The sequence below is a fragment of the Mucilaginibacter panaciglaebae genome, assembly GCF_039539265.1.
In the GTDB taxonomy this organism is placed as follows: domain Bacteria; phylum Bacteroidota; class Bacteroidia; order Sphingobacteriales; family Sphingobacteriaceae; genus Mucilaginibacter; species Mucilaginibacter panaciglaebae.
Genome location: NZ_BAABCV010000011.1, coordinates 1 through 115,343, shown reverse-complemented (window position 1 = coordinate 115,343; position 115,343 = coordinate 1). Strand labels below are relative to the sequence as shown.

The window sequence follows — 115,343 nt, the reverse complement described above, 5'->3', positions numbered from 1 at the left end:
CTACGACAACTTTGGTTATGGCATAGCTTACTCTACCTTTGTTTATAGCGGCGGCACACGGGCTACACACAGAAAAGATTACTCCCATTCAAATAACAATGACGGTATTTTTGTAAGAGCAAATACCGGCAACCATCACTACGGCAACTCGATATTTAGCCAGGGCATTAATGGTAGCGGTGCAGCTAAAGCTACAGTACCGGCATTTACCCGTGGCAACACTGCTGCAGTCGGTAATCCGGGCTTCAAAGGGATGCGTCCCGGTGGCAGCAATGCTGTCTATCCTGGTCGCCCGGGTATGAATTCAACCACCGGTCAATCTATTAACAGCGTAGCCGGTACAAACCGGCCAATCCGTCCGGCAGATGAAAATCCCAGAGCGGTTAGACCTGCCATAGAACGGGCCACACTTCCGTCATTGCCGCCATCAACGTCATCATCAAGCCGCGGTTCAAGTTCAAGCTCAAACTCAAGTGGTTCGAGCTCTGGCGGCGGCGGTTCAAGCAGTGGCGGCGGCGGCAGACCAGTCAGGCCATAAAGCACATATATGAAATTTAGATATACATTTTTTGTAATTGCGTTTTCGGCAATTAGCACCAGCAGTTTTGCCCAATACGCCAAGGATGCTGTACGTTTTTCAACCTCACAAATCGGCTCTACCTCGCGTATTAAAGCGCTGGGCAACGCCGGCACAGCTGTAGGCGGCGATCTGTCATCACTTAGCGGAAACCCGGCAGGTTTGGGTTATTTTACACATTCAGAACTAAGCATTACGCCCGAGTTTGATAGTTACGGCAATAAAGCGTCTTATATAGGCCAGCCGAGTTCTGCAAACCAGAATAAAGTTAACTTCAGCAATGCGGGTATCGTATTTTATAGCCAGCTGGATAAGCCCGCGGGCAGCAACAGAAACAAAGGCTGGCTGAGCGTGAACTTTGGCGTAGGCTATAATCGCACCAATAACTTTTATGAGCGTATAAAATATGGCGCAAAAAATGATGCTAACTCTATAACCGATTATTATGCAGACCTGGCAAACGGGCAAGGCGTAAGCGATGGTAGTTTACAATCATGGGCCTTTAATGAGAAATTGATCGATAAGTATGGGATTCCATCGAACTATAACTATCAAAGCAACGCCTTCCCGGGTGTGCAGCAAACAGGCTTTATAAGCCGTACAGGCGGGCAAAGTGGTTATGATATAGCAGTAGGCGCCAACTATAGCAATAAACTATATGTTGGTTTAGGTATGGGCATAAGCGAAATAAGGTATCATACCAATACCAGCTTTAATGAAACCGGCAACCTGAGCGTATCAGAAAACGGTATCCCTGTTACGCATGGCTTTAATTCAACTTATACACAGTTTCAGGATACCAAAGGCGAAGGTTATAATGTTAAACTGGGCATACTTTACAAGATCATTGAAAACGTGCGCGTGGGTGCTACCATTACCACTCCTACTTATTATACCATTGACGATTCATTTAACGAGGGGCTTAACAATAACCTGAGTAGCGGCAGTCAATATGTTGACGGACCTGCTGGTTATCCTTTAAGCTATAACATGCGCACGCCGTTTAAATTTGCCGGCGGCTTGTCTGTGTTTATGGGTAACGTTGGTTTTATTACCGGCGATGTTGAGTACATTGATTACACAACTACCCACATAAGCAGCAATGACGAATACACCAGCGATTATGACAACGGCATTATCAAAAAACATTATCGTGCGGCAGTTAATGCTCATGCCGGCGCTGAAATTAAAATCATTGATACCTTTTTCTTACGCGGCGGTTACGGAATACAAGGCACATCGTTAAAAGATGGTACTAACACCAGGATGCTAACCGGCGGCTTGGGTTATCATTTAGGCAACTATTATATTGATGCAGCCTACATGAATTTAAAAGGGTCGCAAAACGTAACGCAGTATGATATTGGCAATAATACGCCAAAGGCTGCCGTCAACGCTAGTAACAACAACTTTTTCCTGACTATCGGTTTAAAATATTAAACAGCCTATCGTATCATAGGAGACGATAGGCATTGCGTCTCTATATTATACGGATGTAATTAATCCTCATTAACAAACGAGCGCAGCATCCAGGTGTTTTCTCTTTAAACTGCATAAAGCGATTGATCATGTCGTTGGTGCCATCGTCGCCTGCTTTTTCAGTAATCACTAATAGTTGACGCTCCATTTCTATAACGGCTGCTGTTTGCTTTTGTTACGTAAATTTACCATTCCTGTCGATATTAAACAGCATCTTTGTGAGCTATGACTATGCTATCACCTTTCATCAATAAACGTCTCGATGGTGTGATCTGGCGCATGGAAATTGATAGCTTAAGCGATACTATTTTCCTTGAAACCCGCACTGACGACAGGCAGGTTGCCTTTACTTCGGTTAACCTTAATACCGGGGAAACTAACTTTGAGAACCATACAACTGCAGAGCGCTGGCTTACTGGCATAGAGGCGGCTTATGACGGGCTTTTGCTGCTGCACAATTATCAATCAGAAAACACACCGGTACACAAGGGTATTTCCGCGATTGACAACGCAGCACAAATTATTTGGAGCAACTATACCTATGGCTTTGATCACCTGACGGTAAACGGGCCAGTGGTATTTAACACACAGGTGCAGCCTAAAAAATTATTTTTGATTGATATCAAAACAGGCACGATGCTCAGAACTTATAACCCGCCAATCGACGTCGAGATTGATAATTATATAAGGTTTCCGCAAACGACAACGCCCGCTCAATTAAATGGACCTTTAACCAGTGATAGTTATGGAAACGTTGCACAATACCTGCACTACAATAAATTCAGAATTGTATCTTTGCACACTTTAAACAATGGGCAGCTACAGCAGCGTTTGTTTATAAACGACGAAACTGCTACGGTATATGAAGATTTATTAAATACCGGGATACAAAAAATGCAGCCAGAGTCGTTTATCTTGTATAAAAACCTGGTGATATACATTAAAAACAAATCAAATTTAATAGTAACGCCCCTATAAATTACTGAATAATAATTTATTATGAAATTAAAGACTTTATTATTTCTAACATCCCTATTAATCTCTTCCACCTCACTTTTCGCGAAAAACAGATTGACCGATTCAATTGGAGTTGAGAATTTGGATGGTAAAAAAGTAATCTTACATAAATTAGATCCAAAAGATAATTATTACTCGATAGGCCGCCGCTACAATGTAAAACCCGGCGATATCATTAAGTTTAACAACAACGCACCGCTGAAAATTGGCGGCATCATCAAAGTACCTACAGACAGATCATTTTTAGAAAGCACTAAACCTGCTCCCATAAAGTCTGCTAAACAGGCGAATACGCCCGCTACACCACAACAAACAAAAGCTGATACACAGCCAAGCCAGGCACCTGCTAATACCGGCCTTGCTTCACAACAATATAAAGTATCGGCTGGCGAAACCCTGTACGCTATAGCTAAACGCTTTAATTCGAGCGTTGAGGAATTAACCAAGCTAAATAACTTAACCAATACTACCCTTACTCCAGGTCAAATTATACAGGTAAAACCAAGTTCGACCGAAGTATCGTCAGCTACCGAAGCACCACGCCCCGTTGCCAAACGCGACTCGACCAGCTATGTAAGCAGTATAGATAGTGCCGAAAGGAGGATCAATACCAACCGTTATGGCTTATTCGAGAAAACCGAAAAAGGCGTAGCCACCTGGATTGACGACACCAGCCTTGACCCTAATAAAAAACTGGTTTTGCATCGTACCGCCCCTATCGGTACGGTAATTAAAATAACTAACCCCATGACAGGTCGTACTACATTTGCTAAAGTGGTAGGGCGGCTAAACGACAGCGCGTCGACTAAAGATGTTATCCTGGTGATGACTAAAAATGTAGCAGAATCAATCGGTGCATTAGACAAACGCATCCACGTAAATATCAGCTACGGTACGCCTGATAATGAGTAAGCCTTATATTATTGGTATTGCCGGTGGCAGCGGCTCGGGCAAAACGTTTTTCTTAAAGCGATTTTTAGATCATTTTTCGCCGGATGAAGTTTGCCTGGTTTCACAGGATGATTATTACTTCCCCGTAGCGCATAATATGACGCCCGAGGAAAACAAGCTTTACGACTTCGATAAACCGGCGACCATTGATGCCGGGCAATTTGAAAAGGACATCAAAAAACTGACTGCAGGCGAGGTGATCTATAAAAAGGAATACACCTTTAATAACCCCAACGCTGTACCTAAGATACTGGAGATTAAACCGGCGCCTATCCTGATCATTGAGGGCCTGTTTATCTTCCACTTTAAACCGATTGAAGAATTGCTGGACATGCGCATCTTTATCGACGCAGATGAAGCCGTTGCTTTGGAACGCCGCCTGAAACGTGATCTGATTGAACGCGGCTACTCACACGATGATGTGATGTACAAATGGGTAAACCACGTCGTACCGGCCTATAAAGAGTTCTTACTGCCTTATAAAGACGGCTGCCATAAAGTAGTTATTAATAACTCGAACACCGCTGAAGGCATACAAGCGGTTACCGATGAGATATCTGAAGATCTGCGAAAAAGGGTGCTTAATAAGGCGTGACGCTTTCCGTATTCCTAAATATTCCGGGTATACTGCACCTTAAGTTTCTTTACCACGTCATTTATGTATGGTGATTAATTTCCATTTCCGGCACATCACCTTCAATAATTAACTTTCCAGCAGTAGCTTGCTTTATTTCTTCAACAGATACTCCCGGTGCACGTTCTATAAGTTTAAATCCGCCTTCAGGTAAAATATCCAACACAGCCAGTTCAGTAACAATCTTTTTAACGCAGCGGATGCCGGTCAAAGGCAAATCGCATTGAGGCAATAATTTCGACTCGCCGGCCTTATTAACGTGTTGCATGGCAACAATGATATTTTCTGCCGATGCCACCAGGTCCATTGCGCCGCCCATGCCTTTTACCATTTTACCGGGGATCTTCCAATTGGCTATGTCTCCGTTTTCTGATACTTCCATGGCACCCAGAATGGTCAGATTCACTTTTCTGGCGCGGATCATCCCAAAGCTCATGGCCGAATCAAATATTGCAGAGCCGGGCAGCATGGTAATGGTTTGCTTACCGGCATTGATCAGGTCGGGATCTTCATCGCCCTCAAACGGAAAAGGCCCCATGCCAAGCAACCCGTTCTCAGATTGCAGAACAACATCCATATCCTTTGGTATATAATTAGCAACCAATGTAGGTATGCCAATACCCAGGTTTACATAGTAACCATCTTTTATTTCCTTAGCAATGCGTTTTGCTATTCCTGTTTTATCCAACATATTTAAATCTCTTTGTCGTTGCGAGCGAGGACGAGCGGCAATCGCAAGCATGCAATGTGCGCGTCCCGATAACCGCCGGGCGCCACGCTACGCTCAGTTATAGTTAAGTTGTTTTACTTCTAACGGTCCGCTGCTCTATCCTTTTCTCATAATTCGTCCCCTGAAATATCCGATGCACGTAAATACCAGGCGTATGAATGTAATCAGGGTCCAATTCTCCCGGCTCAACCAGTTCTTCTACCTCGGCAATGGTTGTCTTGCCAGCCATAGCCATAATGGGATTAAAATTCCGCGCGGTAGCGCGGTAGATCAGGTTGCCCATCGTATCGCCTTTCCATGCTTTTACGATAGCGAAATCAGCATCAAAGGCCAGCTCCATTAAATAGTCTTTACCGTTAAATTTTCTTACTTCTTTGCCTATGGCTACCTCGGTACCTATGCCTGCGGGTGTAAATATTGCCGGCATACCGTAACCGGCGGCCATGCAACGTGTGGCTAACGTACCTTGCGGTACCAGTTCAACTTCCAGTTCGCCGCTGAGCAGTTGCCGCTCAAACTCCGCGTTTTCGCCGACATAAGAAGAGATCATCTTTTTTACTTGTCGTTGCCTAAGCATAAGGCCTATGCCGAAGTCGTCGACACCAGCATTATTAGATATACAGGTCAGATCTTTTACGCCTTTTTTCACCAGTGCAGCAATGCAATTTTCGGGCAGTCCACACAAACCGAACCCGCCCACCAACAGGGTTGCGCCGTCATGTACATCGCGCACGGCATCGTCGGCATTATTACAAACTTTGTTCATCGGCTATAATTGATTTAATAAAGCTACTAAATCGTAATACACAAAAACAATTAACAAAACCATGTATTACTATTATATAACCATTAAACAAAGATTATGTTATTTGAAGATAATGATTTGCAGAGCGAAAAGAGCAGGGATGCCGAACAAGGCCAGCCCAATGCCTATCGTGTAGAGGATGACGACAATAAAGACGAAGATGATCTGACACGCTTTGATGACAAACGGCCGATTTCTGAAGGCCAGCCAATGGGTGGCCAAAATTTCGGCTCAAATAACGTCACCCGCGCAGGTAATGATCCGGCTAACCCGGCGAAAAACTCAGGTAATAGTAACGCTTATTTTAAGCGCACCGAACCTGCCGAAGAGCATCCGGAAGATAATAACTTTAAACCGGGCGAAAAAGCGGTTTACAGCGAAGGTACCGTTGACAATGACGGCGAAAGTGATGACAAGCCGAACATCCCCGGACCGGGTGAGTTACCCGACCAGCAAAAGGTTGGCGAAGAGTAATGGAAATGCGGCAGCACCATTAAGCATCCACGCTTAACGGAATACCAGGGCAAGCGTAGGCAATTAAAATCTGCTAATGTCTTGAGCGCAGACGCTCATAAAGAAATATATTCAAGCGTGGACGCTTGAACAGGCAGGGAACGTTTCTTTACACTCATGGCAACGGACTCCGGTGACAAAAAAGATAACGTTGCCATTTCGACCGTAGGGAGAAATCTATACACGGACATTCACATCATGCGTAGCGTGTGTATAGCTCTCTCCCCCTGATTGAGATGACATTTTCTCCATCAATGCGTTTAACTTAAAGATACTACTCTGCACCCTTTTATGCTACCATTTCACATGCTGATCAATAAAGCTAATTAGCTGACCGGCCATGGCTTGTTGTTCTTCTCCGTTGGGATGCCCCGCGCTGCCTTTGTAGGGAAAAAAGCAGGTTAATATCTTCTTATCATTCATGCTGGCTACAGCTTTTTCAATATATCCCGGCCATACAGACCCGGCTTGTGTAGCGTCCATATTGCCCAACGCGCAAATGATACTTGCTTTAGGATACTTATCTCTGATAGATTTAACCATATCGTGATACGCTTTTACGATCTGTACATCAGTTGGCGCAGTTGTGCCAAAGCGAGCTTTAAATTCGGCATGATCGGGCTGCTTAACTAACCATGAGTCATTTTGAAATAAGTTGATGACCACCACATCAGGCTGATATTTGCTAAAATCCCATTTGCGGGTTTTATCATTGCCGTCTATCAGGTCGAACATTTCAGGCATGGTCTGCGGAAACCAGCTTATGGTTACTCCTATACCGCTGCGGGCGGTGCAATAATATTCGGCATCAAAATGCCGGGCGGTAATGGCGGCATAGCCTACATAATTATTCTCGTAAGGTGCGGTGCCCCTGTCCTTTCCGCTTGAATCTTCAACCGCATATCCGCAGGTGATAGAATTGCCAAAAAATTCGATCTTACGTTTCTTTACAGGCGCAGCAGCCAGCACTTTGGCTTTATTATCAAATTGCAATTGATAAAGCCAGGTTTTACCCATTGTCCATTCAGTACGCTTAAACAGCTCCAAATTATGCTTGCCCATTGGCAGCCCCTCGGCCAGTGTGTATTCTTTTTTTGTTGGGTCTAAATGTACTTTGGCGATCACCCTACCGTCGATGATCACGTTATAAAAGTTCTCACCGTGTTGATCTTTTAGTATGGCTTTTACACCTGTACCATTAAAGTTTACACTGATTGAACTGCCCGGCCACGACAAGACGGCTGCATCAGTACTTTTATCAATACGGCCCATGTAGTGTATCCGCGGGTCATCGCTCTTAATAATTACTTGCGCCTGCGTACAATTGTTTAACGTAGACCATAGCAGCAAACAGATAAAGTAGTTACGCATAATTTTAGATTTTGAAGAGATGCCATTGCGAGACCGGTATGGTTCCAGATAGCTATGAGACGCGCACCAGGCTCCTTGCGATTACTTCGTCGTTCCTCCTCGCAATGACAAATTTATTATTGTACAATTATCTCAAATATACATAAGTGATCCCATCGCCGCCACGGTCTGCATGTTCATCTTCCAAACGGTCTACCTGATCATATTTTTTCAGGTACTGGCGGATCATTTTTCGCAGGATCCCATCCCCTTTCCCATGAATGATCTTGATGTTGCCGTAGCCCATCATCACGGCCCGGTCAAACAATCGCTCTATCGCAGCCAGTGCGTCCTCAGTACGCATGCCACGCACATCAATCTCGGGGCTAAAGCTCGCAATATCACCGGTATTTGCAGCAAAATTGCGGCGTACCTCTTTCGGCACCGATGATTTAGAAACTTTTTGCACCCTTTTTCGCTTAGCCACCGTGCGCAGGTCGCCAATGGCTATAATCACCGTATCCTTAACAATTTCCATTACTTGTCCGGTAGTTTCAGAGTCTGTTAGTTTTACCCAATCGCCAACCTTCAACTCTTCATCATTCGGTTGTTTTTTTGGCGTTTCTGGTTTAACGGTATTTTTCTGCAACTCGCGGTTGAGGCTCTCGCGCAAATCGCGGGTTTTTTCTTTATCAGCGTTGTTACTCTTGATCTCAGCGATGGTGTTTTCAACCAGCTTATTGGCATTAAGGATGATATTCTTCGCTTCCTCTTTTGCTTCGCGGATGAGTACCTTTTTATTTTCTTCGAGATAGCTTTTCAGCTTTTCATTTTCGGTCAACAAAGTATCTACGCGGCGCTGCTGTTTATCGAGCTTAACGCGGGTATCCAGTATTTCCTTTTTTTCACGCTCCAGGCCAACAAGCAGTGAATCTACACTCTTTTGTTCTGAACTTATTTTGTTTTTCGCGAGATTAAGTACTTGTTGTGGCAAGCCTATTTTTTGCGCTATTTCGAATGCGTACGAGCTGCCCGGCTTACCTATCTCTAATATATATAACGGCTGCATTTCCACGTTATTAAATAGCATCGAAGCATTTTCAATACCTTCGGTGTTACCGGCAAATATTTTCAGGTTGGAGTAGTGGGTAGTTACCATCCCCCTAACCTTTTTATGATTAAGCGATTCCAGCACAGCCTCGGCAATCGGTCCGCCAAATTGGGGGTCGGTACCGGTGCCGAACTCATCTATTAAAATCAAAGACTTACCATTAGCATTCTCTACAAACTTTTTCATTTTAGAGAGATGCGCACTATAGGTACTCAAGTCACTTTCAATAGATTGATCATCACCAATATCTACAAAAAATTGCTTAAACACACCCACCACGCTGGTTTCATTTGCAGGAATTAACAGACCTGCCTGAACCATGAGCTGCAGCAGGCCCACCGTTTTCATACATACCGATTTACCCCCGGCGTTTGGACCTGACACTACGATAACACGTGTCTGATCGTCAATATGCAGATTTAGCGGTACTACAGTTTTCTTTTCCTTTCGAAAGTTCAGGAACAACAACGGATGGCGGGCATTAACCAACCGTAAACGCGGCTCGTTAACCACCTGTGGCAATTCGCCTTCAATATCGATAGCAAACAGGGCCTTAGCGCGCACAAAATCCAGTTTGGTGAGCAGACTATGGTACGAGAGTAAAAGCGGCACATAAGGCCTTAATTCGTCTGTCAGCGCAATTAATATTTTAATGATCTCGCGACGACGCTCAAAGTCCAGATCCCGGATACGGTTATTGAGTGTAAAGACCTCCTCGGGTTCAATGTATACAGTTTGCCCTGATGCCGATTCATCATGAACAAAACCTTTTAGTTTCCGTTTATTTTCAGCCAACACAGGGATACACAGGCGGCCGTCGCGTACGGTGAGCGAACCATCGGCGGTCCAGCCATTGGCTGTGGCGCTTTTAAATATCTGGTCAATTTTGCGGCGCGCCTCCTGTTCGGCTTTAGCTATGCCTGCCGATATTTCGGCCAGTTCTCGTGAGGCATTAGGCTTCATCTTTCCTTTGGCGTCAATTACCTGCTCAATTTTTCGGATGATGGCTTTCTCAATGGGCAAATGCTCAAACAGCGCTTCGAGGTTTGGATATTGCCCCTCGCGTTCGTTAAAATAAGCTATAACCGCAAAAACTGTGGTCAGCGAAACATATACATGAAAAAACTCCTCCTCGGTTAAAAAGGCCCCTTCGAGGCGGGCTTTGTTAGCCAAAGCCTTGATATCATAAAAATGGGTAATAGGCAGTGCGGCATCATTTTGCAGGATATTTTTAAACTCATGAGCCTGGCTTAAAAACTTACTGATTTGCTCAAAATTGCTCATTACCTGTATGCGGTCAACCATTTGTTGGCCCATCTCACTGAGGCAATGCGCTTTTATTAATTCTTTTACTTCGGTAAATCCCAGCTTATCAATGCTGTTTTCAGGGTAGATCATTCGTTTATTGCCCCCTTTTGAAGTGGTTTAGCACAGGACGAGGTATATTCTTACCATTAGGTAAAGGCTGGCTCATTCTCATGCGTCTTTCTTTGTCAATCAAATTTAATTGGATCTTCTTCGCGTCATCTTTCATTTTGTCAGACGACGAATCCTGCTTGCCTTTTTGCGTTTTTTTCTGCAGTCGCTCCATGCGTCTGCGGGTTATTTCATTATCCTTGGCAACAAGCGCATTGATAGAGTCTGATTTTGCTTGCAATATCTTGGCAATATCGTCGTACATAGGTATCATTACGTCAGGATGGCTAACATAATAGGCCATGCTTTTTCTAAACTGCGCCGAATCGGTATGATGCTGTTTAAAGACATAAAAATATCGGCCCGTTCCGTTGCGATACAAACTATCACCGTTGGGTTGATTTAAAAGGCTGCCGTCAACCAGGTGTACATCAACCAGCAGGTTCACCATTTCGTCCCGGCCCAGGACACCTTTTGCATCTTTATCGTTATTGCAGGCAAACAAAAAAAGCAAAGCTGAAAAAAACAAGATAATATGTTTGCGCATTCTTTAATTTAGCGGTTTGATTGACAAAATTACGGATTAATGAGCATTGCAGATAATATCAAACATCTAAAAACGCAGACTGTGCCAAAAAAAGTATCGCTGGTTGCGGTATCAAAGACAAAATCGGCTGCAGAAATACAGGAAGCCTATGATGCCGGGCAGCGTCTATTTGGCGAGAACCAGGTGCAGGAAATGGTTGAAAAACAAGAACAATTACCTAAAGATATTCAATGGCACCAGATTGGCCACCTGCAAACTAATAAGGTGAAATACATAGCACCGTTTATCGCGATGATACAATCGGTTGACAGCCTGAAACTTTTGCAGGAGATTAACAAACAGGCGCTGAAAAATAATCGTGTGATTGATTGCTTGCTACAGATCTACATAGCTGACGAGGAAACTAAATTTGGTTTGGGCTTTGATGAAGCCATTGAGCTTTTACGCTCGGAAGACTTTGCAGTATTAAAAAATATCCGCATACGCGGATTAATGGGCATCGCCACCAACACCGATAAAGAAAAACAGTTAAAAGACGAGTTTAATGAACTGAAAGTTTTCTTTGACGGTATTAAACAAAGCTTTTTCCGTAAGGATGATAATTTTAATGTAGTGTCGATGGGTATGTCGTCAGATTATGAAATTGCCATAGCACAAGGCAGCACCATGATACGTGTTGGCAGCACTATTTTTGGTGAACGGGTTATTAAACATTGGAAAAATAATTAGTATGACCAATGACTCCATGATCAACATACATTTAAGAGTAGCCGTAAAAGAAGATTGTCCGCGCTTACTGGAACTTGTTAATGAGCTGGCTCTTTATGAAAAAGCACCGCAAGAGGTAACCGTCACACTTGAGGAATTTGAGGCCGCAGGCTTTGGCAATAGTCCGGTGTGGAAAGCCTACGTGGCCGAAGTTGATGGTTTAGTTGTTGGATTCGCCCTGTATTATGTCCGTTTTTCAACCTGGAAAGGCTGCCGCATGTACCTGGAAGACTTTATTGTAACCGAGCCTATGCGCGGCCGCGGTATCGGTAAATTATTATTCGACCGGCTGATCCTTGAAGCCAAAGAAACGGGATTTTCAGGTATAGTCTGGCAGGTGCTCGACTGGAACGCGCCGGCGCTTAATTTCTATGCAAAATATAATGCGGCCATTGAAGCAGGGTGGTTAAATGCGTCATTATCCAAAGAACAACTACTAACCTATTGATCTATGAAAACACGGTGTTTTTTATTATGCGGATTGCTTGCATCACTAAGCAGCTGTAACTGGGGCGAAAAGAATACAACCAAACCGGATATTAATACAGATACGTTGGCTTATACTTACAAAACCATAAAAGAACGCGCGAGCGATTGCGGTAATAAACCTGACACCGGCTGTACGGTAGCTAAGATCACGTACCCCGTTTTCAACGGGCAGACGATGCTCAACAACTCAATATCAAGTAGTCTGCTCAATTTATTTAAGATGGATAAACACTATACAGATCTGCAACAATATGCTAAAGACTTCATCGGGTCTTTCGATGCCGTTAAAAAGCGCGAGGATCGTCCCGGCATGTTTTTTACGCTGGATAGTCACGCCGAAGTATTAAGACAAGACTCAAGCCTAACTACACTTGAAATCAGCGGTCATAACTTTCAGGGCGGCGCACATGGCAGCTGCATGACTACTTTTATCAACTGGAACACAAAGGCCAATAAAAATATCGCCCTTAGCGATTTACTTATTCAGCGTTATGTCGAAAAACTTACTGCCATTGCAGATACTATTTTCAGAAAACAGGAAAAATTAAGTCTGAGCGCATCTTTAGCTAACGACTACTTTTTCAAGGACAACAAATTCGCGCTTAATAATAACTTTCTTATCACTCCATTGGGTATTAAATTCCTGTATAATCAGTATGAAATAAAACCTTACGCGGCGGGGCAAACCGATTTGTTTATTCCCTACGCTAAGCTAAAATTGCTATTAAAACCTAACACGGTTATCACTCAATATCTAAAATAAATGCTTGTTTTTAAATTTGGAGGCGCATCAGTTAAAGATGCGGAAGGTATTATCAATCTGGCCAATGTAGTTAGTAAATATAAAAATGAGCAACTGCTAATTGTGGTTTCGGCTATGGGTAAAACCACTAATGCTTTGGAGAACCTAGCCAAAGCTTATGTAAACCAGTCTGACGATTTGCATGCTATTTACGAAGGCATTAAACGCTATCATTTTGAGATCATGGACCTGTTATTTGAACAAGGCCATCCTGTATTTGACGAGGTGGCTAATACCTTTGTCGAGATTGACTGGATGATCGAGGATGACCCGCATGATGATTTTGATTTTACTTACGATCAGATCGTATCGGTTGGTGAGCTGGTATCAACCCGTATTGTTGCCGCTTATCTGAATCAAGCAGGTTTAAAAAGCCAATGGATCGATGTGCGGGGTTATATCCATACTGATAATACTTATCGCGAGGGCGTTGTTCAATGGGACAAAACGCGGCATAGCATTCAATTGGGCATCCCGTCGCAACTGGAGCGGGGTTTTGTTGTTACCCAGGGCTTTTTAGGTGGTACGTCCGAGAACTTTACTACGACACTGGGCCGCGAAGGCTCTGATTATACAGCATCTATATTTGCCGCCTGCCTGGGCGCAGAATCGGTTACTACCTGGAAAGATGTCCCCGGAATTTTGAATGCAGACCCAAAACTGTTTGAATACACCGTTAAGTTTGATGAACTGACTTATACAGAAGCTATAGAAATGACTTATTATGGGGCGACCGTCATCCACCCAAAAACCATTAAACCGTTGCAAAACGCCAGGATACCTTTGCTGGTGAAACCTTTTAATGATCCGGGTGCACCGGGTACCATTATTAAGGAAACAGCTAACAATGTATTTGAAAAACCGGTTATCATCATTAAGCAAAAACAGGTATTGCTGTCTATAGCAACCAAAGACTATTCGTTTGTTACTGAGAATCATTTGAGTGATATATTTGGAAGGTTTGCCGGGCATCATATTAAAATAAACGTTATGCAAACCTCTGCCCTGAGCTTTAGCGTTTGTTTTGATTATAAGGAAGAGTATTTTGGCAGATTACTGGAAGCTTTAAATCAGAAATACAGAACAAAATACAATGAGAATTTAACACTAATTACCGTTAGACATTATACCACGGGCGCAATCAAAGAACTCACCGCCGATAAAACGGTGTTGTTAGAACAGATTAGCCGCAATACGGCTCAACTGGTTTTGAAATAAACAGTGTAGCTTTATCTTGCACAATAAAATCACATCATGAAAAAGCATCTATTATTATTTGCAATCCTGTTATTTTCGATATCAACGTTCGCCCAGGACACGCGGCCTGCCAGCAACGTAGTAATGAAACAGGCATACACGCAAGCTAAAAAAGAAAAGAAAAACGTGCTGCTGATGTTTCATGCTTCATGGTGTGGCTGGTGCAAAAAGATGGACGCCAGCCTGGAAGACCCTTCATGCAAAAAATTCTTTGACGATAATTATGTGGTTACACACCTCGATGTATTGGAGCAACCTGCCAAAGCCACGCTGGAAAATCCCGGTTCTTTAGAGCTGCTTAAAGCCTTAAAAGGCGAGAAAAGCGGCCTGCCATTTTGGGTAATACTGGATGCTAAAGGAAAGTTATTGGGCGATAGCCAGATCCGCCCTGCCGGGGCCTCATTAAATACCCGCGGCGAAAGCATAGGCTGCCCGGCGGCAGAGAATGAGGTGGCGTATTTTTTACGGTTGCTGAAATCAACCTCAAAGCTTAATGACGAGCAGTTGGCTATTATAGGTAAACGCTTTGCGATGAACAAACCCGTTCCGGTTACCAAACCCGCTGCACCAGTCAGCTCCTCGAAATAATAATTATAAGTTTTGTTTTATGCTGCGGAAAGGCTTATCGTAATCAGTACTGCTGTACATGGTCAGGATGCTGTCTTTTAGCACCATATAATCGCCTTGCTGGCTAACCACCATTTTGCGGATACCTTTCACTGTAACCTCCATCGGCGCTATTGCTGACACCACTTTGCCGGCACTGTCCAGTTCGAGAATATACAGCTGATTATTTTCGTGTTTGTCTTCTGCAATCATACTAATGGTTTTGGTACCATCATCAATGAACTTACCCAGAAGCTGTTTGCCGGTTAATTCTTGAGGGTCAAGGGCAAGTAGCTGTTTAGCTTTTTCGGGCGTAAAACCCATAAACTCAAAGCTTAAAAAATTCTTATCCTTGTCACTAACGGTATCAGCAGGCGACACGATCGATTTATCGTGATAAGCAGCAGTAGCGTATACAACAATGCCGCCTTTATTTTCATAACTATTCCCCGGTAAAATAAAATCAACTTGTAAATTATTGTATTGCGAGCTATCTTTTTTTAAATAAGCTGCTATATCAATCATCTCCTGCTTGCTAAGCCGACTATTTACCTGTACATCCAGCTTGGCACCGTCCTTTTTTTTGACCGATTTTAATACGTGAAAAGGTGTCTTTGGTTTTGAGTTGCAGGCGGTAAGTACTACCAGGCATAGGGCGAGTATTTTTTTCATATCGCCACAAAAGTATGGATTATACGTATAACCACAACAAAAAAAGCCCCCGATGCAAACCGGGGGCGGTATCTGCTATAACAATGGTTTTCTCTTTTGCGGCCTGTGCGCGCTGTCTTTACTTGAAGTTTGAAATGAACGTTGGCCACCGGCATTACTAATGCCTCTTTCTTTCGCTCTCTCACTTTGGTCGGTAAAGTTACGATCCGCAGTTGAGGAGCCCTGAGCTTGACCGTTTTTAAAATCCTGTGTCTTCATGATTTTTAGATTTAATGTCACAAACATATTGCAACAACTATACCAGTTGTTCTGACAATTCTACTTTAGTTTCTTACCATGCTAAAACCGTACACATAACTTTTACTCCAGCATCTATACCGTTATAGGCAGCCAAAATAAAAATGATTTAACCAAAAAAACCGCGATGAACGCGAACGTCCAATTCACCTTCGCACCTGCCGCATTTTTTTCGTTCTTTAATGGTATGAAGCCTTATTCTTATAAATCAATGATACGTACACGCTGTTAGGCTACGTGTTGGGTTTAATCAATAGTTCAGGCCAAATCTAACTGATGGATATATTAAAACATAATTTAGGGAGTATACAAAAAGGGGACAAACGTAACCATGAACAAAAGCCGAAATTACCCTACTTAAAGCGTATATATGGCTCCTTCGATGCTTAGCTCACCATCCAGTCCCATCTTTTTTCGGAGACGCTGCTTGGCTTTCTTAATACCTTCCGGGGTAATACCCAACATGTTGGCCATCTCTTTATTTGACGATTGCAGCTTGATCAAAGTAAGCAGCCTGACATCCGTTTCAGACAAATTAAGGAAGTTCTTTTTTAAATTGAAAAGAAAGTCGGGGTAAACCTTCATAAATATCTTTTTAAACTCCAGCCAGTTGGTATCGGTCATAATATGGGCCTGCATCAATTGTTCCAGATGCTCTACAACGGTACTATCGGCATTTTTATTTTTTAGCTGATCAATCTGCTCTTTAAAGCTGTCAATTAATTTATTGTTTTTGCGAATATGCTCAGTATAGGTTTGCAGCTTCATGGCTGTGTACTTAAGATCCTGGTCTACCCTGCGCTTTTCAGCTCGCATTAACTCCTTATCCTTACGCGACTTTAATGTTTGTCTGCTATATAACAGCACCAGAATAATCACCAACAAAAACAGGATAATAAATACAGTGTTGCGTTCGCGCACTTGTGCTTTAAGCCGGTTATCTGCAGCCTGTTGCTTACCAATAACGTATTGCATTTTTACCAGCTCTACCGCCGCAATATTATTTTGAACAGCCAGGCTATCTTTAGCTACCTCATATTGCTTGCGAAAGACCAATGCGGCAGCAGGCTGCCCCATTTTATCATAACATTGCGCTTTAAGGTCGTATATATCTGTTTTAATATTTAGTACCGATGTTGCGCTATTTTTTATCAGCAGTTCGGCGGTATCCAGCTGCTTTAAACATTGGGCAATATTATTCTTAGCCAGATTGATCTTTATCAAGCGCAGCAATGCTACGGTGGCGTTATTTTTCTCGCCATATTTTAAAGACTGGGCATAATCAACTTTTATAGCTGGCAGTGCCCTTTTATAATCGCCTAAACCAAAATATACCGAGCCTATGTTGCCTGTGGCTATACCTACCCAAACCGTATCATTGCTTTGCAGAGCCAGTTGTAACGCTTTATTAAAATAGGTTAAAGCCTGCTGATATTGCTGATTGTTACGCCGGATTAACCCAAGCGTGTTAATAATAGTAATTTTGTCGCGGGGGGTGTTTATCGGGTATTTAAGCGCATCCTGCAATTGTATCTCTGCATTGGTATAATTGCCAAGGTGATAATAAAAATCGGCCACCTGGCTGTAGTAAACACTCACATTAGGCACATTGTTAAAGCCTATTTCTTTAAAACCTTCCTGAGCTTTTAGAAAATAAAAGCAGGCCTTGGTGTTATGCTTAAAATTGTAATAAAATAAACCCTCGTGATGAAGATAGATCGCGGCATACAATGGCAGCTTATTATCTGTAGCAAAGTCAATTGCACGTTGATAATAAGCTATACTTTTACTGTTAAATTTTTGGTTTACTGCATAGTAATCAGCTTTCAAGTCAAATACTGCGCTTTCTAAAGCTTTGTCATCAAGCTGGCGGGCTATGGCAGTTAGCCGGTCCAGATGCCCTATAGCTACAACTTCGGGCACACGCCTGAAATTTTTCTTATAAATGCTGGTTGCCATGTAAACCCTTTGTTCGGGCTTTATCCTGCGGAGAGAGTCAAATGGATGTGCGCTTAAATTGTTTATCCCAAGAGTGGCAGCGGATAACCGCAGACAAGCGGCCGTCAACACAAAAAACAGCAAAATGAATGTCCCTGATAATCGGGCCAGCGCACGGGGAAGCACTTTTTTAGAGCGGGGATCCATCTTATTAATTAAAAACTAAAATAACAATTAATCCTTAACCAAAGCATTTCTTTTAATGCAATTATCGGTTTGAATATTCTCATTTAGAGTAAACCTATAAGCAATTTTATTCAATTGGGCTTTTGTAAGATTATAACGGTAATTTTGCGCTCACACTAATGATACATAATGGCAGGATTTGAAAAAATAAAGCTGAGTAAACAATTACAAAGATCGGTAGCAGAAGCGGGCTATAATAGCCCGAAGGATATTCAGCAAAAAACCCTTAACCGTATTATTGGCGGGCAGGATATAATAGCGGTAGGCCCTGAAGGTGCAGGTAAAACTACAACCTATGTACTGGCTGCTTTAAACCGCTTCAATTACGCACCCGAGGGTGTACCCAAGGTATTGATCCTGGTGCCTGAAAAAGATGATGTGTTGGCTGTTATAGCACGGTTCGACAAACTCAACAAAAACAAATCAATTTCCATCGTCGGACTATATGTAACGTCCGGACTGGAGACACAAATGGATGCGCTTGCAGACGGAGCCGACATTGTGGTTGCAACGCCCGACAGAGCAAGGGCCATATACCTGAAACTCGGGCTCAACCTCAACAAAATGGAGTTATTTATTGTCGACGATGCCGACCGCATGCTTAAAAAAGGCATGCAACTACCGATAGTAGAATTGGCCAACAGCATCACAAAAGCTCAACGCCTGGTATTTACCGATGTATTACATACTAAGTTGGAGAAGCTGATTGAACCTTTCATGAATAACCAGGCCATCATCGAGGTGGACGAGTTTGAAGAAACCGGACTCGCGACGCACCAACAATTGCTGTATAATGTATCTAACTTTCTGACTAAGCAAAACTTGCTGAATTTGTTTTTGGCCGATGAGGAAGTATTCACCAGGTCTGCTGTATTTATTAACCAAACGGCTACTGCCGAAAAAATATATCAAAGCCTGCACCACCGGTTGCATGACTCGGTTGGCTATTTAAACCCACCGTTTTTTGACGTTAATGGCTATAAGACGGCTGATGAATTCAGAGCCGACCCTAAAGCGCGCGTAATGCTGGTAAGTACCGAAAGAGGCGACGATGTTGATTTAAAGGGCATACCTTTCCTGATTCATTTCGACATCCCGCAGGATATCGATACCTATATTAAACGAGTAACAAAAACTAACGAGGATGATGAAACCATTGCCCTCATCTTTGCTACCGATATGGATATGAGCCTGGTTAAAAAGATAGAACAGGCTACCGGCAACAAGATGGAACCCTCTGCCCTGCCCGGCGATCTGGTGATAGTAAACGAACCCAGGTCAAAAACAGAACCGACTAAACAGTCGACAAAAAATAACGAACCGGAAACAGGGGCAGCATTTCACGAAAAGAAGCCATCTAACAATAAAAATTACAATTATAGCGCCAGCCGTAAAGCTGAAATGAATAAGAAAAAGAAGCACGGTTAAATGGCAGTTATCCATTTAACCAGATGCGCTGTTATGTTGAGTTTAAAAATCCGGGGCCTTTAAAGGCGGAATTACAGACCTGGCGCACGAAAAAGGTGTCACGCTGAGCACATAGAAGCATAAGGGCAAAACCCTCGCTTTCTTCGAGAGAGCCTCAGAGTGACACCATTTAATATCATTTATTCTATTTCACCACAAACTCATAACTACCCGAGGTAATTTGCAGCCCGTTTGCGGCAGCTACCTCTTTATTGTCCAGGTAAACCTTTTTACCTGCCGGTAACATTACCGTAGCAGTTGAGTTAGCAGGAATAGTCACCGAGTATAATACCGTTTTACCTTTACGTTTCCAGTTGGATATGATCTTGCCATACGGGCCGGTATGTTCTGATTCAAAGTGATCCAGACCTGATACAAAAGCAGGCGCCAGCAATACATTTTTAAAACCCGGGCTGTTAGGGTCTATCATGATACCGCCTATGCCTTTATAGTACCATGCGCCTATCTCGCCAAACATAATGTGATTTAACGACAAATCGCTTTTGGCAAATACATCCCAATTTTCATAAAGTGTGGTGGCGCCGTTTTTAATCCACCAACCCCATGAGGGGAAGGTTTCCTGCGAAGCAATGGCATAAGCAGTCTCGGCGTAACCGTTATCGCTCAGCGCACCTAAAATAGCTTTAGCACCCAGAATACCGGCATCAAGGTGGTTATTATCTTGCTTAACACGCTCGGCCAGGTTGGCGGCAACTTTGGCTTTTAAAGCATCAGGAACAACGCCCCAATAAAGCGGCATGCTCAACTCGGTTTGATAGCCCTGATCATAAATACCGGTAGCGGTATTTAAATACTTAGCGTTGATAGCATTCCTGATCTTTGAAGCGATGGCACTGTAATGAGCTTCGTCTTCGGTACGGCCAAATAGTTTAGCAGCTTTAGCCAATATATTAGCATCGGTATAATAATAGATACTCGACACAAACTCGACCGGCGATTTGGATTTTACCGGCACCCAGTCGCCCAGGCCCCAGGTAGTTAATCCGGTTGGATACAACTCATCAATGTGGTTAACGTAACGTTTTATAGCATCGTAATTATCGTTCAGTGTTTTGCTGTCGCCATAAAACTGGTAAAGGTTCCACGGGATGATAGCCACCGTGCTTGTCCAGTCGGGGCCGTTACCCCACTCGTACCCCCACCCATCTGACGGAATGATCGACGATAAAACACCATTAGGCTGTTGCTCGTCGCGATGGTCGGCCATCCATTTTTCGTAAATGGTTATACCATCAAAACCATATAAACCCGTTTCGCTGGCTATGTGTGCATCCCCTGTCCAGCCGTTCTTTTCACGTTGAGGACAATCGGTTGGGTAGCCATAAAAGTTAGACAGGTAAGATACGTTGGTGGCAGCCCATATTTTGTTCAATGTGGTATTTGATGAATTTATAGTACCAACCGGGGCTACGTCGCTATGCATAAAATAGGCGGTCAGGCTTTCTTTTGTAAGGCTGATTGGCTTATCACTGCTCACCTCAACATATTGAAAACCTTTATAGTTAAAGCGCGGCATAAAGGTCTCCTCGCCTTTTCCACTTAAAATGAATATGTCGGTCTGGAATGGATCCTGATCGTCTGTAGGTCGATAATGCACGTCGATGTTTGATTGATCTGCATGCCCGTCTTTACCCAATTTCTCGGCGTGTTTTAAGCGGATAACCGTACCAGCCTCGCCACTTACGGTAATCTTACTTACGCCGGCAATGTTACGCCCGATGTTAAACAGGTAAGTATGGTCATCAAATTTTTTCATGTCAACTGCCGGAATCGTTTCAATAGCGCGGATAGGCTGCATAGCCTGTGACACAATATTTGCTGAAGGCGCAGGCCTGATGATGGTTGTGCGCCAGTTGCGGCCTTCTTTAAAATTAATGGTATTCCAGCCAGGTTGTTCCAGGCGGGCATCGTAATGTTCGGCGGTGTAAATGCTGTTAAATATGATCGGGCTTGACGATGCTTTCCAGCTTCTGTCAGAGGTAATAGTTTGCACCGTGCCATCTTCGTAAGTTACCCGCAGGTCAAGGCAAAACGTTGGGCGGTTACGCCATGGTGCTTTATGGAAATCCCACACGGCGGTGCTTTGCATATTATACCAGCCATTACCAAGTAAAACCCCTACTGCATTTTTGCCCGACTGTAGTTGTGCAGTAACATCATAAGTAACATACAGGTTTCGGCGGTCAAAACGGGTATACATCGGATCAAGGCGGTGGTTGCCTATTTTTTGTCCGTTGATATATAACTCATACAAACCTGCTACCGCTATATAAGCCCGTGCCGATTTGATTTTTTTCCCCAGCTCAAATACATTTCTGAAATACGGTGTGGGCTTTACTTCTGGGCCTTTGCCATCGCTTATCCAGGTGCCTTTCCAGTTGCTTTTGTCTATCAGCCCGGTTTCAAAACTGGCTATGGGCGATAAAGTTACCGTCCCCCTTTCATCCCACACAGAAACACGCCAAAAATATTTGGTATAAGGCTGTAAGATTTTGCCATCATAACTTACCAGGTTGCTACCCGATTGTACCTTATTAGTTTGCCATGCGTTGGCATGGCCAGTTGCAAGTGCGACAGAATCAGTGCCAACTATTATCTGGTAAGCCGTTTGTAAAGCACCGTGGCGTGCATCGCTCATAATCCAGGTAAAACGCGGATGGATAGCGTCAATACCCAAAGGACTGGTCAGATACTCGCACTTTAATGCTTCGATGGCTTGGGCTTGCGTTGTCGAGGTGCAGCAAATAACGCCGGCCGTAATAAACAGGCGGGCTATATTTTTCGCTGAAAAAAATTTAGCGGATAAAAACTGGTTCATTCTAAAATATTGGTTCGTGCAGCCAATATAGAAAATTAAACCCTGCTTTAAGCAAAAAATGCCCTTGCGGCTAAGCAAAGGCATTTGAGTAATAAAATTATTACGCGTTTATTTTTGAACCGGTTTACCTATCAGGTCCATAAACTGATCAAGTTTTGGTGTGATGATAATTTGGGTACGTCTGTTTTTAGAACGACCGGCGTCTGTAGTATTATCAGCAACCGGATTATATTCGCCACGGCCGCCTGCAGTTAAGCGTTTTGGGTCGACAGCATAGCTATTTTGCAATGCCTGTACTACCGACGAAGCTCTTAAAGCACTTAAGTCCCAGTTATTACGGATGTTGGTTTGCTTTATAGGTACGTTATCGGTATTACCTTCAATCAGCACATCATAATCAGAGTAATCTTTGATGATCTTGGCAATTTTGCTCAAAGTCTCGCCGGCGCGGTCTGAGATCTCATAACTACCTGATTTGTATAACATATTATCAGACAATGAAATATAAACCACACCTTTTAACACCTGTACGTCTACATCCTTTAATTCAGCCTGACTCAATGAGCGGGTCAGGTTGTTGGTTAACACCATATTTAACGAGTCGCTTTTGCTTTTTGCAGCTATTAACTCTTTGATGTATTTGTCAGACGCATTGATCTGGTCGGCAAGTTTTGCAATGTTTACGTTACCCTGGTTATTACCGGCTAAACATTTGTTCAGCGCGTCCTGTAATGCAGCGCGATTTGCTTTTTCTGAAGCTATTTGTTCTTCTAAACTTTTAACCCTTGATTTTGAACCTTCCAACTCTCGTTGAGTAAGGTCGTAACTTTGTTTTAATTCGTTCTGCTTGGTCTGCAAAGTATTGTAGTTATTTTGCAGCTCGGCATACTTTTTATTGCTCACGCAACTCTGCATAAATGCTGCGGCTACAAATAGTATAGGCAATATAATTTTAGTTTTCATGGTAGAGAATGTTTATTAAATAATATTTATCCTAAACAAAACACACGCCAAAAAGTTTCCCTGCCCGCTTGCCGCCTCCTGATTAAGTTCAAAAAGCTGCCTTAATCATATTAAATTGTTACTTATTTATTTTATCCTGATACCTATCAGATAATAATAAAAACATACGTATGTATAACCAAAAAGCGCCCCTCGGTTTCCCGAAAGGCGCTTTTTATTACAAAAATACAAAACTTACATTGGCATTGGCGCAGCCGATGGCGGCGGCGAGTTTATACCCCAGTTTTTATTAGCTACCGGGCCCATTACCAATTCTAACACACCACCGTTAGCAATGTCGCTGTGTTTAAACCAGGGCTGGTTAAGCGGCTTGCCGTTAAGCTTGGCCGACTGTATGTATTTATTAGTAAACGACGCATTTTGCGCTTTGATCTCGAAATATTTGCCGTTACCCAAATTCATCTTTATGTAAGGAAAAGATGGGCTACCGATATTATAGGTTGGCGAACCCGGAGTAACCGGATAAAAGCCCATTTCGCTAAACACCACGAAAGCAGTCATGCCGCCACCATCTTCGTCGCCCGGGATACCCATCAGGTCATTACGGTACCACTCGTCCAACAATGAGCGAATGCGTTTTTGAGTGCGCCATGGCGCGCCCGCATAGTTGTACAGGTACGGAATGTGAAAGGCAGGCTCATTAGCCATTGAGAACATACCAACGTTACCGGTATGGTCTGGCAGCATTGCATAAAAGTCCCATCTTGAAACGGGATAACCGGTATTAAACATATCTTCAAGTGCATCAACAAACTTTTCGTTACCACCTACCAGCTTAACCAGGTCGCCTATGTTGTGTTGTACATCCCAACGATATACGTAACCATTGTTCTCATCATAATACTGACGTGCCCCCGGGCCACCATCCATACGGTAATCAAGCGGCTCAATAAAGTTTCCGTCTTTATCTTTTGGATGGAAGAAACCTGTTTTGGGGTTAAATACATTACGATAGTTGTATGATGCTTTCAGGTAATGATTAGCATCGTCTGTTTTACCCAGATCCTGAGCAATTTGCGACAGGCACCATTCATCATATGAGGTACCTAAGGTAACCGCAACAGGCTGACGCTTTTCGCCGGTTACATTGGCTACTGTTTCTTTCTCGCCCGGTTTCAAGGCCGGTATATAACCATTCTTTTTAAAGAAGTTATCCAGTTCGCCCGATGGCGTATATGACCATGGAAGCAAAGATTTCGTCTCGACAGATGCCTTGCAAGCTGCATAAGCACGGGCCAGGTCAAATCCTCTCAGACCTTTGGCATAAGCATCGGCAACCATGGCTATGCCGTGGTTTGAGTTCATAGCATGATCGTCTCCGCTAACTCCGGGGAACGTCGGGAACCAGCCTTTGCCGGTTTGCTCAGACATCAGGATGTATGAGTTCAGGATATCGTTTTCGCCTTGCTTGTTAATAAGCACCCGTAATGGGTGGGCTGCGCGATAAGTGTCCCAGGTCCAGTCATCAGTTGAGAATGGATGCCCTTCATCGCTATGTACTTTACCGTCAGACGCGCTGAAATAACGGCCATCCTCGCTGATCACGATAGGACGTTCATAAGTGCGGTATAATGAGGTGTAAAATACCGTAGTTGTATTATCGTTAGCTCCTGAAACAGCGATCTTACCCAAAGCTTCATTCCATACCTTACGGCCGGCTTCGGCAACCGCGTTTACATCGAAATTACGAATCTCTCTGTCCAGGTTTTTTTTGGCCTGCTCAACGCTAATTAGCGATATGCCATAACGCATGCCAATTTTTTTTGTACCTGTCGGGTACGACACTACTAGTGATGCTGACACCGGACCGTTCCAACTAACCCCGCTATTACGCGTTGCTGTACCCACTTTTGACGGTGCTACATCAGTCACCGCGTATATATAAAGAGATGTGTTGTTGCCAATATCCTGGTGTCCGCTAATAACACTACCGCTTGCTTTCAACTCGCCGCGACGGCAATTAAATACCAGGTATGGCGCGCCCGGTTTTTCGAACGTAATACTATAAACTGCACTTTGGTGCGATGGCGCAAAATCTGTAGCTATATTAGCCTCATCCAGGTACTCTTTGTAACGGTAAGGCGTAATTTTTTCCTGATCATAGCTCAGCGTGATTGTTGGTTTAATACCGCTCTCACTACCTTGATAGGGATAAAAATTAAAGCTTGACTCTGAGCGGTGGTGCGTAACAATTAACGGCAATCCGCCAATGCGGTTAGTGGTATAATCGTGACGTACCGGAAAAACGCGCATCATGCTGTTAGGTAAATGCGTTGTTGGATAAGTTGGCACCAGCATATGGCTGATGTTACCAATATTTGGATTGACAAAGTCGACCGGCTCTTTGGCAGTTGCCTTTTTAGGCTTCGGTGCATCGATTGCATACGATGCCGAGAACATACCCACTACCCCCGCCAGGGCCAATAAGTGTTTAGCTTTCATCATGAAAATAAAGTTTTATGAATTGGTATTTTATTCAACGTAAAGAAACAAAAAATACGCTGAAAACCAATCGGTATTTATTAAATGAATTAAGCTTGTTACTGAGACTAATTGATAGTTGTGTTACGACAATTACATTTTGGCAGCTGCAGGTATGGTATTTTTATCGACAGTTATTTGGGTAATCTCTCCGCCATCTGCGCCGGCGGTTACATCGACTTTGCTGTAATTGTACACAGCCCCTAACTTACCATCCTTAGTGGCTAATAAACTAAGCGCACCGTAATTATTAAGCGTTTGCGACTCTCCATTTGACCAATTTATGTGCGATGTTGCGCCTTCATTATCAATATAACATTGCTTACCATCTGATGTCCAGACGGCATATCGGCCATTGTTACTTGCAGCTATTAAACCAGTACCTTTAGAATCAATAACAAATGAAGCTTTACCGCTGGTGATCATTACCTGATAACTTCCATCCCAGTTGATTAGCGCCGCTATATTGCCTTTACACTCAAGCTTAAAACCGGCGCCATAGATTGTTTTTACCTCGGCCTGGGTTTTATTGAAAGAGATTAAGTATTCCCCGCCGTTACTTGATGGATCAACCGGATTAGCGTCTGATAATTTATAAAATACAGCACTTATTCCGCCGGCTTTTACCATGATCAGGTCGCTCTCATCGATAATGGTTGATTGCGTACCGTCCTGGAGAGTAACAGTTTTAACGTTACCTGCTTTAGCTATACTTATTTTGTAAGTGGTAGTATCTTTTTTATTTGCCTCTTTAACGGCACGTTCATCGCCGCTGTTATCGCAATAAGTAATTTCAGTAAGGTTACCGACAACTGACGCCGTACCCACCTCGCCCATCGAGCCGTGAAAACTACTGGCCGATTTAAACCCCTGCTCAAATACCTTATTTGTACTAAGCGGCATTTTTACGATGACCTGTTTTGTTTCTGTTTGGGCCTGCGATTGGATTGTCAAAACAAGCAGAGCTGACATGATAAGGTATTTCATCATATAGGTTTATGTGCTAAATATAGCAAGTATCGCTAAATAACCAACCTGAACGTCAAATTCACTCTCGCTTTCATAGGCCTGGTCGACTTTGAAATACGATGTTCCCAGTGCTCCTGCAAGCCGGCTTTCATCAGGAGGAATGAGCCATGTTCAAGTTTAATTGAATAACGTTCTTTATGATCGGTCTTATTGCGTATATCAAAGCAGCGCACCTGTCCAAAGCTAACAGAAGCAATCACAGGCTGGCTGCCCATGATACTCTCCTTATCACTGTGCCAGGCTACCGAGTCATTGCCATCACGGTAATAATTGAGCAATACACTGTTAAAAGTTATACCCACCAGTGGTTCCACAATTTCGCGAATGGCTTGTAGTTCCGGCGTCCATGGCAAGGTGCCGGCAATGCGCGCAGTTTCGCCATACCAGCAGGTCAGCCGTGGTGTTAAGTATTCTTTCTCCCACAATTTCTGCCTGGTTTGCTTCCAGGGTGTTTCGCGGATAAATTTTGCTAATAAGGTATCGCTTTCGGTTTGGTTAAATAAACCAGCCCTATAATCCAACAGATGTGTTGGTATCCCTTTGCTTTGTCCTGCCTCCGAAAATAATGCTAACTGTTCCACTGTTTCCTCCTTCGCGCTACATGCAGCTACATAAACATCACCTACAAATATACTAAAATTTTTAGCATACTATTAATTACTGATATTTCTTACCTTTAAGTTAAAAACGCATATCATGAAAAAATTTACTTTAATGGGCTTGCTTTGTGCGGCCTTTGTATTGGGCTACGGTTTTAGCCGTTTAACCAACCCGGTTAACAGCGGCCCACGGGTGACGGGTATCGGCGGTATTTTTTTTAGAGCGAAAGACCCGGCGACGCTGAAAGCCTGGTATAGCAAGAACCTGGGCATCCGCATGACGGCCTACGGGTCGACGTTTGAATGGCATCAGGGCATAGACAGCACCAAAAAGGGCTTTACTGCCTGGGCGGCCTTCAAGGAAAGCACTAAATACTTTGAGCCTTCTGATAAGCAATTCATGATCAATTACCGTGTAGAGGGTTTAGATCAGCTTTTGGCCCAAATGAAAGCGGGGGGTATACTGCCGGTTGACAGCGTGCAAAAAACAAGCTATGGCAACTTTGTACACCTGATGGACCCGGAGGGCAACAAAATTGAATTATGGGAACCCAATGATGTGGAATATGCCAAAATGGGTAGTGTGACTACCAAATAAGCAACGGTATCTGTTAGTCTGCTGTAGTTAGGCTGAGAACAAAAAAGCCCCTCATTTTCATGAGAGGCTTTGGGTAAATGATGGGGCTCGAACCCACGACCCTCGGTACCACAAACCGATGCTCTAACCAACTGAGCTACATCTACCGTGTTGGGAGTGCAAATGTATAAATTTGAGTAGTAAAATCAACATAAAATTTAAAATTACAATTTGCTTACCCTAATATTTAGAACGGCTCTAAATAATGAAGTAGCTTTGTATACCATGGCAGAACAACTGATTGAACTGAACGTAACTGGGATGCACTGTAATAATTGTGCCCTGTCTATACATAAATTACTGGAAAAGAAAGGCTTGCAAAATATATTGGTTGATTTTGCCGGCGAAGAGGTAAAATTCAGCAACGAAAGCAATGTTGAGCTTCCTGACATTATAAAAAGCATAGAACAATTAGGCTTTAAGGTAGTGGACGACCCTGCGCTGCATGAACCAAGGTTTTATGAAAAGATAGAGAATAAGTTTTTATTCTGCGCCATTTTTACGGTTCCGCTGCTTTTACATATGATTTTCCAGTGGCATGTGCTGCATATGCCTATGGTGCAGTTGCTGCTTTGCCTGCCTGTTTTTATTGTAGGATGTCTGCACTTTGGTAAAAGCGCCTGGCATTCGTTAAAAGCCGGTATACCCAATATGGACGTGCTGATTTTTATCGGCTCTGCCTCGGCATTTATTTACAGTTTGGTAGGAACAATTCAAAACCTGGGCGAGCAATACCAGTTTTACGAAACCTGCGCCACTATCATTACCCTGGTATTACTAGGTAATGTGTTCGAGAAACGCTCCGTTAATCAAACTACATCGGCAGTAAAAGACCTGGTAAAAATACAACAGGTAAATGCCAATCGCATTATTGATGGCACTGTCGAAGTGATCAGTGCGCGTGAGGTAAAGCCGGGCGATACGCTGATCGTCAATCACGGCGATAAAGTACCGGTTGACGGCGATATTTTAGAAGGCGACGCCTCTGTAGATGAATCCATGCTTACTGGCGAAAGTATCCCCGTTGATAAGGTTAGGTATGACAAGGTAATTGGCGGAACCATTGTAGTACACGGTAACTTCAGGATGATTGCTACTAAAACCGGCTCAAATACGGTACTATCTCAAATTATAGAGCTAATGAAAAAAGCGCAGGCCGCCAAACCCCCTGTACAAAAACTGGGCGATAAAGTAGCTGCTATATTTGTGCCTGCAGTGATAGTGATTGCGTTGCTCACTTTTGTGCTTACTTATTTTTTGAGCGACAAAGGTTTGCAGCAATCGCTCATGAACGCCATTGCAGTGTTGGTCATCTCCTGCCCTTGCGCCATGGGTCTGGCTACACCGACAGCAGTAATGGTAGGCTTAGGTCGTGCAGCTAAGAGTGGTATCCTGATAAAAGGCGGCGATACCATTGAGGCTGTTATCGATACAAAGTACATCGTTTTCGATAAAACAGGCACGCTCACCACCGGTAAGTTCCGTATTGAAGATATTAAAATTGAGGGTGACAGCACTATACAACAAGTGCGTGGCGTAATCGTAGCTATTGAAGAACGCTCTAACCACCCTATCGCCAAATCGCTGGTGCATGAGTTAAAAAGCTTGCAGCAAGATAAAGTGATCTTAAAAGCGGTTTCTGAAGAAAAAGGACTGGGTATGCGTGCCGAAGATGTGGAAGGCAATCATTATTTTTTGGGCAATGGCAAATCTGTTAACGATGGAAACTTCAATATATCGCTTTACAAAAATCAATCATTGCTGGCGCAGATAGCAGTCGACGACACTATCAAACCCGAAGCAGCTGCACTCATTGCCCAACTAAAAGCGATGGGCGTTGTGCCGGTGTTGCTAAGTGGCGACCGTGAAAACCGTTGCCTTAAAGTAGCCAAAGCCATCGGCATTGACGAGGTACACGGCGAAAAACTACCTGACGAAAAATTAACCATCATCGACATCTATAAACAAAAAGGAAAAACCGTAATGATTGGCGATGGGATTAATGACGCTCCTGCCCTAACCAAAGCCGATGTGGGCGTTTCTATGAATGATGCCAGTCAGATCGCTATCCAGTCGGCACGTGTTATCTTGCTGAATACCGACTTGCACTCGGTAGTTAAATTTCTGCAGATCAGCAAACATACATTACTCACTATCAAACAAAACCTGTTCTGGGCATTTGCTTATAACGTGGTAGCTATTCCGGTTGCTGCGCTTGGATTTTTAAATCCGATGGTTGGTGCCTTTACCATGGCATTCTCGGATGTGGTAGTTATAGGTAATTCCATTCGTCTAAAAAGCAAGCGCCTCGATTAATTTTTATATTTTTGGCGCCATACCTATGGAACTATCGACCATAGGCACGGACTAAAATTATGATCGAAATTTATACAGACGGTGCTTCAAGTGGTAACCCGGGCCCGGGTGGATATGGCGTAATATTGCGATCGGGTCCGCATTACAAAGAACTTTCTGAAGGATTTCGAAAAACGACAAATAACCGCATGGAGCTGCTGGCGGTTATCAAAGGACTGGAAGCACTCCATAAACCCAACCAGGACGTCACCATCTTTTCCGACTCCAAATACGTTATAGATGCCATTGAAAAACGCTGGGTATACAGCTGGCTGCAAAAGGGGTTCAAAGACAAAAAGAATAAAGACCTTTGGCTGCGCTACCTGGAGATAAGCAAGCTGCATAATGTAAAATTTGTTTGGGTACGCGGCCACAACGGACATCCGGAAAACGAGCGTTGCGATGAACTGGCGGTAGCCGCCGGTAAGCGCAAAGACTTGCTGATCGATTCAGTATTTGAGATGGAAGCGAGTAAGCCGGGGATGTTGTAATACCCAATTTCGTCATGCCGAACTTGTTTGGGCGCTCCACATGCCAAGCAAATTCTGTAGCTTGTCAGAAATAACAAGGCTGGTAACGTTTATTCCTCTCCCTCCATCATTTTCGACGGCGACTTGTTCACACCCAACTCAATTACCTGCAAATCCTGGATCTTAGCACCGTCAATACTGAACCGCATTAGCGTACGTACTTTTTGCCAACCTTGTTTACCGGCAGCGCCGGGATTAAGGTGCAGGCAATTGATCTTCTTATCAAAGATCACTTTCAAAATATGTGAGTGGCCTGAGATAAACAATTGAGGCGGATTAGCATAAATTTCATTCCGGATGCGCAGATCGTATCTATCCGGATAGCCGCCTATATGGGTCATCCAGACGTCCACGTCCTCACACTTAAACCGCAGGTTTTCGGGATATTGCTGGCGTATCTCTTTACCATCGATATTACCATAAACGCCTCGTAGTGGTTTAAAGGCGGTCAACTTATCAACCAGGGCCATATTCCCAAAATCGCCGGCATGCCATATTTCGTCGCACCTTTCAAAGTGCTTAAAAACTGCATCGTCAAGGTAGCTGTGCGTATCAGAAATCAAACCAATTTTAACCATCACACGTGCATGCTGGTAATCACCATATAAATAACGAAACAGCCGGATATTACAAGGTTGGTTATATATTTTTTTTTGATGGTCAGGAATAAAGAAGCACCAGTAAAAACCAGCAAGGTGAAAGCATGTGTCAAAAGTATTTTTTCTATTAATGGCAGAGTTTCCTTATGTAAACGCGCATGTGCATGTAGCATATAAACCCGGTACGAATCAAAAGAAAACACCGTGTCAATAAACAGAAATGCAGTTAAAATGATAGACAATATTTTCATCCTAAAAATTTATAAAATATGGCTTTAGCTTATGTTTATAATCACTATGATATATTCCCTTCTCTTCGTAGATTACAAAATTACTTACTTCGGCATCAACTTTATTAAAACCGAAACTCAATATTTCACGATGCGGTCCGGAAGTCCGGAATGATTTAATTTCTATCCTTTGATTTAAATGCAGCCCATAGACGGTTATCAGGCTGTTTATTAATTCGGCTGTATTTACCGGTAATATCAGCCAAAGTAAACCAATTTCGGTTAAGTGTTCTGTCGCCGACTTTATCAATCGCTCAAAAAAATCAACGTCGGTATGTTTCGCTAATTTTTTCTTTTCGCCAGGAGACTGCAACGAATTAATATAAAATGGAGGATTAGATACAATCAAATCATATTTCTTCTGTGGCTGATCTTTAAAAAAATCCTCAAAGTCACCGGCGTATAAATCCAATCTTTCCACAAAAGGCGAATTGGCAAAATTCTGTCTGGCAGTTGCCGCAGCCAATTCATCGATCTCAACAGCATCAATTTTCGCTTCAGGAAACCGTTGCGCCAGCATTAAGGCTATTACTCCGGTGCCTGTACCAATGTCCAGGATAGTTTTCGGTTGTTTTGCTCCAGCCAATACACCCAATAAAACGCCATCTGTATTGATCTTCATGGCGCAGTTAGTTTGATCGACGGTAAATTGTTTGAAGCGGAACATATTTTTCTAATCTGTTATTGCGAGCGGTAGCGTGGCAATAGCGAAGCAGCTCGGTTAGCCGTCCTACTTGCGATTGCCACGCTCGTTCGTCGCTCGCAATGACAGTCCTGCGTTATTTCTCATAAAACTCTATGGGCAACCCGTCGGGATCGGCAAAAAAAGTAAAACGCTTGCCGGTAAACTCATCTACACGAATAGGCTCAACCTCTACGCCATCCGCAGTTATTGCGACTATAGCTTCACCAATATTGTCAACCTCAAAAGCTAAATGCCGCAAGCCGGCAGCTTCTGGTCTTGACGGACGCTTGGCCGGGTCAGGAAAAGAAAAAAGCTCGATCTGGTATTGGTTGCCCACTGCCAGATCAAGCTTGTATGATTTGCGCTCCGCGCGATAATTTTCGGCGATGATCTTGAAACCAAGTATCTGCGTATAAAAATGCTTTGATCTTTCATAATCAGAGCAGATAATAGCAATATGATGTACCCGGTTAATCTTTAACATAAAATCGACTCGCTTTTATATTTTAAACCTTGTCATTCTGAGCATAACGAAAAATCATCTCTTGAACGAAGTGAAAAATCTTAAACTTGCATACCGCCCGGCGGATTCAAATTCGCGTCTGGTTATCTATTCCCCCAGTATGCTATGCAATACGTTATCGTAAACCAATTTAACATCAGTTATATGGCCGAACGACTGCTCATCGACATTCATATAACCATTGCTAACCGTACCCAGCAAGCTGAATTCAACCTCACTGGTTGCCATCATTTCGATGAAACGTTCCTGGTCGGCCGGAGCAACGCTCACCACCACCCTACCCTGCGCTTCGCCAAACAGGAAGGCATCTTTACGAATGCCGGCATCCGAAGAAATTTCAAATCCCAATTTATTTGGTAATGCCGCTTCAACCAGCGTAATGAATAGTCCGCCGTCAGCAACATCATGTGCCGACTGAATAACTTTATGCTGGATAAGTTGCTTAACCACCTGGTGCATGGCATATTCTTTCTCCAGGTCAAAATACGGTGCCGGAGCAGCCAGAACTTTATGCCATGAAGCTAAATACTGCGACGATGCGATATCATTTACAGACTCGCCAATAAGGTAAACCAAATCGTCAGGCTGTTTAAAATCTGATGTCATGATGTTTGATATATCGTCCATCACACCCAGCATACCAATAGTAGGTGTCGGGAATACCGGCCCGTCGTCGGTCGACTGGTTATAAAAACTTACGTTACCACCTGTTACCGGGGTCTCAAATTTGGTACAGGCTTCGCCCATACCTTTTATAGCACCCACAAACTGCCAGTACACTTCAGGAACGTAAGGATTACCAAAGTTTAAACAGTTGGTAATGGCTACCGGTTCGCCACCTGCGCACGTAATGTTACGAGCGGCCTCTGCAACGGCTATAGCGGTACCTTTTTGCGGATCGGCGTAAACATAACGGGAGTTACAATCTACCGTTATCACAATGGCTTTATTGGTGCCGATAACATTTACTACAGCAGCGTCACTCGGGCGGTTTGTAGTCATTGTTGATACACCTACCATTGAGTCATATTGATCGCTAACCCACCGTTTTGATGCAATATTTGGATGAGATATTAAATGCTCGGCTACATCAACCAAATTTTCAGGCTCGGCAATATCTTCTATTTTAAATTTTTGATTTTCGGCAAAGTAAGCAGGCTCTTTATACTCGCGCTCATAAACCGGGGCGCCGCCGCCTAACACCAGGTCATCCGCCGGTACATCGGCAACCAGTTTCCCACCTGCGTAATATTCTAAGCGTTTGGTATCGGTGACCTCGCCAATGATAGCGCAGTTCAGATCCCATTTATCAAATACAGCTTCTACTTCTTTTTCGCGGCCTTTGTGTACCACGATCAGCATTCGCTCCTGCGATTCTGATAACAGGATCTCGAAAGGTTTCATGTTTTCCTGGCGGGTTGGCACAGCATCTAAATTGATGCGCATACCATGCTCGCCTTTGGCAGACATTTCAGAGTTTGAGCAGATAATACCTGCCGCGCCCATGTCTTGCATACCCACTACCGCACCGGTTTTTATCACCTCTAAAGTAGCTTCTAATAATAATTTCTCCTGGAATGGGTCGCCCACCTGTACGGCAGGCAAATCGTTTACAGAATCTTCAGTAATATTTTTTGAGGCAAACGCAGCGCCGTGAATACCATCTTTACCGGTAGCCGAGCCAACGATATAAACCGGGTTACCCACGCCATACGATGTTGCAGAAACCGTTTCACCGGCCTTAACAATACCCGCCGAAAAAGCGTTAACCAATGGATTGATGTTGTAGCAATCGTCAAAAAACAACTCGCCACCTACGGTTGGTATACCAAAAGCGTTACCATAATGGCTGATACCTTTAACAACGCCTTTAATTAACCATTTAGTTTTGTCCAGCGTGATGTCGCCAAAACGCAGCGAGTTTAGCTGCGCGATAGGTCGGGCACCCATAGTGAAAATATCACGGTTAATACCGCCTACGCCGGTTGCCGCACCCTGATAAGGTTCCAAAGCTGAGGGGTGGTTGTGCGATTCGATCTTAAAAGCGCAGCCAATACCATCGCCAAGATCAACAAGGCCCGCATTCTCCTCGCCTGCTTTGGCCAGCATACGCGGACCATCTTTAGGCAAAGTTTTTAGCCAGGTAATTGAGTTTTTGTAAGAACAATGCTCGCTCCACATTACCGAGAAAATTGACAGCTCGGTAAAGTTGGGCACACGGCCTAATATTTCAATAATGCGTTCGTATTCTGTTGGGAGTAAGCCTAAATTTTTGGCGGTTTCAACGGTGGTAAGTTCCTGGGTCTCCAATGTTGTATTATTTTTTTGAAAGGATGCCCAAAAGTAGAAAAATCAGCCGAAAGGTGAAAGGAAAACTGGTTAAAAGCGTAAAGCCGGATGCAGCAATAGGCTGCGTCCGGCTTTACAGGGGTCAATACCTTAATTACTCAAGGTAAATACAACCGGTAAGGTCAACTGCACACGCACCGCCCGACCATTTTGCATCCCGGGTTTCCAGGGCTTAGCCAGTTTTAAAACGCGGACCGCCTCCTCTTCTGTTCCAAATCCAGGCCCGCGTTCTACTTTTACGTTTGATATATGTCCGTCTTTTTCGATAATAAAGGTTACAAATACTTTTCCGCTTACCTCATTTTCCATGGCTTTATCAGGGTAGTGTATGTTTGATTGCAGAAACCTGGCCCATGCTGCGTCGCCACCTACAGGCTGGGGCATAACTTCTACTGCTGTAAAGGGTTCATTGGTTGTACTTTCGCTATCACCTGCTCCGGTGCCGATCCCGCTTTTATTTGAGCCGTCGCCTGTGCTAATGCCGGCAACGCCAGTTTTAATATCAGCCTGACCCACGGATCCTTTAAGATCTTCTATTTTCGGCGGCTCAACCGCAATTGGGTCAGGCGTAACAACCATCGGCACAAACCTTGTAGTGTTAATTGGTATTGATGCCGCAGCGGCAGGTTTCGGAGCCTCAACTTTCGGTTTAGGCGGCTGTACCTTCGGTGCCGGCGGAATCTTATAGACTTGCAACTCTGTGTTAACCATCCTCATTGGGTTGGTTATAGGTTTTGGCTTTATAATGATACCAATAACACCTACCAATACCGCCACACTAAAAACACCGATAACAAAAGATTTTAATACCGTTTCTGAATGGTGCTGACGGATGTAGTAAGCACCGTATTCTTTGTTGCGTTTAGCAAATACAAGCTCGAGCCACTCGGACTTGCACAAATTAAAGTTTGAGATAAGCATAGTGATTAAAAGTTAAAGTTTAATAATATAACGCCGGGAAATCATTAGTTGTTGCAACATTATTGCTTTTTGATAATTTTGCAACAGTATTGCATCTAAATATTTAAGCTTATATTTTTAATCCTGTTCTTTAATCACTTTTATTAAATTAATGCAATTTTGTTGCGATTAATAATGCGACAATATCAGCCTAAAAACAAAAACTGCCCCGCTTTCAGCGAGACAGCCCCTTTTTTAAACAATTTTATAACATTTCTTAAAATGCGTATACCGCAGCTACAAGAAACTGAGATGCAGTTTTGGTTGGCGCGCCATTACTGTCAGTAAAAATTTGATTTTTGCCATTGTCTAATCTCACCTCCGGAATAAAAGTAAGCGGACCTGATTTAACGTTAGCAGTTAATGTAAACGCGGTAATACTGCTGCTTGGGGTAGTACCATTATCTTTAATGTTAAAGTACTCGCCCCTTAAGCCAAGGGTAACAGCTTTTGATACAGCTAACTGCGGATACAATGCAACACCATCATAACCACCTTTACCGGCGCCGTTTGAGGCGGTATAGTTAGCGGCGTTTAAACCTAATTTGAAGGCGCTGGTTATTTGGTAAGCTGTAGTTAAATCTAACACAGTTCCAGAAGTTGGTGTGGTGTTGTTAGAAGTTAATACGTTTAAATAAGCTGTCCATCCCGTAACCGGAGCAATCATTAATTGTGCACCAAAGGCACCGATATTATGTACAGCAGTATAAACATTCCACTGGTCGTTAAAGGCACCAACCATTAAACTTACCGCCGGAGAGAAAGTGTACGTTGCTTTGACACCTGCGTTTTGGAATGGGCCATAAGTAAACAGATATGAGGTGGAGTAGTTGAAGTTTGCCACCGGCGATATCACCTCATAACCAATAAATGTGCTCATATAGCCGCCGGTTAAGTTGAATTTATCGGTCACATCATAAGAAACATATAAGTTTTGAATATGATAGAACTGACCTGTAGGGCTGGTTGGTAATGACTGCTCCTGCCCTCTCGGGCCAAAAGATATCTCGCCAACAAAAGCTGCCTTATTAACTTTCTTTTTAACAGCCAGGTCAAGCATACCTATTGAAAATGAATTATGATCGCTGGCAAAACTGGTACCGATGTTTTTGTGGCCGGACAGATCATATTTATAATATACATCTGCCGAGCCGGAGATCAGCAGCGGCGCATCGCTGGTCGTTTTTACGGTATCCTGCGCTTTTGAAGCCAGGCTAAATGCAGATACACCAAGTAATAATAGTAATAGTTTTTTCATAATTAATTTGATAAGTGTTAATAGATAATTTGTTGTGTTTTATTGCTTGTTAAAATTTAATATCGGCACACACTATGCAGCGGCCTGTCCGTTTGTAGTCGTTTAATTATTTATTGACAATCGCATTATCTCACAGCCATTACCTGTGCTATTAATCAGATTATAACAAACCCCTGTGCGGCCGTTAACAGCGTGGCATTAACAGCCGCACAGGGGTAAATCTCATTTCAAATCATTAAGCGGTTACTTTAGCGCCATTGTCGAAAAGGCCGCTTAAGCTGATATCTTCATCGGTATCGGGATATACTTCGGTACCATGATCGAAGATGTCGATGCCGCCTACACCAAGCTCGCCGTGTTCTTCAACACGCAGTCTCCATGGGTGGGGCAGCATATTAATGAACGTCATCATTAAGTAAGCCACAACAAATACTGCAATAGCAATTGTAAATGTGCCTATGGCCTGCGCTTCTAAAACGCTTGTACCACCACCATAAAATAAACCGGTTACCGGAGCGCTGTTATCCGGGCCGGTAACACCAGTTACACCATATTGGCCGCAGGCAAATAAGCCCAATGATAAAGTCCCCCATATACCGCACACGCCATGCACTGATACCGCACCAACCGGATCGTCGATACGTAACCACTCCACAAAGTTCATAGCTAAATAGATCAGAAAACCCGCTACAGCTCCTAAGGCTAAGGCACCGAGCGGGCTAACCCAATAACAAGGACAGGTGATAGCAACCAGGCCACCCAATAAACCATTCAGGGTGTAACCCAAATCAAATTTACCCCTAGTTTTGCCCCACCATAGACCAGCTAACATAGCCATCATACCACCAGCGCAAGCGGCCAGTGTAGTGTTGGCAGCAACACGGCCTATACCTTGTACGTCCATACCTGACAAGGTGCTGCCGGGGTTAAAGCCGTACCAGCCAAACCATAAAATAAAAGTACCGATGGCGGCCAGCGCCATGTTGTGTCCCGGTGGCATTCCCCCTTTTTCTTTATCATCGCGGGCGAAAATTCTACCCAAACGTGGCCCTAATACTATTGCACCGGCCAATGAGGCCACACCACCAATAGTATGCACTACTGTTGAACCCGCAAAATCTCGGAAACTCTGGCCTAATGCTGGCAGGAAGTGACCGGCAGACCCCATGGTAACCAAGAAACCATCAGGCCCCCAGGCCCAGTGACCGATAATGGGGTAAATAAAACCGGTGATACCGATACTATATAGAATATCGCCACGGAAGCTGGTACGACCAATCATTGCACCCGATACGATAGTCGAGCAGGTATCAGCAAATGCATATTGGAAGATCCAGTGCGCCAGGATTGGCACACCATAAGCTTCATAAGTAGCAGGAGTATTTTGAAGAAAGAACCAATTTTTACCGTCGGCACCGCCCCATCCTATAAATCCGTTGCCGTGTCCAAACATGAAAGCGTAGCCCACAGCATAAAATAAAATTCCGCAAAGGCAGGTATCATAAATACATTCCATTAATACATTCACGGTTTCACGCTTACGGGCGAACCCGGCCTCAAGCATTACAAAGCCGGCCTGCATGCCAAATACCAGGAATGCCGCAACCAGTGTCCAAACTGTATTAATTGAATTAACGATCGAAGTTTCCAGTTCTGTAGGTTTTGCGGCATCAGCGGCGTGTGCTGCCGTTGGCAATAAGCCGGGCACCGTAAACATTGCTGCCACTACCAAGCCTAAGCCAATCATCTTTCCAGTTAAAATGGTTGCTCCAAGCGCCCATTTCTCCCGCGTTAATCCGCGCAAGGCGCTAAGCAGGGTAAGTTTTGGTGTTTTTACTTTCATTTTTGTTGTTGATTTGGATAATTAGTTAAATGTGATTCGTTTTTCTTCTATAATTAATAAGAATTATTGCATTTTTTGACATTAACTATTAGCAAATATTACTTTACAATAACACTTAATTAATATTTCAATAAAATTATATACACAAATCATAAAAAACAATATTTGTATCAAAAAAATATACTAAAAAGCCAAATTTTTATAAAAAATCTAAAACTTGATATATATTTAAGTAAAATATTATATAATTTTTAACAACAAAACCTAAATAAATTTAAATTATGTAATTTTTTACGCCTTAAAAATCATGATTATTAAGATAAAGTTAGGTATTATCGAATTTTGATATCAAAATGCAGGAAAAATCAATCTCAAATCACTTTATAGTCGCTAAAAATTTAAAAAGTCTGCGTTTAAGCCAAGTACTTTTTAATAATCGGCGACCAAAACAAAAACTCGAGAAAAAACGACGCTCTTTTTTTAATTCGTGAGATATTTAGTCTTTATTTATAAAGTATAAATTCTATTTTTGAGCTAAACCATCAAAATCAAAACGCAAACAATGCCTAATATTCGTTTTCAAGCTCTTCAGACTGTATTAACACGTACAATTCCTGAAATAAAAACACCTTCTCCAAAAATTTCTGATTTTTTTGGAGCAAATGTGTTTGATATTAAAAAAATGAAAGAGCTTCTGTCAAAAGAGGCCTATAATAGTATCATAAACTCTGTTGAAAAGGGAGAGCCTATTCCCCGCGATATGGCAGAACAGGTAGCAACAGCCATGAAATCATGGGCTTTGGGCAAAGGCGCTACGCATTATACGCACTGGTTTCAACCATTAACGGGCACCACGGCCGAAAAACATGATTCGTTTTTTGAGCCAACATCAGACGGTGGCGCTATTGAGGTATTTTCGGGCGACGCATTGGCACAACAGGAGCCTGATGCATCAAGTTTTCCGAGCGGTGGTATCCGTAATACTTTCGAGGCCCGCGGATACACTGCCTGGGATCCTTCGTCGCCGGCCTTTTTGATGGCGCGCACATTATGTATACCAACCGTATTCGTATCATACACCGGCGAGGCTTTAGATTATAAGGTACCTTTGTTAAAAGCCGTGAGCGCTTTAGATAAAGCCGCGGTTGATGTTTGCCATTATTTTGATAAGAGCGTCGAAAAAGTAAATGCTTCTTTAGGTATTGAACAAGAATATTTTCTGGTTGACTTAGCCTTATTTAATGCACGCCCGGATCTGTATCTGACCGGTCGCACCCTATTTGGCCACATGTCTGCCAAGAATCAGCAACTGGAAGATCATTACTTCGGCTCTATCCCTGAGCGTGTATATGCCTTTATGCAGGACATGGAAACTGAAGCCTTATTACTAGGTATACCTTTAAAGACACGCCACAATGAGGTTGCACCATCGCAGTTTGAGTGTGCCCCTATTTACGAGGAGATCAATCTGGCCATTGACCATAACCAATTGCTGATGGATTTGATGGATCGCGTGGCTAAACGTCATAATTTTAAGGTATTGCTGCATGAGAAACCTTATGCCGGCATCAACGGGTCAGGCAAGCACAATAACTGGTCGATGATCACTAACACAGGTAAAAACCTGTTATCGCCGGGCAAAACACCAAAGAACAACCTGATGTTCCTGACATTTTTTGTGAATACTATTAAAGCGGTATATGAACATGCAGATCTGTTAAGAGCGTCAATTGCCTCTGTAAATAACGACCATCGTTTGGGTGCTAACGAGGCACCGCCCGCCATTATATCAATATTCCTGGGCAGCCAGTTGAGTGAATTGCTTGATGAGATCGAGACATCACGCATCAGCAAAAAAATCAAGGATGAAGCTTTGCTATGGCAGGGCATCCCTAAAATTCCGCAGATATTAAAGGACAATACAGATCGTAACCGTACATCGCCGTTTGCCTTTACCGGTAATAAGTTCGAGCTGCGGGCGGTAGGTTCGTCAGCTAACTCAGCCAGTCCGATGACGGTTCTGAACCTGATAGTTGCCGATCAACTTAAAAAATTCAAGTACGATGTTGATAAGCTATTAAAAAAAGGCGAAAAGAAAGACGTTGCCTTATTAATGGTGATCAAGAGATATATTAAAGAATCGAAAAGTATCCGCTTCGAAGGTAACGGTTACAGCGAGGAATGGGAAAAAGAAGCCGAACGCCGTGGTTTGTCAAATTTTAAAACCACGCCTAAAGCACTTGACGCCCTTATTTCTGAAAAATCTGAAATATTATTTGCAGAAACAGCCGTATTCACCAAACGTGAAGCACATGCCCGACATGAAATTTTGTTAGATAGTTTCTATAAGAAATTACAGATTGAGGCGCGGGTAATTGGCGAGTTGGTAATGAACGTTATCATTCCGTCGGCTATTGATTATCAAAGTAAACTTATCGAGAATGCCAGGGGCTTAAAAGAGCTGGGGCTTGACAAATCAGTTTACCAGGTACAAGTTGACATCATTAACAAACTGGCCGAGCATATCAACTTCATCAAATCAAATTGCGACGCCATGGTGGCCGAGCGCAAAAAAGCCAATGATATTGAAGACCTGCGCGAAAAAGCCATTATGTATGACGAAAAAGTAAAATCCTACTTCCAGCCTATCCGCTACCATGTAGATAAACTGGAGCAGTTGGTTGACGATTCACTATGGCCGCTGCCTAAATTCAGAGAATTGTTATTTATTAAATAGCAAAAACGCCCCGCAATGCGGGGCGTTTTTGCTATTATCAACTTATACCAGAACTAACTTTTTTTATAATCCAAAAATCATCTCGTTTTTCTAAATTAAATTCCCAATCAGCGTAAGAATGAAAAATTTCAATTTTTACATTAACACGGGTTTCAGAAATTGATTTATAAAAAATCCTCATGTAAACCGTGTGGTTTATATTCGGATCTGTTCTGTATAAATTTAAGCCTTTTGGTAAAACTTCTAAATGTATTTTATTAGGGCCGATGTGTAAACTATCGAACCCCTGTGTATTTTGAACATCTTTTACTAAAACTATTTTATAGCCTATATGTGCCCAACCGTTGTACTCCTTATAGATAGAATCTAAACACCGTTGAACGTTTGTAACTTTTATCTTGACCGGATCTATATGTTCTGTTTTAAAATCACCACACCCGCAAGTTAAAATCAAAATAAATAAAATAGCTAATGGTCTCATGTCAATTTTAATCATTATTTCTTATAAAATTCATAATCGGTAACGCCTGCAACGTTTGTATCTGTTATTTTCATTCCGAACACCCATGTTTCAAACACTTCTCCGGCTTCGTAATTCGTTCCATTAATATCGATCATCGGTGTCATTTTCGCCGTCCATCGTCCTAGGTGGACAGTTTCATGAAATATAGTAACAGCTAAATAAAAAGCCAAAGCCTCCTGGGTAGCCGTAGGGCCAACGTATCCCGGTGACGCGTAATTTGAATTCTCTAGTTGTATAACCCAAGCATGCTATTTGGAGGGTATCCTTTGTAGCAAAATGCCCAACAAGATTAGGATCTGCAAAGGTTGTTATTTATTAAATAACAAAAACGCCCCTCAATGCGGGGCGTTTTTAGTAAATCTTTGTTATTTAATTGCAGATGCGCTTTCGATAACTAGTAGAAGTTTCTTCCATCCGTAACCCCGTTAGTTCGGTGCGTGAGCTTCCATTCTCCGCTCATATATTTATAATCACAATCACTATGAACCATACTGGCGTGTCCAATTCTATATGATAGATATAGGTTTGCAACATTTTTGCTTTTATAAGTTAATCTAAATTGGCAAATGCTGCCATTGTGTATATTCCCCCGCGTTTCAAAAAGATAAGTCTTTTTGTCGACTTGAATAGAGTCGTCTATCAAAACATTTCCCTGGAGATACAGTCTTATTTTATCGCTGGTCAACGAGTCGGAATACATTCGTCCTTTCAAATCTATGTCATTAAGACAGGAGAAAATAGCTTTTTTTAATTGCCTCTTATTCATGTGGTAAGCTTTTTCGCAGCCGGTAAAAATACTAATTAACAGAAATGCGATTAAAATCCTATGTTTCATATTAATGAGTTTTAACAAATGTCATTTTTCCTGTTGTAAGGTCATAGTCAACGTGCCCGCCGAACGCTGCGTCTTCAAATTGAGCTCCCGCATCCCAATTGTAGGGATTTGTTGGGAATCGCTGCATAACTTCTTGATTTCCAAAATGAACAAACTCATGAAGGATTACAGCCATTATAAAAAATTCGAAATTAGGATCTGGTTGATATGGAATTTTAACATTGAGATGTTCAGCATATTTTCTATTAATGTAAATAGTCCCAGCATCCTCATCGCCGTATTGTTCTTCAATTGCATCACCGGTGTAATCTTTCAAAACAATCTTAGGGCCCTTACCTGGTTTTAAGTAGGCTAACACCTGGTCTATTGGTAGATTAGAGTATTTGACTAACGCTGCCTGCAAATCCAGATCCGATTTTACACGCTGATAAAGTCCATCTACAATCTTCGCCAATTTAGGATAATTCAATCTGTCAAGGAATGACATATCAATAACAGCAATTTGAAATGTACTTAAAAAAGCTTCGGTGTTTTGCTCGTTAGGATTTAACAAAGAATAATCGACCCAATCTATATTATCCCACCACATGTACGAGGTAACTATTGTCGGGTTAACAGCGACCTGTGCACCATGATAACGACCGTAATTGTTAACAACGGTTATATAAGCCTGATTTTGTGCATTCATCAAGTCAATATGGGTTTGCAATTGATATTTTTGCTTGTCCGTTAATGGATTAGGCATATTAGTAACATAATTAACAATATCTGCTGCCCATGAATATGGTTGATTTTGTCTTAACCACGTTTTTTCAGATTCGGTAATTGAATTTCCTAGCAAGGTGATTGCATTTTCTACCTGTGCAGCAGTAACGGCAGGCGGAGGCGGCGCTGGCGGAGTGTAAGTACCATTTACTGCATAATTTCCCCCACCCAATATTGGGGCTGCGGTCCAAAATCGCCTTGAAAAAGGGTTATATGCTGCCCCACCACTGCTTGAACTGCCGCTACTTGAGCCGCCAGTGCTTGAACCATCACTGCTTGAAGCAACAGTGCTTGAACCACCAGTATTGTTGGTGAAACCTATATTTAAAAACGCACCGGCCCCATTTGAAATATTCCCTGCGTCGGCCCCAGGAACCGGTGTATTTTGATCTGAGCTTATGTTAATAACTTGAGTATCGCTACCAGCACCGTCCTCAGTTGTACAGCTAGTTTCCCAGGTGCCTGATATTTGTTGACCAACGCTTAAATCCATATAGTCCAGATCATCCCAGTTTGTATTATCCACTATTGAGCCACCTTGACCCACATTCCATGAGCCACCGGTTATGGTACAGCATAAGGTCAGGTCATTATCGAAGTTAAATTACAAAAAGTGTTCAATTATCCAATTTAAAGTTCTGCACTAGGCTTTATTAAAAGGTGTTTCACTCATTGTGCCAAAAAATAGGCCACAAATCATATAAACCATTAATTTTCAACTAACTAAACGCATCTACCTAAAGTATTACTACTGTTTCAAAGTGTTTCACTCTATTTTTACAAGTAATTGATATACAGGAAATTAAATGCAAAAAGTGTTTCAGGTGTTTCAAAGTGTTTCACTTTTTAGTGAAACAGTATTATGCCGGTATGCGGATGTTTGCTATCATTAAAATAGTTTTCAGGACGACGCATTAAGCGTATATTTGGCCCATGGTTTCTTCGCAACGATATGATCAGCGAGGCGTGTCAGCCTCGAAAGACGACGTACACAACGCTATTAAAAACATCGATAAAGGCATCTTCCCGAAAGCTTTCTGTAAGATCATTCCCGATATCCTGAATGGCGACCCGGATTATTGCAACATTATGCATGCCGACGGCGCAGGTACCAAATCGTCATTGGCCTACACCTACTGGAAAGAAACCGGCGACCTATCAGTGTGGCGCGGCATAGCGCAGGACGCTATCATCATGAACCTTGACGACTTACTTTGCGTTGGTGCTATCGACAATATCCTGCTATCATCAACCATAGGCCGTAACAAGAACCTGATACCCGGCGAGGTTATTGCCGCTATCATCAATGGTACCGAAGAAATACTGGCCGAGCTGCGTGAAGCCGGCATCGGCATCTACTCTACCGGTGGCGAAACCGCCGATGTTGGCGACCTGGTACGCACCGTAATTGTCGACTCGACCGTTACCTGCCGCATGAAACGCTCGGACGTTATATCCAACGACCGCATTCAACCCGGCGACGTGATCGTGGCGCTGGCCTCATATGGTAAAGCCAATTACGAGAAAGAGTACAACGGCGGCATGGGCTCAAACGGCCTGACATCCGCCCGCCACGATGTATTTAATAAGACCATAGCAGACAAATATCCCGAGAGCTACGATGCCGCTATTCCCTATGAACTAATCTTCTCAGGAACCAGGAAGCTGACTGACCCTATTGAGATTGATGGTAGTGAGTCGGTTAGCGCTGGTAAGCTGGTGCTTTCTGCTACCCGTACCTATGCACCTATAATTAAACAGATATTAGACAGGTACCGCAGCCAGGTCCATGGCATGGTGCATTGCAGTGGCGGCGCTCAGACCAAGGTATTGCATTTTGTGGATAAGCTGCATATCATCAAGGATAACCTGTTCCCTATCCCACCGCTGTTTAGGCTAATTCAGGAGGAATCAAAAACCAGCTGGCAGGAAATGTATAAGGTGTTTAATATGGGTCATCGTATGGAGCTGTATGTCCCTCAGGGAATTGCCGATGAGCTGATACAAATCTCTGAAAGCTTTGGAGTAGAGGCCCAAATCATTGGCCATGTTGAGGCTGCGGAGCAAAAGCAGGTGACCATCCGCTCAGAGTTTGGCGAATTTGTCTATAACTAAGCGGTATATCAAAGCATAAAAAAGGCTCCTATCGGAGCCTTTTCAGTTTTAGCTTATTTAAAGATTAATACAACGTGAATTCAACACGACGATTCATCTGACGGCCTTTTGCAGTTTTATTAGTTGCAATAGGTTGAGTCTCACCATAGCCGGTAGCTTCAATTCGTGATGGGTTTGCCCCTTTGCTAACCAAGAATGATTTAACAGATTCGGCACGGTCTTTTGATAACATCAGGTTAGCATCGTTTGAACCTACATTATCGGTATGTCCAGCCAATTTTAAACTAAAGTTTTTATCAGTTAACAATCTGGCTACTCTTTCTAAGCTTGGATAAGAGTGGGCACGAATAGTTGCTTTACCAAAGTCAAATTCCAAATTTTTGATAGCTTCGTTAACTACCCTTCTATCCTCTTCGGTGATGATAACTTTAGCTGGCGCAAGCGGGCAACCTGAGCCGTCAACTTTTGTACCTGCAGCAGTGCCAGGGCATTTATCAAAGAAATCAGGAACGCCGTCACCATCTTCATCAGCGGTAAATTTGGCTAAGTTAGCGTTGGTTGCAGCCAGGCTTGCCTTGGTAGCGTCCAAATCACTTCTTAGTTGATCATTTTGAGTTTTTTGCGCATCAACTTCTGACTGTAGTTTTTGCTCGGTCATCAAATATTCATGGCGCATTGATGATACCGGATTATGTGCTGCCATTTGCGGTTTTGATTTTCCGCCTAAAGCAAACTCTAAGCCAGCGTGGGCATAACCGAATTTATCATTATTGCCGTTAAGGTTATAGCCGTCAAAGTTATCAGCATCAACGAAATTCACCTGATAACCCAGGTCAATGTTGATGCCTTTTGCAACTTGTATTTTAAAACCTACGCCTACCGGGATATAAGCACTTTTAATATCATGACCGATATCGATCACAGTACCGTTGGCAAGCGTAAAGCCCGGACGATATTGCATATAACCAACACCTGCTGTTAAATAGGTCTGAATAACGTTTTGTTGATTTCGCCAGCTAATATTAGCAAACGTAAAATTAGCCGCCAGGTCTGCTGCCCAACGCAGGTCTGTCTGGTATGAACCAAGTCCCGGGTCGGCTGCGCCGTGGCCGGCTACCTCTCCTTTTAAAAAATTTGCCTGTAAACCCCAGCCATGTGTAAATTGATCTTTGATGAAAGCACCATAACCAATTTTGCTGTTAGGATTTTTGTAATCGCTGTTATGGCCTGAAAAAAAAGTGTATGGATTTAATAAACCACCATTTACACCTACCGACCATGTACGAAAAGAACTGCTTGGAGAAAAAGGTTGAACGTAGTCTGCGCTGCCCAAGTCATTGCTTTGCGCAAAAACGCCGCTGCTTAACATGACGCCTGTCGCTATCAGAGCTGCTTTTTTTAAATTTGTTTTCATAGTTGTTGTGTTTGTTGAAATCAGCTCAAAAAGAGCAAATACCATTCTTCAAAAACAATTGCGATGCCATAACACCAAAATCAACTAAACTTACTGTACAACAACAACTAACAAATAAGGGCAATAAAAAATTATTGCCCTTAAAAACATACAGTTTTGTATGAAATATCTATGATTTCGCCGGGATATCAGCCGGCACTTTTAACTAATGCCTGTTCAATATCAGCTATAATATCCTCAGCTTTTTCTAAACCTGTCGATATACGTATCAGGCCCGGGGTAATGCCCACGGCTAATTGCTCATCGCTGGTTAATTTTGAGTGCGTAGTACTTGCCGGATGCGACGCTATACTGCGAGTATCGCCCAGGTTTGCAGTGACTGTAAGCAGTTCTAAAGCGTTCAGAAATTTACGACCGGCTTCTACCCCACCTTTTAATTCCAAACAGAATACGCCACCGCCCATCTTCATTTGCTTCTTGGCTATCTCAAACTGAGGGTGTCCTTCAAGTAACGGATATTTAACCCATGTTACTTCCGGATGGCTTTGTAAAGCTTTAGCAACTGCGAGCGCGTTTTCTGAATGGCGGGTGATACGTACATCAAGGGTCTCTAAACTTTTGCTGAGTATCCAGGCATTAAACGGCGCTAATGACGGGCCTGTGTTACGGCAAAACAAGTATATCTCGTTGATCAGATCTTTGCGGCCTAAAACAATACCGCCAAGAACGCGGCCCTGGCCATCAATCCATTTAGTAGCTGAATGCACCACCAAATCAGCCCCATAATCAATAGGCCTTTGCAGCAGAGGCGTGGCAAAACAGTTATCTACATTTAAAATCAGGTTATGTTTTTTTGAGAATTTACCGGCCCATTCTAAATCCAGAACCTCGAGTTGCGGATTAGTTGGAGTTTCCAGATAAACCATTTTGGTAGTAGGCTGTACAGCAGCCTCCCAGGCGGCTTCATCATTAGCAGGCACCAGTGTGCAGGTTATACCAAAACGTGGCAGGTATTTAGTCACTATTGTATAAGTACTGCCAAATACCGAGCTGCAGCAGATCATATGATCGCCTTGTTTTAATAAAGCGAAAAATGACCCGAATATAGCGGCCATTCCGCTCGCAGTAGCAAAGCCATCCTCAGCACCTTCAAGCACGCACATTTTAGCAACAAATTCATCTACATTCGGATTACTGAAACGACTATAGATATTATCGTGTGATTCACCGGCAAATGCTGCACGCATGGTTTCAGCATCATCAAAAATAAAACTGCTGGTTAAATATAGTGGCGTCGAGTGTTCGCGTTGCTGCGTTTTTTCACTTTGAATACGTATCGCCTGGGTTATAGGGTCTAATTGAGATGACATTGGTTGTAGTTTATTATGATTTTGCAGGATGTACAAACACCTGTGTTTTAATATCGGCACCCCCACGCTCTAACGTAGCCGCGACCGAACAATATTTATTTACTGACAGATCAACAGCTCTGCTCGCTTTATCCGGGTCGATATTGCCATATAAGTGAAATTCGATGGTAACATCTTTCCACAATGACGGCTCAACACCCGCCTCGCGATCGCCTTTGATCACCATTTTATAGTCCTGAACGTCCTGACGTTGTTTTTTTAAGATAGTGATGACATCAATGGCCGAGCAACCGCCCAAACCCATTAACAACATTTGCATCGGTCGTACACCAAAATTCTGGCCGCCACTTTCGGGGCTGCTATCCATAGTTATAGTGTGTCCATTCTCGTCGCTGGCGGCAAAGCCGAAATCGCCATTCACTCGCTCTAAATTAATTGTATTCATAGTTTATGTAAACAAGTGTGCTAAGTTATGATTTTTGAGCAAGGAAATTTTGCCGGAAATTAAGATTAATGTAAATTTAATAGGTATCTATAACCTTAGCTAAATGCCCTTTCATGTGTTCAACATAGTCAGTAGCCAGCCAATGTACAGTATGTAAACTAACTTCGGTTTTGCCGTTATCGCACTGCATTGTTAACCGGTCTTGCGGATAATTTTTCCATACACGAATGATCTGGAAATTAAGCAATCGCCACAACTCCAATATTTCGTTTATGTCTTCATCGCAATAATGCTGCACTTGTACCCACTCCACTTGATCATAAACCAGCTTAAAACCGTCCTGATAGGTGCATCTTACAAAACGTTGCAGGTTTATTTGTGCGCTGTCGATCAGATGTCCCATAATTTCCTTGCGCGACCATTTATTGGAAGCAGGTTTGGTGTCCCAGTCAATGGCTTGCAGGTCACGGGTAAGTAAGTCGTCAATTATCGTAGCTAAGGCGTGGATGGTCTCTTTCATGATTACTGCATTCCAATTATTTAAAATTGCGCAAACAAAAGTGCTTATCAAATCAAAATTGCATATTTTCACATTTGTATAACATAATACTATCGCATGGCTTTAAATTATATCTGGATTGCCTTTTTTGTAATATCATTCATTATTGGCTTAGTAAAGCTGGTATTTTTTGGCGATACCGAGATTTTTAAACTAATGGTTGATGGCACATTCGATTCCACCAAATCTGCCGTGATGGATATAGCCTTGCCCTTGGTGGGCATTATGGCTTTTTACCTGGGCATGCTGAAAATTGCGGAAAAGGCCGGCGCTATTAATTTCCTTTCGCGTATTGTAGGTCCATTTTTTAGCCGGTTGTTTCCTGAAGTCCCCAAGGACCACCCGGCTGTTGGGCAAATGATGATGAATTATGCTGCAAACCTTTTAGGGTTAGACAATGCCGCCACCCCGTTTGGACTTAAAGCCATGGATGGATTGCAGGGGCTAAATAAGGACAAAGATACAGCATCAAACTCGCAGATCATGTTCATGGTGCTGCATGCTTCGGGTTTAACTTTACTGCCCGTCGCCATTATCGCGCAACGCGCTATTTATCATTCAAAAGATCCCAGTGATATATTTATCCCTTGCATTATAGCAACTTATGTAGCTACACTGGCCGGATTAATCGTAGTGGCCATAAAACAACGCATCAACTTATTTGACAAAGTTATACTTACCTGGCTGGGTGGTATCACTATTTTTATTGGTGCGGTTGTCTGGTATTTCACGGCCTATTTAACCAAAAGCCAGATCAGCGATGTATCTAAAATTTTCAGTAACCTGGTTTTATTTGGGTTGCCGGTGTTGTTTATACTGGGCGGAATACGCAAAAGGATCAATGTATTTGAAGCATTTATAGAGGGCGCTAAAGAAAGCTTTGATATCTCTGTTAAGATCATCCCTTACCTGGTAGCACTTTTAGCGGCTGTGAGTATATTCCGCATCAGCGGCGCCGTTGGTTATTTAGGCGACGGCTTTAAATGGGTATTTGGCCACTTTAATATCGATACCCGTTTTACCGATGTATTACCTATTGCTTTTCTCCGCCCGCTAAGCGGATCAGGCGCACGGGCTATGATGCTGGATAATTTGAAGAACTTTGGAGCTGACAGTTTTATAGGCCATTTATCAAGTGTTTTGTATGGCACAGCCGATACAACATTTTATATTGTAGCCTTATATTTTGGCTCGGTGGGCGTTAAAAAAACGCGTTATGCAGTACCGGCAATGCTCATTGCAGATTTCTTTGGAATAATAACGGCTATTTTAATTTCCTATTTATTTTTTGGATAGGGCAGGCTAATTAACCTCGGATATTTAGAGAGCACTATCAAGCAAGTCATTGTTTGTACAGGATTTAATTTTAACTTTGGAGCATATTTTGATCCCTCCAATTAAATATGGCAACCACCTTACCAAAAGACAAATCTCAACAATATTTAAAGCAAAAGGCAGCTAAGAAGCGTAGTGGTAACAAGGCGCTATTTATTTTCCTGGCTTTGATTGTTGTTGCAGTAGCAGTTGTTGCTAAAATATTTCTGGCCGGTACTTTAAAGCCCAATTTCGTTAAAGGCATGCCTGGTAGTGAAGATGCCTATGCTATGGCGAAGTTATTTATCAGCCCCACCCTGAAATCGTCAAGCGCTAATTTTGCGGATGATAAATATCAATTTGGCAAACAGTCTGATTCTGTATATGTAATTCAGTCGTCTGTTGAGTCGACCGACGAAAGCGGTGAAAAAATCAATACCGAATTCAAGATCGTTTTAAAATATAATGGCGGTCAGGTTGATAAGCAAAAAAATTGGAGCCTTATTGATTTAAGTACACATTAATATCCTATCGCCCTTAAAACAAAAGCCGGCTGCAATAAATTGCAGCCGGCTTAATCACTCTAAAACAATCACCTCTTAACTTTATAGAAGTATCTTTAATAATTATATATTCAATTATGATTATTTGCTAACTAAAAATCTTAGTCAAAGGTACTAATAAATTAGCTGTTCAAACTTACAACACATTATTTTTGACGGCGGGGTGACAGTTACTTTGTATTAATACATTAGCCCTTTTATAAAAATATTAAGCAATAATAAACGTTTGGTATGGATCTCTTCCAGGTGTTCTTTTTGAGGAAACATTACTTTTTTGTGTGATACGGCGCTTACCCTTACTCCGTGTAAAGCGTCAATCAGTAAATCAACAATCTGCTCCGGGTTTTCAACTGGTTTAATGTGGCCCTTATTTTCCTCGACTCTGATAGCGGCGCTTAGTAATACTAATTCAGCACGTCGTATTTCAGCAATGATCTCCCAAATAGTGTCAGGCAGGTTCTGCTCGTTAACTCTGAAAAAGTCAAAGAAATTATAGTTTTTTACAATAAAGTTATGTTGAATATCGACCTGGGCAGCAAAAGCTTCTTTAAGGTTATCAAACTGTCTAAGTTCATTTTCCAGGTTTTGAATATACTCACCGGCCAGTTTGCGCATTACCGCAATATACAGCTGGCTTTTATCAGGAAAGTAGTAATACAGCAATGCTTTCGATAGCGACAAATCGCCGGCTATCTCGTTCATCGTTGTTTTTGAATAACCATAATGTAAAAACCGCTGATAAGCTGCCTCTAATATCTTTTCACGTTTAATATCTTGCTGATCGACTGCTGAACTCATTATAACTTCTTATGCAAAAACTGACTATTTAAACAAAATTATCAAATATTCTACATAATAACTTACCAGAGCGCATCTAAGTGTTTAAACGCACAAAATTGATACACAAATTACATTCAAATTATGGTTTCAGCTATCAGTTACGCTAAACGCGCTATACCTACACCTGCTCCAACCACCAAGGCATCTTCAACGGCGCCTATTACCGGATCGACAATACCCGATGCTTTAACTGTTGCCTTGCGCAAAAGAAGCTACCAAAGGTCGACACTATCGCTGTCGAGCCGCCTAACAGCGCGCCCAGCCAGGCGTTGCCGCCGCTTGCTTTAAATATGCCTGCTCCCGCCAGTGCGCCCGACACACACCGTGCGGCTATCGCTACAGGTTTGATCCTGTCTGGAGCGGCGGGTAATTTATCACCTACAAACTCGGCGATCGCCATGTATTTCAAAACTTTAGCTATAATGTTGGTTTGCATAAAACTCAAGCCTGATTTGTCCAAATCTTTTGATTTATGATGGCTTAAAATATAACTGGTTATAGCAGGCGCCGACGCCGAACGCATACCGGCCAACAAGCCGACACCTACTGTCTGCCAAAGCGGTTTTTCGATTTTTAATTTCATGGCTGATGCTATTGTTGCTCATAAATCGCAATAATCATTCCTAAACTGAAATAGTTTTAATAGCATAGCGTAAACAACACTTATGAAATGAAAAATACATCGGGAAAACACTTTGGGCGAATTAGGCCGCGCTATAGGCAACGGCTTATTACCGGAGTGCAGCCACAGCGGCCATCATTATATCGCAAATGCTAGAAATGAGTATTACCACAAACGCCAGTCCAGCAAGGCAGCTGTATGTGGCGACTCAATGATATAGCTACCGCATTCCGATGCCTCAAAGCCCGCAAGTGAGCGGGAGCCTAAAGAATTAGCTATCGACGGCCTGCATCACGCAGTATAAGCCGTAACAGCAACCGTTATTTAAGACGCTTTACGCAGGAAGCAAAAGTCAAAAGAGACTTTACTCGACAGGTTAATTCCTCAACGACGCTTGAAAGGCGGTTGAATAAGACCGGATCATAACCAAAAGGCCTCCGTTGATTAACGGAGGCCTTTTTTGCGACTATTAGCCTGCTATTTGTGCAGGTGTTTCATGTAATTCTTTTTTGCTGAATCTTGCTTTGACCCGATATCGAATCAGATACATACATGGCACCAATATCAAAGTAATTATGGTTGCGAAACCTAAACCAAATATCATCGTCCATGCTAACGGGCCCCAAAAGGCCACGTTGTCGCCACCAAAATGAATATGCGGTTCAAAATGGGTAAATAATCCTACAAAGTCTATATTAAATCCTACAGCCAATGGGATCAAGCCTAATATGGCCGATGTAGCAGTTAATAAAACCGGGGTCATACGGGTATGGCCCGCCTCAACTACAGCATCATGTATGCTGGCGCCTTGTTCCATTAGCATATCGGTAAATTCAACCAGTAATATACCATTACGAACCACAACACCCGCAAGTGCAATGATACCTACGCCAGTCATTACAATAGAAATAGTCATTTTGAAAATACTAACCCCAAGTAACACGCCAATAATACTGAACAATATTTCACTCAATATGATCAACGTTTTGCCTGTCGAGTTAAACTGAATCATCAGGATGATTAGGATCAAACCGAACGAGGTGACTAAAGCGCCTAACAAGAAATTGGCTGCTTCTGCCTGATCTTCCTGACCGCCACCCATTTTAATGGTAACGTTAGCCGGTTTTTTAAAGTCCTTTATCGCTCTTAAAATATTGGCATTAACCTCATTGATATTATTAGGCTTAATAACGTTCGATCCTAAGGTCAACACGCGCCTTTGCTGTTTGTGCTTGATATTGCTATACGTAGTAGTATACCTGACATCGGTAAATGCCGATATCGGAACCTGACGTATAGCGCCACCGGTAGCCATATCGCGGTAGGTTATCTTTAAGTTTTTTAATGCGTCCAGGTTACTACGCTGGCTTTCAAGCGCACGCACTTTTATCTGGTAATCATCTTCACGGGTATTTCTGAAATCGCCCGCCTTACCGCCAAATACCGCTGTAGCTAATGTTTGGGTGATCTGGCCGGTACTGATACCTTCGCGGTTAGCACGTTCGCGGTCAACATCAAATACAATTTCTGGTTTGTCGGTCTGCACGTCAGCTATCAGGCCTTCAATACCTGCTATATTTTGTTTAGCCAGATAGCTTTTTAAATGATTAGCTGTTTTGACCAGCGTGTCTATATTATCGCCGGCAATTTCAATACTAATATCTTTTTGTACCGGTGGGCCGCCATTTTCTTGCGCTACCGCGATTTTTGCTCCCGGTATTATACCAACTACAGCTTTACGGACGTTAGCCAGTACCGCTTTGGTATCCTTACCATGACGTTTACCAAATTCAACAAAAGCAACCGTTATTTTACTTTTATTCTCATAGTCGCCCTGATCTTCATCACTAGGGTCGGCTACACTGGCTGTAACGTTTGAGATAATAGACGAAACAATGTCTTTATCAGGCTCAACAGCTTCTGCAACACGTTTCTCTAATTTCTTGGTTACCTCATTGGTGTAAGCCTGATCTGTACCAATAGGCAAAGTCACGTACACGAAAGCAAAGTTAGGGTCGCCCGACGGGAAAAACTCCACTTTTGGCGATCTGACAATCAGAAAAAAGATAGTAAATATAAATAGTACGACGGTACCGCCCAACACCATTCCCGGAGCCTTGACAGCACGTTCCAGCCATCTGGCATACCAGTCTTTAAACCGTGGCCATAAGTTGTTTTGGAAACTGTCTATCGTCCGTAATAAAACAAAGTGATTAAGCAGGTACAGTGCTATAATAAGCATCATAAAATTACCGAAACCGAAGTTTATCAAATAGCCAATTACCGTAGCAATTACTAAATAGATCAAAGAACGTTTCAGTTTTTTATCAAATTTTGGATGGTCATGCTCGCCCTCAACGTGTGGTTTCATAAAATCAACCGCAAATACAGGGTTAAAAAGGTAAGCAACAACCAGCGATGCCAGTAATGTTATAATCAATGTTATCGGCAGGAAAAACATGAAATGCCCTATCAAACTATTCCAAAAGGCCAGCGGAATAAATGGCGCAAGTGTAGTCATGGTACCTGAAAACACAGGTAAAAACACCTCGCCTGCAGCCATTTTAGCGGCTTGTTTAATAGGAATAGCTCCGTTGTTAAATATCCGATGCGTATTTTCAATTACCACAATCGCGTCATCCACCACAATACCTAAAGCCAGCAGGAAGGAGAACAGCACGATCATATTTAAAGTAAAACCAATAACAGGCATCACCAGGAAGGCTATAAAACACGACAGCGGTACAGATAACGCCACAAATATGGCATTAGTAGTACCCATAAAAAACATCAGGATAATGGTAACCAATATAAAACCGATAACAATAGTGTTGATCAAATCGTTCAGGGTTGTACGTGTTTTATCAGACTGATCGCCGGTTACTGTTATATTCAAACCTTTGGGGAACTGCGTTTTCAGCTTCTGGGCAATAAGATTATTTATCTTATCAGAAGCCTCGATCAGGTTCTCGCCGGTACGTTTACTTACATTTAGCGTGATAACGTTTTTGAAGTTTTTGCTATCGTTTGTTTTTAAACGCGCGTAGCTCTCCTGCTCTAAAAAAGAATCCTTGATCTCTGCGATATCACGTAAGTATATCGGCTGCCCTTTAGGGTTTCTAACAACCATTTCGGCTACCTCGGCAGCACTTTTGTAATCTTTTTTAATGTCGATACTGCGGCGAATACCATCTGTGGTTACATTACCGGCAGATGCTATAATATTTTCATTGCCGATAGCCTGCGTAATATCATTAAAAGTTAACTCTACCGCAGCCATTTTATTCATATCCACATTGATCTGGATCTCGGGCGTTAACGCTCCTACTTCCTGTACACGCGATATTTCTTTGAAGCTTTCAATTTCGTCTTTTAAGTTATCGGCGTATTCCTTTAACTTTTTCAAATCGTAATCGCCGGATATATTTACGTAAAGGATAGGAATATCGGCGACGTTAATATCAGAGATAACAGATTCTTTAAGGTTAGGGTCATTTTGCGGCAAATCCTGCTTTGCTTTATCTACGGCCTCTTTTACGTCGATCTTAGCATCTCTGATCTTTACATCGGCGTTAAATTCGGCCGTTATTATAGATAAGTTTTGCTTTGAGTTTGAGGTTACCTTTTTTAAACCTTTAAGCGATTTTAACTGCTTCTCTAGCTGCCTGGTTACCAGCAACTCGATATTTTGAGGTGACTGACCGATATAAGGCGTGCTCACAAAAACTTTTGATTGTGCTATATCCGGAAAATTCTCCTTCGGCAAATTATTATAGCTGACAAGCCCCAGTACCGTTATTAAAAATATCAGTACATATATGGCGGTCTTATTGTCAATGGCCCAACTTGATGGCCCAAATTCTTTGTTAAGATCTTTCATTATTAGATCAAATTATTAGATAGATGATTAAATAGCAGATTGTAACACATTTACTTTGTCGCCATCGTTCAGGTCAGAAGCGCCTGCAGTTATTAACTGGTCGCCCGGCGTTAAGCCCGATAAAATCTCTGACAGACTGCCATAGCTGCTACCCACTTTAATGTTCTTGCGTTTGGCTACGCCGTTATCGTTCACATAAACGTAATCACCCTGCTCTGATTTTTGAATGGCATTTAGCGGGATTACAATTGCTTTGTTGTTGCTATAGTCGGCTATTTTAATAATGGCAGTCATGTTAGGACGCAAAGTTTTACGCGTGGGTAAAGCAATCTCAATTGCGAAACTACGCGAAGTAGGATCAATAGCTTTTGCGGCAAATGTTAATCTCGCGCTTAATGAATCGTTAGCATCCGGCACCACTATTTTAACGTTGTCGCCTTGGTTTACGCGGCTGGCGTATGATTCAGGCACATCAGCCTTTACTTTTAAAACATCAGCATTTACAATGCGTATACCTGTAACACCTGGCTGCGCAACCTGGCCCAGTTTCAGGTCCATTTGGTCGATAGTGCCGCTAATTGGCGATATGATGCGGTACAGATCAGCTTGCTGGCGCAAACCGTCAACAGCCTTCTGAGCTGTTTTCATTTGAGTTTGTGCCTGTAAAAACTGTACTTCAGTTCCAATTTTTTGATCCCAAAGATTTTTCTGACGTTCAAATAAAGTCTTGGTTAAGTTAGCCTGCGATTCTGCCTGGGCAATGTTCTCTCTTAACACGCTATTGTCTAACTGTACCAGCAGCTGCCCCCTGCTTACGTGCTGGCCCGGCACCACATAGATCTTAGTAATAACACCCGGCGATTGCGGATAGGCTGTTACGTTGTCTTTAGCATCTATTTTACCTTGCACATCAACGTAATGCGTAAAATTGGTTTCGGCAATTTTTAACACGCTGATATCGGTGCTCTTTGATGAGTCGCGACCAGCGCCGGTTGATGCCTGTAGCGCGGCAATTTTTGAGTTAATATCAGCCTGTTGTTTTTTCAGATCGGCTAATTCTGTTGCTTTATCTTTAGGCTTCTGCGAGCAAGCTGCTAACAACACTAAAGCCGGTATGTATATAAATTTTTTCATGTTTATGGTGAGTTGAGTTTTAGTTGATACGTGCATATGCTTTGTCAAGATCTACTTTGCTTATTAAGGCGTTGTACAGTGCTTGTATGTATTGATTATCCGCGCTTTCTAATTCGGTTTGCGCTTGTGTTACCTCGATATTTGAGCCAACGCCCTGTTGATATTTGATTTTTGATACCCTTAATACCTCCTGCGCCAATTCACGGCTGCGTTTTTGATTATCAAGCGATCGTATACTATTTTCATAAGTAATACGGGCCGAATTAGCCTGTAACTTAAAACCGTTTGCTGCGTTGTGCAGATCGTTCTGCGCTTTCAATACGTTTATTTGCGACTGCCTTAACTGGTAAAGGCGCTGACCACCACTAAAAATCGGAATGTTTACACCCAAACCTATATAGCTGTTAGGATAGGCATGTCTGTACAGATATTTGAATTGATTTTCCTGGAAAACTTCGCCAAAACCAGCATTCAAACTAACCGACGGCAAGTAAGCCGCTTTTTTGTCTTTTGCATCCAGTTGGTTAAGAGTAATGTTAGTTTGCAACAATTTGTACTCGATACGATTTTGATAATAGCTGGTATCACCAGCGTCCCCAGCATTTCTGGTAATATCAACGTCAGACAGTTTATCAGTCAGCGTAAGCTCTTGTTCTATCGGCATACCCATCTGGAATTTTAACATCTGCGAACTAAGCACTAAGGCTCGCTGTGCGTTATCCCGATTAGTTACCAGATTATTGTATTGTACCGATAACCGATCGACATCAATCTTTTCAATAAAACCTTGTTTATTTTGCTGGGTGGTTTGATCTAAAGTTTGTTTTAGCTGCGCGATGTTGGCATCCAGCAATTTGATCTGCTCGTCAGATACCAATACTTGATAATAAGCTTTAGTTACGGCAACATTGGTCTCGATCTTTGAGCGTACCAAGCTGCGTTGCGATAACTCTTTAAAGGTTTTAACCGCCTGTAAACCAACAAAAAAAGAACCGCTGAATAAAAGTTGTGAAGCCTGTAATGAATAAGTATTATTATACTTAACCGCCCCAAACGGGAATTTTATTAACGGAGCATTCAAATCAATGGGCGTTGCAAAAATGTTAGGGCCTACTGTTGCAGGGGGTTTCAAAAAATCCTGGAAACTGATTGAACCATTTACCTGTGGTAAACCAGCAGCAATAGTTTCTTTTACTTTATATTCGGCGCTTTTGACACTCAGGGCCGCATTTTTCACAGAGTCCTGATGCTCGTAAGCGTAATTTATACAATCAGCCAGACTGTAGCTTACCGGCGTATTGGGTGGCGGGGCTTGCTGCGCAAAGCCCGACAAGGCTAGGCTGCAAATAAGCGACGCGGTTAGAATGATATATCTCATAGTAAGTAATTGTGTGTTTGTTTATTAATTATGTTCTCCAAAGTAACCTGCCGGTTTTGACAACCCTATGTCAACAGGATGATTATGTATTTACATTTTTATATTCATCTAATAGTTTATATCCTTTAAGCGTACAAATACCGAAGTTGAAATGCTCCAGCAATTGATACTGCACTTTCCACGGACTAAACTCGGCCAACGGAAAAATATTGGTATTAAAGCCTGTTTCTACCTGCATTACCCGCATACGCGCCATGATCTTTACATCGATGTCCGGGCGGATGTACCCCTGTTTAATTCCTTTAGTTAGCAGTTCTTCTAAAGTGTGAACTATCACCTCGGCTTTAAAAGCCTGAAATTGCTGCCATGCCTCAGGATGATATTTTTGCAGATCATGTATCACTATGGGGTTGATCCTGGAAAAAATCTCTTCAGAGCATTTCATCATATTGATCATCTCCTCTATCACATTGTCAGATTTTTTGATCAACGCACACATCTGATCCTCATCCTCCTGCAGCTTCTTTTTTACCAAAGCCACTACCAATTCATTCTTATCCTTAAAGAATTGATAGATGGTTTTTTTAGACATGCCCAGGTGTTTAGCTATGTCATCCATTGTTACACTCTTTATCCCGGCTGTCAAAAACAGCTCCTCTCCACCTTGTATTATTCGCTCTATTTGACTCATTGACTTGATTGGTCAAAACTATGGAAACATTTTTAGATTACAAAGTTTCCAAAAAAAAATGTTTTCCACAGGTGTTAACCCGTCCCAAACCTCCCCCCGGAAGAAAGTTTTTGTAAGCCAACACTAACGTCTCACCTGTCGGCGCATCCGATCGTTATCGGATTAGAGAAGCTATGACGGATTTTGTTACCTTTGCAAAAAATCACAACCGCTCATGACACTTACTCCACTTTCTGCAATTTCACCAATTGATGGCCGCTATAGAAGAGTTACTGCCGACCTTGGCGCTTACTTTTCGGAATATGCTTTGATCAAGTACAGGGTGTTTGTAGAGATTGAATACTTTATAGCTTTATGCCAGCATCCGTTGCCTCAACTTCAGGATTTTGATAAAAATCTGGAAGAAAAGTTACGCGACATTTATAAAAATTTCAGCGAAGCTGATGCCCAAAGCATAAAGGATATTGAGAAAATAACCAATCATGATGTTAAGGCTGTTGAATATTTTATCAAGCAAAAGTTTGACGATTTAGGTTTACAGGAGTATAAAGAATTTATCCATTTCGGCTTAACATCGCAGGATATTAATAATACAGCCATACCATATTCATTCAAGCTTGCTCTAGAACAAGTTTACTACCCAGCGATTGAAGAATTACTGGAAATTCTGAAAAAATATGCAGAAGACTGGGATAATATACCCATGTTGGCACACACACATGGCCAGCCAGCCTCGCCTACCCGCTTGGGTAAAGAAATACAGGTTTTTATTGAGAGACTGGAAAATCAATTGATCTTGTTGAAACAAGTTCCAACATCAGCCAAATTTGGTGGCGCTACCGGTAATTTCAACGCGCATAATGTGGCCTATCCGGAGATTGAGTGGAAAACTTTCGGCAATCACTTTGTGAATAACATTTTGGGGTTGAGCCGTTCGCAATTCACCACTCAAATTGAGCACTACGACAACTTTGCTGCACAATGCGATGCACTGAAACGGATCAATAATATATTGATGGATTTGGACCGCGACATGTGGACCTACATCTCTATGAACTACTTCAAGCAACAAATCAAAGTCGGCGAGGTAGGTTCGTCAGCTATGCCGCATAAAGTTAACCCTATTGATTTTGAGAACTCAGAGGGTAACCTGGGTATCGCTAATGCTCTGTTTGAGCATCTGGCTGCTAAACTGCCAATCTCAAGATTACAGCGCGATTTGACAGATTCGACCGTATTGCGTAATATAGGTGTACCAGTGGCGCATTCTTTGATAGCCATCAAATCAACGTTAAAAGGTTTAGGTAAATTATTATTAAATGAAAGCGCCTTGAATGCACACCTTGAAGCCAATTGGGCCGTTGTTGCTGAAGCTATACAGACTATCCTGCGCCGCGAAGGATACCCTAACCCCTATGAGGCTTTAAAAGAATTGACCCGCACTAATACAACGGTTAATACCCAAACTATTGCTGAGTTTGTGGATACTTTGAATGTAAGTGATAGCGTGAAGGAAGAGATTAAACGGATAAGCCCAAGTAATTACACCGGGATATAACTAATTCGCCTTATCATTTCGACCAACGGTAGAAACTATACACCCATTCATAAGCTTGTATATAGATTTCTCGCTATCGCTCAAAATGAACATCTTAAAATGACATCTTAATATAAAACCATTATATATCCGCAATCTGCACATCAAAACCATCAGTCACCGTCCCGTCATAACTAATTTAGCATTACACAATAACCAAAAAGCTATTTAACTTTGTTACGTTATTAAACAGACATCAAGATGAATATCAACGTATATACCGAATCAACGCCCAACCCGGCAACCATGAAGTTCATTGTGAACAAGTTGCTGATTAATGGTAGTGTAGACTACCCTACCAGAGAAAGTGCCGAAAACTCGCCTTTTGCTAAAGAGCTTTATAAATTTTCATTTGTGAATGGCGTGTTCTTCGCCAGCAACTTTGTTACTGTTACCAAAACCGAAGGCAGCGAATGGCAGGACATTGAGCCCATACTGAAAGAGTTTGTTAAAGGCGCTGTTGAGTCTGAGATTAAAGTACAGATAGAGGAACAAAAAGAAGATGTGGCATTTGAAGGTACTGAGACAGAGATCAAAATTCAACAAATATTAAATGATTACGTCCGCCCGGCTGTTGAGCAGGACGGTGGCGCTATCTCTTACCGCTCATTTGATGAAGGTGTGGTTACCGTTGAGCTTCGCGGCTCATGCAGCGGGTGCCCATCATCAACTATCACGCTGAAAGCCGGCATAGAGAACCTGTTAAAACGCATGGTTCCTGAAGTTACTGAAGTGGTGTCGGAAGCGATTTAATTTTGTTAAGCACTTTATTAAAGTTAGTTGATTGGATGTAGGTTTCTGATCTACTATACAACAAAAAAGGATCGTATGTTGAGTACGATCCTTTTTTGCTGTAGTTAGATTTATTTGTTGAAATATTCCTGAATCACCTTCAGCATTTCATCGGTAATTTTGCCGTTGGTAGCCAGTAGCTCCCGCGACTCGATTACTTCATCTCCGCTGCTGAAATTTACAACGTGGCCGCCTGCCTGTTTTACAATAACGATGCCTGCGGCTACGTCCCAGGCGTTTAAATTATATTCGTAAAATGCATCGAACCTTCCGGCAGCGGTGTAAACCAAATCAGTGGCCGCCGAGCCTAATCTGCGGATGCCGTGGCAGCTTTTCATCAAATGCGTTAACAGATCGATGTATTGTGGTTGTTTTACAAAATCATAATACGGGAAACCTGTAGCGATCAAACTATCGCTAATTTTAGGGGCCGGGCTAACTTTTATTTCCTGACCGTTCAGGTATGCCGGCGAGCCTTTCCAGGCATAAAAGCATTCATCCTGATTGATCTCGTATACTACACCGAGCACTAATTCATTATATTCTTTTAGGGCGATACTCACCGAGAACACGGGCACCCCATGTATAAAATTGGTGGTACCATCCAACGGATCAATGATCCAGTTATAACGTTCAGCCATTTTAGTGCTGGTTTTCTCTTCAGTAATAAAACCAGACTCAGGCAATATCTTTTCCAGTCCGGCTACGATAATACCTTCAGCAGTTTTATCAACATATGATACCAGGTCATTCAGTCCTTTGTACTCTATTCTGTCTGTGCTGAAAGTTTTTCTTTCCTGACGGATGAAATCACCGGCTTGTTTTGAAAGTTCAATTACCCTATTCGCTATCTGCTCCAGTTGCATGTTGATGTCTTAATGAAAGGCTGAATGAGAAAAATTTATGGATAAAAAAGCTGGCAAAGAACAGGCTTAATGCAGCAGTAATACGTGCCACAGGCGCATATAAATGTACCTGCTGTACAAAGAAATCCAATATCAATAAATTAGCAAAAAAGCCAATAACAGCTACCGACGCAAACCTGATAAACTGCCTCGCGCCTGATGTACTTGACTCAGTAAACACCACATACTTGGTGATAAGGAAATTAACTATCACACCTAAAAAGAAAGATACGGCTAACGATAACTTGTAATTATTAACACCATAATTGAATACCGTATATTTTGGCTGATCAAGCAGATTATGATAAAGCACATAAAAAGCGCAAATATCCACCAGAAAGCCCATTCCCGCCGAGAAAACGAACCTTATAACCTGATTCTCTAACAATTTATTTCTGAGCGATTGCTTAGCCATGCTTAATGGCCTTTTTTTTCTGGTGATTTAACCCGGTTACAATTAACACTATACCACCTAAAGTTAAGAAAAGCGATATCATCTCAGCTTGAGTAAATGATATCCCGGCAACATGATAACGGGTATTCACACGGATCAGCTCGATCAGGAAACGTTCAACCCCATTCATCACCAGATAAATACCAAACATAATGCCCGGTGTTTTAATACGGTTGCGAATAGCCCATAACACAGCAAATAACAATAAGCAAACCACACACTCATAAAATGAGGTAGGATATACGGGTTGTTTTAATACATTACAGAATTTACCAACGCAATCGGCAATGCGGTTACCTGCATCTTCCATACTCACATTATGCGGAAAATTGAAAGACCACATCCAATCTGGCGCCCAGCTTAACCAACCAGGTTTGGGGGCCAGGTTTGGAATACCCCAATCGCCGTCGCCCGACATTTGACAACCAATGCGACCAATCGCATAAGACAGCATCATGCCAGGTCCGCCAATATCTAACATGGTTAATGGTTTAATACCGTGTTTATAAGCTATATATAATACCGCAGCCCCCCCGCAAATTAATCCGCCATAAAAGGTAAGTCCGCTAAAACCAATCAGCATACCTACCGGGTCGGCCATAAAATCGTTCCAATTCTCCAGCGCATTAAACAACTTTGCACCGGCAAAGCCGAATATCGCTGCCCATAGTAAAATATTACCCATTAACTCGTAAGGGTGTACTTTTATCACTCGGGTTTCGGGCTTTGGTAATATGTGTTTTTTATTTTCGGCGTAGGCCCAGTAAGCAAATACAGCAGCTAATACAACACCGCCTATAAAATTACCGCGGCTTGATAGCAAAAAGCCCTGTGGATCATCAATCATAGCATGGTAGTTAAATACCATATCCACGAGTTTAAATCCTAATATAAAGCCAAATAAACTGTTAGCTAATAATTCTGCAATGCTAATGCGTTTACCAAGAGTAACCGTCTTTTCAAACGAATGGATAACCCCAAGCTTCTCTTTACGTTTAAATTCCTGCACAAAGGCCCAATAGGCCGCTATAAAAGCCAAGGCCACAAAAAAACCGAAAGTTTGTACCGGAAGCGGGATGTCTAAACCGAAGAGATATTTAATAAGAGAACTTAAGCTTGGAAACATAGCTAACTAATTTGCTGCGAATATAGGCTTAATGTACCAATATTTCCTGGCTTTCGGTTATTTCAACATCACCGTCAGATGAAATATTTGTTAAACAAACCTTTTTAAGCTCGTTAACCAGTACTGGATCAAATTTGGTTTTTACCTTTACATAGTTGCGCGTAAAGCCGTGCATAAAGCCTTCTTTGATATCACCCTCAAACAAAACTTCCTCCGCTCTGCCAAGCTGACTGTTATAAAAAGCACGGCGTTTTTTATCTGATAAAATGTGTAACATTTTACTTCTATCTGCGCGGGTTGAGCCGGGCACCGTTCCTTTCATTTCGGCGGCCAAAGTATTGGCGCGTTCAGAATAACTAAATACGTGCAGGTATGATATATTTAAACCGTTAAGAAAGTTATACGTGTCAATAAAGTCTTCGCGTGTTTCGCCGGGAAAACCAACGATGATGTCGACTCCAATGCAACAATCGGGCATTAATTCTTTGATTTTAGCTACGCGATCGGCGTATAGCTCACGCTTATAACGGCGACGCATCAGCCCTAAAATTTTATCAGAACCTGATTGTAGCGGTATATGAAAATGCGGCACGAAACGTTTTGATTGCGCTACAAAGGCAATAATCTCGTCTGTTAATAAGTTGGGTTCGATTGATGAAATGCGAATGCGGTCGATGCCTTCAACCTCATCTAAAGCTTTAACCAGGTCAAAGAAACGTGCCTCACGTTGACCGTTAATGATACCAAAATCGCCCAGGTTAACACCGGTTAGTACGATCTCTTTCACTCCCGACTCCGCAATTTGCCTGGCTTGCTGAATAACACTAGGGATAGTATCGCTTCTGCTGGCACCACGGGCCAGCGGGATAGTGCAGAATGAGCAAGAATAGTCGCAGCCGTCCTGTACTTTGAGGAAAGTGCGGGTTCTGTCGCCAAATGAATAGGCTGGCACAAACTCGTTAGCCTCAGATACCGGCTGATTATAAACTACCGCTTTTTCTCTTTTGGTGAGATCTGTAATATGATCGACGATTTGAAATTTCTCAGCAGCACCTAAAACCATATCAACCCCAGGTATCTCCGATATCTCTTTAGGTTTTAATTGTGCATAGCAACCTACAATGGTAACGTAAGCATTGGGAGATACCCTTAATGCCTCTTTCACCACCTTTTTACACTTCTTGTCGGCATTGTCTGTAACAGAGCAGGTATTGATCACATATACATCGGGGGTATCCGTAAAGTCGACGGTATCAAAGCCGGCATTGCTAAACAAACGGCCCAGTGTAGACGTCTCTGAGTAATTGAGTTTACAGCCCAGCGTATAAAATGCTACTTTTTTATTCATTTGCGGCTGCAAATATACTAATTATTGAATTATCGAGTAGAAAAGCTTGTCCAACCCTCATTCTAACTCAATAATTAATGCTGTGATTACTCCTTTCCCCAGCGATAGCTTTCACTCTCTAATCCCATCAAATCAATAATACGATTTACTACAGTTAACGCCACTTCTTCAACTGTTTTAGGCTTGTTATAGAACGACGGCACAGCAGGGCAAACAATAGCCCCTGCTTCTGTAACGGTAGCCATATTTCTGATATGGATCAAATTAAAAGGAGTATCTCGTGCCACAAGAATCAATTTTCGGCGCTCTTTCAGCATGACATCGGCAGCGCGTGTGATCAAATCGTCAGAGATACCGCCGGCTATGCGGCCCAGGGTGCCCATTGAACAAGGTACGATAACCATGGTATCAAACTTTGCCGAACCTGATGCAAAGGGAGCCATGAAATCATTTTTTGCATAAAATTTAAAGGGAAATTTGCCGTAATCCTGATTATCTAATTCAAACTGCCACACCTGTTTAGCGTTATCAGACATCACTACAGCCACTTCGGCAATCTGGCTATCGAGTTGTTGAAACTTCTGCAGCAGCAGTTTAGCGTATATAGAGCCACTGGCACCGGTAATAGCAATCACAATTTTTTTCATAGTTCACGCCCCCTCTAAATCTCCCCAAATGGAGACTTTGGATAGCAATTTGCAACACAAAGTTAGGATATGTTACACAATGTTACACTCTTAATGACAATTTTACGAAGATAGGGCTTCTCTCCTTTGGGAAATTAAGCGGCACAAAAAAAGGGTCGAATACAAGTACCCGACCCTACATCTACCTATGAAAAACATGCCCTTTGAGAGGGCACTACAAATGTAATAACAGTTTTTTAATTATTAAACAAAAAATTAAAATTATTTTAATGCGGTTTTCATAATTTTTTCATCTATCAGGATCTGAATGATTCCATCTACCATTCCAACACTTGGAACGAAAATATTTTTGATGCCACCCCATTTCATTACCGACAGATAAATTTCGCATGCCGGAATGATTACATCCGCTCTATCCTGATTTAAACCCAGGACATTGATCCGGTCTTTTAATGAAAACGAATTCAGGTAATCATACAACGATTTAAGCTTACTCAGGCTCATGGGAGAGCCATTCTTTTCTTCGGACATCCGGTAAAGCTTATTAATATTCCCACCGGTACCTATACCAAAAACACCTTTAAGCTGGCGCGTATGCTCACGAATAAAATCGCGCATAGCTGCCCATGATTCTTCGGTATCCTGATTGTCTAATATACGTATAGTACCAATGTTAAACGATTTTGAAGCAGCCAATTTTCCTGCCGAAAATAGTGAAAGCTCAGTACTGCCGCCGCCTACATCAATGTATAGGTAGTTTTTATTTTTGTCGATGTTCTGTTCGGCACGCGAGGCATATATAATCTTAGCCTCTGTCTGCCCCTGAACTATCTCAAGGTCGACACCTGCTTCTTTTTTGATCTGCTTAACTACTTCAGCACCGTTACTCGCTTCGCGCATGGCCGACGTTGCACAAGCCATGTATTCGCTTACCTTGTAAACATCCATCAGATTATGGAAAGCCTGCATAGTTTTTACCAGGTCGATCGTTTTCTTATCTGATATTTTGTGACTTAAAAATGCGTCATCGCCCAAACGCAGCGGCACACGCACCAGGGTATTTTTTTTAAACGACACTGTGCCGTCATTCTCTTTGATATCCGCGATGAGTAGTCTTACCGCGTTCGATCCAATGTCAATAGCTGCGTATCTCAATTTGCTTTATTTTTATTCTTCAGGTAAGTATAAATATCAATTTGCGACCGTACGGGTAGTTCTGATTTAGTTTTATGATATTTATTGGTATTGTCTTTGTTAATTTCTCGGGATTTGGTATTATCGTTTAGCTGAATGTTGATGATATCTCTTATCTCCTTCTTCACACCTTTGTCATAGATAGGAAAACCAACTTCAACCCTGGTATCAATATTACGCGTCATAAAATCGGCCGAAGTAAGGTAGATGAGTTCATTGCCGCCATTACAATAAATATGAACACGGGCATGCTCAAGGTATTTGTCAACGATGCTGATCACCTCGATATTTTCACTGTACCCTTTCACACCCGGCAACAGGCAGCACATACCACGAACAATTAGTTGAATTTTTACCCCTGCATTGCTGGCCTGATATAATTTCAGCACCAATTGCTCATCGGCAAGGCTATTCATTTTCAGAATCATGTAAGCCGGCTTTTTAGCTTTGGCATTTTTAATCTCGTTATCAATCAACTTATAAATTGCCGGGCGAGAATCAATCGGCGATACAATAAGATGTTTTAACCCTTTAGGCAACACACCTTTATTAAGCGCTTTGAAAACGTTAACCAGGTCGCCGGTAATTTTTTTACTGGCAGTAAGCAAAGTGTGGTCGGCATATATACGAGCGGTCTTTTCGTTATAATTACCGGTAGACAAACAAGCATAATAAGCCAGCTTATCTTTCTCCATACGGCTTACCAGGCATATTTTTGAATGAACCTTGTAATCGTCGATACCGTAAATCACGTTCACCCCCTCTTCTTCCAGCCGCCGGCTCCAGGTGATATTGTTTTGCTCATCAAAACGCGCACGCAGCTCTATCAGGCAATTCACTTTTTTACCATTTTTGGCGGCGTTGATGAGCGCATGCATGATGCGTGAGTTTTCGGCCAAACGATAAACTGCTATGTTAATCTCTTTTACCATCGGATCAATAGCCGCCTCACGAAGAAAATGGATCACGTAATCATACGTTTGATAAGGTGTGTTGATCAGATAATCTCTTTTGGCAATCATCGCCATTAAGCTGCGATCAAAAGTGAGGTTATCAACCGGCAGTGCGGGATATTTGGCATACTCTAACTCTGGCGAACCTACATTAGGAAATGATATAAAATTCTTGAAGTTATGATAGCGGTTGCCGGGTATCAAACTTTCTCCGTGCAAACCCATTTTATTTACCAGGTACTTTAACATATCCATTGGCATCTCAGAGTCGTACAGTAAACGCATTGGTTTACCTTTTTTTCGCTTCTGCAAGCTTTTGGCTAATGAGTCGATAAACTTACCGCTTACTTCTTTATCCAGGTCCAGCTCGGCATCCCGGGTAAGCTGTATCGAATAAGCCTCGATACTATCATGCTCAAAAATGAAAAAAATATCCTCTAAACAATACCTGATGATGTCGTCCAGCAGAATAATAAACTTTAGGTTGTTGGTTTCAGGTAGTACAGTAAAACGGGATAAATTATCGGGTATTTCGATCAATGCATAGGTTACTTTTTTATCCTTGATCAATTTTACAAAAAAGTAAATGGCGCGGTCGCGCAGCTCGGGCAGCGCGCTGGCATTATTAAGCATGATGGGTACCAGCGTAGCCAGTAACTTTTCTCTGAAATGATCGCGTACAAAAGTGCCGCGGGCTACGTTCAGTTGTTTATCGTTAAGCAAAAATATCTTCTCTTCGGCCAGTTGCTTTACGATAATATTTTCATACAGATCGTTAAACTTACGCTCCTGCTTTACTACCAGATTTTTGATCTGGTTTAATATCTTTTTTGGATTATATCCCAGTATTTCTTTTGATTTCTCGTTCAGACTGGCCAGGCGGCTCAGCGTGGCTACCCTTACACGGTAAAACTCATCGAGGTTTGATGAAAATATTGCCAGAAACCTTATACGTTCAATTAACGGGACAGTAGGATCGGCAGCTTCCTGCAAAACACGCTCATTGAAGTACAGCCAACTTATCTCTCTGTTAATTAAAGGTACCCGTTTAATATCCATATAAAACAACGCCCGCGGGCATTATGGCAAAGCTGCTTATTTATTTGTTAAGTTAATATTAATATATCACTATATCTGATTGTTTTAACACACAAGCTTACAATTTGATTTTATAGCCATTTAAATAGTAATTTTGTACCTTACTCAAAGAATAATTTTAACTATGCCAAGTTTTGATATAGTAAGCAAGATTGACGGCCAGACGCTGGACAACGTCATCAACATCGCAAAAAAGGATATTTTGAACCGTTATGATTTTAACGACTCAAAAAGCACTGTTGACCTGGATAAAAAGACCAACATTGTAACTGTGGTTACTGAGAATGATATGCGTCTCAAAGCCATTCAGGATTCCATTATCAGCCGTATGGTAAAACAACAGCTCGACCCAAAGGCTTTAGATCTGGATTTCGGTAAAGAGCAGGCCGCCTCGGGCAACATGATCCGCAAGGAAATTAAAGTAAAACAAGGTATTGAACAGGAGACGGCTAAAAAGATCGTCAAAAAAATAAAAGACAGCGGCCTTAAAGTTCAGGCCAGTATTATGGATGACCAGGTGCGGGTTCAAGCCAAGAAAATAGACGACCTGCAATCTGTTATAGCGCTTTGCCGTAAAGACGATTTTGGACAGCCTTTGCAGTATATCAATATGCGTAATTAGCTCCATAGCCCCTCAAAATCTCCCCTTCCGGGGAGATTTTGACCTATGTTATTATTTGATATAACTGTTTAAGCCCTACTACCGCGAAAGGTTTGGGTGCGGCTAAAACAGAAGAGCCGTCCTTCCAGACGGCTCTTCAAACTAAACCAACATTACTTATTATGAAAACACTCTTTACCGGTATTTCCTAAGTCCGGGCTTTCGCAAAAACACAACCACCTTCACCGCCGCGGACTTTCGGAACATCCGGATTATATTATTTTACAGTTATCTCCCTGGTTTGAAATTTAGCTTCTTCTTTTTTAGCGATAGTCAATTTCAATATACCGTTAACATAATCAGCCTCGATTTTTGAATAATCTGTGCTTTCGGGTAAGGTGAATGATCTGCTGAACGAATTAAAGCTGTATTCGCGTTTGGTAAATTTCTTGTTCTCATCAACAGTTTCAGTTTTCTTATCGGCCGAAACGCTTAATACATTTTTATCCAGGTTGATCTTTATATCTTCTTTGTTTAGGCCAGGGATAGCGAGTTCAATTTCAAATTGAGCATCAGTTTCTGCGATATTCACGGCAGGTGTACGAAAAGCGGCTCGTTCGTTCAAAAATGAATCGTTCAATACTGAATAAACGTCATTAAAAAACGGATTTACGAAATTGTTTTTGGGCTCCTTGCCAAATTTTACTAAAGTCATTGTTATATCCTCCTAAGTTTTTATTTTATTGTTAATTTTGGTATTACTCAATCAAGAGCCATACCAGTGGCATTTTGATTGGGTTTAAATGACCGTTTGTCATTTAAACTAATTACAAACCGACATAATGACACTCAATGGCTGAAAAACTATCAGATTATAAATTTCGCACTCCCATACCTATCCGCTTTTCGGATATAGATGCTGTAGGCCATGTTAACAATGCGATATACCTCACTTATTTTGAAATAGCCCGGTTTAATTATTGGAAAGATGCCATCAGCTGGAATTTGAGTGAACATGGCATCATCGTAGGCCGCAGCGAGGTCAATTACTTAAAGCCTATTACCCTGCACGACGAAATAGCCTGCTATGTGCGTGTAACACGTATTGGTAATAGTAGTTTTGATGTGATGCAGGTATTGGTTAAGGTAACACCCACTGGCGAGGAGATTTGCACTACGGGCAAAACCGTTTGCATTAGTTATGACTACTCGGCTAATAAATCGGTACCTATCCCAACCCGCGAGCGAGAGCAAATGATTGCTCATGACGAACCTCGTTTAATACTGAATACTAATTAGTTACATCAACCGTTAACATTAACAAGATGTTTACCATGAAAAAAGAATACCTATATATTTTGCTATTATTAGTTGCTTTTGGCTGTAAAAAAGACGACACTAAACAAATAGCTACTACTACCAAAACCGCGCCGGGCACGATGCATATTGTCATTAACAGCGACCAGTTATTTTCATATAACATTACCGAACAAGATACCGTAACAAACGAGTTTTCAATCAAAGATGATTATGACAAAACGGGTCTGGATTATTACTTTACCCCATCCCCGGGCCATAAGGTGATCATAGAGGCACTCACCAAATCGGCAGGAAGTTTAACTGCGACTATTACTTATAAAGACAAACCGCTGGGCCCTGTTGTAAGCCATCCAAGTGGCTCGGCTACCGGCTTTGAGTTTAGCTACACAATACCTCATTAAAAAGCAAATGCCCCGCCGGTGACGGGGCATTACTTTTTTATCTTATCTATTCTGATTTTATTTACCAATCTGAAATACGGCATTGATCTGAAAACTCAGTTTAATTTTCTTAAAGTCGATGTCTGAAGGTTGCACCATATCTGCAGCCATTGTCTTGAACATCACAGCACGTGGTTGAGGATAGTTACTGATATCATTTTCTGTAATATTCAACACCGGCCCCAAAGATTCATTCAGGCCGCCCAGCAAAAAGGTAGCTTTAGCTTTTGCAGCCAGCAATGCTTTCAATTTCAGATCGTTTTTTAGCTGATCAGCTTTTGAATAATCGTAGCTGTCAATATTGGTGCTTTGAATGCCTTTTGCATCTATCTTACTAAGTATCTGATTAAATTTATTTAAATCATGAAAACGGATACCATATTGTTTTGACGCCATGAATTCAGGATTCTTTTTTTTCTGGTAACTGTAATTATAAGCTGAGAGATTATTTACGGTAAAGTCCTCTTTTGGAATACCGGCGTCGCGTACAGCATCTTCTAATTGTTTTTCCAGCTGACCAATAGTCACCTTGCTATATTCCTGCAAAGAAATGGTAACGTTGATAATATCAGGAGTAACTTCCTGTTCGGCAGTGCCGGTAACTTCGATTTTGCGGCGCAGGTCAACACCCTGTGCAAAAGCGGTATAAGTGGTTGCAATAGTTAGTGCGGCAAGTATAAATAGCTTTTTCATAGTATCGAATTTTATGGATATAGAACAAATAATATGTACAAAGTTTAAACGGATCAATAAATAATAAGTTAAGAAGCTATTATTAAACGGGTTAAATACTGACCGTGTTCATCATCGATCAATACCTCCATTAAATAACCACATTCAATGGCTACTCGCCGCAAGGTATGCTCATCAACATATAACCACTTAAACCATTCGGTCTTCAGCTTTTTATAGGTGTATTGATATTCGATTTCGCCGTAATAACCTTGTTCGGGCAAATTACCGGCATATAAATAGGCGACGTCTGATGAATCGAATATCAGCTGACCATCGCGGTTTAATAAGGTTTTAACATGAAGCAAGAGCGTTTTCAACCCCTCAATTGTGCCCGCCAGTCCGATGCCATTCATCAGCAATAACAAAGTATCGTATCCACCTTGCCGGTAGGAAAAGATATTGCTTTCAATCGCATTAACTACACCCCGCTCCTGCATTGTTTTGACGCATAGCGGTGAAATATCTATAGCAGTAACATCTAATGCCTGATCCTGCAAATACAAAGCGTGACTACCTGCTCCCGCACCAATATCCAGCACTTTGCCCCGGCATTGTTCCATCGCCATCCATTCAATATCCGGCATGTCATCTTCTTCGCGAAAATAAGTAACAACAGGCATTTCCTCTTTTGGGCCGTATTTATTGTTGATCCATAATTTGGAGGGAGACTGCTGGTGCCAATAGTCGTACAATGCATGACCTAAAACATCATTCATAGCTGTTGAAATTGGCGGCAAGTTAGCTAAAACATCGTCAAAACATAAAGGCAACGTAAGCTGTTGATTATCAATCTAAAATTATCGTTACAAAGGTATTACCACCGTTTATTTAAGTATCTTTAAACCTCTCCCCTAAGATTTCCTATCTCCCGAATGAAAAGATCATTTTTACTTTTATTGGTTATGATTGCCGGCATTTATTCTTGTAAAAAGAATGACAGCATAAGAACGCAATATGCCAAGCTGATTGTTGGGACATGGAAGTCAACCGGACAAAACACAAAAGTTTATGATTTAAGCAGTAACGAGCTGGTAAAAGATTCGACCATTACGTTTACCGGCAACAATGCAAACCGTGCCTGGCTTGAAATTTACCTGGCCAATGGCAACAGTTATGTAACTACAATACCTACAGTTAAATCTAACACCATTGTTGCCACTGCCGATACAACCTCTTACCTAACTTACACTATTTTAGGAAGCAATTTATTACTTAAACAAAATATTGGCGGCGAAGCTACCAAACCAATTTTGCGCATAAATACAACCGACATGGATTTGGAAAGCACCACAACGGGCACTTTGCCGGCCAGTTGGAAGTTGGGTATAAATGTCTCTTATAAAATCACGCAATCAACTCATTATATTAGGCAATAATGTTAGTGCGTACGTTTCATTACACGTACTAACTGCCGGTGCCGTTTAGCAGCATAATAATCATTGGTAACCAGCACGGCGTGAATTACTCCGGGAATCCAGAAAAATAAAGTCAGGAATAAATTAAGTATAAAGGCTCCTATACGACCTGTGGTAAACACGGCCAAAGGTGGTAATATCAAACAAAGAAAATAGCGCATCGCAGTACGTTTATAGACTAATATCTATTTAGACCCATTCGACCTCAAATGGTTACAGTTATCGCTATAACTATTATTAATTTGCATTGTTATTACCAGTGCGTTATTTTACGCCTGTATCATGAAAATATTCCAGCAACAGATTCAGCTAAGCCGTCGCCGTCGCGGCTTTCATTTAATAACATCCGAAGTTTTACAAGCACTGCCACAGATCAGTGAGATCAAAATTGGTATCTGCCAGGTTTTTATTCAGCATACATCGGCCTCATTAACTATTAATGAAAATGCAGACCCAACCGTGCGTCAAGATTTTGAAATGTATTTTAACAAAGCTGTACCTGAGAATGACCCTGACTATGTGCACGATGACGAAGGCCCGGACGACATGCCCGCACATCTGAAAGCAGCTATGCTGGGCAGTTCGGTAAACATTCCTATCCGCAATGGGCGTTTTGCATTAGGTACCTGGCAGGGTATTTATCTGTGCGAGCACCGCAATTACGGCGGCTCGCGCAGTTTGATGATCACTGCCTGGGGCGAGTAACTACCCCATATAAAATTTCTCCCGGTAGCCAGTTGGCGTCATGCCTACTGTTTTTCTGAATATCTTGCGGAATGCTTTAGGGTCGCTGTACCCGGAATTGATCATCACTTCAGTCATTTGCTGATTAGTTTCTATCAACAGGCTTTTGGCCGCTTCTATGCGCGTTTTCTGCAAATATTCTATCGGCGTAATGCCGGTTACCTGTTTAAACCTCCGGGCAATATTACGGCGGCTACCCGGAATTTCTTTAATCAGTTCTTCAATGGTTCCGGTATTATGGTATGATGATTTAATACTTCGTTGCGCCATAGCCACCAGCTCATCATTATGTACCTGCGCCGGAGCAAACGTCCTAAAATACGTTTGCTGCTCGCGGTCCATATCTATCGAAAATAATTTTGCTATACGCACCGCTATATCCCTGCCGCAATACTTTTGCAGCAAGTGCAGCATTAAATGAAAACTCGACGTTGAACCGCCGCTGGTATAAAGGCCGCCATCGCCGGTTACTACTTTATTGGCCTGAAGTTTTACCTGCGGAAAGGCGTTGGCAAAAACCTCGCACGCATCAACATGCGTAGTTGCGGCTTTTCCGTCAAGTAATCCCGTAGCACCTAACAGGAATGCACCTGTACAAACGCAGGCTAGTTCGGCACCTGCCTGATATTGTTGCCGCAGCCAGGGTATAAACCGGTGATTTTCCTGTATGGCCGCCACAATATCAGTAGCATTAAACGCCGGGATAAATATCAAATCCTGCTTTGCCGCACTCTCCAACGACAGAATTTGCCGATCATTAAACTCCACTGCTTTTTCATCGGGCTGGTTGGCGGCAAATAATGAGATATTGAATACCGGTTCTTTACCATCGGCTGCATAAAATTTATTTACGCTTTCAAAAACGTCCAATATGGCTGCCACGCTGAGCAAGCGGTATTTATTGGTGAGCAATATGCCTAATTGTGTCATTTGTTAAATTTAGTAACGTGATAAATATAAAAAAAATGTCCCGAATACCCCCTATAGTTGACATTTCCGCACATCATCGCATCGAAAAATAGCCCTTACCTTAGCCTAACTAAAACAAACATCAAAAACTTAAAAAACACAACCATGGCAAAGATCGATCCATACCTTAACTTTTTAGGTAACACAGAAGAAGCTTTTAATTTTTATAAATCAGTATTTGGCGGCGAATTCGTATTCCTGCAACGTTTTAAAGATACCCCTCACGGCGACAGTATGTCGCCCGAGGATAAAGAGCGCATCATGCACGTAGCATTGCCTATTGGCGGTAACCTGCTAATGGGCACTGATGCGCTGGAGTCAGCCGGACAAAAGTTAAACTTTGGTGATAACATCTCCGTAGCCATTACTCCTGACAGCATGGAAGAAGCCCACAAATTATTTAACGGGCTTGGTGAAGGTGGCAATGTGCAAATGCCTTTAGAAAAGATGTTCTGGGGTGCGTGGTTCGGTATGTTGGTTGACAAATTTGGCGTACAATGGATGGTCAACTACGATGATAGTCAGAAATAAAATACGTCACAAGCACCCTGTTTCACACCAGGGTGCCTTAAATACCCAATATGAAAGACACTATAACTAAACTACAAAACACTTATAACGAGTTGATTGAAACCTTTTCTTCAATTCCTGAGGATAAATTAAATGCGATACCTTTTAAAGAAAGCTGGACGGCAGCGCAGGTAATCGAGCACATTTTAAACGCAGTTGGCGTCGGCACTTTATATGCCGAAACCAAACCATCCAATCGCAATCCGGGTGAGAAGATAAAGGCGGTATCGGATTTATTTTTGAATATGGATATCAAAATGCAGTCGCCCGATTTTATTTATCCATCAGATAAAAAATATGCGAAACAAGAATTACTGGATATGATTAACGACAAGTTCACCAAATTAATTGAGGCGGCAAAAACGTTGGATCTTAGCCCCATCTGTCTGGTTTTTGAAGTACCGGGATTCGGCGCATTTACGCGCCTGGAGTTTGTTTGGTTTTATATTGTTCATACCCGGCGCCACATTTTTCAATTACATAAAATAGCCAAAGCTTTGGCAGGTTAGTTATGCGTATGGTAGTTGAAGTTTTTAAAACCAATGTTAATGAAATTGAGATCTCTGAGCGATTGATCAGGCAGGTCCTTGACCATTTTCCGCGAAGCCGGGTTAACTTTGATATGGAAGACTGCGACCGGATATTGCGCGTGGAAGCCGATGCCGTGTCGCCCGAAAAGATCATCGAAATATTAGCAGCGAATGGCTACTTTTGCGAAGCTCTAATTTGATAACCAACCCTTTAACCAGCATTCACCTTTCTCTTTTAATATCATGTCATTCAAAAATATATTCACTATTATCAAAGAATCGCTTAACGGCGAAAACCACGACTTTACCCAGGGCAGCATACGCCGTGCGGTGTTTTTGTTAGCGGTACCGATGATTTTAGAGCTGAGCCTTGAAAGTGTATTTGCCCTGGTGGATATGTTTTTTGTAGGCAAACTTGGCGAAAACGCAATAGCCAGTGTGGGGCTAACTGAATCGGTAATTGCCCTGGTTTATAGCATAGCCATGGGTTTAAGTACGGCAGCCGGTGCTGTGGTAGCGCGCCGCGTTGGCGAGAAGGACATTGAAGGCGCAGCTCATGCCAGTGCACAGTCATTAATTATTGCCTTTATTATTTCGGCTATATTGACAGTTACAGGTATGGTTTATGCCGGCGATATTTTGGGTATGATGGGTGCAAGTAAAGAGGTAATTGCCGACGGCACCATTTTCACCCGCATTATGTTTGGGGGCAGTTTGGTTATCATCCTGTTATTTTTAGTTAATGGCATCTTTCGTGGTGCAGGTAATGCAGCTATGGCCATGAAAAGCCTTTGGATAGCCAGTTTTGTCAATATCATTTTATGCCCGGTACTTATCCATTTTTTTGGGCTAAAAGGTGCGGCTATGGCTACAGTTACGGGCCGTACATCGGGCGTGCTTTATCAATGCTATCATCTGGTTAAAGGAAATGGCATTGTAAAATTCAAAGTGCCACATTTTGGTTTTGATGCGGTAGTTATCAAGAACATTATTAATATAGCATGGCCTGCTACATTACAATTTATAATTGCCAGTGGCAGCTGGATTGTAGTGGCCCGGCTTGTTGCTGAAACCGGCGGAACGGCGGCGTCAGCAGGTTATCAGATAGCTATTCGCAATGTAATATTCTTCATTTTACCTGCCTGGGGCCTAAGCAATGCTGCCGCTACATTGGTGGGGCAAAACCTGGGCGCCAAACAAGTTCATCGTGCAGAGAAAAGCGTTAATATTACTGCCAAATACAATGCTGTATTTATGGGCATCGTGATGCTGGTTTTCCTGTTTTTCTCAGGCCATATTATCAGGTTTTTTACGACCGATGCAGAAGTAATCAAAAATGGGGTAAGAGCTCTTCGCACCTTCGGTTCGGCCTATATTTTTTATGGCATAGGTATGGTGATGACACAGGCACTAAACGGTGCAGGCGACACACGCACTCCTACCTGGATTAACTTCGTATGTTTCTGGCTGCTGCAAATCCCCCTGGCCTGGTATCTGGCCAAACCCTTGAACATGCATGCCAGCGGAGCATTCTTATCTATCCCTATAGCCGAAACTATATTGGCCCTGGCGGCCTGGTATTTTTTCAGGCGAGGTAAATGGAAAGAAGTTAAAGTTTAGCCTTTTTATCTTTTGTCCGATCAGTCTTCCACACATCTGTTATCGCTGTTGCTTTGGTGGTGTCCTCTACAGGCAGTTTATACATCGCTTCAATGGTATGCAGCACGTTATAATGATTAATATACCCGTTATATTTACCAGGAATTATGCCGGCCCCAATAAAGATGGTGGGGACATGATTTACCTGTTTAAAATCATCTTCATCAAAAGTCAATATCAAAAGGCTGTTGTGTTTTTTTGCCCACTCCACATACGCGCCTAAGTTATCTTTTAGCCATTGATCGCCTCTTTTTATAGCTTCAGCGTCGCCGGGGTCGCCAATATTGTGCATATCGTAATCCATATCCGGAATAACGAATGCAACAGTTGGCAACTTCGAAAAATCTTTAGGGAATTGTTCCATCGGCAAACTTACCGATGCCGGGATATTATTTTCTTTATCGCCTATCCAATTTACCCATGGCGCATGTTTGCGCGCATAAAGAGAAGCTTTGGTAAGCTCACCTCTTTTATAATAACTGGCCATAAAGCCGACAGAAGGCATGGTTTGGGCATACCCTGTAAAAGTAAAGCCATGCTTGATCAGTGAAGCGCCCAGATTTGGCGTAGTATACGGCGTCACTTTTTCAAGTGATTCATCACCTATAACGCCTTGCACACCACCCGCATACAGAGCCAGATAATTAGGCTGGCTTGGGTGCGTAACCCCATGCGAATTGGTGAACAATGCACCGTCCTGAGCAAGTTGTGTTATATATGGCGCATTCGTAGATCCAATCACTTCATCAAATCCATGATTCTCTTCCATCACAATGATAATATGATCATAGCGATGAGGCTGGATAACCGGCTTTGTTTGTTTAAAAGAAAAACAAACAAAGCCTATACCGGTCAATGCGCTTACAAGAAAAAGTGTTGGGATAACTTTCATAGTTCTTTACTTAACGTAAAGAAACTAAAAATAATCAATTTAACAAATGCACCAAAGTAAGTCGGCAGCCAGCAGAATGGCTACAACCCAATTCAAAATCACTACACTTACGGGCTTTTCCTGATACGGATCTTTGTCTAAAATTTCCATGGTTATCAATAGTATTAATTAGTGTTATCTTGTTGTACGCAGAAAACTATCGCAGGGTTATACTCTCCTGAAATTTTACCCATATGAGCTAACGGTAACAGTTTCAATACACTAAAAAAAAGCTATGCATCGCAATCTAAAATCTTATAGATTTGGAATAAATTATCATTTAAACAATTAACCTATTATGAGATATAACCTGTTTTTAACCGCGGCATTGTTTTGCCTCTCTCCTTTTGCATACGGACAAACCACATCGGCCGATATCAGAAAAGCTAACCTGCCAGCTGCTAACCCAACTAATGCCGAGATATTTACTCCGGTGCCTAATGTGGTAACCCCCGCTAAAACCTTTGGTCAGGCACCTTCAGACGCTATTCTTTTATTTGATGGCAAAAACCTGGATGAATGGGAAAGTGTTAAAGATCAATCGGCGGCTAAATGGAAGGTATCGAAAGATGTTTTGACAGTTGATAAATCAGTTGGTGATATTGAAACCAAACGCAAATTTACCAGCTTCCAATTGCATATTGAATGGAAAATACCGGCCAACATTACCGGCACCAGTCAGGCTCGTGGCAACAGCGGTATCTTTTTGTCAAGCAAATACGAAATACAAGTGTTAGATACCTATAACAACGATAACAAAACCTACACCAATGGTATGGCAGGCGCAGTTTATCGTGAGTCTATCCCATTGGTCAACCCGGCACATAAGGCCGGTGAGTGGAATGTATACGACATTGCATACCAGGCACCAGAATTTAATGAAGATGGAACAGTTAAAACACCTGCGCATGTTACCATCTTTTTTAACGGCGTATTGGTGCAAAATAACACCGAAATCAGAGGTGCAACTTCAACAACCGTTAAACATGTTTACACCGCTCACGGACCAATGCCATTAAAACTACAGGCACATGGCGACAAAAGTGAACCTATCAGCTACAGAAATATCTGGATCAGGGAGTAAGCACCCCCCGTCTCAAATGACGGGCGTTTAAAAAATAACAAGTTCATGAAAAGTCTTCCTCACGGAAAGACTTTTCTTTTTTTAAATGCGTCGGTAAGCCGCTGTTGCATAAGAGTTAGAGAGGTGAAATTTATTTTTTAATTCATTACTAAATGTTTATATTGCTTCTTATTATTTGCAGGTGCAACACGCAATATCTATCTCCTTTTTGCGTATTTATTTATTCATTTAGCAGCATTGCCTATAGAGAACAAACAGACTATTCGATCACAATCATCTAAATCATTACATTCAATGAATTACAAAGTGAAGTTAGCCGACGGAACCACACAATTAATTGAAATTACAACCGGTTATTTTAAAAACTGGAAAGTGTGGATTGTAAACATTAACGGAAAAGCAGCTATGCTTTACAAACTGGGTACCGAGTGGATGCAACGCAACGAGGATCACCTGGACAGCCGCACATTGAAAACTATTGGCGAATTTATTGATACAATGGTCTCTCCGGCGGGCACGCCCTCGCTGGCATAATTCAAGCCAGCGTTTACATTCTTAAAGATCTTATATACTCAGGGCTGATTGAACAGGTTAACACCGGTTTAAATGTAATAGCTACGCTTTGTGGTTTGTGCATTATTATGTGTTGTACCAGATAACGCGTCGTCGAGTGATGTCTGACTTTTCTATCTGATAATAGTTATATATCCCGATAAAGCTTTACGGCCATGTTTAGGGTCGATGACATAATAATAAACACCCACAGGCAAATCCTGGCCCTTAAAACGTCCATCCCACCCTATTGCGGAGTAGTTAACAGAAGTAAAAACCTTCTGCCCGTTACGGTTAAAGATATCTACCGTGCAGCCACTATAGCTATCAAGGTATTTGATCACCCAGTTATCGTTAACACCGTCACCATTAGGTGTAAATGTATTGGGCACAACAGGCTCCTGCAATACTTTTACGGTAACCTGATCGCTTACAGAACAGCCATATTTATTAGTAACGGTTAATGTATAGGTTACGTCCTTGTCCAATGTAACTACCGGATTGGGGATTGCTGTGCTGCTCAATCCTGTTGCCGGCAACCATGCATAAGTTATGTCATCGCCGCTTGCCTTTGCATGCAGCGATGTCGTTCCACCTGCCAAAATAGAAACGTCAGGGCCCGCATCGACTGTCCCCACAGGATTCACTTTAATTTTATGAATGATGGTATCGGTACAACCCGTACCCGATGTATATATATACGAGATGTCAAAAATACCCACACCTGCTTTTAACGGATCAAATAAGCCGGCCGCGGTGACACCAGTTCCTGAATAAGTACCGCTGCCGTTTATATTGGTACCCTCCTGCGCGGCAAATTGTATCTGGCCAAAATTCAGGCAAACCGAATCAGGAGCGTTGAAGGTTAAAACGGGGGCCGCCAGTATAGTTATAGATTGATCTTTTTCTGACACACAACTCTCTCCGGAAAAAGCCAGCATTTTTACCTGATAGTTTTTGGTGGCCTGCGGCAAATGTATCTCTGGGTATTTATGATGATATAATTTACCCGGGTAAGGATTTTCATCTGTTTCTGTTACCGACAAATCATTTGTGTCATAGAACCATATCACCTTGGTTATGTTTCCAAAATCAACAGTTGACTTGTTACTGAAATACGCATCCCGGTCGCTACAAAGCGATGATGGATTTAACACATCGAAGTCAGCTTTTGGTATTGAGCCATTTACCGTAAATGTTTTGGTTGATGTTTGCTGACAACCGGCCGCCGATGTCACCGTAAGCGTCACCTGGTATTGCTTTGCTTCGGTATATTTATGCCTTGGGTTTCGGGCAGTCGACGTATTTTGATTAGTGACATCGGCGTTGTCATCGCCAAAATTCCACAGATAGGTTAAGGCGGTATTGTCTGCAATAAAGGAACTGTCTTTAAACTGTGCATATGAATCGGCCAAACAAACCTCGGGCAGTATAAAGTTAACCTGCGGTGCCGGAGGTACAATAACGTCTTTAGTGATAACAGCCAAGCATCCCTTATTTGTAATTATGCTTAACTGCACATGGTATGTGCCGGTAGTATCATACGTATGTTGAAATGGTGCGGCATTTTGTACCACGCTTGTATCGCCATCACCAAAATCCCATTTGCGCCTGATTATCGTTCCGTCCGGAACGACTGTTTTATCTGTGAATGTTATTGATCTGGAATTGCAATCGAACGTTGCAGAATCAAAATCGACGTTTGGGTGCGGAATAATATGAATAGTTTTTTGAAATACGCTGCTGCAACCTAAATTGATCGTCGCGGTCAATGTAATCGTGTAGTCACCGCCGCTTGTGTACAAATGTCTCGGATTTTTTTCGGTGGATGTTCGCCCGTCGCCAAAGTCCCAGTTCCACCCGACGGTGACTACGCCGGGTATTGCGGTGTTGTTTGTTATTACAGTGGTATCGCCCTCGCAAGCGGTGTCGGCAACTGTAAAGTTTATCTGTGGCGGCGGCACCACCGTAATATCCAGCAGATTTGACGAAACCACGCACTTTGAATATTCAATATTGACTGCATCTCCCTTTGTAATGCGATAAGAATAGTGGCCGGGAGTGTCCGGAGTGACAAAGGTAAAAGCTGATGATGTTGTGGGCGGGCCGTGATTAGTCCATTTACCATCACTATATCGCTGCAATCTTTGTGCATAACCCTTGTCAAGCGGTGTGAGTGTTTTTATAGTAAGCGTTTTTGGTGCAGTTAAACAAACAAGTGTACTGTCGCTCTGGTCAAACTGAGCGCTTATAAGCGTGCCATAGGGGCTAAAAGTGATGTCATCGATTGCAATATCATTCCCCGCGCCGCCCGGCGCGTGATTGGTCATTTTAATAATTACAGACTGCACACTATCCGGTGTAGCAAAGGTAAATGCATATTGTATCCAGGAATTATTTGCCGGAATGTTGTTGGTTTGGAAATTTCCTAATACATGGCCGTCCAGGGTTTCAAGTGAAAAGGATACATTGGGCAATATACCGGTGCCGTTTAAAATATTTTTAATCCAGGCCGCAAATTGATAAGTTGTACTGCTGCACAGTCCGTCAACCCTTCGGGTATAAAATAATCCCGGGGCAAAATCAGCATTAACAACCATCATGTAGCCATTCGGAGAGCCGGAATGATCGTTTGTTACTATCCAGCCGGTATTCAGGCCGGCTGTAGTGGTGTATATGCCATATTGACCATCCTCGGGAGAGGCTGAACCTGCGTATTGATAGTTTGTATGACCCGAGTCGGCAGCCAATGGCGGACCATAGGAAGTTACTCCCGACCCGAAAGTAATGTGCACAATAGGATCGCCCAGGCTTTGCGCGTGACTTTGCTGAACAAAAAACAGCATAGTCACACACAACCATGTAACTGTGTAAATACTTCTTTTTAAAATTACCTTACGTAATAAAGGCAGTACTTTATCCACCCTTCAAATCCTTATAATTGTAAGGATAAATATAATTATAAAAAGCTAATAATTAATAATAAACAGCAAGACAATGACGGCTTTTGTTTGATATTTACATGGTTCTTCTCTGTAGCGGGATAGCAAAACAAAATGTCGAACCTTTGCCTACCTCGCTGTTTACCCATATCCTGCCGCCCTCCCGCTTAATTATTTCTGATGAGATATAAAGACCCAATCCTAAACCGGGAAAAGTATGCTGCATATCGCCGCTAACGCGATAAAACTGCTCAAATACTTTATCGAGTTTATCCTCTGAAATACCGATACCAAAATCCTGAACACAAAGCTGTACTTCATCGTCAATTAAACTGGTACTGATAATAATTTCGTCAGCGTGCGGTGAGTACTTGATGGCGTTGGTTATTAAGTTAGATATAACCTGCCCTATGCGTTCTTTGTCGCCATAAACTATGCCTATTTCTGAATGATGTTCAACCAATTTATGCCTTTCAGCTGTGCGCTGCAAGTCTTCAATTAAATCGTGCACCATTGGTACAAAATCAAATTCGCTGTCATTAAACTGCAGTTTCCCCGAATTGATCTTGGTAACATCCAACAAATCACCAATAAGACTGGTCAAACGATTGATCTGAGCATCCATCTTGCCAATCATCTTTGCTTCTTTTATGTCGCCTTTACGCAGAAGCATTTTTTCTACCACCTGTGTATAAGCTTTGATACTGGTAACGGGCGTCTTTAATTCATGACTGGCAATGCCTATAAAATCGTCTTTTTGTTGCTGCAAAAGCTTTTGATCAGTTATATCAACACATGAGCCAATGTAGCCTGCAAAATTGTTCCGGGCATCATACTGCGGCTGTCCGGTCAGCATGCACCAATGAGTAGTTCCGTCAGCATGCTTAAGCCTGAACTCCGCCTCGAACAGTCCATGAACGGCTATGTCGCCGTTCAACCTCTCGACGATCTTTTGCCGGTCGGCGTGATGGATTGAACTTAACCACCCGCTACCTAAATGTGTAGCGTATTCCCGCCCGGTCCAGTCAATCCAGGTTTGGTTAATGTAAGTAACCAAACCCGCCTGGTCTGACATCCACAATGTAGCAGGTGCGGCACTGGTAATATTTCGTAATAACTGCTCGCTATCGGCCAAGGCCTGTTTGGCGGCAATTTCTGGCCGCAGGTCGCGCATTACAGCGCCGACGGCAATAGGCGCACCCAAAACAGGGTCATCAATACGAATGCAGTTATTATAAACCGGGAATATCTCGCCAGACTTTAAATGCCGTACCAGCATGGTACCTTCCCACCAACCCTTATCCATAACCGCAGGTAAAACCTCACGCTCAACTTGCCCGAAATGGGCAGGATCATGTAATTCAGCTATCGGTACACGAGCTACGTGTGCGGCGTTGTCAAACCCCAGCAGATCGATACCGGCTTTATTAATGTACGAGTTAACGCCATCTAAACTTAAAATAGACATCAAATCGACACTGTTATCAACCAGGGTAATCAGTTTGCGCTGTTCTTCCATCGCTTTACGCTGCTCAGTAATATCCAGCAACGTGCCTATGATCCGGGCAGCTACACCGTCATCACCATACAAAACCTTACCTTCTAATCTTATCCAATGAATTGATTTATCAGACCATATCACTCGTGTTTCATAAATCAAACGCCCCGTTTTCAATGCCTCTTCATGGGCCTTGTTTCTTAATGCCAAATCGTCGGGATGAAAAGCCGCCAGATATTCATCGCGCGACATAAGCCTGTCAAAACCCAGTATATTAGCCGCAATAGTTGACGTTATGATCTCGCCGCTTATTAAATCCAGGTCGTAAGTACCTAATCCCACAGCATCTACTGCCAAACGGGCACGTTCTTCAGCCTCCTCCAATAACTTGCGGGCTTTAAACATTTCGGTAACTTCTATTGCTATGACAATAACGCCGCTTATCTCACCATCGGGTTCGCGGTAAGGCTCATAAACATAGTTGATATATACAGTTTCTAAAATACCATTACGCTCCAGTAAAGCCGATACGCCGTCACCTTTAACGGGCACGCCGGTAGCAAGCACACTGTCCAGCAATTTTTCAAAACCCTTCCCTTTAACAAAGGGGATACAATCAAAAACCGGTCTGCCCATCATGGCCTCAGGGGTTTGAGCATATAACTGGCATAGCGAGGGGTTAATCAGATCAACCACATAATTATTCCCTTTTAAAATAGCTATCCCTACGGGGGCCTGCATAAAAGTGTTAAAAAGTTGCTGTCTCTGTAGCCTCAGTGCTGCCTCGCTTTTTTGCTCGCGTTCTGTAATATTATGCAGTTCGGTCACATTAATGGGCGAATGGATAAGATAACTTACTGCGCCATTTGCATCCAATACCGGTGTATTAGTAGTTGTCCACCAGCGTTCTTCAAACTTGTCAGTACCAATAACAGGTATATCGTAACGATAGTTAGTAAGGGTGTGCGGCTTTTTGGTGTTTATCGCTTCATCAAATGAAAAAATAGTCCGTTCTATGTTCTTTGATTCTTCATCATTGGGATTTGCCGGAAAAACTGCGAAAACAGAGGCCCCGACCAAGGCATCGCGCGTGCTATTGGTTGCTTTAAGGTAGGCGTTGTTAACATCTATAATGGTATAGGCTGGCTTGTCAACACCCACTATAAGCATTGTAGCTTCACTATTGTAAAAAATATCTTTATAACCGATTTCGAGCAATTGTGTGACCATGTTTAAGTTTTACACTTGCATACACTAACACATATTTGTGGCAAATGATTTAAAAATAAAATATACATGTCACTTTAAATAATATTTATTGTAAAAATTTATATTATGTTGCTGTGGTTAATATAACCCACAACGTATGGGTGTATTTAGTAATATGTTATGTTCGTGCCTGATATTAAGCGTTAAATATTTTTGAAGGATTTAATATATAATTTTTATCAAAAACCTGTTTAATGCCGCGCCACAGTTCAAAATGCGTAGGCGAATATTTTATTGGCATAAAATCTTTCTGAACAAAGCCAATACCATGTTCGCCCGAAAGTGTGCCACCCAGTGAAACGGTTAGTTCAAATATTTCGCGGATTCCATCTTTTAATTTGGTATTCCAATCGTCGTCACTCATGTTGGCTTTTACAATGTTTATATGCAGGTTACCATCGCCGGCATGGCCGTAGCAAACTGATTCAAAACCATAACGGCTACCAATTTCTTTAACACCTTTAATTAGTTGGGGTAAAGCCGCACGTGGCACTACGGTATCCTCCTCTTTATAAACTGAGTTTGATTTTACCGAAACACCTATTGTACGCCTGATGCGCCATAACTCTTCTTTTTGGGCCGATGACTCTGCAAACAACACATTGGTACAGCCATGCGTTTCTAATACAGCGTTGATTTTTTCGCAATCGCCAAATATTACATTAGCATTGGTACCGTCTACCTCTATCAATAAAAAAGCTGCATCCTGGGGCTGCATATCAAAGGCAATCCCGTCTTTGTCAATTACCCATTGCACTGCCTTACGCTCCATGAACTCTAACGTTGACGGTATAATACCCGCTCTGAAGATAGCTGATACTGCCTCGCAAGCTTCTTCGTTCGAATTAAACGAAGCCAGCATTAAGGCATCTGTCGTAGGTGCGGGAATAAGTTTAACCACTGCCTTAGTAATAATACCCAAAGTCCCCTCCGACCCGATAAAGAGTTGTGTCAGGTTATAGCCCGAGGCATATTTGAGCGTGTTGGCTCCCGTCCAGATAATTTCGCCAGAGGGTAATACAACTTCCAGATTCAATACGTATTCGCGTATAGTTCCATATTTGACTACCCTGGGCCCGCCTGATCCATAGGCAATATTACCACCAATGAAACAGCTGCCTTTACTAGCCGGGTCAATAGGATACAATAAACCTTTGGCTGCAACGCGGTTCATAAATTCCTCTGTGATCACACCCGGTTCTATAGTAGCCTGCAAATTCTCCTCGTCGATATTTAGTATCTGATTAAAGCGTTCCATCGCGATAACCAGTCCGCCCATTACCGGTAAGGCACCTCCACTCAGGCCAGTACCAGCTCCGCGGGGGGTAACGGGTATTAAATGTTGGTTGCAAAGTTTTAACAACGCCGAAACCTCGTCTGCGGTTTTTGGCTTAACAACCACTTCGGGATAATAGCGCAGATCTTCTGTTTCGTCATGGCTGTATTTACCGAGATCGGCTCTATTACTAATAAACCACTCATTACCAACAATTTGACGTATAGCAGTTGCAATCCCTTCAGTTATTTTGTTGTAAACCATAAACATTAATTAAGCAGAGCTAAGTTATTACATGATTTTTTTGAGTACCATAGCCTAACGATTTACGTTTATGCAAATCCCGCCCTGAACAGCTATTAGAAGCGCTGCATAAAACATCCCCGGAATTCTGCGGATTACTGTCTACGGTAAAAAATCACTTATTGTAAGTTAACGTAACACTTGATGATTTAGTTTTAGCACCAATTAACGGGTTTAGTTTGTTGATAGTTAACTTAACAACGTCAACAAAATCATATTGCTTAACAATGTTGTTAATGATGCCTTGAGCCACTGTTTCAATAAGCTTTTTGGTAAGTTTCATCTCCTCGCAGGCAATCTCATAAAGCTGCTCATAATTAACAGTATTATTCAGGTCGTCTTCGGCTATATCGTTTGCCGGAATAAACTCCACCTCGATATCTACTACAAAACGACTTCCTAATTTTTGTTCTTCAGGGTAAAAACCGTGGTAAGCAAAAAACTCCACGCCATGCAAGGCTACAATCATATCCAAAAATACTATTAGTTAAATAACGGCACAAGTTTGTTACCAAACTGTACAATAAGGGGGCAATGGCTATATTTGTTTAAAACCATTCTCTCATGGCAAAAACCGATCTCTTTGAATCGCCCGACTATTACTTGTTGGACGAATTACTTACTGATGAACATAAACTAATACGCCAGAGCATTCGCAACTGGGTGAAAAAAGAAGTATCGCCTGTTATTGAAGATTACGCACAGCGCGCCGAGTTTCCGAAACATTTGTTAAAGGGTTTGGCAGAGATAGGAGCCTTTGGCCCTACCATACCCGCACAATATGGCGGGCTGGGCTTAGATTATATTTCATACGGTCTCATCATGCAGGAAATTGAGCGCGGCGACTCAGGCATCCGCTCAACAGCTTCGGTTCAGGGTTCTTTAGTGATGTATCCTATTTATACTTATGGCTCAGATCAACAGAAAAAAAAGTATCTGCCCAAGCTGGCTACCGGCGAATTGATGGGTTGCTTTGGGCTGACCGAACCTGATCATGGCTCTGACCCCGGCGGCATGACCACCAATTTTAAAGATGCCGGCGACCATTACCTGCTCAACGGAGCCAAAATGTGGATATCAAACGCTCCATTTGCAGATATAGCCGTTGTTTGGGCAAAGAATGAGGACGGCAAAGTTCAGGGATTGATCGTGGAGCGTGGTTTTGAGGGTTTTTTAACACCGGAGACGCATAACAAATGGTCATTACGTGCATCGGCGACCGGCGAACTGGTATTTGATAATGTAAGAGTCCCGAAGGAAAATTTACTCCCCGGGGTTTCAGGATTAAAAGGTCCGCTAAGTTGTTTGAACCAGGCGCGCTACGGCATTGCCTGGGGAGCCTTAGGTGCAGCCATGGATTGCTATGATACCGCCATCCGCTACGCCAAAGAGCGTAAGCAATTTGACAAGCCGATAGCGGCTTTCCAGCTCCAGCAAAAAAAATTGGCCGAAATGATAACCGAGATCACCAAAGCGCAATTGCTGGTTTGGCGCCTGGGTACTTTAAAAAACGAAAACCGGGCCACCCCCGCCCAGATTTCAATGGCTAAACGTAACAGCGTTGAAATTGCCTTAAACGTTGCCCGCGATGCAAGACAGATACTTGGCGGCATGGGAATTACAGGCGAATACCCGATAATGCGACATATGGCAAACCTTGAGTCGGTAATTACTTATGAAGGCACACACGATATCCACTTACTAATTACCGGATTAGATATTACGGGCGAAGATGCTTTTAAATAACCACAAAAAAGCGTTTCTGATAGCGCTAATGTGATGGCGAATAGTATATTTGTGATGACCCAGAATTATTTAACAGTGTTGATTTTCCGGAAAACTTATTCATCTATGCCGTCTATTCGCAATTTTTTGGTGATGGGCTGCTTTTTACTCACGATGTTCTCCTGCAAAAAGAAAACTACACCTGTTGGTAATTCAGACGAGTACCTTCGCGTACGGGACCGCGTGGATAGCCTCTTTCGTACTAATCATGGAAAAAAGGGGCTGCTGCTGCTTGATTCATTCATCAATCACTCTAATGATCTTACGCTTGAGGACAGGTATGGCGTTTATGGCTTACGCTATTTTTATTACCATCGTAACGTAGGCGACCATAAACAAGCCCTGGCATATGCCGATACCATGTTGAGTATAGCCAAGGAGAGCATTGATAACCCGCAACAATACACGCATTTGTTTATTGACGCCAGCTTTGCGCTTGGCGACACTTATTTTAATTTACAGCAATACAGCGCCGCTTATCAGCACTTGTTCCAGGGTTACGTGGTCGGCAAAAGTAGTTTGAACCGACTGGCCTTATCAGAATACATGTATCGCATGGGCATGATCACCTATAAAATGGCGAATTATAAACTCTCTAAAAACTATTTTATACGGAGTTATTATTATTATGATATTGTCCCCGGCGACTTTGCAAACTTTTATCGTGTACAGGAATTGCTTGATAATATAGCGCTGAGTTATAAACACAGTAACAGGCTGGACAGCGCAATGATCTATTTCGACAGATCGTTAAGTTTCGTCAATAAATATGGGCCGCAATTTAAGGACCGCGCAAAGATGATGGAAATCGCCCGCGGGGTTATTTATGGCAACAAGGCGGAGATATTTATCTTAAAAAAGAACTACGAACAAGCCATAACCTTGCTAAAAAAGAGCATCCGGATCAATTTGCAAAAAGACTATGATAATGTAGATGCCGAGCTAAGTGAGATCAAGTTGGCTCAGATTTATGATGACCGTCATCGCGATGCAGAACTATACAATTTACTGACTGCTATTGGCGAACAGCTTAAAACCATAAAAAACCCGGATGCAGAGGCCGATTGGAACCGCCTGATGAGCAATTATTATCAGCGTAAAAGAGACTTACAAAAAGCTTTAAATTATCTACAAGCCTACAATAAACTCAAGGACGAAAATGTAGCGCGGTTAAATTTGCTAAAGGAAAGCGATATTGATAAACAATTTGATACTTACGAGAAACAGCAGGAAATTGAACAGTTAAGCAATAACAACAAAACACAGCGCATTGTACTGGTAGTGATATTGATCATTGCGACCATGGCCCTGATCATCATCTTCCTGATATATCGCAACTGGCGCAGATCTAAAAAAGATGTACAAATTGTGAAGTCGCTTAATGAGCAGATCAATGCGCAAAATATTGAGCTGGGCAAAACGCTGAACGAGTTAAAAGTAAGCAGCCAGGAAAAAGACCGTATACTGCGCACCGTAGCACACGATTTGCGGAACCCCATTGGGGGCATAGCCTCATTAACCAGTATGCTTGCTGATGACGATTATACAGAAGAACAGAAAGACCTGATCAACCTGGTAAAAGAAACTTCACACAATTCGCTCGAGCTGATCAATGAAATTTTAGAAGCAACCAATGTCACATCAATCGAGATCAACGCCGAACTGGTTGAGATTAATGCATTAGTAAGTACCAGCGTTGAACTATTGCGTTTTAAAGCGGCCGAAAAAGCGCAGAAAGTCTTCTTTGAGCCCCTGCCAAACCCTCAGCAATTAATGATAAGCCGTGAAAAGATATGGCGCGTTATCAATAACCTGATCAGTAACGCTGTTAAGTTTAGCCCTACCGGTGCCGCTATATTTGTTAAGGTAACCAAAGAAACCGGGCAGGTAGTAATATCTGTTTTAGACAACGGCATCGGTATACCTGATAAGCTGAAAGACCAGGTATTTAACATGTTTACCAAGGCACAGCGCCCCGGCACATCCGGCGAAAAGTCATTTGGTCTGGGCTTGTCTATCTGCAAACAGATCATTGAAAAATCGCACGGAAAGATCTGGTTTGAGAGCAGCAATCAAGGCAGCGTATTCTATATCAGCCTGCCTTTACCAGATAAAGATTCACCGGCCGAATCATCGCAACAAGCCAGCGTACCAAAGGCCTGAGGCCTTTACAATGCGTTCTTGAGTTTCAAAATCAACATAGATAATTCCGAATCGCGGATGATATCCTTCGGCCCATTCAAAGTTGTCGGTAAGCGTCCAGATAAAATAGCCTTCAACCTTGCAGCCTTCGTTTTTAGCTTTCAGCACTTGTTGCAGATACCGCTGCAGGTACTCAAGGCGCTTTGGATCGTCAACCTGATTGTCAATCACCTCGTCTTTAAAAGCTGCGCCGCTTTCGGTCAGGTATATTTTTTTTATCTGCGGATAGGCCTGATATTTTTTTAGGATATGATATATTGACTCAGGATATACCTCCCATTTCATAACCGTTACCGGCACATTTCTATCTTCGGCTTTAACCAAAGCCGCATGGATGTAAGGCATAAAAAATGAATACTTTACAATTTCGCGGGTATAGTTTTGGAGGCCAATAAAATCGAAGTCAAACTGCGCCTTTTCCATATCGCCCGGCAAGATATATTTATCAAGGCCTTTCAATACAGGGAGATCGTGCATAGGATATCCTAATCCTAGTATTGGCTCAATAAACGTGCGATTAAGCAAAGCATCTACCCTAACAGCGGCTGCAAGGTCTTTTGGCCTGGTAGAATGAGGTTCTACCCAAGAGCAGGAAAAAGTAGTACCAATCTCAGCATCAGGTAAAAGTTTTCGCAGCAAACGCCCCCCTTCGGCAGTACATACAACCGCGTGATGAATAGCCGGAAGAAAATTTTTAATTCCCTTCCGGCCGGGAGCATGTATCCCCAAAAAATAGCCTGCCCCGGTAAATACGGCAGGTTCGTTCATCACTATCCAATGCCTGACCAGGTCGCCAAAAGCATCAATGCAAACAGTAACGTACTCACTAAACCAGCTAATGACCTCGCGGTTCGTCCAGCCGCCCTTTGCTTCTAAAGCATGCGGCAGGTCCCAGTGATATAATGTTATCCAGGGTTCAATGCCGGTATCAAGGCAGTATTGAATAACGCGCCTGTAATAATCAATACCCGCCTGGTTAACTTCGCCAATCCCATTTGGCAAAATACGCGACCACGCTATCGAAAACCTGAAGTTTGGAATATTTAATTGTTTGACAAGATCGATATCGGTTTGATAACGATTATAGAAGTCGGTAGCAATGCGGTGATGATGACCGTTTAATATTTTGCCTTTTTGAGAAGTAAAAACATCCCAGATGGATTCGCCTTTTCCGTCAACATCGCACGCGCCCTCGATCTGCACGGCAGCAGTCGATACCCCCCATATAAAATCCCCGCCAAAAAGCTGTTTGCTTAGCGGTGTATCCTGAATATTAGATTCCATTAAATTGAGCTACGCAACGCCCAAATTGTGTATTAAAATTGTATAAAAAAAACCTTAGCAAAAATAAAATTAATGGATGAATGATGACCCTATACTTTTAAGGATAATCCACTCACGCAGGCTGCTGAATAAGTTGCTGATGAATTTCATAACATTGCTTTTTTTCCTACTAAGGTAGCCTTGTAATGTGTGCTTATGATGACGTTAACATGATGTTTTTGTTAACTATGTCGAATAACGTGTTAAACATGATAATGTTTAATTTAGCCGCAATTAAAATTATCAACCAATGAAAGAATACTTTTTACGCATGTTTGGCTATGACCTTTATGCCAACAACCAAATTCTTGCTACCATGCGCCGGGCCAAAACACCACAGAACACCCTGGTATTAATGGCGCATCTGCTGGGCGCACAGATGCGCTGGCTAAAACGCTGCAAGAACCAAAGCGAAGCCGGGCTGGAAATGTTCCCCCAGGTGGAAACCATTCCCTTTGAAACCCTCATAGCGCAAAATCACCGCGAATGGTCAGATTTTCTGAATGAATTAGCTGACACGGATATGGACAGGGCGATCGTCTACAGAAACACCAGTGGTGCCGAGTTTAGCAGTACGATAACTGAAATTGCCACGCAAGTCATTAATCACGGCACCCATCACAGGGCTCAGATCGGGCAGCTGTTAAAACAGATTGGCGTAGATGCGTTACCACCGTTAGACTTTATATTTTATATACGCCAATAATTTAACTTGCAGATTACATAAAACGGCTTGCATAGTGTAATTTTGCGCATCATATCCTGACAACTTTATGAAAAAGATATTTCTTTTAGCTTTTGCCGCGCTTGCCCTCGCTGCGTGCAGCGACACCAAAAAACAAGAAAAAGCCCTGCTTGACGACGTGATTAAAATGCACGATACTGTGATGGGTCATGACGAGCAGTTGATGCATAACAAAATGAAGCTGGATACGCTGCTAAAAACAGCAGGCGATACTGCCAAAACCAGGATAAGCGCAATGATTATCCAACTAACTAAGGTTGATGGCTTTATGGAAGACTGGATGCAAAAGTTTGACCCCGCGCCCAAAGGTAAATCGCATGATTATTTTATGGCTTACATGACCGCCCAAAAGATCCGTATTGGCAGAATTGACTCTATGATGCGTGAATCGATCAAAACATCAAGCGAATTTCTGAAAGCAAAAACAAAATAACATGAAGAGATTGATTAGTGCCGCATCGGCGCTGCTGGTTTTAGCAAGCGCCTGTAAATTTAATTCGGCCGATAATAACAAATTACCCGTCTACGGCAATCGTACGCCGGTAACCAAAACTGTTAACGGCAAAACGGCTACCGATACGGTTTACCAAACCATCCCCGACTTTAAAACGGTTAATCAATACGGCGATAGCATAAGCAGCAAAAGCCTTGATGGTAGTATTTACGTGGCCGATTTCTTTTTTACCACCTGCCCTTCTATCTGCCCCGTTATGCACCGCAATATGCTTAATGTTTACCAGGCTTATAAAAACGACAAAGATGTAAAGATCATATCCTACACCATCGACCCCAAACATGACAGTGTTAAAGTGTTGAAAAAATATGCCGATAAACTGGGCATTGCCGGTAATACCTGGTGGTTGTTGCAAGGCAAGAAAGAAGAAATTTATAAGCTATCAGAAAGCTACCTGGTGCGCAAGCCCGAAGAAGATGCTAAGCAGCTGTTTATTCACGACGGCTATTTTATTTTGGTTGATAAACAAAAGCGCATCCGTGGTACTTATGACGGCACTGTGCCTGAACAGGTAGATCACCTCATTGCCGATATCAAAACCCTTAAAGCCGAACCCGATCAGAAATGAAACTAAAGGTAATAAGCGCATTGTGCCTGCTGCTGGCTGTACTCATCTATTCATGTCAGAATGATAATGATATTACTTTTAAACGCTATTACACTACAGGCAAGGTAATTTACACTACCCAATGCGAAAACTGCCATGGCGCCGACGGGCAGGGCCTGTCGGCATTGATGCCGCCGTTAACTGACACGGCCTTCCTCCGTAAAAACAAGGCCGCACTTTCCTGCTTCGTCAAATACGGCTTGAAAGATAAAATACTCATCGTCAATAAAAAAGCCTACGACAGCGACATGCCCCCCACCGACCTGGCCCCGATAGAGATTGCCGAAGTACTGACCTATACAGGAAATTCTTTTGGTAATAATCAAGGCTTGATCACCTCGCAGCAGGTTGAAGCAGAGCTGTTGAAGTGTAAATGATGTAGTCACTCATGTCATTGCGAAGGAGAATGACGAAGCAACCGCGAACTTTGCTTTTTTTCGTGCGATTGCCACGCTTAGCCCGCTATGACAGGTTTGCTATTACTAACAAACTTCCCGACTAAAAAAGCTACCTTTACACTTGCAAAACGTTCTATCGCTGCTGCGGCAACGCGGCGGAGGAAAGTCCGGGCAACATAGAGCATCCTGCTTCCTAACGGGAAGGCGCCGGCAGCCGGCGACAGCAAGTGCCACAGAAAATATACCGCCCCTCGCGGGTAAGGGTGAAAACGTGAGGTAAGAGCTCACGGCTTTTCCGGGCGACCGGGATTGCGGTAAACCTCAGGAGTTGAAAAACCAAATAGGTCCCGAATGTGAAGCTGCTCGCTTCCAGGCCTCGAGTCTATCGGGATGGGTAGGTTGCTTGAGCCTGCCGGCAACGGCAGGTCCAGATCAATGATAGAAACGCCCCATAACGGCGGTACAGAACCCGGCTTACAGCTTTGCTGCTGATTAAAACGCCCGGCCGTAAGGTTGGGCGTTTTTGTGTAACCCACTTACCCACCACGTCAGTGCGAGGAGAAGAATCGGCGGGCATGAATTGAGAATGCTTCGTTCCTCACTATACGCGGAGTGGGAAACTTAACGCTTCAACCGGTTAGCTATTACTTTAATGGCCGCCAACTCCACCGCATCCAGTTGATCAAACAGGCGTTGTTCGTGCATATCAAAAGAGCGTTGGGGCTTATTGCCTTCGCTCGCTCGCTGGTCGCCGTTATGAAAACACCAGCCGGCAGCCCCGCCGGCTATGGCTCCGTTCAGATCTGCTACATAGTCTTTTACTTCGGGTTGCCAGTTGGTATAACCACGGCGAAAAGGCTCCTGATAATGCACAGGAATTACCCTTCCGTAAGTTTTCATCTGTTCAATATATTCACGTGTCCTGGCTTCGGTTTGCATTGCCGACTCCGGTGTTCGCGGTCGATGGGGACTGATGAAGTCAACCTCAACTTTTTGCAGATAAGCACCCAGATCAGCTTTGCTGATGTCTCCACCTGCCGAAGCGGTAACCAGTAAGCCGGGCTTTAATGTTTTACATAACTCGCGCAACGCTTTCAGATCATCAAAGCTTACATACCTGTTGTCGCCAACATCATGCTCATTAGCCAGGTCAAGATACCAGTTACCGTAAGAGCCTAACGCCGATATTACAGACCTTACTGCCTGTTGATGGGCGGCCAGCGTTTTTAAAGACATGCCGTCTTTTTTATTGCCATGGGCAAGTGTTATATCTACCACGATGCCGCGGCGGTCGCATTGCGCAACTAACCATTTCAGTTTATCCATGTAGGTATTAACCTGATAGCCATTATCGTCCACGGCGCTGATATCGGTATCGCCTCCGGCCCAATTTACCCAAACACGTATCCAGTTGAATTTATACCGCTTAATATCTGCCAGATCCTGCTCAATTGAACGATCGGGCGCGCCAAGCGCGCCATAATAACTAATACCATAAAGAAATGCAGGCTTGCCGTTTATGGTAAATACCGATGCCGAAACACCCAATCTGGTTTTAGTATGAATTGATCTGTTATCTGTTTGGGCGTATAACCGGCATGAAAATAACAATATACAAAATACAAAAATGTGTTTTCTGCTCATTGAGCTAATATAGCCATCGGCTATCGTATTACAAACATCCTGCATTGCCGGTGCTTGTTAAACCCGGTCAGCTAAAATATATGATCGTTTTTATACATTTGATTAAACCAATAACCTAACCATGAAATCAATTTTAAAATTTGCTGCTCTGTTTCTTTGCTTCCATTTTGGTGCCACAACCGTGTTTGCACAAGCCGACGAAAAAGCATTTTACGGCAGCTGGCAACTTGACGAATCGGCCTATTACGGGCAACAAGAGCCGCCTGTGCGTTATACCAAGATATTTTACCCCAATCATACCTTTGTTAACCAGCAAACTAAGGCTTCAAAAACATTCACATCGCATAGCGGCAGATACACGGTGAACAATGACGGAACCTATACCGAACGCTCGTCTTACGTCAAAGAAGGTATAGGTTTTGTGTTCAAAGACAAAGACGTCATCATACACTACCACTTCAGCGACGACAAAAAACTGCTGACACTTAGTTTCACCGTCGCCAACGGAGCCTCATTTACAGAACATTGGCGCAGAACAACGGATATGCTGACGTTGTATTCATCGGTAAAAACACTATTATACGCCGCCTGTGTGGGTAAAAGGCGGCCCGGCCCCTCACCGTTGCCAGTCAAACAGGTGTTATAGTATTGGGCATAATTTACCAATTAATTGAAACTGAACCCAAATTGCAAGCTAAGCCCTAAAGAATATTTATCAGCATTTCCCCATCGATTAGGCAGAGCAGCCGAAACAAAGTAATTGACCGCTTTTGTATGCGCAAATACCTGATTGAACACCGGGGTAAATCCGTATCTGCCCGATGTTTCAAATGCCAGTCTGGTAATTATGGCAAACCCGTGATCAAACCGAAACATTGTGCCTGGATGAAATAACAAGTTGCTCATTTTGCTTGTGCCACCAGCCGCTGTGATAGTTGGCACAAACTCATAGCTAAATCCGAAGTGGTCGCTGTAAAGAACGTTTACACCAGCCGGAAAACCTATTTTGGTTGTGTGGTGGTCAAAATTCGGGGTCAGATGTCCCTCTTGTAAGGTTTCTAAAGGCAGTATAAAACCCAGGTAGCCAACAACCCTGGGATACTTTGGCTTAGCCGATATTTTTTGATATAAAGCCCCCGAATAACTAATGGAATCGGGTGGTACTTCTTTAACATTTTGCGCTTTGCTTAAAGTACTTAAAATTAAAACGATTGATGTAGCGAGTAAAAGTTTTTTCATAATATCTATAAAGTCTACCGCAATTATAGACATTTATTTGAATATTATAAAAGTTTGCGTGCTAAGTTATTTTTGTGTCTGAATTATCTGACCTTTCTAGCCCTTATTGGTGTCAACAGGTAACTATATACCTGTTCTAGCCCTTGTTGGTGTTATCACCAACAAGTATCATGCGCAGTGATGTGTTAGTAGTCCAAGATCATCTATAGCCCTTATTGGTGTTATCAGGAGACTATATATTTTTTAGCCCTTGTTGGTGTTATCACCAACAAGTATCATGCGCAGTGATGTGTTAGTAGTCCAAGATCATCTATACCAGTTTCATAGAATTTGGCAGACGAGTATTTATAATCCGCCGGATGTCTCGCCAAATTCCATTTTGTTTGTATCGGGTTATTGTGTATATAATCCAGTTTTTGCATAAAGACGCCTGGCGTCCACAAGTCAATGCTCAACGAGTTTCGTTCCCAAATTTGAAATTCTCTGTCTTTGGCATTTACCCGATAATGTTTTAATTCATTTGGGCTGTTTTTTGCCAGTTCGAACTTTAACTGCTGGGCTGTATATTTTAAAAATCGCAATTGTATTTTTTCTTTTATAAATCCATCTTGAATCTGCCAGATTAAATGAATATGATTTGGCATTATTACAAAACCGTATACCACAATGCTTTTCTCATTTTTTAAGAACAGCAGGCTATTTATAATGATATCTTTAAAAGCATCGCGTGTTAACAACTGCTTCCATTCCAATATCGTCGCGGTGAAAAACTGGGCATGGTAGTCAAAATTGATATCGGCCATTATGCTAATTTAGTAAATATTGGTGCTTATTGGTGATAACACCAACAAGGGCGCGGACATTTATTTGGATATTATAAAAGTTTGCGTGCGAAGTTATTCTTGTGTCTGAATTATCTGACCTTTACAGCGACGACGCGATGGAGAGTATGGCGGTGATGACTATGCTTATTGATAACAATCATTGGTAGAAGCTTCAACTTAACCATTGGTACCCGCCCGCTCTAACCGCTTTACCATTCTGCAAACCGTCCCGAAAGACATGGCTGTTTCGGCGGCAACTGCGCGGATACTCAGCCCCTGGCTGCGCAGTTGGACTACGCGGTCTTCGGTAATTTTGCGGTGCTGCTCGGTGTATTGCAGCAGGTGGCGGGCTTCGGGTTCGCGGCCGGCAAGGTCAAAGTGCAGGAAATTGTAAGGTTTTATGATGCGGCACAGGCGCACATTATCGGCACCATAAACCTGGGTGCCGCTGCGCTGTTTTATCTGTTTAAGATAGCGCAGGCCGGCATCGGTCTGGCTCTCACCAATGGCGAAAGCACTGTCGGCAAAATTGATAAGCATTTTGCTGCCTTGCAGGTCATTACGGCTGATGGGTTTTGCAGGGTTGCGCTTGGGTGTGTGTGCCAGCACAAGTATTGACAGTTTATATTGATGTTTGATAGCCTGCAGCTTGCTCATCAGGCTTACGGCGCTGGCGGCGGCTTCTGTACCGCTGCGCAGGCAGGTAATGTTATCAATAATAAGGATGCGGGCGCCGCTGGATATGATAACATTTTCAATGGCATTGTTGAGGTAGTCGGCATAGGTGGCAAATTTGCGTGCGCCATTTGCATCGGGATTAAACACCAGCCGCGCAAAATTCGGGCTGAACCGGTAATCGCCATACATGCCATTGCTGTAGCGCTTTTTAAACTGCATGGTACTAAGTTCGAAATCAAAATACAATACCTTTTCTGGCCTCTGCGCCGTGTCGATCCCGGCAATGGCTTCACCCCTGCTCAGGCTGTCGCCAATTTGTACGGCAAGGATTGATTTGCCCACGTTGGTATCGGCAAACATAATACACAACTCGCCCCGATACCAGAAATCGCCAAACAACATATCCCCTGCCCCCAGAGCATCATCGGTGGTTCGGAGCCAGTCGGCGGCCGATTTAACAATAAACGCGTCGCTGCTGTCGGCAGCATCCCGGAAAAAATTATCGAGCACTTTATTTTCCTTTTTGGTTAACGGCCTGTGCGCCATAGAGCGGATCAGCTCGATCTCCGCCGGGCGCTCAAAAGTGGGATATTCTCTGTAATTACTCATGTAGAAAGGTTTTTATGCAAGGTAGGCAGGAATTTGAAGTAAAGTGGTGACACTGATTTGTCAGCAGACGACTGATCCAAAAAACGACTTAAAAGTCAGAAAACGTGATCCAAAGTGATCCAAAATTGTCCGCACAATTTGATAACATGTTGATTTTGAAAATATTAAAAAAATTAAATGATCCAATTGATCCAAATTGATACACACTCGCAGGTGGATCACTGCGCAGTCCGCATTAGCAATAAAAAGCAGATACCGGGGCAGTGAGGGCGTTTACTCAGCGCAGGATTTAACCTTTAAATCAAAAAAATCGCCTATGGCCAAAACAAGAGCGCTTAAAAAGTGTTTAGTTTCCTGTACAAATCCTATATTAGTTAACGTAATTACAAGGAATTGATCTAACATATAATGGCTAAAATTTTAATAATTGACGACGAGCGGGCGATCCGTAATACGCTTCGCGAGATACTTGAATATGAAGACTACGAGGTTGAAGATGTAGATAATGGTATTGACGGGTTAGAAATGATCCGCAATCACGACTATGACCTGGTACTCTGCGATATAAAAATGAGCCGCATGGACGGCATGGAAGTACTTACCGAAGGCCTTTCTATTAAACCCGACCTGCCGTTTATTATGATATCAGGCCACGGCACGGTCGAAACCGCTGTTGAGGCCAGTAAAAAAGGCGCCTTCGACTTCATTTCCAAACCACCTGATCTGAACCGCTTGTTGATCACCGTTCGCAACGCACTTGACCGCGGTAGTTTGGTGGTCGAAACCAAAGTACTGAAACGTAAGGTGTCCAAAGTCCGCCCGATATTGGGTGAATCTCAGGCTATTGCTAAGATCAAGGAAACCATTGACCGCGTTGCCCCTACTGATGCCCGTGTTCTGGTCACCGGCGCCAATGGCAGCGGTAAAGAATTGGTGGCCCGTTGGCTCCATGAAAAATCAAGCCGCTCCAATGCCCCGCTTATCGAAGTTAACTGTGCGGCTATTCCGTCCGAATTAATTGAGAGTGAATTGTTTGGCCATGAGAAAGGTTCGTTTACCTCGGCTATCAAACAGCGTATCGGTAAGTTTGAATCGGCCAATGGTGGTACGTTGTTTATGGACGAGATTGGCGATATGAGCCTGTCGGCCCAGGCTAAAGTATTGCGGGCCTTACAAGAGAATAAGATAACCCGCGTAGGCGGCGAGAAAGAGATAGAGGTAGACGTACGCGTAGTGGCGGCAACCAACAAAGACCTGCTCAAAGAAATCGAAGCCGGTAACTTCCGTATGGACCTTTACCATCGCCTAAGTGTTATACTTATCCACGTGCCGCCGCTTACTGAACGTAAAGATGATATCCCGCTGCTTACCCTAAGCTTTTTAGAAGAGATCTGTAACGAATACGGTATGCCGGTTAAGAGGATATCGGACGGCGCATTGGAAGCCCTGAAAGCACTGCCCTGGACCGGTAACATTCGCGAGCTGCGCAATATGGTTGAACGCCTGATCATTCTGAGCGAAAAGACCATTACCGAAGATGACGTGAAATCCTTTGCAAACCCATCTGCACCTGTGAGTACAGAGGCGCAGGCCGCGGCTCCGCAAACCGACTATAACCAATTTAAAAACTTCCAGGACTATAAAGACTATGCCGAGCGCGAATACATTAAGTTCAAACTCGAAAAAAACAACTGGAACGTATCAAAAACTGCCGATGATATTGATATACAGCGAAGCCACCTGTATAGCAAAATAGAGAAATACGGATTAAAGCGCGGCGAGTAACTTCGCGCCATGCCGAAAGTAAAAAGGCGTACCAGTGCAAACTGGCACGCCTTTTTACTTATAACTCGGGTGCGTCAGTCGCCCAGCAGCTTCTTTTTTTGTGTTTCATATTCAGATTTGGTAATAGCGCCCGAGTCCATCAAAGCTTTTAACTTTTTAATTTCATCTGCTACAGAACCGGTTGCAGCAGCGGGGCTATCACTTTTACAGGGCTTTACTTCGCAGGCAGCAATGGCATCATCAACATAGACATTATAGCGCATCGGTCCGCCTGGATTTACACTGAACGTATATTTTTGAACACCGTTAACCGAGGTTTTGTTAATACTTTTAATGACGGCGCCAACATTGGCATAATCTTTAGACAGGCTGCGCACCGGCTGGCTGCGTCCGGGCATATTGCCGAATGGCCCCACCCGGCCTAGTAAGCCCTTGTCTTCAACATATAAAAATGAACCATCGGCTTTAGAACCCAGCCCCAGGCGCAGGGTATCGCCCACATGATAGGTAACCCCGTTTGATGCTTTGTATTCTTTTACCTGTGCCCGGCTCAAAAATGGCATTAGCAAAATAGATGCAAATAGTAGTTGTTTCATAAGTATGTTTTGATAAACCTTTTCAAGTTAGCTAAATCGCTGAAACCATACAAATTTGTCGCCCAAAAAAACTATTTTTGCGGCTGAATGAAGCACATACGTAATTTTTGTATAATAGCGCATATTGACCACGGCAAGAGTACCCTTGCCGACAGGTTATTAGAGTATACTAATACCATTACCAAGCGCGAAAGCCAAGCCCAGTTACTGGATGATATGGACCTGGAGCGCGAGCGTGGTATCACGATAAAAAGCCACGCCATCCAGATGGACTATGAGCTTGAAGGACAAAAGTACGTCCTGAACCTGATTGACACACCCGGACACGTAGATTTCTCGTACGAAGTATCACGCTCCATAGCTGCCTGCGAAGGCGCCCTGTTGATAGTTGATGCTGCCCAGGGTATACAGGCACAGACCATATCAAACCTTTACCTGGCTTTAGAGAATGACCTGGAGATTATCCCTGTATTGAATAAAATGGACCTTCCCGGTGCCATGCCAGAGGAAGTGAAAGACCAGATCGTGGACCTGATTGGCTGCAAACGAGAGGAGATATTAGCAGCATCGGGCAAAACAGGCATGGGTGTCCACGATGTCCTGCGTGCCATTGTCGAGCGTGTTCCTGCCCCTGTCGGCGACCCGGAAGCACCACTACAAGCCTTGATCTTCGATTCGGTATTTAACTCCTTCCGTGGTATTATTGCTTACTTTAAAGTAGTAAACGGCCAGATAAAAAAAGGCGATCGTGTAAAATTCGTCGCAACAGAAAAAGAATATATTGCTGATGAAGTCGGCACGCTAAAATTACGCCAACTCCCTAAAGACGTTATTAAAACCGGCGATGTGGGTTATATCATTTCGGGGATCAAAGAAGCTAAAGAGGTAAAGGTGGGTGACACCATTACTACCATCGACCGCCCCTGCGAGCAGGGAATACAGGGTTTTGAAGAGGTTAAGCCCATGGTATTTGCCGGTATTTACCCGGTTGATACCGAAGACTTTGAAGAGCTGCGCGAATCGATGGCTAAATTGCAGCTAAACGATGCTTCATTGGTTTTTGAACCGGAATCATCAGCCGCTTTGGGCTTCGGTTTCCGTTGCGGGTTCCTGGGGATGCTGCACATGGAGATTATCCAGGAGCGCTTGGAGCGTGAGTTTAATATGACGGTTATTACCACCGTTCCAAACGTATCGTATCTGGCTTATACCACCAAAGGCGAAGAATTGGCAGTGAACAACCCGTCTGACTTGCCGGACCCGAGCAAGATTGACCGCGTTGAAGAACCATACATCAAAGCAACCATCATCACCAAAGCCGACTTTGTAGGGCCGGTTATGTCTTTATGTATACAAAAACGTGGTATGATTGTCAACCAATCTTACCTTACCTCAGACCGTGTGGAGCTGGTATTCGAGATGCCTATGGGCGAGATCGTTTTCGATTTCTACGATAAATTGAAAACCATATCCAAAGGTTATGCCTCATTCGACTACCATCAAATAGGCTATCGCGCCAGCGACCTGGTAAAACTGGATATCCGGCTGAATGCCGAACCTGTGGATGCGCTATCGTCACTAATACACCGCAGCAACTCGTACGATTTTGGCAAAAAGATCTGCGAGAAGTTGAAAGAGCTTTTACCGCGTCAGCAATTTGAGATCATTATACAGGCATCAATCGGTGCTAAGATCATTGCCCGTGAAACCGTAAAAGCTATGCGTAAAGACGTAACTGCCAAATGTTATGGTGGTGACATATCGCGTAAGCGTAAATTATTAGAAAAACAAAAAGCCGGTAAAAAACGCATGCGCCAGGTAGGTAACGTAGAGATACCACAAAGCGCGTTTATGGCGGTGTTGAAATTGGATTAGGCCTTGGAGAGCGTTTCGCCGACTCGTTATTGCAAGGTACGAAGCAATCGCTACACATGCAAATAAGATATCAGAACTAATAATCTATAATAATATCATTGTCCGGTACGCCTTTCGCTATCAGAGATAGCTTCGTTCTGCAATGACGCTTTATTAATATTTATACTATGCAGCTTTTAGACGGAAAATACGTATCAGAAAAATTGAAAGTTGAAATAGCCGAAGAGGCGGCTGAAATACTGGCTACAACCGGCCGCAAGCCGCATTTGGTGGCGGTGTTGGTTGGTCATGACGGTGGCAGCGAGACTTACGTGGCCAGCAAAATGAAAAACTGCGAGAAGGTTGGTTTTAAATCAAGCCTGGTGCGTTATGAAGATACCGTTAGCGAGGCCGAATTGCTTAAAAAAGTTGAAGAGCTTAATACCGATGCAGATATCGATGGTATCATCGTACAACTACCGCTACCAAAACATATCGACCCAGAAAAAGTAACCGAACGCATTGACCACCGTAAAGATGTTGACGGTTTCCACCCTATTAACCTGGGGCGCATGCAGCGTAATTTACCGTCGTTTATTCCGGCTACACCGTATGGCATTACTTTGATGCTGAAAGAGTATGGTATCGAAACCGCAGGTAAACATTGTGTAGTAGTTGGCCGGAGTAACATAGTGGGCTCGCCCATGAGCATACTGATGGCCCGCAATACAACGCCGGGTAACTGTACCGTAACCATTTGCCATAGCCGCACACCCGATATTAAGAAATTTACGCTGGATGCCGATATCCTGATCGTAGCCATCGGCAAAAAGAATTTTATTACTGCCGATATGGTAAAAGATGGTGTAGTAGTTATTGACGTTGGTATGAACCGCGAAACTTCAACTACCACCAAATCGGGCTTTAAGCTTTATGGCGATGTTGATTTTGAGAACGTAGCACCAAAGTCATCATGGATAACCCCGGTACCGGGCGGTGTAGGTTTGATGACCATTATTGGGCTGCTGAAAAACACTCTGGCGTCGGCAAAAAAAGAAGTATACCAATAACCAAAAGCGTCATTGCGAACGTAGCGTGGCAATCTATACGCGACAGATTTCGTCGCTTTTTATAGCGATCGCCTCACTCATACCTCGTTCGTGATGACGTGGTGGGTATGACTACTCATTTAAACGCTTGTTTAAATCTTTCAAAAAAGGAAGTCATACCTATGTAGACTCCATCTTCTCTTATTTCAACAGGATAAGTGTCTATAAAATCATTTTGGCCGGGGTCTCCCTTGCCGGTATGGATATCATACGAATATCGGTGAATGGGGCAGATAAGCTTTCCATTTCTGCACCAGCCGCCGCTTAATTCGCCGCCGGCATGCGGGCAGGTTGATGATAAAGCATAAATATCGCCCTCATAGCCAACCAGGCAAATCCCCTTACTATTAACTTTTACTTTCTTAATAAACGGCTTACCGGTAAATTGAAAATCAGGTATTTTATACCAGGTCATAGTTAAAAATCGATTTTCAGGTCCATAATGGTCGGATCTTTAATAAGGTCGTCCATGTTGGTCATGAGCGTTACATGGCGCCTGTCTGCAGAAACAATAGCTCTCGGATTGTTTACTTTCTTAACCGGTTTGGCAAAATTCAACATCACTTTATAAGGCATATCTATCAACATGGCTTTAGCCATAACTAATGTATTCTGTGTTTTCTTAAGGAAAGCATTGAACTTAACTTTATCAATGATCCGGTAAAACTTATGCGGGGTGACGTCATATTGATAATAATCTTGTCCGGCCATTAGCTGCCGGGCGTCAAAACCGCGGGTTTGCTGGGTACTTTTTGTCACAGCATCCAACTGGCTGTTCATAGATATTTTTGCGAGATGCTCTAAATAATATTTCAGGTCGATGGCATTTTTGGCGGTATGCGTAATATTTAGCTTCATGACGCTTTTTCGCAAATCCATTTTAATAGCCAGATTGCTGTTTGCAGCCAGAGCCAGTTCATCTTTTGTAAGCTTGCTCTCCAAACTGTCGGGCAGGGCCGCCAGAAAACTCATGGTAGTATCTTTAACCAAATTAAACTGCGGCGTTTGTTTAACTGAATCTGAGATTATATTTTTAAAAACTGCTATTGCACGGCTCATATCAAAATCATAAACTACGTTGCATGAACCATCTGCTTTAAAGTCATAGCGCTCCTCTATATCCACACACGAGGTGAAGCAAAAAAGCAGGCAGACTGAAGTTAGCAGGTAAAGCTTTTTCATTATTATCAAATGTACTTTTTTTAAGCTGAAAGCTAAAAGTATAAAGATGAAAGTCAACTTAACGCAAGCTTTCTGCTTTGAGCTTTCTCCTTTACGCTCAATTAAGTACCTTTGCGCCCTATTATGGCACACCAGGTTCCGGAAGACGGCACATTGCTTCCTTTAATGGAAGAGTTTTACACGATACAAGGCGAGGGATACAATACCGGCAAGGCTGCGTATTTTATTCGCCTGGGTGGTTGTGATGTGGGCTGCCACTGGTGCGATGTCAAAGAAAGCTGGGATGCCGAACTGCACCCGCTTACCCCTGCCGACACGATTGTTGAGAATGCGCAAAAATATCCCGGCAAAGCCGTTGTTGTAACCGGCGGCGAACCTTTGATCTATAACCTTGATTACCTGACTGCCCAACTGCAGGGCAAAGGCATCAAAACGTTTATTGAAACATCAGGTGCGTACCCGCTTTCGGGGCATTGGGATTGGATATGTCTGTCGCCAAAAAAATTCAAAGGCCCTTCTCCACATATCGCGCAGCATGCTAATGAGTTAAAAGTGATCATTTTCAATAAGTCTGACTTTCAGTTTGCCGAGCAGCACGCCGCACTGGTATCAACCGACTGTAAATTGTATCTGCAGCCGGAATGGTCGCGCGCTAAGGAGATGACTCCGCTTATTGTAGATTATGTAATGAATAGCCCCAAATGGGAAATATCTTTACAAACACACAAATACCTTAATATTCCTTAATTTGTTAACTTAGTGTAAACTAAAGCTAACTACATGAAAAATGTAATACTTACATTTTTATTGCTCTTTTTTTCTGTTTTTGCTTTTGCACAACAGCCCTACTCCACCACCAATCAGGAGGCTATAAAAAACTATGCGCTGGCCAATCAGGCTATTGACGAACACAGCTATCCTGACGCTGTCGTACTCCTGAAAAAAGCTATCAACGCCGACGACAAATTTGTTGAAGCCCATGCTTTATTGGGTAACATGCTGCATCTTACAAAAAACAATAAGGGCAGTATTGATGAGTATAAAAAAGTTATCGCTTTAAATCCTAACTACAGCAGGGCTATATACTCGAAAGTTGCCGATATGGAAATCTCAGAGGCTCAATACAAAGAGGCGACTGCCCATTTGCAAAAGTTTTTGTCGTTGCCAAACAACGCCGACCGGGACCGGGAATATGCTCAAAAGTTACTTAAGGACTGCATTTTTGCTATTGATGCCCTGCAACACCCCGTACCCTTTAAACCTATTAATATGGGGCCAAATATCAATACCGGTGCCGATGAATATTCGCCGGTATCAACTGCAGATGATAAGACCATTATTTACACCCGCCAGATTGGCCAAAACGAGGACTTCTACCAAAGCGACAAAGCAAATGATCAATGGCAAAAAGCTATTTATCTGAGCGACCGTATTAATACGCCAAATTACAACGAAGGGTCTGAGTCAGTATCGCAGGATGGTAAATTTTTGTTTTTTACCGGCTGTAATCGCCCTGACGGTAAAGGGCGCTGTGATATCTATGTGGCGCAAAAACGTGGCGACGACTGGGCGAAACCGTTTAGTTTAAGTCCGCCGGTTAATACCAGTGGCTGGGAGTCGCAGCCTTCTATCAGCGCCGATGGCCGGACGCTTTATTTTGTAAGTAACCGCAAAGGTGGCTATGGTGGCTACGATATCTGGAAATCAATGCTTACTGAAAAAGGCTGGAGCGAACCCGAAAACCTGGGGCCTACCATCAACACGGCCTATAATGAGCAATCGCCTTTTATACACCCTGACGACAGTACGCTCTATTTCTGCTCGAACGGCTGGCCGGGCATGGGTAACCAGGACCTGTTTGTAAGCCGGGTTGGTAAAGACGGCAAATGGCAGGTTCCTAAAAATCTGGGCTACCCCATCAATACCAATGGTGATGAAAGTGGATTAAGCCTGACAGCCGGTGGCGCCTTTGCTTTCTTCTCGTCTAACAAGCTGGATGGTTACGGCGGCTTTGATATTTACACCTTTGAAATGCCTGCAGAATTACGCCCGCACATGGTAACGTATGTAAAAGGTTTTGTTAGCGATGCCAGGACGCATCAACCGCTGGAATCGGCGGTGGAAATCATTGCCCTGGAGAATAATCACCCGGTTTACCAGGATTACAGCTCGGCAGACAAGGGCGATTTCCTGGCAACAATAACAGCAGGTAAAAATTACGGCCTGAATATATCAAGGCCGGGTTACCTGTTTTTTTCGGAAAATTTTTCGCTGGTTGGGCATACCTCAAGTAACCCTTTTTTTATAACGGCACTATTAGAACCTATCGAGGTAGGTAACAAAGTGATCTTGAAAAATATATTCTTTGACACTAATAAATATCAGTTAGAGCCAGAGTCAAGGGCAGAATTGCAGAAGCTGATCGAATTTCTGCAATTAAACCCTACCGTGCGCATTGAAATATCCGGGCACACCGATAATGTAGGTAACGATGAATTAAACCAAACACTTTCAGAAAACCGGGCTAAATCAGTATACGACTTCCTGATCAGTGGCAAGATCGAACCGGGGCGCATGGTATACAAAGGTTACGGCAAAACGCAACCTATTGCACCGAATGACAGCGACGAGAATAGAGCTAAAAACCGGAGAACCGAGTTTAAGATCATTGCCAAGTAACAATAGACATAAAGTAAAAAAGGTGAGAATTTGATTCTCACCTTTTCGTCAGTTTCCTAACTCTGACATAAATTTTATCCGCATCAGCTGAACCTCTTCGCGGGTATAATCGTCGGCCCCGAGTTCGGCCAGTGCATCGTCGATGGAATCGACTTCGGCCGATTTAAAGTAATCGAACACTTCTTCCTGTTTATCCTCATCTATTACTTCATCGATGTAGTAGTTCAGGTTAAGCTTGGTGCCTGAGTTGACAATGGTTTCTACCTCTTTCAGTACTTCCTCGTAGCTTAAGCCTTTTGAGGCGGCTATATCTTCCAGGTTTAAGTGCCTGTCAATATTCTGGATAATGAATACTTTCAATGCCGATTTGTTGGCGGCGCTTTTAATCACCATATCAACCGGCCGATCGATATCATTATCCTCAACATATTTCTTGATCAGGTCAATAAACGGTGCGCCAAACTTCATCGCCTTGCCCGCTCCTACGCCCGATATTTGTCTTAACTCTTCCTGAGTTATTGGGTAATGCGTGCACATTTCCTCTAACGACGGATCCTGGAACAATACAAACGGCGGTAAGCCCTTTTGTTTGGCCATTTTTTTGCGCAGGTCTTTAAGCATCTGCAGCAACTGGGCATCCAGAGCGCCTCCGGCTTGCTTAGCGCCTTCATCATCATTATCGTCGTCAGCAGGCTCAATAACCCGGTTCAGGATAAAGCGTATACTGTGCGGATTTTCCAGGAATGAATTTCCTAGTTTGGTTAAACGCAATAAACCGTATTGATCAATGTCTTTCGACAGATAATTATTCAGCAATGCCTGGCGCAGCAACGAGCTCCAAAGTATTTCGCCGTCCTCTTTACCGGTGCCAAACAGCTCCAGTAAATGATGCTCATAGCTATGTACCTGCTGGGTTTCAACACCCATCAAAATATTGATGATATGATGATCGTCAAACTTCTCGCCTGTTTGTTTAATGAGGTTTAGCGCTTTATGCAATTGCGCTTCGGCATCAAAGTATGTTTTTGATGCGCAGCAGTTATCGCACATATTATTACAGCCGGCCTCGTTAAAGTTCTCGCCAAAGTAATGCAATAGCTGTTTACGGCGGCAAACCGAAGATTCGGCATAATCAATAACCTCTTTTAATATCTGGGTACCAATTTCGCGTTCGGAAACCGGCTTATCCTTCATGAATTTCTGAAGCTTATCGATATCTTTTTGAGAGTAGAACGCTACGCAGACACCCTCGCCGCCATCCCGACCGGCACGACCTGTTTCCTGGTAGTAACCTTCCATACTTTTAGGGACGTCATGGTGTATTACATAACGCACGTCCGGTTTGTCAATACCCATTCCGAAGGCTATTGTCGCCACAATAACGTCTACATCCTCCATCAGGAATTTATCCTGTGTATCAGCACGCACTTTAGCCTCCAGGCCCGCATGGTAAGGTAAAGCCTTGATGCCGTTTAATGCCAGCACTTCTGCAACCTCTTCAACTTTTTTACGGCTTAAGCAATACACTATACCCGATTTACCCTGGTTTTGCTTAACGTACTTAACAATTTCCTTGATAACGTTTCGCTTGGCGCGTACCTCGTAAAACAGGTTTCCACGGTTAAATGACGACTTGTAAACCGTTGCATTATTCATCTGCAGGTTTTTCTGGATATCCTGCTGTACCTTAGGGGTAGCCGTAGCAGTCAGGGCAATGATGGGTATATCATCGCCGATATTACTGATCACCTGGCGTATTTTGCGATACTCGGGCCTGAAATCATGGCCCCACTCTGATATACAGTGCGCTTCATCAACCGCAACAAACGATACGTTGTTGAGGCGTAAAAAATCGATATTTTCCTGCTTGGTTAACGACTCCGGCGCTACGTAAAGTAATTTGGTTTTGCCGCTCAGCACATCATCTTTAACTCTTATAATCTCGGCTTTTGTCAATGAAGAATTAAGGAAATGTGCAATGCTGTCAGATCCGCCGAAAGCTCTCAACTGGTCAACCTGATTTTTCATCAGCGCAATCAGTGGCGAAATAACAATAGCTGTGCCTTCGCTCATTAAGGCAGGCAGCTGATAACACATTGATTTACCACCACCTGTAGGCATAATTACAAACGTATCATTACCTGCTAAAATGTTGGTTATAATCGCTTCTTGCTCTCCCTTGAAGTTGTCGAACCCGAAAAAGTTCTGGAGATTATCAAAGAGCGATTTTTTTGTTTCTATCATTATAGGTACTCGTATTTATGATAATAATTTGAAAGTTTAAAGTAACAAAAATTTAAGAATAAACGACTGATTTACTTTAAAATTTTATACAAAAATGATTATCCGATTAAAAACAATTTGTTTATTTATTCTTTTATACCCTGAGGCAAATTAACGGTAACAATATCGTGTCGGTTAATGATTACTTAACAGATAAATACCCACATTTGTATTTGATAACACCAAACATAATTTCTACAATTACAATATGAATAAAAACTATTATGCCATAATCATGGCAGGCGGTATCGGGAGCCGTTTTTGGCCTATAAGCCGCACGTCGCACCCAAAACAGTTTATCGATATACTAGGCACAGGTAAAACTTTAATACAGCAAACGTATAATCGTTTTTTAAAAGTATGCCCTAAGGAAAATATTTTTGTTGTTACAAATGAAAGCTATACCGATCTGGTAAAATCGCAGCTGCCAGATATGGCCGATAACCAGATCCTGACAGAACCGGTGATGCGCAATACCGCACCATGCGTGGCCTATGGCTCGTTCAAAATTGAATCGATGAACCCTGATGCTGCTATTGTAGTTGCGCCATCTGACCACCTGATCCTTGACGAGCCGGGATTTGTGTCTACTATCGAAAAATCATTAAAAACCGCTTCAAAAGACCATTGTCTGATAACACTGGGCATTAAGCCGTCGCGCCCGGACACCGGCTACGGTTATATTCAATATACCGATAATGTTATCGATGGCGAATTTCATAAAGTAAAAACCTTTACTGAGAAACCTACGCTGGAAATAGCTAAAACCTTTTTGCAAAGCGGCGACTTTTTGTGGAACGCGGGGATATTTGTCTGGTCGGCCAAAGCTATTGTGAACGCATTTGAGCAGCACCTGCCCGAGATGAACGACATCTTTGCAGAAGCACGCCCGCATTACAATACCGAAAGTGAGCGCACACACGTAAACCAGGCTTACCTGCAATGTACCAATATTTCTATCGACTATGGTATTATGGAAAAAGCCGAAAATGTTTATGTATTACCTTCTGAGTTCGGCTGGTCTGACCTGGGAACATGGGCATCCATTTATGACCTGGCCGAAAAAGATTATGTAGGTAATGCGGTAATCCCATCAGAAAAAGTGATCATGTATGATTCTTCAAACTGCATGGTAAACGTCCCCCACGATAAACTGGTAATTCTGCAGGGCCTGCATGACTACATTGTGGTCGAATCGAACAACACGCTGCTCATCTGTCCGCGCGACCAGGAACAAAACGTTAAGAAAGTAGTTGCCGATGTTAAACAGCAATTTGGAGCCAAGTATATTTAGCCCCCCGCTCCCCACAAGGGAGCAATAGAGCGAAAATAAAAGAGGTTGTCACTTTTGTGGTGTGACCCCAAAAAGTTGGACAGATTACAAAATTAAGTTTTTTGTACGAGAGCTCGGTATTCCACCGGGCTCTTTCCATTTAACCTGTTTTTTATTCTCTTATTGTTGTAGTAATGAATGTATT

The 115,343-nt window shown here is 42.7% G+C and carries 105 protein-coding genes, 1 tRNA gene and 1 other RNA gene (1 of these 107 running past the window's edge); 46 read left to right on the top strand and 61 right to left on the bottom strand.

Going from position 1 to position 115,343, the window contains the following annotated elements; all coding sequences use genetic code 11:
- Together ABD772_RS15200 and ABD772_RS15195 are read left to right on the top strand one after the other, a co-directional pair.
- Positions 1-538 carry the 3' portion of a hypothetical protein gene (locus ABD772_RS15200; protein WP_345106276.1) on the top strand. Its footprint begins 416 nt before the window's first position, so only the last 538 of its 954 coding nucleotides appear in the window; its start codon lies beyond the left edge, outside the window; it ends in the stop codon at positions 536-538.
- A gap of 9 nt (positions 539-547) precedes the next feature.
- A complete protein-coding gene (locus ABD772_RS15195) occupies positions 548-2,017 on the top strand; it encodes a hypothetical protein (protein WP_345106274.1) in 1,470 nt (489 codons plus the stop codon).
- Positions 2,018-2,057: 40 nt separating this feature from the next.
- Here ABD772_RS15195 and ABD772_RS15190 read toward each other — a convergent pair whose 3' ends face one another.
- Positions 2,058-2,204 carry a hypothetical protein gene (locus tag ABD772_RS15190; protein WP_345106271.1) on the bottom strand — a complete coding sequence of 49 codons (147 nt, stop codon included), beginning with the start codon at positions 2,202-2,204 and terminating at the stop codon, positions 2,058-2,060.
- Positions 2,205-2,287: 83 nt separating this feature from the next.
- Between ABD772_RS15190 and ABD772_RS15185 the strand changes: the two genes are divergently transcribed.
- The 3 genes from ABD772_RS15185 to ABD772_RS15175 all read left to right on the top strand — a co-directional run bounded on the left by ABD772_RS15185 (position 2,288) and on the right by ABD772_RS15175 (position 4,619).
- A complete protein-coding gene (locus ABD772_RS15185; RefSeq protein ID WP_345106269.1) occupies positions 2,288-3,034 on the top strand; it encodes a DUF4905 domain-containing protein in 747 nt (248 codons plus the stop codon).
- A 93-nt stretch (positions 3,035-3,127) separates the two neighbouring features.
- Entirely contained in the window at positions 3,128-3,985 is an 858-nt protein-coding gene (locus ABD772_RS15180; protein ID WP_345106266.1) for a LysM peptidoglycan-binding domain-containing protein, read from the top strand.
- Positions 3,978-4,619 (top strand): uridine kinase family protein, encoded by a 642-nt coding sequence (locus ABD772_RS15175; protein WP_425562839.1) that lies wholly within the window; start codon positions 3,978-3,980, stop codon positions 4,617-4,619. Before ABD772_RS15180 ends, ABD772_RS15175 begins: the two co-directional genes overlap by 8 nt.
- 61 nt (positions 4,620-4,680) lie before the next feature.
- Here ABD772_RS15175 and ABD772_RS15170 read toward each other — a convergent pair whose 3' ends face one another.
- Positions 4,681-5,349, bottom strand: a complete 669-nt coding sequence (locus ABD772_RS15170; protein ID WP_345106263.1) for a 3-oxoacid CoA-transferase subunit B — start codon at positions 5,347-5,349, stop codon at positions 4,681-4,683.
- 103 nt (positions 5,350-5,452) lie between these two features.
- Positions 5,453-6,154, bottom strand: coding sequence for a CoA transferase subunit A (locus tag ABD772_RS15165; RefSeq protein ID WP_345106261.1), 702 nt, complete (start codon positions 6,152-6,154; stop codon positions 5,453-5,455).
- Between the two features lie 96 nt (positions 6,155-6,250).
- Here ABD772_RS15165 and ABD772_RS15160 point away from each other — a divergent pair, with 96 nt between their 5' ends.
- Positions 6,251-6,667, top strand: a complete 417-nt coding sequence (locus tag ABD772_RS15160; RefSeq protein WP_345106258.1) for a hypothetical protein — start codon at positions 6,251-6,253, stop codon at positions 6,665-6,667.
- A gap of 333 nt (positions 6,668-7,000) precedes the next feature.
- Here the strand turns inward: ABD772_RS15160 and ABD772_RS15155 are convergent, their stop codons facing one another.
- The 3 genes from ABD772_RS15155 to ABD772_RS15145 all read right to left on the bottom strand — a co-directional run bounded on the left by ABD772_RS15155 (position 7,001) and on the right by ABD772_RS15145 (position 11,130).
- Complete coding sequence (locus tag ABD772_RS15155; protein ID WP_345106256.1) at positions 7,001-8,077, bottom strand: SGNH/GDSL hydrolase family protein; 1,077 nt, start codon at positions 8,075-8,077, stop codon at positions 7,001-7,003.
- Positions 8,078-8,204: 127 nt separating this feature from the next.
- Positions 8,205-10,565, bottom strand: a complete 2,361-nt coding sequence (locus tag ABD772_RS15150; protein WP_345106254.1) for an endonuclease MutS2 — start codon at positions 10,563-10,565, stop codon at positions 8,205-8,207.
- Positions 10,566-10,569: 4 nt separating this feature from the next.
- A complete protein-coding gene (locus ABD772_RS15145) occupies positions 10,570-11,130 on the bottom strand; it encodes a DUF4296 domain-containing protein (RefSeq protein ID WP_345106252.1) in 561 nt (186 codons plus the stop codon).
- A 39-nt stretch (positions 11,131-11,169) separates the two neighbouring features.
- On the opposite strand from ABD772_RS15145, the gene ABD772_RS15140 reads away from it, so the two are divergent.
- Genes ABD772_RS15140 through ABD772_RS15120 form a run of 5 tightly spaced genes read left to right on the top strand, consistent with a single transcriptional unit; the run spans position 11,170 to position 15,034 of the window.
- A complete protein-coding gene (locus ABD772_RS15140) occupies positions 11,170-11,859 on the top strand; it encodes a YggS family pyridoxal phosphate-dependent enzyme (RefSeq protein WP_345106249.1) in 690 nt (229 codons plus the stop codon).
- Between the two features lies 1 nt (position 11,860).
- Positions 11,861-12,346, top strand: a complete 486-nt coding sequence (locus ABD772_RS15135; protein WP_345106247.1) for a GNAT family N-acetyltransferase — start codon at positions 11,861-11,863, stop codon at positions 12,344-12,346.
- Positions 12,347-12,349: 3 nt separating this feature from the next.
- On the top strand, positions 12,350-13,150 hold the full coding sequence (locus tag ABD772_RS15130) for a DUF3298 and DUF4163 domain-containing protein (RefSeq protein WP_345106244.1): 801 nt from the start codon (positions 12,350-12,352) through the stop codon (positions 13,148-13,150).
- A complete protein-coding gene (locus ABD772_RS15125) occupies positions 13,151-14,407 on the top strand; it encodes an aspartate kinase (protein WP_345106242.1) in 1,257 nt (418 codons plus the stop codon).
- 36 nt (positions 14,408-14,443) lie between these two features.
- Positions 14,444-15,034: a thioredoxin family protein gene (locus ABD772_RS15120; protein ID WP_345106240.1), complete on the top strand. Its 591-nt coding sequence runs from the start codon at positions 14,444-14,446 to the stop codon at positions 15,032-15,034.
- A 3-nt stretch (positions 15,035-15,037) separates the two neighbouring features.
- Here the strand turns inward: ABD772_RS15120 and ABD772_RS15115 are convergent, their stop codons facing one another.
- The 3 genes from ABD772_RS15115 to ABD772_RS15105 form a co-directional block, all read right to left on the bottom strand.
- Positions 15,038-15,724 (bottom strand): hypothetical protein, encoded by a 687-nt coding sequence (locus tag ABD772_RS15115; protein WP_345106237.1) that lies wholly within the window; start codon positions 15,722-15,724, stop codon positions 15,038-15,040.
- Between the two features lie 75 nt (positions 15,725-15,799).
- A complete protein-coding gene (locus ABD772_RS15110; RefSeq protein WP_345106234.1) occupies positions 15,800-15,982 on the bottom strand; it encodes a hypothetical protein in 183 nt (60 codons plus the stop codon).
- A 396-nt stretch (positions 15,983-16,378) separates the two neighbouring features.
- Positions 16,379-17,980, bottom strand: coding sequence for a tetratricopeptide repeat protein (locus ABD772_RS15105; RefSeq protein ID WP_345106231.1), 1,602 nt, complete (start codon positions 17,978-17,980; stop codon positions 16,379-16,381).
- Positions 17,981-18,334: 354 nt separating this feature from the next.
- Between ABD772_RS15105 and ABD772_RS15100 the strand changes: the two genes are divergently transcribed.
- Positions 18,335-19,633 (top strand): DEAD/DEAH box helicase, encoded by a 1,299-nt coding sequence (locus tag ABD772_RS15100; protein ID WP_345106229.1) that lies wholly within the window; start codon positions 18,335-18,337, stop codon positions 19,631-19,633.
- A gap of 184 nt (positions 19,634-19,817) precedes the next feature.
- Here the strand turns inward: ABD772_RS15100 and ABD772_RS15095 are convergent, their stop codons facing one another.
- The 5 genes from ABD772_RS15095 to ABD772_RS15075 form a co-directional block, all read right to left on the bottom strand.
- Positions 19,818-22,511 (bottom strand): glycoside hydrolase family 78 protein, encoded by a 2,694-nt coding sequence (locus ABD772_RS15095; RefSeq protein WP_345106226.1) that lies wholly within the window; start codon positions 22,509-22,511, stop codon positions 19,818-19,820.
- Positions 22,512-22,619: 108 nt separating this feature from the next.
- Complete coding sequence (locus ABD772_RS15090; RefSeq protein WP_345106223.1) at positions 22,620-23,474, bottom strand: OmpA family protein; 855 nt, start codon at positions 23,472-23,474, stop codon at positions 22,620-22,622.
- A 234-nt stretch (positions 23,475-23,708) separates the two neighbouring features.
- On the bottom strand, positions 23,709-25,979 hold the full coding sequence (locus ABD772_RS15085) for a GH92 family glycosyl hydrolase (RefSeq protein WP_345106220.1): 2,271 nt from the start codon (positions 25,977-25,979) through the stop codon (positions 23,709-23,711).
- 129 nt (positions 25,980-26,108) lie between these two features.
- On the bottom strand, positions 26,109-27,005 hold the full coding sequence (locus tag ABD772_RS15080; protein WP_345106217.1) for a hypothetical protein: 897 nt from the start codon (positions 27,003-27,005) through the stop codon (positions 26,109-26,111).
- Between the two features lie 32 nt (positions 27,006-27,037).
- A complete protein-coding gene (locus ABD772_RS15075; protein WP_345106214.1) occupies positions 27,038-27,625 on the bottom strand; it encodes an alpha-ketoglutarate-dependent dioxygenase AlkB family protein in 588 nt (195 codons plus the stop codon).
- 115 nt (positions 27,626-27,740) lie between these two features.
- Here ABD772_RS15075 and ABD772_RS15070 point away from each other — a divergent pair, with 115 nt between their 5' ends.
- Complete coding sequence (locus ABD772_RS15070) at positions 27,741-28,241, top strand: VOC family protein (RefSeq protein WP_345106211.1); 501 nt, start codon at positions 27,741-27,743, stop codon at positions 28,239-28,241.
- Positions 28,242-28,313: 72 nt separating this feature from the next.
- Here ABD772_RS15070 and ABD772_RS15065 read toward each other — a convergent pair.
- Positions 28,314-28,387, bottom strand: a tRNA-His gene (locus ABD772_RS15065).
- Positions 28,388-28,505: 118 nt separating this feature from the next.
- Here ABD772_RS15065 and ABD772_RS15060 point away from each other — a divergent pair.
- Both ABD772_RS15060 and rnhA read left to right on the top strand, forming a co-directional pair.
- Complete coding sequence (locus ABD772_RS15060) at positions 28,506-30,596, top strand: heavy metal translocating P-type ATPase (RefSeq protein ID WP_345106208.1); 2,091 nt, start codon at positions 28,506-28,508, stop codon at positions 30,594-30,596.
- A gap of 59 nt (positions 30,597-30,655) precedes the next feature.
- Positions 30,656-31,126: a ribonuclease HI gene (gene rnhA, locus ABD772_RS15055; RefSeq protein ID WP_345106205.1), complete on the top strand. Its 471-nt coding sequence runs from the start codon at positions 30,656-30,658 to the stop codon at positions 31,124-31,126.
- Positions 31,127-31,215: 89 nt separating this feature from the next.
- Here the strand turns inward: rnhA and ABD772_RS15050 are convergent, their stop codons facing one another.
- The 7 genes from ABD772_RS15050 to ABD772_RS15020 all read right to left on the bottom strand — a co-directional run bounded on the left by ABD772_RS15050 (position 31,216) and on the right by ABD772_RS15020 (position 39,672).
- On the bottom strand, positions 31,216-31,743 hold the full coding sequence (locus tag ABD772_RS15050) for a metallophosphoesterase family protein (protein WP_345106202.1): 528 nt from the start codon (positions 31,741-31,743) through the stop codon (positions 31,216-31,218).
- A 273-nt stretch (positions 31,744-32,016) separates the two neighbouring features.
- Positions 32,017-32,721 carry a tRNA1(Val) (adenine(37)-N6)-methyltransferase gene (locus ABD772_RS15045; protein WP_345106198.1) on the bottom strand — a complete coding sequence of 235 codons (705 nt, stop codon included), beginning with the start codon at positions 32,719-32,721 and terminating at the stop codon, positions 32,017-32,019.
- 112 nt (positions 32,722-32,833) lie between these two features.
- Positions 32,834-33,223, bottom strand: a complete 390-nt coding sequence (gloA2, locus tag ABD772_RS15040; RefSeq protein WP_345106195.1) for an SMU1112c/YaeR family gloxylase I-like metalloprotein — start codon at positions 33,221-33,223, stop codon at positions 32,834-32,836.
- Positions 33,224-33,349: 126 nt separating this feature from the next.
- Entirely contained in the window at positions 33,350-35,572 is a 2,223-nt protein-coding gene (gene purL / locus ABD772_RS15035) for a phosphoribosylformylglycinamidine synthase subunit PurL (protein ID WP_345106193.1), read from the bottom strand.
- A 129-nt stretch (positions 35,573-35,701) separates the two neighbouring features.
- Positions 35,702-36,532 (bottom strand): energy transducer TonB, encoded by an 831-nt coding sequence (locus ABD772_RS15030; protein WP_345106190.1) that lies wholly within the window; start codon positions 36,530-36,532, stop codon positions 35,702-35,704.
- A 256-nt stretch (positions 36,533-36,788) separates the two neighbouring features.
- A complete protein-coding gene (locus tag ABD772_RS15025; protein WP_345106187.1) occupies positions 36,789-37,829 on the bottom strand; it encodes an outer membrane beta-barrel protein in 1,041 nt (346 codons plus the stop codon).
- A 235-nt stretch (positions 37,830-38,064) separates the two neighbouring features.
- A complete protein-coding gene (locus ABD772_RS15020) occupies positions 38,065-39,672 on the bottom strand; it encodes an ammonium transporter (protein ID WP_345106184.1) in 1,608 nt (535 codons plus the stop codon).
- A 562-nt stretch (positions 39,673-40,234) separates the two neighbouring features.
- On the opposite strand from ABD772_RS15020, the gene ABD772_RS15015 reads away from it, so the two are divergent.
- Complete coding sequence (locus ABD772_RS15015; RefSeq protein WP_345106182.1) at positions 40,235-42,409, top strand: glutamine synthetase III family protein; 2,175 nt, start codon at positions 40,235-40,237, stop codon at positions 42,407-42,409.
- A gap of 37 nt (positions 42,410-42,446) precedes the next feature.
- Here ABD772_RS15015 and ABD772_RS15010 read toward each other — a convergent pair whose 3' ends face one another.
- Together ABD772_RS15010 and ABD772_RS15005 are read right to left on the bottom strand one after the other, a co-directional pair.
- Positions 42,447-42,890, bottom strand: a complete 444-nt coding sequence (locus ABD772_RS15010; RefSeq protein ID WP_345106180.1) for a hypothetical protein — start codon at positions 42,888-42,890, stop codon at positions 42,447-42,449.
- 878 nt (positions 42,891-43,768) lie between these two features.
- Positions 43,769-45,058, bottom strand: coding sequence for a hypothetical protein (locus tag ABD772_RS15005; RefSeq protein WP_345106178.1), 1,290 nt, complete (start codon positions 45,056-45,058; stop codon positions 43,769-43,771).
- A 407-nt stretch (positions 45,059-45,465) separates the two neighbouring features.
- Here ABD772_RS15005 and ABD772_RS15000 point away from each other — a divergent pair, with 407 nt between their 5' ends.
- Positions 45,466-46,647: an AIR synthase related protein gene (locus tag ABD772_RS15000; RefSeq protein ID WP_345106175.1), complete on the top strand. Its 1,182-nt coding sequence runs from the start codon at positions 45,466-45,468 to the stop codon at positions 46,645-46,647.
- 64 nt (positions 46,648-46,711) lie between these two features.
- Here the strand turns inward: ABD772_RS15000 and ABD772_RS14995 are convergent, their stop codons facing one another.
- The 4 genes from ABD772_RS14995 to ABD772_RS14980 form a co-directional block, all read right to left on the bottom strand.
- Positions 46,712-48,061: an OmpA family protein gene (locus ABD772_RS14995; protein ID WP_345106172.1), complete on the bottom strand. Its 1,350-nt coding sequence runs from the start codon at positions 48,059-48,061 to the stop codon at positions 46,712-46,714.
- Between the two features lie 188 nt (positions 48,062-48,249).
- Positions 48,250-49,431 (bottom strand): trans-sulfuration enzyme family protein, encoded by a 1,182-nt coding sequence (locus tag ABD772_RS14990; protein WP_345106168.1) that lies wholly within the window; start codon positions 49,429-49,431, stop codon positions 48,250-48,252.
- 13 nt (positions 49,432-49,444) lie between these two features.
- Positions 49,445-49,876, bottom strand: coding sequence for an OsmC family protein (locus ABD772_RS14985; RefSeq protein ID WP_345106165.1), 432 nt, complete (start codon positions 49,874-49,876; stop codon positions 49,445-49,447).
- A 76-nt stretch (positions 49,877-49,952) separates the two neighbouring features.
- Positions 49,953-50,396 carry a DinB family protein gene (locus ABD772_RS14980; protein WP_345106162.1) on the bottom strand — a complete coding sequence of 148 codons (444 nt, stop codon included), beginning with the start codon at positions 50,394-50,396 and terminating at the stop codon, positions 49,953-49,955.
- A 96-nt stretch (positions 50,397-50,492) separates the two neighbouring features.
- Here ABD772_RS14980 and ABD772_RS14975 point away from each other — a divergent pair, with 96 nt between their 5' ends.
- Together ABD772_RS14975 and ABD772_RS14970 are read left to right on the top strand one after the other, a co-directional pair.
- Complete coding sequence (locus ABD772_RS14975; RefSeq protein ID WP_345106158.1) at positions 50,493-51,731, top strand: nucleoside recognition domain-containing protein; 1,239 nt, start codon at positions 50,493-50,495, stop codon at positions 51,729-51,731.
- 107 nt (positions 51,732-51,838) lie between these two features.
- Positions 51,839-52,273 carry a hypothetical protein gene (locus ABD772_RS14970; RefSeq protein WP_345106155.1) on the top strand — a complete coding sequence of 145 codons (435 nt, stop codon included), beginning with the start codon at positions 51,839-51,841 and terminating at the stop codon, positions 52,271-52,273.
- A 219-nt stretch (positions 52,274-52,492) separates the two neighbouring features.
- Here the strand turns inward: ABD772_RS14970 and ABD772_RS14965 are convergent, their stop codons facing one another.
- From ABD772_RS14965 to ABD772_RS14940, 6 genes are all read right to left on the bottom strand, one after another.
- Positions 52,493-53,110, bottom strand: coding sequence for a TetR/AcrR family transcriptional regulator (locus ABD772_RS14965; protein WP_345106152.1), 618 nt, complete (start codon positions 53,108-53,110; stop codon positions 52,493-52,495).
- Between the two features lie 202 nt (positions 53,111-53,312).
- A complete protein-coding gene (locus ABD772_RS14960) occupies positions 53,313-53,735 on the bottom strand; it encodes a DUF4126 family protein (RefSeq protein ID WP_345106149.1) in 423 nt (140 codons plus the stop codon).
- A gap of 508 nt (positions 53,736-54,243) precedes the next feature.
- Positions 54,244-57,654, bottom strand: a complete 3,411-nt coding sequence (locus ABD772_RS14955) for an efflux RND transporter permease subunit (protein WP_345106146.1) — start codon at positions 57,652-57,654, stop codon at positions 54,244-54,246.
- 27 nt (positions 57,655-57,681) lie between these two features.
- The gene (locus ABD772_RS14950) at positions 57,682-58,788 is read right to left on the bottom strand and encodes an efflux RND transporter periplasmic adaptor subunit (protein ID WP_345106143.1); all 1,107 of its coding nucleotides are present in this window, start codon (positions 58,786-58,788) and stop codon (positions 57,682-57,684) included.
- Positions 58,789-58,807: 19 nt separating this feature from the next.
- The gene (locus tag ABD772_RS14945; RefSeq protein ID WP_345106140.1) at positions 58,808-60,166 is read right to left on the bottom strand and encodes a TolC family protein; all 1,359 of its coding nucleotides are present in this window, start codon (positions 60,164-60,166) and stop codon (positions 58,808-58,810) included.
- A gap of 82 nt (positions 60,167-60,248) precedes the next feature.
- Complete coding sequence (locus ABD772_RS14940; RefSeq protein ID WP_345106136.1) at positions 60,249-60,857, bottom strand: TetR/AcrR family transcriptional regulator; 609 nt, start codon at positions 60,855-60,857, stop codon at positions 60,249-60,251.
- Positions 60,858-61,071: 214 nt separating this feature from the next.
- Between ABD772_RS14940 and purB the strand changes: the two genes are divergently transcribed.
- Entirely contained in the window at positions 61,072-62,415 is a 1,344-nt protein-coding gene (purB, locus tag ABD772_RS14935) for an adenylosuccinate lyase (protein WP_345106133.1), read from the top strand.
- Positions 62,416-62,655: 240 nt separating this feature from the next.
- Positions 62,656-63,207, top strand: a complete 552-nt coding sequence (locus tag ABD772_RS14930) for a NifU family protein (protein ID WP_345106130.1) — start codon at positions 62,656-62,658, stop codon at positions 63,205-63,207.
- Positions 63,208-63,317: 110 nt separating this feature from the next.
- Here the strand turns inward: ABD772_RS14930 and ABD772_RS14925 are convergent, their stop codons facing one another.
- The 7 genes from ABD772_RS14925 to ppk1 all read right to left on the bottom strand — a co-directional run bounded on the left by ABD772_RS14925 (position 63,318) and on the right by ppk1 (position 70,932).
- The gene (locus ABD772_RS14925; RefSeq protein ID WP_345106126.1) at positions 63,318-64,112 is read right to left on the bottom strand and encodes an inositol monophosphatase family protein; all 795 of its coding nucleotides are present in this window, start codon (positions 64,110-64,112) and stop codon (positions 63,318-63,320) included.
- Complete coding sequence (locus tag ABD772_RS14920) at positions 64,087-64,566, bottom strand: GtrA family protein (protein ID WP_345106123.1); 480 nt, start codon at positions 64,564-64,566, stop codon at positions 64,087-64,089. Before ABD772_RS14920 ends, ABD772_RS14925 begins: the two co-directional genes overlap by 26 nt.
- Entirely contained in the window at positions 64,559-65,731 is a 1,173-nt protein-coding gene (locus ABD772_RS14915; protein ID WP_345106120.1) for a prolipoprotein diacylglyceryl transferase, read from the bottom strand. Before ABD772_RS14915 ends, ABD772_RS14920 begins: the two co-directional genes overlap by 8 nt.
- Before the next feature lie 28 nt (positions 65,732-65,759).
- Positions 65,760-67,079, bottom strand: a complete 1,320-nt coding sequence (gene mtaB, locus ABD772_RS14910) for a tRNA (N(6)-L-threonylcarbamoyladenosine(37)-C(2))-methylthiotransferase MtaB (RefSeq protein WP_345106117.1) — start codon at positions 67,077-67,079, stop codon at positions 65,760-65,762.
- 86 nt (positions 67,080-67,165) lie between these two features.
- A complete protein-coding gene (locus tag ABD772_RS14905) occupies positions 67,166-67,726 on the bottom strand; it encodes a UbiX family flavin prenyltransferase (protein ID WP_345106115.1) in 561 nt (186 codons plus the stop codon).
- A 261-nt stretch (positions 67,727-67,987) separates the two neighbouring features.
- Positions 67,988-68,881 (bottom strand): Ppx/GppA phosphatase family protein, encoded by an 894-nt coding sequence (locus ABD772_RS14900; protein ID WP_345106112.1) that lies wholly within the window; start codon positions 68,879-68,881, stop codon positions 67,988-67,990.
- The gene (gene ppk1 / locus ABD772_RS14895) at positions 68,878-70,932 is read right to left on the bottom strand and encodes a polyphosphate kinase 1 (RefSeq protein ID WP_345106109.1); all 2,055 of its coding nucleotides are present in this window, start codon (positions 70,930-70,932) and stop codon (positions 68,878-68,880) included. The genes ABD772_RS14900 and ppk1 overlap by 4 nt, the downstream gene beginning before the upstream one ends.
- Positions 70,933-71,095: 163 nt before the next feature.
- Here ppk1 and ABD772_RS14890 point away from each other — a divergent pair, with 163 nt between their 5' ends.
- Complete coding sequence (locus tag ABD772_RS14890) at positions 71,096-71,593, top strand: YajQ family cyclic di-GMP-binding protein (RefSeq protein ID WP_345106106.1); 498 nt, start codon at positions 71,096-71,098, stop codon at positions 71,591-71,593.
- Positions 71,594-71,849: 256 nt separating this feature from the next.
- Here the strand turns inward: ABD772_RS14890 and ABD772_RS14885 are convergent, their stop codons facing one another.
- Entirely contained in the window at positions 71,850-72,287 is a 438-nt protein-coding gene (locus tag ABD772_RS14885) for an Hsp20/alpha crystallin family protein (RefSeq protein ID WP_345106103.1), read from the bottom strand.
- A gap of 137 nt (positions 72,288-72,424) precedes the next feature.
- On the opposite strand from ABD772_RS14885, the gene ABD772_RS14880 reads away from it, so the two are divergent.
- Positions 72,425-72,871, top strand: a complete 447-nt coding sequence (locus ABD772_RS14880) for an acyl-CoA thioesterase (RefSeq protein ID WP_345106101.1) — start codon at positions 72,425-72,427, stop codon at positions 72,869-72,871.
- 35 nt (positions 72,872-72,906) lie between these two features.
- On the top strand, positions 72,907-73,293 hold the full coding sequence (locus tag ABD772_RS14875) for a hypothetical protein (RefSeq protein ID WP_345106098.1): 387 nt from the start codon (positions 72,907-72,909) through the stop codon (positions 73,291-73,293).
- A gap of 57 nt (positions 73,294-73,350) precedes the next feature.
- Here the strand turns inward: ABD772_RS14875 and ABD772_RS14870 are convergent, their stop codons facing one another.
- Positions 73,351-74,025, bottom strand: a complete 675-nt coding sequence (locus ABD772_RS14870; protein WP_345106096.1) for an SIMPL domain-containing protein — start codon at positions 74,023-74,025, stop codon at positions 73,351-73,353.
- A 68-nt stretch (positions 74,026-74,093) separates the two neighbouring features.
- Entirely contained in the window at positions 74,094-74,783 is a 690-nt protein-coding gene (locus ABD772_RS14865) for a class I SAM-dependent methyltransferase (protein WP_345106094.1), read from the bottom strand.
- Between the two features lie 156 nt (positions 74,784-74,939).
- Between ABD772_RS14865 and ABD772_RS14860 the strand changes: the two genes are divergently transcribed.
- A complete protein-coding gene (locus ABD772_RS14860) occupies positions 74,940-75,443 on the top strand; it encodes a hypothetical protein (protein WP_345106091.1) in 504 nt (167 codons plus the stop codon).
- Positions 75,444-75,445: 2 nt separating this feature from the next.
- On the opposite strand, the gene ABD772_RS17600 is transcribed toward ABD772_RS14860, so the two are convergent.
- Positions 75,446-75,643, bottom strand: a complete 198-nt coding sequence (locus tag ABD772_RS17600) for a YqaE/Pmp3 family membrane protein (protein ID WP_425562837.1) — start codon at positions 75,641-75,643, stop codon at positions 75,446-75,448.
- A gap of 121 nt (positions 75,644-75,764) precedes the next feature.
- Between ABD772_RS17600 and ABD772_RS14850 the strand changes: the two genes are divergently transcribed.
- Complete coding sequence (locus tag ABD772_RS14850) at positions 75,765-76,187, top strand: secondary thiamine-phosphate synthase enzyme YjbQ (protein WP_345106088.1); 423 nt, start codon at positions 75,765-75,767, stop codon at positions 76,185-76,187.
- Here ABD772_RS14850 and ABD772_RS14845 read toward each other — a convergent pair whose 3' ends face one another.
- Positions 76,188-77,156 carry a GlxA family transcriptional regulator gene (locus tag ABD772_RS14845; protein ID WP_345106085.1) on the bottom strand — a complete coding sequence of 323 codons (969 nt, stop codon included), beginning with the start codon at positions 77,154-77,156 and terminating at the stop codon, positions 76,188-76,190.
- 144 nt (positions 77,157-77,300) lie between these two features.
- On the opposite strand from ABD772_RS14845, the gene ABD772_RS14840 reads away from it, so the two are divergent.
- The 4 genes from ABD772_RS14840 to ABD772_RS14825 are packed head-to-tail and all read left to right on the top strand — an operon-like array spanning position 77,301 to position 79,915.
- Positions 77,301-77,726: a VOC family protein gene (locus ABD772_RS14840; RefSeq protein WP_345106083.1), complete on the top strand. Its 426-nt coding sequence runs from the start codon at positions 77,301-77,303 to the stop codon at positions 77,724-77,726.
- Between the two features lie 50 nt (positions 77,727-77,776).
- On the top strand, positions 77,777-78,274 hold the full coding sequence (locus ABD772_RS14835) for a DinB family protein (RefSeq protein ID WP_345106080.1): 498 nt from the start codon (positions 77,777-77,779) through the stop codon (positions 78,272-78,274).
- 2 nt (positions 78,275-78,276) lie between these two features.
- Complete coding sequence (locus ABD772_RS14830; RefSeq protein WP_345106077.1) at positions 78,277-78,495, top strand: hypothetical protein; 219 nt, start codon at positions 78,277-78,279, stop codon at positions 78,493-78,495.
- Positions 78,496-78,538: 43 nt separating this feature from the next.
- Entirely contained in the window at positions 78,539-79,915 is a 1,377-nt protein-coding gene (locus ABD772_RS14825; RefSeq protein WP_345106074.1) for an MATE family efflux transporter, read from the top strand.
- Here the strand turns inward: ABD772_RS14825 and ABD772_RS14820 are convergent.
- Positions 79,905-80,846 carry an alkaline phosphatase family protein gene (locus ABD772_RS14820; RefSeq protein WP_345106072.1) on the bottom strand — a complete coding sequence of 314 codons (942 nt, stop codon included), beginning with the start codon at positions 80,844-80,846 and terminating at the stop codon, positions 79,905-79,907. The genes ABD772_RS14825 and ABD772_RS14820 overlap by 11 nt on opposite strands.
- Before the next feature lie 337 nt (positions 80,847-81,183).
- Here ABD772_RS14820 and ABD772_RS14815 point away from each other — a divergent pair, with 337 nt between their 5' ends.
- Positions 81,184-81,969: a 3-keto-disaccharide hydrolase gene (locus ABD772_RS14815; RefSeq protein ID WP_345106069.1), complete on the top strand. Its 786-nt coding sequence runs from the start codon at positions 81,184-81,186 to the stop codon at positions 81,967-81,969.
- Between the two features lie 294 nt (positions 81,970-82,263).
- Positions 82,264-82,503, top strand: a complete 240-nt coding sequence (locus tag ABD772_RS14810) for a hypothetical protein (protein WP_345106067.1) — start codon at positions 82,264-82,266, stop codon at positions 82,501-82,503.
- 152 nt (positions 82,504-82,655) lie between these two features.
- Here the strand turns inward: ABD772_RS14810 and ABD772_RS14805 are convergent, their stop codons facing one another.
- From ABD772_RS14805 to folB, 4 genes are all read right to left on the bottom strand, one after another.
- Positions 82,656-85,367, bottom strand: a complete 2,712-nt coding sequence (locus ABD772_RS14805) for a PKD domain-containing protein (protein WP_345106064.1) — start codon at positions 85,365-85,367, stop codon at positions 82,656-82,658.
- A gap of 172 nt (positions 85,368-85,539) precedes the next feature.
- Entirely contained in the window at positions 85,540-88,191 is a 2,652-nt protein-coding gene (locus tag ABD772_RS14800; protein WP_345106061.1) for a PAS domain S-box protein, read from the bottom strand.
- A gap of 175 nt (positions 88,192-88,366) precedes the next feature.
- Positions 88,367-89,770: an FAD-binding oxidoreductase gene (locus ABD772_RS14795; RefSeq protein WP_345106059.1), complete on the bottom strand. Its 1,404-nt coding sequence runs from the start codon at positions 89,768-89,770 to the stop codon at positions 88,367-88,369.
- Positions 89,771-89,924: 154 nt separating this feature from the next.
- Positions 89,925-90,278, bottom strand: coding sequence for a dihydroneopterin aldolase (folB, locus tag ABD772_RS14790; RefSeq protein ID WP_345106057.1), 354 nt, complete (start codon positions 90,276-90,278; stop codon positions 89,925-89,927).
- A gap of 95 nt (positions 90,279-90,373) precedes the next feature.
- Between folB and ABD772_RS14785 the strand changes: the two genes are divergently transcribed.
- Together ABD772_RS14785 and ABD772_RS14780 are read left to right on the top strand one after the other, a co-directional pair.
- The gene (locus ABD772_RS14785; RefSeq protein ID WP_345106054.1) at positions 90,374-91,555 is read left to right on the top strand and encodes an acyl-CoA dehydrogenase family protein; all 1,182 of its coding nucleotides are present in this window, start codon (positions 90,374-90,376) and stop codon (positions 91,553-91,555) included.
- A 54-nt stretch (positions 91,556-91,609) separates the two neighbouring features.
- Complete coding sequence (locus tag ABD772_RS14780) at positions 91,610-93,757, top strand: sensor histidine kinase (RefSeq protein ID WP_345106051.1); 2,148 nt, start codon at positions 91,610-91,612, stop codon at positions 93,755-93,757.
- Here ABD772_RS14780 and ABD772_RS14775 read toward each other — a convergent pair.
- Positions 93,725-95,080: a GH1 family beta-glucosidase gene (locus tag ABD772_RS14775; RefSeq protein ID WP_345106049.1), complete on the bottom strand. Its 1,356-nt coding sequence runs from the start codon at positions 95,078-95,080 to the stop codon at positions 93,725-93,727. The two genes, ABD772_RS14780 and ABD772_RS14775, sit on opposite strands and share 33 nt — an antisense overlap.
- Before the next feature lie 289 nt (positions 95,081-95,369).
- On the opposite strand from ABD772_RS14775, the gene ABD772_RS14770 reads away from it, so the two are divergent.
- From ABD772_RS14770 to rnpB, 5 genes are all read left to right on the top strand, one after another.
- A complete protein-coding gene (locus ABD772_RS14770) occupies positions 95,370-95,825 on the top strand; it encodes a DinB family protein (protein WP_345106048.1) in 456 nt (151 codons plus the stop codon).
- Between the two features lie 67 nt (positions 95,826-95,892).
- A complete protein-coding gene (locus ABD772_RS14765) occupies positions 95,893-96,297 on the top strand; it encodes a lipoprotein (protein ID WP_345106045.1) in 405 nt (134 codons plus the stop codon).
- A gap of 1 nt (position 96,298) precedes the next feature.
- Positions 96,299-96,946 (top strand): SCO family protein, encoded by a 648-nt coding sequence (locus ABD772_RS14760; protein WP_345106042.1) that lies wholly within the window; start codon positions 96,299-96,301, stop codon positions 96,944-96,946.
- On the top strand, positions 96,943-97,362 hold the full coding sequence (locus ABD772_RS14755) for a c-type cytochrome (RefSeq protein WP_345106039.1): 420 nt from the start codon (positions 96,943-96,945) through the stop codon (positions 97,360-97,362). Before ABD772_RS14760 ends, ABD772_RS14755 begins: the two co-directional genes overlap by 4 nt.
- A 141-nt stretch (positions 97,363-97,503) precedes the next feature.
- Positions 97,504-97,876: RNase P RNA component class A (gene rnpB / locus ABD772_RS14750), an RNA gene on the top strand.
- 128 nt (positions 97,877-98,004) lie between these two features.
- On the opposite strand, the gene ABD772_RS14745 is transcribed toward rnpB, so the two are convergent.
- The gene (locus tag ABD772_RS14745; protein ID WP_345106036.1) at positions 98,005-99,027 is read right to left on the bottom strand and encodes a hypothetical protein; all 1,023 of its coding nucleotides are present in this window, start codon (positions 99,025-99,027) and stop codon (positions 98,005-98,007) included.
- Positions 99,028-99,148: 121 nt separating this feature from the next.
- Between ABD772_RS14745 and ABD772_RS14740 the strand changes: the two genes are divergently transcribed.
- The gene (locus tag ABD772_RS14740) at positions 99,149-99,673 is read left to right on the top strand and encodes a DUF4488 domain-containing protein (RefSeq protein WP_345106033.1); all 525 of its coding nucleotides are present in this window, start codon (positions 99,149-99,151) and stop codon (positions 99,671-99,673) included.
- Positions 99,674-99,693: 20 nt separating this feature from the next.
- Here the strand turns inward: ABD772_RS14740 and ABD772_RS14735 are convergent, their stop codons facing one another.
- The 3 genes from ABD772_RS14735 to ABD772_RS14725 all read right to left on the bottom strand — a co-directional run bounded on the left by ABD772_RS14735 (position 99,694) and on the right by ABD772_RS14725 (position 102,377).
- Positions 99,694-100,266, bottom strand: coding sequence for a hypothetical protein (locus ABD772_RS14735; protein WP_345106030.1), 573 nt, complete (start codon positions 100,264-100,266; stop codon positions 99,694-99,696).
- Positions 100,267-100,541: 275 nt separating this feature from the next.
- A complete protein-coding gene (locus ABD772_RS14730) occupies positions 100,542-101,069 on the bottom strand; it encodes a transposase (protein WP_345106028.1) in 528 nt (175 codons plus the stop codon).
- A gap of 198 nt (positions 101,070-101,267) precedes the next feature.
- Positions 101,268-102,377, bottom strand: coding sequence for an AAA family ATPase (locus tag ABD772_RS14725; protein WP_345106025.1), 1,110 nt, complete (start codon positions 102,375-102,377; stop codon positions 101,268-101,270).
- Positions 102,378-102,785: 408 nt separating this feature from the next.
- On the opposite strand from ABD772_RS14725, the gene ABD772_RS14720 reads away from it, so the two are divergent.
- Positions 102,786-104,162 carry a sigma-54-dependent transcriptional regulator gene (locus ABD772_RS14720; protein WP_345106023.1) on the top strand — a complete coding sequence of 459 codons (1,377 nt, stop codon included), beginning with the start codon at positions 102,786-102,788 and terminating at the stop codon, positions 104,160-104,162.
- Positions 104,163-104,236: 74 nt separating this feature from the next.
- Here ABD772_RS14720 and ABD772_RS14715 read toward each other — a convergent pair whose 3' ends face one another.
- Positions 104,237-104,758 carry an SHOCT domain-containing protein gene (locus ABD772_RS14715; RefSeq protein ID WP_345106020.1) on the bottom strand — a complete coding sequence of 174 codons (522 nt, stop codon included), beginning with the start codon at positions 104,756-104,758 and terminating at the stop codon, positions 104,237-104,239.
- Between the two features lie 87 nt (positions 104,759-104,845).
- On the opposite strand from ABD772_RS14715, the gene lepA reads away from it, so the two are divergent.
- Both lepA and ABD772_RS14705 read left to right on the top strand, forming a co-directional pair.
- Positions 104,846-106,633 carry a translation elongation factor 4 gene (gene lepA, locus ABD772_RS14710; RefSeq protein ID WP_345106018.1) on the top strand — a complete coding sequence of 596 codons (1,788 nt, stop codon included), beginning with the start codon at positions 104,846-104,848 and terminating at the stop codon, positions 106,631-106,633.
- 167 nt (positions 106,634-106,800) lie between these two features.
- Complete coding sequence (locus tag ABD772_RS14705; RefSeq protein ID WP_345106012.1) at positions 106,801-107,682, top strand: bifunctional 5,10-methylenetetrahydrofolate dehydrogenase/5,10-methenyltetrahydrofolate cyclohydrolase; 882 nt, start codon at positions 106,801-106,803, stop codon at positions 107,680-107,682.
- A gap of 115 nt (positions 107,683-107,797) precedes the next feature.
- Here the strand turns inward: ABD772_RS14705 and ABD772_RS14700 are convergent, their stop codons facing one another.
- Together ABD772_RS14700 and ABD772_RS14695 are read right to left on the bottom strand one after the other, a co-directional pair.
- The gene (locus ABD772_RS14700) at positions 107,798-108,136 is read right to left on the bottom strand and encodes a Rieske (2Fe-2S) protein (protein WP_345106009.1); all 339 of its coding nucleotides are present in this window, start codon (positions 108,134-108,136) and stop codon (positions 107,798-107,800) included.
- 2 nt (positions 108,137-108,138) lie between these two features.
- The gene (locus tag ABD772_RS14695; protein ID WP_345106006.1) at positions 108,139-108,903 is read right to left on the bottom strand and encodes a hypothetical protein; all 765 of its coding nucleotides are present in this window, start codon (positions 108,901-108,903) and stop codon (positions 108,139-108,141) included.
- A 123-nt stretch (positions 108,904-109,026) separates the two neighbouring features.
- Here ABD772_RS14695 and ABD772_RS14690 point away from each other — a divergent pair, with 123 nt between their 5' ends.
- Together ABD772_RS14690 and ABD772_RS14685 are read left to right on the top strand one after the other, a co-directional pair.
- The gene (locus ABD772_RS14690) at positions 109,027-109,650 is read left to right on the top strand and encodes a 7-carboxy-7-deazaguanine synthase QueE (RefSeq protein ID WP_345106003.1); all 624 of its coding nucleotides are present in this window, start codon (positions 109,027-109,029) and stop codon (positions 109,648-109,650) included.
- Between the two features lie 33 nt (positions 109,651-109,683).
- Positions 109,684-111,582, top strand: a complete 1,899-nt coding sequence (locus tag ABD772_RS14685) for an OmpA family protein (RefSeq protein WP_345106001.1) — start codon at positions 109,684-109,686, stop codon at positions 111,580-111,582.
- Between the two features lie 48 nt (positions 111,583-111,630).
- Here ABD772_RS14685 and recQ read toward each other — a convergent pair whose 3' ends face one another.
- Positions 111,631-113,823 carry a DNA helicase RecQ gene (gene recQ, locus ABD772_RS14680; RefSeq protein ID WP_345106358.1) on the bottom strand — a complete coding sequence of 731 codons (2,193 nt, stop codon included), beginning with the start codon at positions 113,821-113,823 and terminating at the stop codon, positions 111,631-111,633.
- A 250-nt stretch (positions 113,824-114,073) separates the two neighbouring features.
- On the opposite strand from recQ, the gene ABD772_RS14675 reads away from it, so the two are divergent.
- Positions 114,074-115,159, top strand: a complete 1,086-nt coding sequence (locus tag ABD772_RS14675; protein WP_345105999.1) for a mannose-1-phosphate guanylyltransferase — start codon at positions 114,074-114,076, stop codon at positions 115,157-115,159.
- Between the two features lie 92 nt (positions 115,160-115,251).
- Here the strand turns inward: ABD772_RS14675 and ABD772_RS17595 are convergent, their stop codons facing one another.
- Positions 115,252-115,338: an IS3 family transposase gene (locus ABD772_RS17595; protein WP_425562807.1), complete on the bottom strand. Its 87-nt coding sequence runs from the start codon at positions 115,336-115,338 to the stop codon at positions 115,252-115,254.
- Positions 115,339-115,343 lie beyond the last annotated feature (5 nt).

Bases quoted from the DNA above. Each gene is read 5' to 3' on its own strand.
- ABD772_RS14825 (WP_345106074.1), top strand. From the start codon at position 78,539: ATGTCATTCAAAAATATATTCACTATTATCAAAGAATCGCTTAACGGC.
- ABD772_RS15025 (WP_345106187.1), bottom strand. From the start codon at position 37,829: ATGAAAAAACTATTACTATTATTACTTGGTGTATCTGCATTTAGCCTG.
- ABD772_RS14730 (WP_345106028.1), bottom strand. From the start codon at position 101,069: ATGGCCGATATCAATTTTGACTACCATGCCCAGTTTTTCACCGCGACG.
- ABD772_RS14845 (WP_345106085.1), bottom strand. From the start codon at position 77,156: ATGACACAATTAGGCATATTGCTCACCAATAAATACCGCTTGCTCAGC.
- ABD772_RS14890 (WP_345106106.1), top strand. From the start codon at position 71,096: ATGCCAAGTTTTGATATAGTAAGCAAGATTGACGGCCAGACGCTGGAC.
- mtaB (WP_345106117.1), bottom strand. From the start codon at position 67,079: ATGAATAAAAAAGTAGCATTTTATACGCTGGGCTGTAAACTCAATTAC.
- ABD772_RS14690 (WP_345106003.1), top strand. From the start codon at position 109,027: ATGGCACACCAGGTTCCGGAAGACGGCACATTGCTTCCTTTAATGGAA.
- ABD772_RS14925 (WP_345106126.1), bottom strand. From the start codon at position 64,112: ATGCAACTGGAGCAGATAGCGAATAGGGTAATTGAACTTTCAAAACAA.
- ABD772_RS14795 (WP_345106059.1), bottom strand. From the start codon at position 89,770: ATGGTTTACAACAAAATAACTGAAGGGATTGCAACTGCTATACGTCAA.
- ABD772_RS15085 (WP_345106220.1), bottom strand. From the start codon at position 25,979: ATGATGAAAGCTAAACACTTATTGGCCCTGGCGGGGGTAGTGGGTATG.
- ABD772_RS15175 (WP_425562839.1), top strand. From the start codon at position 3,978: ATGAGTAAGCCTTATATTATTGGTATTGCCGGTGGCAGCGGCTCGGGC.
- ABD772_RS14725 (WP_345106025.1), bottom strand. From the start codon at position 102,377: ATGAGTAATTACAGAGAATATCCCACTTTTGAGCGCCCGGCGGAGATC.
- ABD772_RS15080 (WP_345106217.1), bottom strand. From the start codon at position 27,005: ATGATGAAATACCTTATCATGTCAGCTCTGCTTGTTTTGACAATCCAA.
- ABD772_RS14960 (WP_345106149.1), bottom strand. From the start codon at position 53,735: ATGAAATTAAAAATCGAAAAACCGCTTTGGCAGACAGTAGGTGTCGGC.
- ABD772_RS14930 (WP_345106130.1), top strand. From the start codon at position 62,656: ATGAATATCAACGTATATACCGAATCAACGCCCAACCCGGCAACCATG.
- ABD772_RS14740 (WP_345106033.1), top strand. From the start codon at position 99,149: ATGAAATCAATTTTAAAATTTGCTGCTCTGTTTCTTTGCTTCCATTTT.
- ABD772_RS15090 (WP_345106223.1), bottom strand. From the start codon at position 23,474: ATGAAAACTAAAATTATATTGCCTATACTATTTGTAGCCGCAGCATTT.
- ABD772_RS14745 (WP_345106036.1), bottom strand. From the start codon at position 99,027: ATGAGCAGAAAACACATTTTTGTATTTTGTATATTGTTATTTTCATGC.
- ABD772_RS14765 (WP_345106045.1), top strand. From the start codon at position 95,893: ATGAAAAAGATATTTCTTTTAGCTTTTGCCGCGCTTGCCCTCGCTGCG.
- ABD772_RS14715 (WP_345106020.1), bottom strand. From the start codon at position 104,758: ATGAAACAACTACTATTTGCATCTATTTTGCTAATGCCATTTTTGAGC.
- ABD772_RS14830 (WP_345106077.1), top strand. From the start codon at position 78,277: ATGCGTATGGTAGTTGAAGTTTTTAAAACCAATGTTAATGAAATTGAG.
- ABD772_RS14865 (WP_345106094.1), bottom strand. From the start codon at position 74,783: ATGAATGATGTTTTAGGTCATGCATTGTACGACTATTGGCACCAGCAG.
- ABD772_RS14800 (WP_345106061.1), bottom strand. From the start codon at position 88,191: ATGGTCACACAATTGCTCGAAATCGGTTATAAAGATATTTTTTACAAT.
- ABD772_RS14700 (WP_345106009.1), bottom strand. From the start codon at position 108,136: ATGACCTGGTATAAAATACCTGATTTTCAATTTACCGGTAAGCCGTTT.
- ABD772_RS14950 (WP_345106143.1), bottom strand. From the start codon at position 58,788: ATGAAAAAATTTATATACATACCGGCTTTAGTGTTGTTAGCAGCTTGC.
- ABD772_RS15190 (WP_345106271.1), bottom strand. From the start codon at position 2,204: ATGGAGCGTCAACTATTAGTGATTACTGAAAAAGCAGGCGACGATGGC.
- ABD772_RS14880 (WP_345106101.1), top strand. From the start codon at position 72,425: ATGGCTGAAAAACTATCAGATTATAAATTTCGCACTCCCATACCTATC.
- ABD772_RS14735 (WP_345106030.1), bottom strand. From the start codon at position 100,266: ATGAAAAAACTTTTACTCGCTACATCAATCGTTTTAATTTTAAGTACT.
- ABD772_RS14885 (WP_345106103.1), bottom strand. From the start codon at position 72,287: ATGACTTTAGTAAAATTTGGCAAGGAGCCCAAAAACAATTTCGTAAAT.
- ABD772_RS15185 (WP_345106269.1), top strand. From the start codon at position 2,288: ATGCTATCACCTTTCATCAATAAACGTCTCGATGGTGTGATCTGGCGC.
- ABD772_RS14775 (WP_345106049.1), bottom strand. From the start codon at position 95,080: ATGGAATCTAATATTCAGGATACACCGCTAAGCAAACAGCTTTTTGGC.
- ABD772_RS14685 (WP_345106001.1), top strand. From the start codon at position 109,684: ATGAAAAATGTAATACTTACATTTTTATTGCTCTTTTTTTCTGTTTTT.
- ABD772_RS14905 (WP_345106115.1), bottom strand. From the start codon at position 67,726: ATGAAAAAAATTGTGATTGCTATTACCGGTGCCAGTGGCTCTATATAC.
- ABD772_RS15070 (WP_345106211.1), top strand. From the start codon at position 27,741: ATGAAAAAATTTACTTTAATGGGCTTGCTTTGTGCGGCCTTTGTATTG.
- ABD772_RS14720 (WP_345106023.1), top strand. From the start codon at position 102,786: ATGGCTAAAATTTTAATAATTGACGACGAGCGGGCGATCCGTAATACG.
- ABD772_RS14770 (WP_345106048.1), top strand. From the start codon at position 95,370: ATGAAAGAATACTTTTTACGCATGTTTGGCTATGACCTTTATGCCAAC.
- ABD772_RS15100 (WP_345106229.1), top strand. From the start codon at position 18,335: ATGGCAGGATTTGAAAAAATAAAGCTGAGTAAACAATTACAAAGATCG.
- ABD772_RS14675 (WP_345105999.1), top strand. From the start codon at position 114,074: ATGAATAAAAACTATTATGCCATAATCATGGCAGGCGGTATCGGGAGC.
- ABD772_RS14980 (WP_345106162.1), bottom strand. From the start codon at position 50,396: ATGAAAGAGACCATCCACGCCTTAGCTACGATAATTGACGACTTACTT.
- ABD772_RS15045 (WP_345106198.1), bottom strand. From the start codon at position 32,721: ATGTTCCGCTTCAAACAATTTACCGTCGATCAAACTAACTGCGCCATG.
- ABD772_RS15155 (WP_345106256.1), bottom strand. From the start codon at position 8,077: ATGCGTAACTACTTTATCTGTTTGCTGCTATGGTCTACGTTAAACAAT.
- ABD772_RS14920 (WP_345106123.1), bottom strand. From the start codon at position 64,566: ATGGCTAAGCAATCGCTCAGAAATAAATTGTTAGAGAATCAGGTTATA.
- ABD772_RS14995 (WP_345106172.1), bottom strand. From the start codon at position 48,061: ATGAAAACAAATTTAAAAAAAGCAGCTCTGATAGCGACAGGCGTCATG.
- purB (WP_345106133.1), top strand. From the start codon at position 61,072: ATGACACTTACTCCACTTTCTGCAATTTCACCAATTGATGGCCGCTAT.
- ABD772_RS14835 (WP_345106080.1), top strand. From the start codon at position 77,777: ATGAAAGACACTATAACTAAACTACAAAACACTTATAACGAGTTGATT.
- ABD772_RS14940 (WP_345106136.1), bottom strand. From the start codon at position 60,857: ATGAGTCAAATAGAGCGAATAATACAAGGTGGAGAGGAGCTGTTTTTG.
- ABD772_RS14945 (WP_345106140.1), bottom strand. From the start codon at position 60,166: ATGAGATATATCATTCTAACCGCGTCGCTTATTTGCAGCCTAGCCTTG.
- ABD772_RS15015 (WP_345106182.1), top strand. From the start codon at position 40,235: ATGCCTAATATTCGTTTTCAAGCTCTTCAGACTGTATTAACACGTACA.
- ABD772_RS14965 (WP_345106152.1), bottom strand. From the start codon at position 53,110: ATGAGTTCAGCAGTCGATCAGCAAGATATTAAACGTGAAAAGATATTA.
- folB (WP_345106057.1), bottom strand. From the start codon at position 90,278: ATGATTGTAGCCTTGCATGGCGTGGAGTTTTTTGCTTACCACGGTTTT.
- ABD772_RS15135 (WP_345106247.1), top strand. From the start codon at position 11,861: ATGACCAATGACTCCATGATCAACATACATTTAAGAGTAGCCGTAAAA.
- ABD772_RS15170 (WP_345106263.1), bottom strand. From the start codon at position 5,349: ATGTTGGATAAAACAGGAATAGCAAAACGCATTGCTAAGGAAATAAAA.
- ABD772_RS14955 (WP_345106146.1), bottom strand. From the start codon at position 57,654: ATGAAAGATCTTAACAAAGAATTTGGGCCATCAAGTTGGGCCATTGAC.
- ABD772_RS14815 (WP_345106069.1), top strand. From the start codon at position 81,184: ATGAGATATAACCTGTTTTTAACCGCGGCATTGTTTTGCCTCTCTCCT.
- ABD772_RS14695 (WP_345106006.1), bottom strand. From the start codon at position 108,903: ATGAAAAAGCTTTACCTGCTAACTTCAGTCTGCCTGCTTTTTTGCTTC.
- ABD772_RS15000 (WP_345106175.1), top strand. From the start codon at position 45,466: ATGGTTTCTTCGCAACGATATGATCAGCGAGGCGTGTCAGCCTCGAAA.
- ABD772_RS14785 (WP_345106054.1), top strand. From the start codon at position 90,374: ATGGCAAAAACCGATCTCTTTGAATCGCCCGACTATTACTTGTTGGAC.
- ABD772_RS14755 (WP_345106039.1), top strand. From the start codon at position 96,943: ATGAAACTAAAGGTAATAAGCGCATTGTGCCTGCTGCTGGCTGTACTC.
- ABD772_RS14985 (WP_345106165.1), bottom strand. From the start codon at position 49,876: ATGAATACAATTAATTTAGAGCGAGTGAATGGCGATTTCGGCTTTGCC.
- ABD772_RS15195 (WP_345106274.1), top strand. From the start codon at position 548: ATGAAATTTAGATATACATTTTTTGTAATTGCGTTTTCGGCAATTAGC.
- ABD772_RS15115 (WP_345106237.1), bottom strand. From the start codon at position 15,724: ATGAAAAAAATACTCGCCCTATGCCTGGTAGTACTTACCGCCTGCAAC.
- ABD772_RS15010 (WP_345106180.1), bottom strand. From the start codon at position 42,890: ATGAGACCATTAGCTATTTTATTTATTTTGATTTTAACTTGCGGGTGT.
- ABD772_RS15145 (WP_345106252.1), bottom strand. From the start codon at position 11,130: ATGCGCAAACATATTATCTTGTTTTTTTCAGCTTTGCTTTTTTTGTTT.
- ABD772_RS14875 (WP_345106098.1), top strand. From the start codon at position 72,907: ATGAAAAAAGAATACCTATATATTTTGCTATTATTAGTTGCTTTTGGC.
- gloA2 (WP_345106195.1), bottom strand. From the start codon at position 33,223: ATGTTAAAGATTAACCGGGTACATCATATTGCTATTATCTGCTCTGAT.
- ABD772_RS15095 (WP_345106226.1), bottom strand. From the start codon at position 22,511: ATGAACCAGTTTTTATCCGCTAAATTTTTTTCAGCGAAAAATATAGCC.
- rnhA (WP_345106205.1), top strand. From the start codon at position 30,656: ATGATCGAAATTTATACAGACGGTGCTTCAAGTGGTAACCCGGGCCCG.
- ABD772_RS14990 (WP_345106168.1), bottom strand. From the start codon at position 49,431: ATGTCATCTCAATTAGACCCTATAACCCAGGCGATACGTATTCAAAGT.
- ABD772_RS15060 (WP_345106208.1), top strand. From the start codon at position 28,506: ATGGCAGAACAACTGATTGAACTGAACGTAACTGGGATGCACTGTAAT.
- ABD772_RS14850 (WP_345106088.1), top strand. From the start codon at position 75,765: ATGAAAATATTCCAGCAACAGATTCAGCTAAGCCGTCGCCGTCGCGGC.
- ABD772_RS15030 (WP_345106190.1), bottom strand. From the start codon at position 36,532: ATGCTTATCTCAAACTTTAATTTGTGCAAGTCCGAGTGGCTCGAGCTT.
- ABD772_RS15140 (WP_345106249.1), top strand. From the start codon at position 11,170: ATGAGCATTGCAGATAATATCAAACATCTAAAAACGCAGACTGTGCCA.
- ABD772_RS15120 (WP_345106240.1), top strand. From the start codon at position 14,444: ATGAAAAAGCATCTATTATTATTTGCAATCCTGTTATTTTCGATATCA.
- ABD772_RS14780 (WP_345106051.1), top strand. From the start codon at position 91,610: ATGACCCAGAATTATTTAACAGTGTTGATTTTCCGGAAAACTTATTCA.
- ABD772_RS14970 (WP_345106155.1), top strand. From the start codon at position 51,839: ATGGCAACCACCTTACCAAAAGACAAATCTCAACAATATTTAAAGCAA.
- ABD772_RS14840 (WP_345106083.1), top strand. From the start codon at position 77,301: ATGGCAAAGATCGATCCATACCTTAACTTTTTAGGTAACACAGAAGAA.
- ABD772_RS15050 (WP_345106202.1), bottom strand. From the start codon at position 31,743: ATGGTTAAAATTGGTTTGATTTCTGATACGCACAGCTACCTTGACGAT.
- ABD772_RS15110 (WP_345106234.1), bottom strand. From the start codon at position 15,982: ATGAAGACACAGGATTTTAAAAACGGTCAAGCTCAGGGCTCCTCAACT.
- ABD772_RS14870 (WP_345106096.1), bottom strand. From the start codon at position 74,025: ATGAAAAAGCTATTTATACTTGCCGCACTAACTATTGCAACCACTTAT.
- ABD772_RS14820 (WP_345106072.1), bottom strand. From the start codon at position 80,846: ATGAAAGTTATCCCAACACTTTTTCTTGTAAGCGCATTGACCGGTATA.
- ABD772_RS15020 (WP_345106184.1), bottom strand. From the start codon at position 39,672: ATGAAAGTAAAAACACCAAAACTTACCCTGCTTAGCGCCTTGCGCGGA.
- ABD772_RS15130 (WP_345106244.1), top strand. From the start codon at position 12,350: ATGAAAACACGGTGTTTTTTATTATGCGGATTGCTTGCATCACTAAGC.
- ABD772_RS15105 (WP_345106231.1), bottom strand. From the start codon at position 17,980: ATGGCAACCAGCATTTATAAGAAAAATTTCAGGCGTGTGCCCGAAGTT.
- ABD772_RS17600 (WP_425562837.1), bottom strand. From the start codon at position 75,643: ATGCGCTATTTTCTTTGTTTGATATTACCACCTTTGGCCGTGTTTACC.
- ABD772_RS14975 (WP_345106158.1), top strand. From the start codon at position 50,493: ATGGCTTTAAATTATATCTGGATTGCCTTTTTTGTAATATCATTCATT.
- ABD772_RS15160 (WP_345106258.1), top strand. From the start codon at position 6,251: ATGTTATTTGAAGATAATGATTTGCAGAGCGAAAAGAGCAGGGATGCC.
- ABD772_RS15150 (WP_345106254.1), bottom strand. From the start codon at position 10,565: ATGATCTACCCTGAAAACAGCATTGATAAGCTGGGATTTACCGAAGTA.
- ABD772_RS15165 (WP_345106261.1), bottom strand. From the start codon at position 6,154: ATGAACAAAGTTTGTAATAATGCCGACGATGCCGTGCGCGATGTACAT.
- ABD772_RS14915 (WP_345106120.1), bottom strand. From the start codon at position 65,731: ATGTTTCCAAGCTTAAGTTCTCTTATTAAATATCTCTTCGGTTTAGAC.
- ABD772_RS14760 (WP_345106042.1), top strand. From the start codon at position 96,299: ATGAAGAGATTGATTAGTGCCGCATCGGCGCTGCTGGTTTTAGCAAGC.
- ABD772_RS14705 (WP_345106012.1), top strand. From the start codon at position 106,801: ATGCAGCTTTTAGACGGAAAATACGTATCAGAAAAATTGAAAGTTGAA.
- ABD772_RS14860 (WP_345106091.1), top strand. From the start codon at position 74,940: ATGAAAAGATCATTTTTACTTTTATTGGTTATGATTGCCGGCATTTAT.
- lepA (WP_345106018.1), top strand. From the start codon at position 104,846: ATGAAGCACATACGTAATTTTTGTATAATAGCGCATATTGACCACGGC.
- ABD772_RS15125 (WP_345106242.1), top strand. From the start codon at position 13,151: ATGCTTGTTTTTAAATTTGGAGGCGCATCAGTTAAAGATGCGGAAGGT.
- ppk1 (WP_345106109.1), bottom strand. From the start codon at position 70,932: ATGGATATTAAACGGGTACCTTTAATTAACAGAGAGATAAGTTGGCTG.
- ABD772_RS14810 (WP_345106067.1), top strand. From the start codon at position 82,264: ATGAATTACAAAGTGAAGTTAGCCGACGGAACCACACAATTAATTGAA.
- ABD772_RS14805 (WP_345106064.1), bottom strand. From the start codon at position 85,367: ATGCTGTTTTTTGTTCAGCAAAGTCACGCGCAAAGCCTGGGCGATCCT.